This window comes from Mucilaginibacter sp. A5337, assembly GCF_059690695.1.
In genome coordinates this window covers 403,699-519,041 of the sequence record NZ_JCAWEC010000006.1, presented here as the reverse complement: position 1 = coordinate 519,041, position 115,343 = coordinate 403,699, and the positions used below count along the sequence as shown (strand labels likewise).

The following is a 115,343-nucleotide window of genomic DNA, read 5'->3' as shown; positions in this document are numbered from 1 at the left end:
GATCAATACTGGAGCTCGCAGATGAGATTCTGAGTGCCGATAAAAAAGATTACAAACCGGTATCTAATGGTGCGGAATTTAATTTACTGGTTTTTAAAGACAAAATAGAACGCCTGTTCATCCCGCAGGCCCGTAATAAAAATATCCTGCTTACCGTAAAAACATCATCCCAGTCGGAACGGATCCCGTTTGCCCGAAATAAGCTATTACAAATAACCGGCAACCTGATTTCAAATGCCATAAAATTTACACCCAGGGGTGGTCACGTTGAAGTTGACCTGAGCCTGGAAGTAAATGACCATATCAGCACATTGCAAATCCAGGTAAAAGATAATGGAGTTGGCATTGATGAAAACGGCATAAACAAGATACTGAGCGGTAGTTCCACATCATCAAGCGGCACAACAGGTGAAGCCGGTTTTGGCTTTGGACTGGCTTTAGTAAAACATCTTGTTGAAACCCTTAAAGGTACAATAAATATCTATTCAAAACCGGCAGAAGGAAGCGTGTTTGAGGTAAGGCTACCGCAAAAAGTGCAATAATGAAAGTCTATCTGACAAGGAAATTTTAGGAAATAGAAGTTTGCGTAAGGCAATATATCCTTAAATAAAAAGTTTCCGGAAAGGTAGATTTACAGATGCTATACATAAAGTAAAATACCGGCCTAAAGAACCCGGTATTTTACTTTAGATTATATTTTTACCAGCTTTTGCCGCCGCCGCCACGGTTATCTCTTGAGTAGCCGCCACCGCCGCCGCGGTTACCGCCACCATAACCGCCACCACCACGGTTGCCACCGCCGTAACCACCGCCACTGCTTCTGCGATCGCCGCCTGGTTTTTTCTCTTCTGCCTGGCTTACTGCAATTGATCTTCCTTTAACTTCAGAACCGTTTAGGCCGCTTATAGCTTGTTGTGCTGCCTCATCATCTGCCATTTCAATGAATCCGAACCCTTTACTTCTTCCTGATTCCCTGTCAATAATAATTTTTACGGAGTTAACTTCACCATAAGCTTCGAAAAGCTGCTTTAAATCGGCTTCCCCTAAAGAAAAAGGAAGACTTCCTACGAATATGTTCATTAATATTTAGTTTTTAATGGGCATGCTTTGTTAATTACCCACGTTTTGTTAACATCAAATATAGTAATAGATATTTGATGATTACTGCATGTTTATGTGAATGAGTGCTTTTATTTTAAAAAAAATATTTTTTTTGACGATTTTGGGAAGATAAATGAAAAAAGCCAATCCATTAATACAAAGGCCAATTGCTTTTGTTTTAAAAATATGGTGTTTTTGTAAAATAAATATATAAAGAAAGCACCGCCCTTATTTTTTTAATATTAACGTAACAAAAATTTATTTTCCGGAGATAAATCAGCAGTAAAAACCTAAACTACCGATTCAATTTTGTACCGTTTCCCATTAAGCGCAAACTCTTCTCCTGCTTTTTTGCCACCAAGCAGATTTCCCACAGGCGATGCCGGCGATACGGCGAAATACGTTTTGCCATCAAGTACTAAAGTACCAGCACTTATGGCCAGGTAAAAATTACCATTATTGGTAACTATTACACTTCCCGATTCGGCATGTATCGAGGTGCCTGATATATTAATGCGGTTTAAGGTCACCAATAGCTTATTGGCTTCGTTTAATTGCGCCATATTACGGTTGGTTTCCTGCTGCATCATTTCGCGCCCGGTTTCATATTTATCGCCCGCGCTGCTTTTGGTATCGTCGGTTGAGGCCTTTTGTGCATCGGCTATGGCAAGCTCTGCGGCTTCCATAATTTTACGCACGTGATTAACACATAATTGATGTAATTCTTTCTTCAGATCGCTCATTCAGGGTATAAAACAAAAAACTAAAATAGGAGGAAAGATCAACATTTGTTGCGAAGAAAACGACTGATAAAAATAAAAGCCCCCTTGCACTCGCTGCTTGGGGGCTTTAAACCTAAACCTTATCACTATTTGCAGGCGTTAACCTACAAAGTAGATAAACGTTACTAATAGTGATAATGGTATGTTCGACTAATCAAAACTGACAAAATAATGATATTCGCACATTATAAGCCAACGGTTAGTTTATATTAACCGCCTTACTTACAGCTTACCGGCAAAAAACTTAAGGGTTGATAAAATATGCTTTGCCCAGTATGACCACTCGTGCCCGCCGGGGTTTTCTTCATAAATATGCGGGACCTTCTCCTTTTCCAGTTTTTTATGTAAATCGCGGTTGTAGTTGATGAGCAGGTCATTAGTACCGCAGTCAAAACGAACAGGCGGCAACTGATCCCTGTATTTTTTAAAGGTGGCAAATACGTCTTCATCGGCCACAATATCCTGGGCATATGTTTTCAGGGGCTCGCCGGCAAAAAGTTTGATTTGCGGCAGGCTTGTTATTGATGAAAGCCCGGCAATAGCTTTAAACTTATGCCCATATTTTGCACCAATCCGCAAAGCGCCGAAGCCCCCCATAGATAAGCCCGCTATAAACAACGGTGAATTTTGTTTTGCACCCGGGATATTCTCCATTACAGCAGTAGGTACATCCTCGGCTATCCATTGCTCAAAATTAAAGCCGCTGTGCGGTAAATAGCCTGAGCCATCGCCCCAAAGCCCGTCAGACGGCATGGCTAATATCATTCTCGGCAATTCGCCTTTTTCAATGAGTGCATTGGTTTTTAAATGAACGCCCGCGCTCATGGCCCAGCTCCAGGCACTACCGTATACACCGTGCAACAATATTACAATAGGCAAAACCTCATTTTTATGAGCGCCAGGCGGTACATATAAACAGATATCGCCACGACCTTTAAGATTGGGCGTTTTTACCGTTATAAACCGCAGCTGGTTACTTTCATATTGAGGATTGGAGATTTCTGTAGTTTTAAATGGCATGAGCTTGTTCAGTCGAACACGATAACACCTTTTGCGTTTTTGCCTTTCAGCATATCGTCAAAAGCCTTATCAAGTTCGTTTATAGGGTATGTACGTGTAATCATTTCTTCAAGTAGTATGTGCCCGCTGGTGTAGTGTTGTACTATATCAGGAAAGTCGATTTGTGGGCGGCACTTACCATAAAGCGGGTTAATGTAAATTTTGTCCCACTCAAAAAGGCGCATATCAATGGTGATATCCTGCTCAATACCGCTTACCTGCACCGCTGTGCCTGCATTGCGCACCATCGCTAACGGGGCAGCGCCTAATTCGGGTATAGCAGTACATTCAAAAGCATAATCGGCACCGCGGCCTCCGGTAAGCTCTTTTACTTCTTCGGCCGCTTTAAGCAGACCTGTATCATCTTTCGCAGCCAAAATAGTGTGGGTTGCGCCAAACTTAACAGCCATTTCAAGGCGGATGGGATTAATATCAATGGCAATGATCATGCCTGCGCCTGCAACTTTTGCACCCTGTATCACATTAAGGCCTACGCCGCCGGTACCCAATACCACTGCCGATGACCCGGCTTTTAGTTTAGCTGCATTTACAACAGATCCATAGCCCGCCATTACCCCGCAGCTAACAATACTTGCCGCCGGGAACGACATGATATCAGAAGGATTTTTCACCACTGCTGACTCTTTTACCAGTGTATACCCGGCAATAGTGCCAATATTGAAAGACCTTAAAACTGGTTCGCCATTATACGTTGTCCCATCAAGATCAGCATGGCCCGGGGTGTAGCCGTTACCTCCCGCTGCAACCGGCGAGGCTACTTCACACAAATGCTGATTACCCTCAAGGCACTGAAAGCATTTGCCGCAGTGCATGGCCCAATTCAGGATCACTTTATCACCAGGTGATACACTGCTAACATTTTTCCCAACCGAAACTACAACGCCTGCACCTTCATGGCCTATAATTAGTTGTTTCCCCCAGTTCAGGGAATCGTGATCTGTATGGCAAAGCCCTGCCGCCTTTATTTTAACCAGCACTTCATCATCCTTCGGCTCATGTACCACTATATCCTGTACAGAAAAACCTCCTTTACCATCGGCAATTGCTGCCTTGCACGTTATTGCCATAATTGAGGTTTTTTCATCGGTTGTTAAACTTTATAGGTGTTATCAAGCTACACTTTGGCAGGGCCGAAATATGTTTAACCTATATAACAAAAGTATAGTAACACATGGTTTTAAAACTTTAGCAAATTGTCCAAAAAGTGGCTTATTTTATCCCGGACATTGTTTTTTGGTGATTTTCCCATGCGTTTAATCTTCGAAAGGATAAAATATACCATTTTTTCACACTTACAGTTATTGTTAGTTATCAACACTTTACGTTACTTTAATCACCAGTTACAACTATTATGAAAGCAAACAAGCTAATTATTCTGATGTGCATATCGTTTGGATTAATTTTCGCCAGGGTTAATGCAAAGCCGAATACGCAGGCTAACAACGAAATTATCTACCATATATTTCAGCGAAGCTTTTATGACAGTAATGGTGATTATCATGGCGACCTGAACGGCATCCGCCAAAAGCTTGATTATTTGCAGGAACTGGGGGTAACCTCTATTTTGGTTACCCCCCTTTATGAATCTGCTTTTTATCATAATTACTTTGCCATTGATTTTGAAAAGATCGACCCAAAATACGGCTCTCTTGCCGACTATCTTAAACTGATCAAAGAACTCCACCGCCGGGGCATGAAATTTTATATGGACATGGAAACCCAATATGTTACAGAGGATTCCCGCTGGTGGAAAGAAGCTTTCGGCAATCCCCAATCGCCGTACAGCGATTATATTTTATGGGATGATAAGGACAACAAAAAACCATCAACCATAGTATATAACCTCACAAGCCTCACCGGTTACGACAGCGTAACCCGAAAAATTACTACCGCAAACCTTAACAGCGAAGCATCAAAAGCATACAACCTCAAACTGTTCAGTTACTGGGTAGATCCTAACGGCGATGGTAAATTTGACGATGGGGTAGATGGTTTCCGGCTTGACCATATGATGGACGATTTGGATAACAAAGGCAGGCTCCCGCACTTATTCGATACTTTCTGGAACCCCTTGCTCACTAGACTAAGGGCCATCAACCCTAAAATTAAAATAGTGGCCGAACAAGCCAATTGGTTTAGCCTCGGCACCGAATACCTGGAACATGGCGGCGTTGACCGGGTATTTGGGTTGCGGCTTTGCTTTGCTATCCGGTCGTTTGATAAAAAACTACTGTTGGCCAATGCCGATTCTACCCTGGCTATGCTGCCTCCCGGTAAGCAGCAGGTGGTTTTTATTGAAAACCATGATGTGCCCCGTTTTAGCTATGCCGTTAAAGGCGATTTGGCGAAACTAAAAGTTGGCAGTGCTTTTAACCTGCTAATGGGCGGCATCCCCTCTATTTACTACGGCCAGGAGTTGGGCATGACCGGCACCACGGCCAATTTTGGTGCTACGGATGCTAACGAAATCCCCGGCAGGGAAGCTTTTGAATGGTACAAAAGCGATACAGGCAAAGGCATGGCCTTATGGTATAAACAAACCGGCCCATGGAAAGACCGCTTTAATAACGATAAACCAAACGACGGCATTTCCCTGGAAGAAGAAAAACAGGATCCCAATTCGTTATGGAATTACTACAAACAGATAATCGCTATCCGCAGGGCAAACCCGGCATTTGTTGATGGCCGTTATAAAACTATCAGCAATGATAATGATCATGTTTTTACATTTATGAGAAAAGATGCCGGGCAAATGATACTTGTAGCGATAAATCTGGCAGACAAAGAAACGAGGGTAACTATCGATGTTAATGGAAAGCCCGTTAATATTATTGGAGATGCAAAACCAGAGATAAAAGGAGAGAAGCTGGCGGTTAATTTGCCTGCGTTTGGGATAGGGGCGTGGGAGCTTCACCCCCTCTAAATCTCCCCCGGTAGGGGAGACTTTAAAATGTTTTAAAAGTTGCTCTAAAACTTGCGCTCGTTTGTAACGAGTGCAAGATCAAAAAACCCTCCCTTTCGGGGAGGGTTTGGGAGGAGCTTACATCGAAGCCGAAGCTTTCACATTCTCCATTCCGTAATGCTTCAGGATATCATCAGGTACACCTGTCCATTTACCGGGTTGGTTACCTGCGTAGCCGATATCTTTTACGCCGATTTCGCTGGTGAAAAAGCCTGATGCAGTAAGATCCCGCATGCGGTTGAAGAAGGCTACACCCTGGGCCATTTCTGGTTTGGCTTTGTTGGGGTAGGCAATCATATCTATCAACTGGATCTGCTGATCTTTGGTGCAATCGGTAAATGGCTTACCAAATCGGTTAAGACATTGTAGATCGAGCCAGCGCAAACCACCGCGCATCGGGGTTTGATGATCTGGCATATCTTTTACAATAAACTCAATGAAATCAGGGACCTTGGCGTCAGATGCACTGCCCGATTTATCATCCTTAGGGATAATAATATCTGCCAGCACGGTGATTGTTGCCATCTCCGCAGTGGTGAAAAACTTATCAGCGTGCAATTTCTTGTCACGCTCAACCTCAAAGGGCTGGCGACCAACCTCGTCGCCGGCTGCTGCGGTGGTTGTTTCTTCTGCGCCTTTTTTAGTATCGGTTTTACAGGCCTCCAGTAATAATCCTGCTGAAAGTGTACCCAAGCCCAGGGCTTTGAGGGAGTCACGTCTGTTCATAAAATTGTTATGTTAGCTTGTTAAACGTTTAATTTTTTTCTTTCCTGAATAATGTATTCTGCGGTACGCATTGATAACGCAAGGATTGTCCATGTTGCGTTTTTATCGCCTTGCTGCACAAATGGAGCGGCGTCAACCACAAACAGGTTTTTACAATCATGCGCCTGGCACCATTTATTTAAGGCCGATTTTTTAGGATCGTTACCCATACGGATAGTACCAACTTCGTGGATGATCTTACCCGGGGCTTCCAAACCGTAATTGGTTTCAGGACCTTGCGGACCGCCATAAATTGCGCCACCCATGTTATGCATAATTTCCTGAAAGGTTTCCTGCATGTGCTTAGCCTGTTTAATTTCTTCAGGAGCCCATTTGTAGTGGAAACGCAACACCGGGATACCATATTTATCAACCACGTTTGGATCTATTTCGCAATAGTTATCATAACGGGCAATGGCAGTACCACGGCCGGCCATACCAAACTGGGTACCATAAAAACGACGGTAGTCATCTTTTAACGAAGCACCGTAACCGCCTGCTTCTTTCATTTTACCGTCGCGGCCAGGCACAACACCATTCATATTTTGGATACCACCGCTAAAGCCGTATGATGGCATGTGTAAACCACCACCGTATTCGATATGATAACCGCGTGGGAAATCCAGTTTTTTATTATCTAACCACCATGGCGAGTAGATGTGCACACTACCAACACCGTCTTCGTTGTAACGTTTACGGTCCATCAGTTGCGGAAGGAACCCGCCGGCACTTGAACCGGTAGAGTCGTGCAGATAACGACCAACAACACCGCTGCTGTTAGCCAAACCACCCGGATGCTGGGCTGATTTTGAGTTAAGCAGGATCCTGGCCGATTCGCCCGCACTTGCACCAAGGATAACCGTTTTGGCGTTAACCTGGTACTCCTGTAAATCCTCTTTATTAATATACGATACGCCAACGGCTAAACCTTCGGCATTGGTAATTACCTCACGCACCATGGCGTTAGTAATTACTTTTAAGTTACCTGTTTTAATAGCCGGGATCACCAAACATGATGATGCAGAGAAGTCGCCGTAAACTTTACAGCTGCGACCGCACTGTCCGCAGAAGAAACAGGCGCCACGATCTTTATTGCCCGGTAAAGCTTCTGTTAATACCGAACCACGGCCCGGAATAATTTTAACGCCTGCTTTTTGAGCACCTTGTACAATGTACAACTCGTTAAGTCTTGGTTTTGGCGGAGGCAGGAAGATACCATCCGGTTCATTCTCCAAACCTTCTTTGGTACCGTAAACACCAATCATGCGGTCAACCTTGTCATAGTATGGTTTTACGTCATCATAGGTGATTGGCCAATCGTCGGTAAGGCCATCTTTGGCCTGAAAATCGCGCGGGCCCATCCTTAACGAGATCCTGCCCCAGTGATTGGTACGGCCACCCAGCATTCGCGAGCGGAACCAGAAAAACTCGGTTTTATCTTTGGTGGTGTAAGGCTCGCCATCAATTTCCCAGCCGCCAAAGGCAGCATCAAAATCGCCGAACGGACGGGTTGTACCCGCACCACGGCGTGGCGACTCCCACGGCCATTTCAATTGTTGTGAATCTTTAGCAGGGTCAAAATAAGCACCGGCTTCAAGCATTAATACTTTTATACCGGCATTGGCCAAAACGTAACCGGCCATACCCCCGCCGGCACCCGAACCAACAATCACCACATCATAGGTGGCTGATGATTTTTTAATTTGCAGATCGCTCATATTATATCAAAGTATCCTTCTTTCTTATAGGGAGAGGAAATTACACATGCCAGGAGCATGTTAAAACACAATTTAAGTTATGGTAAAGATATGAACAGGGTGCTATATAAGCACCCTGTTCATGAAAAATATTAAAGCTCTTTCAATTTGATATTGCGGTAGCTAACCAGGTGACCATGATCCTGCAGTGCGATATGGCCTTTAGGATAAGAGGCAAAACCTTTCCAGTTTTTAAACTTGCTATCAGCCAATAACTTGTTCCATTCGTCGCTACCAATTTTTACATCTACAATTTGGGTACCATTAAGCCAGAAAGTGATCTGACCATCTTTTTTGCGCAATTTCACTTTGTTCCATTCGCCGGCCGGTTTGCATACATCTTTTGAAGGTGCAATCATATCATATAATGAGCCGGCAAGGTGGTTGGCTTTTTTGTTGTCACTTGCGTCTTTATTATCAAGCACCTGCATTTCCATGCCAGTTAGGTAAGTTGCGTCAAATTGAGGATCTTCATGCACGCCAAAAATAATACCGCTGTTACCTTCTTTGCTGATGTTCCACTCTAAGGTAAGTTCGTAGTTTTCGTATTCGCCGTCGGTAACCAAATCGCCATGACCTTCGGCTGCTTTCGGATCGAGTTGTAAAGCACCGTCAACAACTTTCCAGCCCACAACATCTTTTTTTAAGTAGGTGTGCCAGCCGTTGGTGGTTTTCCCGTCGAACAGTTTGGTTTGAGCCGATACCGACAGGCAAAAGACAGGGATGGCCATAAGGCCAAGCATGATTTTTTTCATAAGTTATAATTGTTTTTAATAGTATCAGAACCGCCATTTAAATAGCGTTGGTTGGTTGTGGCGGCTCCTGTTGGTTTCATTGTTTTGCTTTGTACAAGGTATGTGACTTAAATAATGTAAAACTGTTTAAGTGCCATGTTTTGATAAAACGTTTTAATTGCAAATTAAGCGAACATTTTTTTAGGTTGGGCTAAATATATTGGCTTTTTTTCAATGCTAAAACGATTATCGCAAAAATAAAGTATAAGCCTGCGAAAACAGAGGTAAAAGCTTGGTTACAATGGACAATTTACGGTAGATGGATAACAGCGTCGGGGCATCCGATTGTAACAAATGGGGTGTCCCATTTTTTTGATTCCCCATAAAAAAGCGAAAAACCGCCTGCTGTAATTTTCTTTTTAAAGCCGTAATGTTCCATTTTTTGAGAATGAAACAGCGGAACACCTTTTTCATGAAACGCCCTGATAATCAAGCACCTAAAAAACACAACAAACACATATAAACAATTGATTATCAAGAGATAAAACCTGAAAGAGTAATTAAAAAGCGTTTCATATGCGGAGACGGAGACGGTGAATATTTCAGCTGTTTTTATAGATTTTTTTTTTATTTTTTCATATTAACGGAATGAATCATGCCCGGTACTGACAAAATCCCGCCACCATAATTTCGGATTGAAATCTGTTGTTTTGCCCAAAGGGCAAAATGAGCCCCGCGTTTAATAAACATCATCAGCTAAGTCACGGGCACCAGACCTGCGGGTCAACGCTGCATATCCGCTTGGTCGATATTTGCAAATCGAGGTAAGAAATTTTCACACGAATTATTTTGCCGACTTGCCACAATTAATTGAATTACACGAACTTCAAATTTATGTAATTTAAAAATTAGTGTAATTCGATTAATTTGAAAAAATTTGTGTAAAAATTTCTTATTCGTTCGCGCCGCAGCAACAGCCAGCAAACGTTCATAATTTCCGGCTAATGTCACAAGATGCCGATTACCGATACATTTACTTAATGCTGACATATGCCCGATTGCAAAAAAGCTTATAATAAGTAATATTGCGCCGTTATAATTAACCGTACGTTAACACATATGGTTAACTATAATTAACTGCAACCCAGACATTATCGGTAAAATAATACTTACTACATTGATCAATTTTTATTTTATAGAACCGGCTTTTAAAGAGTCGGCTTCAACACCCCGTTTCAGATTCGCGTTTGCATTAAAAGCAATTTGTGCCCTGTTTATTTTTATTGCTGCTGATAATTTAAAGGCGACTGCCGGCAGTCGTAATACCACCCCGGCGGATACACTGGCTGATAGCGCATTGATGAAAAAGCGCCTTATTAACCAGGCTTTCGATCATATTTATGAGCAAAACCTGCGTGTATCAGAAGGAGGGAACGACTACTTTAACAAAGTAAAAACCCAGCTTACCGCCGATCTGGCGCCTAACTTTATTTTGTTCAGCACTCCAAAATCACGTTTCTTTTTCGTGTTTACCGCAAGGGTGAAGATCCGTCTGCTGGCCTCTCAAGGTGCACCTGTGAAATCGCCAAGCTTTATGCCGGGTGGTACGTTGTACTTCAGGGTCAACGAGGATACATACAATCCCAAATTCTTTTCGTTCGGTTACTCGCACCACTCAAACGGGGTACGCGGGCCATCACTTAATCCCGATGGCAGCTTTAACCGTGATAGCGGCAAGTTCACCACCAACTTTTATACCTTAACTTACTACAGCGGTAAACGCTTTGATAAAAAAGACCTGATCATTAATCGTTATGATAACCTGGGCTTAGAAGTTCATGCCGGCTTATTTAACCTTGGTTTATCTGAAGGTTTGAAAGATCATTATGGCTTTATCCGCATTAACGGAAGCCGTATGTACAACTTTGCCAAAGCCTATGAAGATCCAACTGACAAGAGCAAAAAAGTATACCAAAACTGGCAGCGCATCCGGTTCGACTTTACTTACATTGCCGATAAGTATGATAATTACTCAAGTTTTGATTTCAAGAAACGTTTAAACGTAAGCCTTAAATACTATTACCAGTTTCCGTTTATGCCCGATGCTGCCCTCATGATCGGCGGCGGCTACCGCGGCCAGGATGATTACAACCAGTTTTTTGAAGATAGCTATGGTTATGTTACCATTGGTTTTGCCAGTAGTTTAAGCTTTCACACGCATGGGCGATAAGCTTAATGTCATTGCGAGCGCAGCGGGGCAATCGCATACCGTATAGAGCAGCCACGCTTCCGTGCGATTGCTTCGTTCCTCGCAATGACATGATGAAAAAAAAGAAAAGCGGCTTCGCATGCGAAACCGCTTTTCTTTTTTAATCGCAGCCGCAAGCCTGTGGCTTGTGGCCCGCATGCTAAGTAACACGCAAAGACGTTCATCCAACACGCATAACCCTCTTTTTTGTACATTTGCCGCATGGCATCCATTAAACCATCAGTACCCAAAGGCACCCGCGATTTTTCACCGGCCGAAATGGTGAAACGCAATTATATTTTCGATACTATTAAATCTGTTTTCCGCAAATACGGCTATCAACAGATAGAAACACCGACAATGGAAAACTCATCAACCTTAATGGGGAAATATGGGGAAGAAGGGGATAAGCTGATATTTAAAGTATTGGACAGTGGCGAGTTTTTGGAAAAAACGATTACTATTAAAACTTTAAAGGACACTTTGTTGGTTGCAAAGGAAGCGCTTGAACAAAGACAACTTGCTGAAGAAAATTTTAAAAATATCCCTCCCGAAGACAAACCTCTCCTGGCTCCACTTACATCAAAATTGGAGTCGCAACTGAATGACTTGGAACAGAGCCTTATTGCATCTATAAACAGATTAACTTCAAGAAATCTCGTAAGAGAAATTTCCGAAAAAGCCCTCCGCTACGACCTCACCGTACCTTTCGCACGTTACGTAGTGCAACACCAGAACGAAATCACATTTCCGTTTAAGCGTTTCCAGGTGCAGCCGGTTTGGCGTGCCGACAGGCCCCAGCGCGGCCGTTACCGCGAGTTTTACCAATGCGATGCCGACGTGGTTGGCTCTGATTCATTATTGAATGAGGCTGAATTTATCATGATCTATGACGAGGCTTTAACTAAACTTGGCCTTAAAGATTTCAGCATAAAGATCAATAATAGAAAAATACTATCCGGAATTGCCCAAGTTATAGACAAATCCGACAACATCATTGATTTAACCGTAGCCATCGACAAGCTGGATAAAATAGGCCTTGATGGCGTAATCAAAGAACTACTTGAAAAAGGTTTCACAGACACCGATATCGACAAACTAAAACCAGTTATCCTGCTTGAGGGCAATAACACCGAAAAACTGGCTAGCCTCCGCGAGGCCCTTGCCCAATCAGAGATTGGCTTAAAAGGCTGCGATGAAATAGAAACCGTTTTTGGATATATAGAACGCTGCCCGCTGCAAACAGCCAAGCTTGAACTGGACATCACCCTTGCCCGCGGATTAAACTATTACACGGGCGCTATCTTCGAAGTGAAAACCAATGAGGTGAATATGGGCAGCATCGGCGGCGGCGGTCGTTACGATGATCTTACCGGTATGTTCGGCCTAAAAGGCCTTACCGGTGCAGGCATCTCATTTGGCGCAGATAGAATTTACGATGTACTGGAAGAACTAAACCTGTTCCCGGCCGGCAGCAATCAAACCACACAAGTACTTATATGTAATTTCGATAAAGAGGGGGAGCTTTATAGTTTACCTCTATTACAGGCGCTTCGCCGCAACAATATCAACACCGAACTTTACCCGGCAGGCGCTAAAATCAAAAAGCAAATGGAGTATGCCAACAATAAAAACATCCCTTATGTGGTGGTTGTAGGTGGCGATGAAATGCAAACGGGGCTACTAAGCTTTAAAGACATGACAAGCGGCCTACAGGAGAAACTGACTGCAGATGAGATTGTGGCCAAACTGAACCAGGATTTGGGGGGATTAGCGGATTAACCGGGAGTTTTTCCGCCCATTTCTCTGCTCCGTCATTGAGAGTAACCACCAGGACAATCCCGAAAAAAATCATAACGGCGTTTAAAATATATTTTAAGGTAGTGTGCAGGGGCCGCGTTAGGGATTGCAGCGGAAAACCCACAGCCCGCCCCGGCCTTCGCGCGCATAGGCCGGGGCGAGGATTTGCAGCGGAAAGCCCGGCCCGTTAGCTAACGGGAACGCCCATATTCATACTTAATTTAAAAAAAGCTTAATAATCAACAGCTTACATTTACGTCATTATAAGACACGAAGACAACCGATTTGAGGGAGCTCTTTAATACCAATAAAAAAACAAATTATACGTATTGATAATCCCTAACTGTACAGAGAACCCTGCATAGCCATTCTGCAAATAGGGGATTGCCTGGAATGCGTAGCAGCAGGGAAGGATTTATACACTATTTAAGCGGATAAGCCTGTCGATAAAACCCCTCCCAGGGGAGGGAATCGCGCAATTCGGCCCTCGTTCTCCTCTTCCCAACACTTGTGGTTTGCAAACGCATAATTATCGCGGCCGGGCTATTGTGTCGATCTTCGCATTTTAAACGCAAACTGCTGTTAAACACTTGTTGCAAACGAGCGCGGGAAGAATACTTCTAAAATGTCGCAATCATAACGGTATAATGTCGTGATCACGCCTTCTTCTGCAGCCGCCGGGCCTGTAACTTTGGAATATCAATTTATCCTAAAACAGATCGGCATGAGAAAGTTAAAATTACAAATGAACCTTGCACTCAACAATAAATGGGACAGTGGGATGTCTGATTTTAGTATCGACAATCTTAAGAGTGTGGATTGTATTTTACACGGACGAAAAACAGGTGAAGGTTTTATTCCCTATTGGACAGAAATTGCAAACAACCCCAACGATGCTGAGTATAAGCTTGGAAAGCGTTTCGCGGATATTCCAAATGCTGTTTTTTCAAACACTCTCAAAGTAAGCCCATGGGACAATACAACAATTATAAGTGGCGACATCAAGGCAGCAATAGAAACTTTGAAAAAGGAAAATGGTAAAGACATCCTTGTTTATGGAGGAGATTCGTTTGTATCATCCTTAATTCAACATGACCTGGTTGATGAGTTTTATTTGCTGGTAAACCCTGTTGAGATTGGTAACGGACAACAAACCTTTAACCCTTTAAAAAATGATTTAGCGTTAAAACTGGTGAGTTGTAAACCATTTGCCAGCGGTGCGGTTTTGCTTCATTATACAAGAGTGCAAGAAGAAGTAGTATAAAAAAGGGCTGCCTCAACTTATGAGACAGCCCCTTCTCTGTTTATAAATAAAACCCTTACTCCCCCTTCAGGGGGCCGGGGGGCTAACCTTTCACACGCTCAACGTAAGCACCGGTAGCGGTATCAACCTTAACTTTATCGCCAATATTGATGAATAACGGTACACGGATCTCTGCGCCGGTTTCAACTGTAGCATTTTTCAATGCACCGCTTGAAGTATCACCTTTAACAGCCGGTTCGGTGTAGGTAATTTCCAGCTCGGCAGAGCCAGGGATAGACCCCATGATAGGCTCGTCGCTTTCAAAGGCAACAATTACGTTCATGCCTTCTTTCAAAAATTTAACTGCCGGGCCAAATAGTGCTTTGGGTACGTTATGCTGATCGTATGTGGTGTTGTCCATTACTACTAATGAATCACCTTCGTCATACAGGTATTGATAATCGTTAGTTTCAACGCGGGCTATGTCAACCTCTTCATCTGTACGGAAACGGTATTCAACCAGTTTACCTGATTTAACGTTGCGCATACGGGCCTGGTAAAACGCGCGTAAGTTGCCCGGGGTGCGGTGTAAAAACTCTTCAACCTGAACTAATTCGCCGTTGAAGCGAAGTACATTTCCATTTTTAACATCTGATGCCTTAGCCATAAAATAATATTGAGGCGCAAACTTAGGAATTTGATTTGAGATTTGAGACGTTAGATTTGAGATTTTCTGGCCATAGCGACTGTTTAAAGAACTATGTATAAAACAGATATGAGATTTGAGACGTTAGATTTGAGATTTTTTTATCGGGATCACTGAAATAAGTATGCGATTTGTTCAGTCTCAAATCTCATATCTAACATCTCAAATCTAAACCTTATAATCTACAATACTCAACCGATGATTGCAAAAACCATACTCATGCTCCTGGTTAGAGCATACAATGGTAAGGCGGCCTTCGGCGAATTGTTGTACGAGGCTTAAGTACCAGTCAACGCCCTGGGCATCCAGGTTGGAGGTGGGCTCGTCCAGCATAAGCATAGGGGTATCGGCGCAAAAAGCAAGCGCAAGCTTAAGGCGCTGCTTCATTCCCGACGAAAAGTATTTAATAAGCTTATTGGCGCTTTTGGGTAGATTGAGCAGTGCAATAACCTGTTCTTTATCTATGCCCGGCTTAAAGCTTTTGAATTTAAAATGAAAATCGATCATTTCGCTCATAGTAAACTCTTCTATCAGCTCAAGATAGGGGGCGGCAAGACTTAAGTAGGTAAAAACGGTTTCTATTTCAACCGGCTTGCCATCATCAGTAAAATCAATTTTACCAGTTGACGGCGAAAGACTGCCATTTAAAACCTGCAGCAACGTTGACTTCCCGGAACCGTTGGGGCCAAGTATGGCGTATGATTCACCGGAAGAAAAGATATAATCCACCCCTTTAAAAATCCAGTCGCGGTTAAAGCGGCGGCCGATGTTTTGGAGGGTGATGATCATAGGGAGCTTATGGTTGATGGTTCATAGTTCATAGCCGAAGAACCTGTTTATAGTTTATGGCTGTATGCTGTTTTGGAATTATAGTTCATGGTGATAGATCAAGCCAACAAGCATCCGGCTATGAACCATGAACTATAACCCATCAACCATTTAGGTATTCCCAAAACCTTTCATGATACCTCGTTGCGAGTTTTGCAGGAAGTTGATGATCTCATCGCGTTCCACGCTTGGGGTAAACTCGGCCTCGATGATGTCGAGCGCTTTGGTTACGTTATATTTTTTCAGGAATATGATCCGATAGATCTCCTGGATTTCGGCTATGGTAGTGGCCGAAAAGCCCCTGCGGCGTAAGCCTACGGAGTTGATGCCAACATATGACAATGGCTCACGACCCGCTTTGGTATACGGAGGCACGTCTTTACGCACCAATGAACCACCCGAGATCATACTATGCGCACCAATCTCAACAAACTGGTGTACGGCAGATGAACCGCCGATAAAAGCATAATCATAAACCGTAATGTGACCGGCCAGCTGCACCGCATTGGCAACAATAACGTTATCGCCAATAACACAATCGTGTGCTACGTGTACATAAGCCATCAACAGGCAGTTGCTGCCTATGGTGGTTGTGTTTTTATCAAGCGCAGTACCACGGTTAAGGGTAACACACTCACGTATGGTAGTGTTATCGCCTATGGTTACGGTGCTTTGCTCGCCTTTGTACTTTAAATCCTGCGGCGGGGCAGATACTACCGCGCCGGGAAAAATACGGCAGTTTTTACCTATCCTGGCGCCGTCCATAATTACGGAGTTGGAGCCGATCCAGGTACCTTCGCCAATTTCAACATCCTTGTGGATGGTAACGAAGGGTTCAATCACCACATTATCGGCAATTTTGGCCTGTGGGTGGATGTATGCTAATGGCTGGATCATGCTTCTGTTTCTTTTACTTTAACAATTTGAGCCATCAGTTCGGCCTCAACAACAACGCGGTCTCCTACCATACCCACGCCTTTCATGGTAGCTATACCACGACGGATAGGAGCGGTAAGATCGCATATATAAATAATGGTATCACCAGGTACTACTTTGCTTTTAAAGCGGGCGTTCTCAATTTTCAGGAACAGCGTAAGGTAATTTTGCGGATCGGGTACGGTATTTAATACCAGGATCCCGCCGGTTTGCACCATACCTTCAATTTGCAATACGCCTGGGAAAATTGGCGCGCCCGGGAAGTGGCCTTTAAAAAACTCCTCGTTAATAGTTACGTTTTTGCAGCCTACCACATGGTTTTTATTCAATTCAAGGATCTTGTCAATCATCAGGAACGGCTGGCGGTGTGGCAGCATATTCATGATATCAACCGTGTCAAAAAGCGGTTTGGCATTCAGGTCGTACGTTTTTACCTGCTTACGGCTTTTTTCTTTTTTGATAAGCGCTTTGATCTTTTTAGCAAAAGCAACGTTAGCTGCGTGTCCCGGCCTTGCAGCCATGATATGACCTTTAAGCGGAACCCCAACCAGTGCCAAATCGCCAATCATATCCAGCAATTTGTGACGTGCCGGCTCATTTTGGTGGCGAAGTTCAATATTATTTAAAATACCTTGTGGCGCAACATTGATATCCTTTCGGTTAAACAGCTTGGCAAGGTGGTTAAGTTCTTCCTGGTCAACGTCTTTATCAACAACAACAATGGCATTGTTTAAATCACCACCTTTAATAAGGTCATGCTTCAACAGCATTTCAAGCTCATGCAAAAAACAGAAGGTACGGCATGAAGCAATTTCCTTTTTAAACTCGCTGATAGTTGAAATACTGGCATGCTGGCTTCCCAATACCTGCGAGTTATAATCAACCATACAGGTAAAACGGTAGTCATCTAAAGGCATGGCAACCATTTCTACTTTGCGATCAGGTTCAGAGTAGTGAATGTTATAAGGGATATGATAATATTCGCGGTCTGCGTCCTGCTCAAGAAAACCTGTTTCGGTTATTACGTCAACAAACTGGATCGAACTGCCGTCCATAATGGGCGTTTCGGGGCCATCAAGGTCAATCAGCACGTTATCAATTTCAAGGCCAACCAGGGCTGCCAATACGTGTTCAACAGTATTTACTGTAGCACCGTTTTGACTGATAGATGTTCCGCGCGAAGTATCGCTTACATTATCAACATCGGCATCAATAATTGGCTCACCGGGAATATCAACCCTCCTGAATTTATATCCGTGGTTTTCAGGGGCAGGATTAAAGGTCATTGTAACGCTTTGTCCGGTGTGCAAGCCTGTTCCTGATACCGAAACCGGCGCTTTAATAGTTCTTTGTTTAACGTTCATATTTAAATTTACCGGCTAAGGCTATTCGCTTGCCTTGCCTTTACGTAGTTCTTCAATCAATTTTTCAAGCTCGTACACCTTACGGTCAAGCTCCGGCAGCTTTCGCAGCTTAGCGTGGGCACGAAGGTAATCTTTATATGGCATATATGGAGAGCCTCCCCATGCCTTACCCTCTTCTGTAACAGAGCCGTTTATTCCTGTCTGGGCCGAAAACTGCGATCCGTTGGCGATATTGAGGTGCCCGGCAAAACCAACCTGGCCACCAATTACAACCCTTTCGCCAATTTTGGTACTGCCCGATATACCCGATTGTGCTGCAATTACAGTATGCGCGCCAATCTCTACATTATGAGCTATTTGGATCAGGTTATCAATCTTTACTCCTTTACGTACTATGGTGGAACCCATGGTTGCCCTGTCAATAGTAGTATTTGAGCCCACTTCAACGTCATCTTCCAATATTACGTTACCAATCTGTGCAATTTTGGTATAAGTACCATCGGGGTTAGGGGCAAAGCCGAATCCATCGCTGCCAATAACCGCACCCGAGTGCACGATGACGTTGTTGCCGATAACACAATCAAAATAAACTGTAGCACCGGCAAACAGGGTTACGTTGTTGCCAAGGATTACATTATCGCCAACATTAACATTAGGATAGATCTTACAATTATCACCAATAGTTACATTTTGGCCGATATAAGCAAATGCGCCAATATAAGCCCCCGCACCAATCTGTGCTGTTGGATGGATAAAACTTGGCTGCTCAATCCCCTTTTTATCAAGTCTGAAGGTGTTATATTTTTCGAGCAGCACGGTGAAGGCGCTGTAGGCATTCTCCACCCTGATCAGCGTAGCTTTTACAGGCGCTGTTAGCTGCTGATCATTATTAACAATAACAATTGAGGCGTTGGTGGTATATAAAAACTGCTCATACTTAGGGTTGGCCAAAAAAGAAAGGCTCCCGGCTCCCGCTTCTTCTATCTTGGCAAGCTGACTAACCGTAGCTGCAGCATCGCCCTCAACAGTTCCGTTGAGCAGTAAACTTATATCATGTGCGGTAAATTGCATCGGGCAAATTTAAATGTTAAAATTGAAGCAACAAATTATTAATGAGTTATGAACACGCGTTAAAAAGTTTTGACTGTCAAAGCGTTTTGATTTTCATTATATCTTCATTTGTCGCAAGTGTGTATCGGTTTTGTTTTACTATTGGTTAAAATCCAATGTATAACGTCATTTTTGATCGTTTTCTTTATAAAAACACCAACAACTAATCTTTATTCCCCAATCTCTAAATATGGGCGTTGCCTGCGGCCGGGCTTTCCGTTCCAAGTCCTCGCTTGCCCAACCCGCAATTCCAGCCCTCGCTGTGGGCTTTCCACTACAATCCCTAACGCGGCCGGTGCACATTTCCGGCATTTATCTATAATGCCTTTTATGTAGAGACGCATAATTGCGTCTCTTTTAGGACAAGCCGCCCAGCCAATCCCAAACTACAGTAATCTGCATGCGAGAGACGCAATTATGCGTCTCTACAGGGAAAACCGCTTCCTAATTCAACAACTCCTTATTATAACAAAGGATATACTTTTTCACCGTTTTGGCCAAAGCCACCAGGTTTGAGTTATCACTGGCGGCCGCAATATCCTTCACCTGGCCGTTCTTCATCAGTATGCCAATGTTACCATCATTTTGGTTATAAGCATTATTACGGATAGATGTGGTAAACACAAAGTACGCCGCAGCATCCTCATAACTCACGCCATATTTTTGCATTGCTTTTTGGCGGAGCTGTTCAACAAAAACCTCATCCGGACACTCGTTGGTGATATCAACCCTAAATAAATTACGCTGTACCAGGTTTTTGCAAAGATGGGAAAGCACCTGGTCGGGGTGATAGGCCCATACTTTCACCGATGCCATAATATCGGTATCATCCAGGCAGGCAAAAGTTTCCAGGTGATGGTCTTCATTCATGAACGCGTCACGGCTGATCCGTCTTTTCAAGAAATGCAGCAGGGCTGGGGTCGCAAATAATTCTTCGCCCTGTGATATCAGTTCGCGGCCACGTCTGAAGATCTTGGTCAAAACTTCCTCGCCGGCTATTACTGTTTTATGCAGATAAACCTGCCAGTACATAAGGCGGCGGGCTATTAAAAATTTCTCTATCGAGTAAATGCCCTTTTCATCAACAACCACATGATCATCTTTAACATTAAGCATTTTAATGATCCGCTCGGAGCTGATCACCCCTTCAGATACACCTGTGAAGAAACTGTCGCGGTTAAGATAATCCAACCTGTCCATATCCAGCTGACTGGATACCAACTGGTGCAGGAACTTCCGCGGGTAAGTATCATTAAAAATATCAATGGCCATGGTAAGCTTACCCTCAAACCGGGCATTAAGCTTATTCATCAGCATTGAAGAAATATCTTCATGGGCAATGCCATCAATAATTGTATTTTCGAGGGCATGTGAAAAAGGGCCGTGGCCAATATCATGTAATAATATAGCAATGGTAACCGCTTCTTCTTCTTCGGCTGAGATCTGGTGGCCTTTGCTTCGCAATGTTTCGAGCGCTGTATCCATCAGATACATGGAACCCAAAGCATGATGAAAACGGGTATGCAATGCGCCGGGATATACCAGGTGCGTCATGCCCAACTGCTTGATATAGCGTAACCGTTGAAAGTATGGGTGGGATATAAGGTCAAATATCAGTTCGGTTGGGATACTGATAAAACCGTAAACCGGGTCGTTTATTATTTTCTTTTTATTCAATGCTGCTTATGTAAGTGCAAAAATGTAAAACAAAGGTAAAATAAGCGCGTCAGGTTTGTTAAATTTTGTTAATACCTTTACTGTGTAACAACAAAAGCATCTATTTGGGGTTTACTGTCATAATCAGAACTTGTCTGAATCAGAATTTACAGGATTTTAGGATTTACAGAATGTCGGGTAAAAAAACCGATATTTGAATTAACATTTAACCTTATACTGAATCATTCTGAAAATTTTCAAATCCTGAAAATTCTGATTCAGAAATTTAATATACATACCATGCAAGACACCACCATTTTATGGGCCGATGACGAAATTGACCTGCTAAGACCACATATACTTTTCCTGGGCGAAAAGGGCTACAAAGTAACCACCGTTACCAATGGCTACGACGCTGTCGACTCTTTTAAGAGCAATTATTTCGACCTGGTTTTTCTTGACGAAAACATGCCCGGCCTTACAGGTCTGGAAACCCTTCAACAGATCAAGAACATCAATAATGATGTTCCTATTGTACTGATCACCAAAAATGAGGAAGAGTACCTGATGGAAGATGCCATCGGATCGAAGATAGACGACTACCTGATAAAGCCGGTGCACCCTAAGCAGATATTGCTTACCATCAAGAAACTGACCGAGAACAAACGCCTCGTTACCGAAAAAACCACCATGGCTTACCAGATGGATTTCCGTACCCTGGGCATGACACTTAACGAAAACCTAAGCCACCAGGAATGGGTTGATGTTTACAAAAAACTGATCTATTGGGAGCTTGAGCTCGAAAAGCTGGAAGATGCCGGGATGCACGAGATCCTGACGCTGCAAAAGGCAGAAGCCAACATGCAGTTTTGCAAATTTGTGGAACGCAACTATCTGAACTGGATCAAGAACCCTGATCTGGCGCCTACCTCATCTCCGCAATTATTTAAAAAGAAGGTGTTCCCTAAGCTGGATGGCAAAGGCCCTTTGTTTTTTATATTGATAGATAACCTCCGTTATGATCAGTTTAAGATCATTAACCCTATTATCTCCGAATATTTCAGATTGGAGGAAGAAGATACTTATTACAGTATCCTGCCAACAGCTACGCAATATGCGCGTAACTCTATTTTTTCGGGCCTGATGCCTTTAGATATGGAAAAACGCTATCCATCAATGTGGCAAAACGATGAAGATGAAGGTGGCAAAAACTTGTACGAAGCCGACTTTTTAGCCGATCACCTGAAACGGGTGCTGCGCAAAGATTGCAAACACTCCTACCACAAAATCCTGAATATTGACGAAGGCCGGGCACTGAATGAGTCGGTGAATAACCTCATGAACAACGAGCTTAACGTGGTGGTATATAACTTTGTAGATATGCTATCGCATGCCCGTACAGATATGCAGATGATCCGCGAGCTGGCAAGTGACGATGCCGCTTACCGCTCATTAACTCTGTCGTGGTTTGAACACTCGCCGCTGTATGACCTGTTGAAATACCTGGCTCAAAAACAAGTAAGAGTGGTGATTACTACCGATCATGGCACCATCCGCGTAAAAAATCCAAGCAAAATTGTGGGCGACAGGAATACAAACACCAACCTGCGCTATAAACAAGGCAAAAACCTTAACTATAATGCCAAGGAGGTTTTCCATATCCGCAACCCGCATGATGCCATGCTGCCGAGGCTGCACATCAGCTCAAGCTTTGTTTTTGCGAAGGAAGACAGCTATTTCGTGTACCCGAACAATTACAACCATTTTGTGAACTTTTATAATGAAACCTTCCAGCACGGAGGGATCTCGTTAGAGGAAATGATTGTTCCGGTGGTTACGTACGGGCCAAAGTAAATCCCTTTAATGTTTCTTTTAAAGTCTCCCCTTCAGGGGAGATTTAGAGGGGTTAAAACTCCAGCTCCAGCAATACCGGGCAATGATCGGAGTGCTTAGCTTCGGGCAGTATCGCTGCCCTACGGATCTTATCTTCCAATGGGGTGCTGGCCATAGCATAATCAATACGCCAGCCTAAGTTTTTACCGCGGGCTCCGGCACGGAAACTCCACCAGGTGTAATTATGCGGCTCTTTATTTACGTGGCGGAAGGTATCTATAAAGCCGCCCTCAATAAAATTCTCCATCCATTCACGCTCTTCCGGCAAAAAGCCTGATGAATTGGCGTTTGATTTAGGGTTGTGGATATCAATAGGACGGTGGCAAATATTATAATCGCCGCAAACCACCAGGTTAGGGTGTTCTACTTTAAGGAGAGTCAGGTATTTACCAAACTCATCCAGAAAACGATATTTAAAAACCTGCCGCTCATCGCCGCTTGAACCCGACGGAAAATAAACACTCATCACCGATACCTCGTCGAAATCAACCCGGATGCAGCGGCCTTCACGATCAAAGTCGGGAATACCGCAGCCGTACTCAATATGTTTGGGCAAAATTTTGGTAAAAATGGCGGTACCGCTATAGCCTTTCTTTTCGGCCGGGAACCAGTAGTGCTGATAGCCCATCTGGTCAACCAAACCAAGATCGGTGAGTACATCAGGCGTTGCTTTAATTTCCTGCAAACAAACAACATCAGCATCAGTAGCCTGCAGCCAGGCCAGCCATCCTTTGTTTATTGCCGAACGGATACCGTTAACGTTATATGTAAGTATTTTCATGCCCCCTAACCCCCTAAAGGGGGAATTTCTTTTATAGTTTAAACTGCAATATTAATAATATCTATAATAAACCCTTCGCCACTCCATTATCCGCTTAAGCTCCCCCTTCAGGGGGCCGGGGGGGAAAGAATCTTATCCAACTGCCTGCATTCCTTTTTGCTCAGCAACTCAACGGTCATAGGCACATCGGCATTTGGGCGATCATTGGCATCTTTTTTAACAGCAGCAATCCTATCAACCATATCGATACCCGAAACTACCTCGCCAAAAACGGTATAGTTTTGATCAAGGTGCGGAGAACCACCAACTGATTTATACCAATCGCGCTGCCATGCCGGGATTTTGCGGCCTTTAAGGCGGGTGTTTTCCAGCGTATCCAGTTTGCCATCGGTAAAGCGCTTGCCTTCTACAATATAAAACTGGCAGCCGCTTGATTCTTTTTTGGGATTATCATCCCGGGCTGCAGCAAGTACCCCACGTTTATGAAACAGGCTGTCACGAAATTCGGCCGGGATGGTGTAGCCCACATCGCCATTGCCCAGCTCGGCTCCTGGTTTAGCTTTTACCGGATCTTTTGAATCAGGGTCGCCACCCTGGATCATAAAATTCTGGATCACCCGGTGAAACAGCGTACCATTATAAAATCCTTTTTTGGTAAGCTTGATAAAGTTATCCCGGTGCAAGGGAGTTTCATTATACAGGCGAAGGATACAATCGCCATAAACCGTATGGATGCGCACGTACTGGTTTTTAGGCGGGCCGGCAAAGGCAGCACTAAGGGTTAATAAAAGAATGCTTAGGGTAAAAAGTTTCTTCATAGACCGTTGATTATTTTTGATTTCGCTGATTGCGTTGCTTTCTTCCTTATTGATGAAGATAGTTAATTGTTCAAAATGTTCTAATTCCCTCCCGGAGGATCATAGCTGCCGATTTAAGGAGTAAAAGCTGGGAACCGAGCGATTCCCCTCTCAAAAGGGGAATTATAAAGCCCTGTTATCAACTCAATAAACCACTCACTATTCTACCCCATCCATCTCCTCAAAGTAATTTACAATGAGCGATTTCATCATCATTTCCTGTTCAAGCAGGGTATAGTTAGGGATCACTTTTATACGTTTCCAATGTGGCCAGCCGTCCTGGTCAAGGCCTTCGAGCTCGTAAAAACCCATCATACTCATTAAGCGGCAGGTGGCAATATGCATCAGCTCCTCTTTTTGGCGCTTGCTAAACTTCCGCGGACCTTGCCCCAACTCCTGCACACCAATCAAAAAAAGCATCACTTTTATATCGGGCTTCTCGTTGTCAAACTCCTCAGCTATCCGCTGCTGCAGCACTTCCCATTTTTTATTGATCTCGGCAGGTGTCATAGGGTGCAAAGATAGGTTCATTGGTTCATTAGTTCACTGGTTCATTGGTGAAAAGTTTGACAACCCTATTTTAACAGCGCTATACGGGGGAAGGACAAATGAACTAATGAACCAGTGAACTAATGAACGATCGCATTATTGTTACAATGTTGCATTAATATTCGCGTTTTAATACTTACTTTTGCTGTATTCCGTTATATGGAATGTTGACTGTGAAAAAAAACCGCCTACATATTGTATTTGCATGGCTGCTGCTTGTTTGCTTTGTGGCCGGGCAGTATATGGTTTATTCGCACCAGCATACACTTATTAAAGGGATCACCAACCACAGCCACTTGGCCCAGGGGCAGCAAACCGTCAAAGAAAAATGTTTGCTGTGCGATGCCATGCATCACACCGATGCTGTAGTTGTTAGCAATAACACATTTTTAATACCCCTCGTAACATCCGATCATGTTTTTAAAGCCGGCGATTACGATTTTATAAGCATTGCGCTTATCCTTTCTGCCGGAAGGGCGCCGCCGGCTATGGCATAACTCCGCTTTATCTTTTCCTTAAAAACAACGCCGTTGTCATTAACGGTATCTATCGATTTTCTTAAATTTTCATCATGAAATTAAAGCTTATAAGCTTCATTATATTATTAGTATTTGCTCAATCCATAGCATTTGCCAAAAGCACTGTTATCACCATAAACAATAACACCGACGATGCCATTGGCAGCCTTTCGGGCACTATTACTGATAAGGCCGATGGCAAACCGATCATTGGCGCAACAGTAAATATTCCGGATTTACGTAAAGGGGCAATTACCGATGTAAACGGCAAATACAGTTTTGGCAGTGTACCTAAAGGAGTTTTCCTGGTGCAGGTAACATATATAGGTTATTTAACCGTTAACCAAAGGGTCGACTTTTCAAAAACAAGCGTGCTGGATGTTAAAATGCAAACCTCATCGCTCGAAGCCGGCGAGGTTGTGATTACCGGTGTGAGCAAAGCCACCGAAATAAAACGCAGCCCCGTACCGATGGTTGCAGTAGGCAAGGCCTATTTGGAGCAGCGCGCAGCATCGGGTAACATCATCGACCAGATAGCTACATTGCCCGGCGTAAGTGCGGTTACTACCGGCCCTAACGTATCAAAACCCTTTATTCACGGCCTCGGCTACAACAGGGTGATCACCCTGCAGGATGGTATCCGCCAGGAAGGCCAGCAATGGGGAGATGAGCACGGTATCGAAGTGGATCAAAACTCTATCGACAGGGTGGAGGTGATCAAAGGCCCGGCAAGTTTAACCTATGGTTCGGATGCTATTGGCGGTGTTGTAAACCTGATCACACCGGCACCGGTACCCGAAGGCAAAATCCTCGGATCGGTACAAGGATTGTATGGTACTAACCAGGGATTATATAACGGCTCATTCCGGTTGCAGGGTAATCAGAATGGCCTTATCTGGGGTACAGTGATCTCGGCTAAGGGCAGTAAAGATTATCAAAACGAGCATGACGGTCGCGTTTATGCCACCAACTACCGCGAAAAAGATGCCCGTGTAATGGTGGGCCTTAACAAATCATGGGGTTATTCATATCTGCATGCCTCGCTGTTTGACGATGAACAAGCCATTCCCGACGGCAGCCGTGATTCACTTACCCGAAAGTTTACCCGTCAAATTACCGAAGATGATGCCTTCAGACCAATTGTTCCGCAGTCTGTTTTAAACTCGTACAGCATCCCTACGCTGCATCAGCACGTACAGCTTTACCGTATCTACAACAACAGTAACTTCATTTTAGGCAACGGGAACCTGGCAGTTAACCTTGGGTACCAATATAGCCACCGTCGCGAATATACCCACCCCGAGGCCGGCGATATTGCCGGGCTTAACCTGCACCTTACTACTTATACTTATGATGTTAAATATAACTTTAACATCGGCAATGAGTATGAAACCACCTTTGGCGTTAACGGACAGTACCAAAACAATACCATTGGCGATGCCACCGATTTCCCGATACCGGCTTATCACCAGTTTGATATCGGCCCGTTCTTTGTTATCAAAAAGAGCTTCGGCAAGCTTGACCTTTCGGCTGGTGCAAGGTATGATACCCGCTCGTTCAGCAACAGCGCAGCCTATGTTGATACCCTCGGCCGGAATGGGTTTCCGCAGTTATATACCGGCAGCAATCCCGAAACCGCAGCAAACGTTACTAAACAATTCGATTCGTTTAACAAAAGGTTCAGTGGTTTTTCTGGTAGCTTTGGGGCAACCTATAATGTATCAGACGCGTTCCTGATCAAGGGTAATATCTCACGCGGGTTCAGGGCACCAAGTATTGCCGAAATCTCGGCCAACGGACCGGATCCGGGTTCACAGATCTACCACATCGGCGACAAAAACTTCAAACCTGAGTTTAGCTTGCAAGAAGATATCGGCACATTCCTTACGCTGCCCAATATTTCGGCCAGTGTTGAGGTGTTTAACAACAACCTGTCGAACTACATTTACCAGCAACAGGTGTTAGCTTCAGACGGTAGTCCGGTTTATACACAAGGCTACACTACGTTTACTTATGTACAAAGCAAGGCACGCATTTATGGCGGCGAGGTTAATGTGGACCTGCACCCCATATCATGGCTGCATTTTGAAAACGCACTAAGCCTAACTTACGGCGAAAACAAAGGCAACGGCGGCCCGGTTGCCGACAGCTTAAAATATCTGCCATTTATCCCGCCATTGCACACACATTCAGAGTTACGCGGTACATTTAACGGTGGCTTCGGCAAAGTTAAAAGCATTTATGCCTTTGTTGGCTTTGACCATTACAGCGCACAAGACCGCTTTTTCGCGGCATACGGAACAGAAACCTACACAGCAGGCTACAACCTGTTAAGCGCGGGCTTTGGCGGCAATATTGTTAACAAAGCCGGCCAGCCGGTTATTAAGCTTTTTGTTGAAGGCACCAACCTTGCCAATGTTAATTATCAATCAAACATGAGCAGGCTTAAGTATTTTGATAACCCTAATGTACCCGAAGGTGTACAGCGAGGGATCTTCAACATGGGCCGCAACATCAGCTTTAAAGTGGTGGTTCCCTTTGGATTTAACAGCAATAAAAAATCCTGATCTGGGTTAAACTATTAAATGAAAGTCCTGCCGTTTGGCGGGACTTTTTTTGTTTAGATGATTTTCCGGCTTATACACTATTTCTCGCAAAGGCGCGAAGGCGCAAAGTTTTTTCTTAGCGTCTTCGCGCCTTTGCGAGCTTATTACTGCTGGCTATGTAATCGTCACCATCAGGTCAAACTCCTCCTTTAGGAACCAAGTGACAAACATTTAATCCCAACTCCTGTATCTTCTACATGCGTAAAATACTAATCTTTCTTCTCCTGATATCCGCAGCCCTTGCAGCTCGCGCCCAGTCCGATCCCCTTTCCATCACGCTCGAAAATGTAAAATACCCATACCCGGTAAACTTTATGCCAGTAAAAATAGAAGGGCAGGACATCCGCATGGCCTATATGGATGTAAAACCTGCCGCCCCCAATGGCAAAACTATCGTGCTTTTCCATGGGAAAAACTTTGGCGGATATTATTGGAAAGATGTAATAAAGCTATTAACCGATAAAGGCTACCGGCTAATCGTCCCCGATCAAATAGGGTTTGGTAAATCGTCAAAAGCATTTATTCATTATAGTTTTCATCAGCTGGCGAGATTTAACAAAAACCTGCTGGATAGTTTGGGGATACAAAAAATTACGCTGATGGGGCATTCTATGGGTGGGATGCTGGCTACCCGTTTTACATTAATGTACCCCGACAAGGTTGAAAAACTACTGCTTGAAGACCCCATCGGCTTGGAAGATTACCGCACCTTTGTGCCTTATAACAGTGCAGAAGATGACTACAAAGCCGAGCTGAAAACCAGTTACGAAAGCGTCAAGAAATATTACCAAACATCGTATTTCACTTCATGGAAACCCGAATACGATTATTTGGTAAACATTGGCGCAGGGGTAAGTAAAAGCGCTGATTTTCCGCGCTATGCTAAAGTTGCGGCACTCACCTTTGAAATGATCTATGAGCAGCCGGTTTGCTATGAGTTCGGGCTCATTAAAGTGCCTACGGTACTGTTCATCGGTAAAGAGGATAAAACCATTGTGGGCAAGGCCTTGCTTAGCGACGAAGAAAAAGCCAAACACGGTCAGTATAAGGTCTTAGGACCCGAAACCGCCAAAAAGATCCCGGGTTGCAAGCTCATTGAGTTTGACAATTGCGGGCATATCCCGCATATTGAAGCTAAAGAAGCCTTTTTTAAAGCGTTGACAGCTAATTTATAATTTAGGGATTTTGAGTATTTTTGAATGTAAAACATATGCCATTGCAAGTAACCATCAGGAAAGTCGCGAAAAAACGAGATGACGTTTAAAATATATTTAATGATGGTGCGCGGGGCCGCGTTAGGGATTGCAGTGAAAAGCCCACAGCGCGGGCTGGATTGCGGGCAGAAAAGGCGAGGACTTGTAACGGAAAGCCCGGGCCGTTAGCTAACGGGAACGCCCATATTTATAAAACGATCGAAAAATATATTTTAATAATCAATAACGTACAATTACGTCATTATAAACGAAGAGAGGCCGCCGCACGGAAGCATATCCGTCCTGTAAAGTATGCGATTGCCGCGCTACGCTCGCAATGACATTGGTATAGAATAACATCATTACACTGTGCAACTATCTGTAAATTCACTATCCCAGTTACCGCAGGCTGCCGAAGCCATATTGGCCAGCTCGGCGGGAAATAAAATTTTTCTTTTTTATGGCGAAATGGGGGCAGGGAAAACCACCCTTATTAAAGCACTATGTGAGGCTTTGGGTGTAACCGAACCGGCTACCAGTCCAACGTTTTCCATCGTGAACGAATACATCGGCCACAAAAACAGGATCTATCATTTCGACTTCTATCGCCTCAAAAACCAAACGGAAGCTTTGGATATGGGCTACGAGGAATATTTTTACAGCGATGCCTACTGCTTTATCGAGTGGCCCGAAAAGATTCCCGACCTGCTACCTGACCACTACGCCAATATCCGGATCCAGGTTTTGGACAGCAATTCGCGAAGCATCAGCATCGAAAATATTTAGTTTTATCATCCGTCGTTTTTTATTATCTTCAACAGCCTTTAAAACAATACATCATGAGTTCAGGGATATACAGCGGGTTTTCGGATATTGCCAAACAAGCAATGATGCAACCCCAGGAGTCGTTGCTGGAGGTAAAAAGTAAAAAGAACAAGCTGTACATCGGCATTCCAAAAGAAGTTTCCTTCCAGGAAAACCGTGTGCCTTTAACCCCACTGTCGGTGGCCTTACTGGTTAATAACGGCCACGACGTATTGCTGGAAAGCCATGCGGGGCAGGCTGCCAATTTTTCGGATAAGGATTACAGCGAACAGGGCGCGCAGATAGTGTATGATACCAAAAAGGTATATGAAGCTGATATCATCATCAAAATAGCGCCGCCTACTCCTCACGAAATTGAGATGATGAAACCAGGGCAGATCCTGATCTCTACCCTGCAAATGGCTACGCTTAAAGCCGAAAGTATCCATGCCCTGATGGTTAAAAAAATCACCGCACTAAGCTTTGAGCACCTGCGCGATGAGGGCAATATACTTACCGTAGTAAGGGCCATGAGCGAAATTGTGGGCGCAACATCCATACTCATAGCCGCCGAATATTTAAGCAATGTTTTTGAAGGCAAAGGCCTGATGCTGGGTGGCATAACCGGTGTTCCGCCTACCGAGATTGTGATTCTTGGTGCAGGTACGGTAGGGGAGTACGCCGCACGCACCGCCATATCCCTGGGTGCCGAAGTTAAGGTATTTGATCCTTCGATATACAAGCTTCGCCGCCTGCAAAACAATATAGGCAACCGTGTTTTCACTTCGGTGGTGCAGCCCATTGTTTTGGAAAAAGCCATTACTACATGTGATGTGGCCATAGGCGCGCTTCGTGCCGAAGACGGCCGCAGCCCCTGCATTATCTCTGAAGCTACTGTTAGCCGCATGAAACGCGATTCGGTGATCATTGATGTAAGTATTGATCAGGGCGGTTGTTTTGAAACATCCGAAGTTACCAACCACACGCACCCTGTTTTCCGTAAGCATGATGTTATTCATTACTGTGTACCAAACATTGCATCGCGTGTAGCCCGCACCGCTACTTATGCACTCACCAATATTTTTGCGCCAATACTGCTTGATATCGGCGATATGGGCGGCATTAAAAACCTCATATGGCAAAAATCGGGCGTGCGTAACGCGGTTTATATTTATCAGGGACAGCTTACCAACAAACACATTGGCGAACGCTTCTCCATCCCCTGCAAAGACCTCGATCTGCTTATCGTATCGCACAGGTAATATGGCCCGGAAGTTTTTATTGCTGTTGATATTTATTGCCGCAACATTTCGCGTTAGTGCCCAGCATTATAAATACATCGACAGTACAAAAATTTGCGGTATTGCCCGCTATAAACTACAGGTTAAGGCTAACCCCGATAAACAACTGGTTGAAATAAAAAAATACATTCCAGAGATTGCCTTAGACCTGCGGTATGCCACTACCAACAATTTTATGCATCGCCGTATGTATACAACGGCCAAAGCTTATGCAAGGCTTCCGGTAGTGAAGGCCTTACAGCAGGTTGAGGCCGAATTAAAAATGCAGGGCCTTGGTCTTAAAATTTACGATGCTTACCGTCCGTATTCGGTTACTGTTAACTTTTATGAAATGGCGCCCGATACCAATTTTGTTGCCGACCCGCGCAAAGGATCAAAACATAACCGGGGCTGTGCCATCGATCTTTCGGTCATTAACCTTAAAACCGGCAAAGAACTGGATATGCCAACCGGCTTTGACAGCTTTAGCCGCAAGGCCGGCGCAAACTATATTGATTTACCGCAGCAGCAAATTGACAACCGGGAGCTCCTGAAAACAGTGATGGCCAAATACGGCTTCAGGGTGATATCAACAGAATGGTGGCACTATGACTTTACCGGCTGGGAAAAGTATGAGCTGTTGGATATTCCGGTTCAGGGGCTGTAACCCTTTTGATACTCCATTAAAATTTACAACTTTTATTACAGGCTGCTTACAAAAGGCATCAATATTGCATAATCATCCACAAACAGATGTCAACCTTTAATCTACACGCATGAAGTTTTTTAGCAAAGAATATTTTAAACAACTATGGAAGGTACTCCTGGCATCCTTCACTGGCTTTTCAAAAGATAATGGCTTAAAATTAAGTGCTTCCCTTGCTTATTATACTGTTTTTTCAATCGCTCCCTTATTAATCATCGTAATATCAGTAGCCGGTCTTGTCTTTGGACAGGATGCGGCAACCGACCGCCTTTACCCAGAAATTGTTCGCTACGTTGGAAAAGGGCCGGCAGCCCAAATCCAGGATGCTTTAAAACACCTTGCATTGTCCGGAAAATCGGGCATTGCCGTTGTTATTGGTGTGGTAACGCTATTATTGGGAGCAAGCAGTATTTTTATCGAGATCCAGGACTCGCTCAACATGATCTGGCGGGTTAAGGCTAAGCCGAAAAGTGGCTGGGTGCAGCTGTTAAAAAATCGCTTCGTATCATTTTCGCTCATCATAAGCCTTGGTTTTTTATTATTGGCGACGCTCATTATCAATATCGTTATAACCGCTGTTCAGGACCAGATCCAGCGCTTTTTCCCCCAGATAGACGCGGTAACCAAATTCCTTGTTAAAGGCATAAACCTCGGTATTACCCTGGTGGTGATCACTACTTTATTCGGTATCATATTCAAGTTTTTGCCCGATGTTAAGATCAAATGGAAAGATGTGCGCAGTGGTGCGGTATTTACGGCTATCCTGTTTATGATTGGCCAGTACGCTATCAGCCTTTATATTCAATATACAGCACAGGGTTCGGCTTATGGCGCTGCGGGCTCTATCATTGTGATTTTAGTCTGGATTTATTACACATCGGCTATTTTATACATTGGTGCAGAGTTTACCCAGGTATTTGCCGAAGCCAGCGGCAGCCACATCGAACCGGCCGATTATGCCGTTCACATCCAGCAAACCGAGATTGAACACAGGGTAAAAATTCTTCCCGCACAAAACCCACAACTTGAAGGAAATTTGAAAAAAGAAGAGGACAAGGGGAAAGGATAAAGACCTTTTACCGGGCAGGCATCTTTGGCGCCATCTTGAGCAGAGAAATGTGAGGGCGGAGACTTGTGCTTTATCGAGCCAGCACAAGTGACCAGGCCCGCAACCAATCACACAACACTTGCGCCAAAGTTATAAAGGGACATGGAAACGTAAAACCATGTCATTGCGAGCGTAGCGAGGCAACCGCACGGAAGCATAGCTGCCCTGTATAGCATGCGATTGCTTCGTCGTCCCTTCTCGCAATGACATAGATCTAATATCTATTTTAAAACTCTTCATGTATATACGTCATGATCCTCACCATCTCATCCCTTATTTCGCGGGTTGAGCGGGTGAAATTGTTGTTCATGAATGCAAAAGCCAGGCGTTTACCCTTGCGGGTAACAATGTACCCGCTTTGATTATGGTTGTTGCTCAACGACCCGGTTTTAGCCCATACAAATGGCTGCCCGTTATCGGTTTTATAGGCGCTTTTAATTGTACCTGCCACGCCACCTATTGGCATCATGCTATGCAGCAGGTTTTCATCTTTCACTTCATCCCGAATTTTGATCAGCAGGGCCACCAGATCCCGGGGCGTAAACAAATTATAGCGCGATAAGCCCGAACCATCTACCCATTGCGGCGCATCGGGCAAATCACTCAAAAAATGTGCTTTTGAATAGTTGATCACCGAATCGGCGTTGAGCGTATTAAATTTCATCGATGAACATACCAGCAGTAATTGTTCGGCAATAAAATTATCACTTGGTTGCAGCATCCGCCGGTAAACCGAATCGGCATTGGCGTTGTAAATAATTTTGGCATCAGCGGCCATAGGCTCCTGCAATAATGATACGGGCTTTTTCAGCGTATCCTGCAACAGGGCCATGGTCAATTGCAAACTTGTTTTCCAGGGAATTTCCTGCTTGTAGTTTTTAGGGATCTCTCCGGCAGGGTATACAAAATTATTACTGATAAAATCGCGCTTTACCTTAAACTGAGCGGGGCGATAGTTGATATCGGCATTTAAAAACCGCTTTAAATAATTTGGCTTCACCTGCATGTTACCGTCATTATCGGCATATAGCTGAGCTACATTATCTTCGATTGGGAGGGCGGTTATTTCGGCCTGATAGTAATCATTGTAATCGTCCCAGCCCCAGCCTGCTCCAAAAAACTCACCGGTATAATTTCCGGGTGAGTAAAAAAGCTGTTTGCTGCTTCTCTTCAAAAAGTTAAGCCCATTTATCCCTTTCAAATCGCTGTGCAGAAAGGAGGGATCGCCGGTGCCCCAAAATACCAGCGAATCGCTGCGGATTTGATAGCGCAATGCGGGGACCGAATCGCCCAGCATTTTCAAACAGGTATAAAAAGTGAAAAGCTTAGTATTAGACGCGGGGGTAAAGTATTTATCGGCATTTAACTCATATATCATTTTATGCTCATCCAGGTCATAAAGGGCAAAACCGGTAAAGTGGTCATTAACAATCTGCGAATGTTTAAACAGCTTTTTAACCTTCCTTTTTTTTATTGAACGGGCATAAATAGTATCATGAAACAGGGATAAAACACAAACAATTAACAGAAATGAAATTGTTGACTTTCGCATAATAAAATAATTATTTAACAAATAAATCTCGTAAATTTAATATACCAACTATAACCACTTTGTTACACAAGCTATATTATAATTTACGCCATCCGGGAGCATTGTGGCTGGCATTTGTGTTAACATTTTGCTTTACAACCACAGCCCGGGCCCAGTACTTTGATCTTGATGTACATAAAAAAAAGGTGAATATTCCGTTCAAGCTGGAGCGAAACCTGATGATCATTCAACTCAAGATCAACCATAAAGGGCCCTTTAATTTTATATTGGATACCGGCGTAGGGCTCATGATCATAACCGATCCTAAATTAGTTGATTCCATCAGCATTCCTAATAAGCGTACATTAAAAATCCCCGGCCTTGGCGAAGGCGACGATTCTGAAGCCTATGTAACTTCAACCTTAGATATTGCCATACCCGGATTAGTTAGCTATGATGTTGCTGCCGCCATTTTAAAAAAAGATGTCTTTAACCTTTCGGGGTATGCAGGCATGCCAATTCACGGCTTGTTGGGATACGAATTTTTTAACAACCTGGCCGTAAAGATCAGTTTCCAGGACAGCGTAGTTACCGTATGCCGCCCTAAAGACCTTAAACCTTTCAGAAAAGCCAATAAAATCCCTATGTTGGTAGAGGATAGAAAAGCATACGTTTATGCTAAAGCCTTTATGCCGGGCATTGCACCTATAAAAACTAAACTGGTTGTTGACCTTGGAGCCGGGCATCCGGTATCAATTGAGCATTATATCGAAACTTATGGCCTTCCGCAAAAGTTTATTGCTTCGGCCAATCTTGGCATCGGCTTAAACGGACCTATAAACGGCTTTATAAGCAGAATGGATGAATTTGACTTAGGTAAATTCAGGATGAAGAAGGTATTGGCCTCCTTTCCCGATGACAGGAACAATCAAACCAATTTGATGGTGAAGCGGGATGGAAACCTGGGTGTTGGTATATTAAAGCGGTTTACTGTTATCCTGGACTACCCCGACAGCGCCATGTACTTAAAACCAGGTTCAACCTATAATGATCCTTTTGAACATGACATGAGCGGCCTTGAATATTATGCTGCCGGCGATCACCTGGAAAGGATCGTGATCAGCAGGGTAGAGCCAGGTTCCGCAGCCGATGAGGTTGGCCTGGAACGTGACGACGAGATCATATCCATAAACTTTAAACCGGTTTCAAGAATGAGCCTTCAGGATATCGACGAACTTTTTAAATCAAGGGATGACCGGAGCCTGCTGCTTGAAGTATATCACGATAAGCGTGTTGATAATGTTGTGCTGACATTAAAACGACGCATATAATTAATAATATCTGTTATTTATTGCTGATAAACCGCTTTATCACTAAAAAAAGACCTGTTTTTTATATAAGTTTACGGTTAAAACTATTGTAATAAATGAAAAAACATTCGCTGCCGGGTATTTATTTGCGCGGCTCAGTACTGGCACTTGCTGTTTTGGCTGGCTCATGTGCCACAAAAAAGCAAACCGCAAACCAAAGCCTTACCTTAAAAACAACCACTACCGCTAACGGCACCGTTGCGACAGCAACAACCGGGGCTCCCAAAAAAGAGGGCATTAAAAAGTTCAGTGATCTTATCCCGGCCAAAACCAAGGCTGATAGCGGCCTTTTCAACACTTATAAAGTTGATGGCAAATATTACTACGAAATACCCGATTCATTAATTAACCGTGAAATGCTGGTGGTTACCCGTTTTGTAAAAACACCGGGCGGGCTAAAAACCTTTGGGCAGCAATATGGCGGCGAAGAAATTAACGACCAGGTTTGGAAATGGGAAAAACACGACAAGCAGGTATTTATCCGCGTGCCAAGCTATTCGTTACGTGCCGATAGCACCAGCGACATGTACCAATCGGTTAAAAACTCAAACCTCGATGCTATACTGGCCTCTTTTGAGATAAAGGCCTTTAATAAAGATACCACCGGTGTTTTAATTGATGTTACTGATTTTTATAACGGAGATATTGCAGCCATCGGTTTATCTGACGATATTAAAAAGGCATATAAAACCATGGGGGTTGATAATTCGCGTTCATATATCGATACCATTAAAAGCTTTCCGATAAATATTGAGGCACACACGCTAAAAACCTATCGTGCCGGCGAGTCACCTACCGATAACAGTATTGCTGCCGTTACATTTGAGTTAAACACCTCAATGCTACTGCTGCCTAAAACGCCGATGAAAGCAAGGATCATGGATCCGCGCGTGGGCTTTTTTGGCCAGCGCCAAACAGATTATGGCACCAATGCTCAAAAAGCCTTAGTTACAGCCTACATCCACCGCTGGAGGTTAGAACCTAAAGACCCTATTGCTTACGCAAAAGGCGAACTGGTTGAACCTAAAAAGCAAATTGTATTTTACATAGACCCGGCTACGCCTAAAAAATGGGTGCCATACTTAATACAGGGTGTAAACGACTGGCAAAAAGCCTTTGAAACCGCTGGCTTTAAAAATGCCATCACCGCTAAGGAAGCGCCAACAGCCAAACAAGATCCTCAATTCAGCACTGAAGATGCACGGTACAGCGTAATCAGGTATTTCGCATCGGATGTTGAAAACGCCTACGGCCCTCACATTGCTGATCCGCGCAGCGGCGAGATCCTGGAAAGCCATGTTGGCTGGTACCACAACGTAATGCAGCTACTGCGCGACTGGTACCTGATCCAAACTGCGGCCGTAAACCCTAATGCCCGCCATGCACAGTTTACCGACGATCAAATGGGCGAACTCATCCGCTTTGTGTCATCGCATGAGGTTGGCCATACCTTAGGTTTGCCACATAACTTCGGCTCAAGCTACGCTTACCCGGTTGATTCACTGCGTTCAAAAACATTTACCGATAAACATGGTACCGCACCATCTATCATGGATTATGCCCGTTTTAATTACATAGCGCAGCCCGGAGATGGTGTTACACACCTGTACCCGCAAATAGGAGAGTATGACGACTGGTCGATTAAATGGGGGTATACCTGGTTCGCCGGCAATAAAACTCCAGAGCAGGAAAAAGAGATCTTAGCTGTATGGACCAACAAAAACGCCGGTAATCCAATTTACTATTTCGGCCGCCAGGGCACATCTATTGATCCTCGCTTGCAAAATGAGGACCTGGGCGATAATGCCATGAAGGCGAGTGCTTATGGCATTGCCAACCTGAAACGCATTTTACCGAACCTTGAAAAATGGTCATATAAAAAGAACGAGGATTATAGCGACCTTAATGAACTATATAACGAGGTTTTAGGTCAGTATTACCGTTACATGGGCCATGTAACCACCAACATTGGCGGCATGAACGAAAACTTTAAAACTTATGATCAAAAAGGCCCGGTTTATGATTTTGTGAGCAAAGAACGTCAGCGCGAAGCGGCCGTATTTTTAAACCAACAACTATACACTACGCCATTATGGCTTATTAATAAAGCCGAATTGGCAAAGTTTGATAATGGTGTTATCATAAACCGTATTAAAGCCATGCAGGTATCATTGTTAGGCAACGAATTAACAGCCTCAAGGCTTGCGCGTATGTATGACAACGAAGCCAAAAACGGCGCTAATGCATATACCGTTGCCCAGCTATTAACCGATCTGCACACGGGTATATTTGGCAAAAGCAAACCCGATAGCTACCAGCGCAACCTTCAAAGAGGATATATCGAAAATCTGAAAGGTTTGTTAAATACAGATGCAAGCTTTTCGTTTCCGGGTGTATCAAGTGCACAGCTGGCAAGCTGGGGCTTTACACCCATCAACATTGTGTTGTCAGATATCAGACCGATGGTACGTGCCGAGTTAAAGAAAATTGATGCCGGTTTGCCCAAAGGCGGCGATGCCATGACAGCAGCACATTACGCCGATCTTCACCTTAGGATAAAAGAAGCCCTTAACCCAACAAGGCCAATTGTAAACGTTGGCGGAGGAATGGGCAGAGGCATTAACGATAGCAAACCAGCTATACTGAATGAAAAAACAGGAAGTATGAACTGCTGGCCACGAACCACTGTTGAAAACTAATTTGATGTAACAGTCAAAAATTATTCTTGAAATCCTGCCTTATTTTAGGGCGGGATTTTTTATTTCGTGGCCATATTAAAAACCCCGCCAAATTGTCTTAATACAACAAAGTATTGATTACAGAAAGTAACCGGCTATTACTTAAGCTGGCTTATATTGTCAAAAAAAGCAACCTGCAAATCAAGCAGCGACTTTACATTTATCTTTTCGCCGTAGGCATCAAAACATAAAAACTTGGTTAACTCGGGCCTGTTTTTCTTTGATTTTTCGAAGAAATTAAAGGTTTCAAAAAAATAATGATTGGTTGTAATATGGCTTTTGCTGTTTGTTTGTGATGTGTTAAGCCTGAATCCGATCGCATCGATCCAATCGTGCACTTTAGCATGCAGCGAGTTTTTAATATTGTTCATAGGTTAATGTTTGGTTAAGTATTACGAAAATCCATGCCACAATGTTACTATCGTATAAAATCATTTTAAACAATAGTTTATTTCTTGTGTGGATTATTTAAACGAATTGTTATCATTATTGGTATCTGATGCAACAATTATTGAAACTAATTATCCACACATCCGTAATAAACCGGGAAACCCAAAACGTAGCTCATTTAGCACAATTCTTAACTTATAAATTGACTGACTGATTTTTATAACAATCACAAGGCCGGATTTTTCCGGCCTTTTTCATTTAACAATTTGTAACAATAATATGATTGATACGCCTTTGCTGCCCTTATGTGTAACAATAATATATTGATTAGGCTTTATGTATATTTTAAGTTGAACATTTGTAGTTTATATTACGTCTATATACCCAAATACAACAATCGTACGCTGAAAAAACATTTATGAAACCCCTACTTCTTATCTTGAGTTTTATCCTTTTATCTGCCTTTGGTTCCTACGCCCAAACGGGGCGGGAAGTAAAGGGAACTGTTGTCGATTCCACAAAGCTTTCGTTGCCCGGAAGTAGTGTGAAACTGGTTTCAAACAGCGGCGACAGTACCATCGCCATTGCCGATGCTACCGGTAAGTTTTCGTTCCCGGTGGTGAAAGGCAGCAAACTAACTATCACCATTTCGTCAATCGGTTTTACGGCAATAAAAAAACATTATTCGCTTGATGCCGGCACACAGCCTGTTGACCTTGGCCCCATTGTTTTAAAGGCCGAAACCAATATGCTTAACCAGGTTACTATTGTTGGTGTTAACCCGGTAATATTAAAAGAAGACACTACCGAATATAAGGTAAGTGCATATCCCGTACGTGAAAACGCCCCTGTTGAAGACGTATTAAAAAAACTGCCCGGCGTTGATGTGGATAAAGATGGCAACGTAACGGCACAGGGCAAATCGGTTACCAAAGTAAGGGTTAACGGAAAAGACTTTTTTGGCGGCGATGTTAAAACAGCTACGAAAAATCTACCCGCTGATGTAGTAGAAAGCATCCAGGTAATTGATGATTACGGTGATCAGGCCAACCTTACCGGCATCAAAACCGGTGAGCCCGACAAGATCCTGAACATCACCATTCGTAAAGATAAGAACCACGGCTACTTTGGCCAGGCCACAGCTGGTGATGGTGAAGACTTTTTACCAAAAGACCAGGGCATCGCCAACGCCAACCGATACATTGGCGATTTGAAGTTTTTCAACTTCAACAATGAGCAACAAATAGCCGTGTTGGGTACTATAAACAATACCAACGTAAATACATTTACTTATGGCAGCGCTACATCCGGCGGTGGAGGTGGTGGTGGCTTTGGCGGCGGTGGAGGCGGCAGGGGCAACGCATTGCGCGGTTCCAGCAGCTCAACTACCAGCGCAAACGGTATCACCAATGCACATGCCATCGGTGCCAACTTCCGCGATCAGTGGGGTAAAACCTTATCTGTTTATGGCAGCTACAGCTATACCGATAATACAACCAACACACTTAGCTCATCTATCCAAACCAACAACGTTCAAACGCCAAGTATCAGTACTCAAAAAAGCGATCAAACCGACAACCCGATCAACCATCGCTTTAACTTTAACCTGGAGTGGAAACCCGATACAATCAACTATTTAAAGGTTGTACCAAACTTTACCTACTCAAGTACCAATACCAATGCAAATGAGTCTGTATCGTCAACTATTGGTGGCATAACAAATTCATCGTATACTTCATTGTCCCACAGCGACGGCACAACGCCAAGCTATGGTATCAATGCCTTGTATAATCACCGTTTTAACGGGCATGGCCGCAACTTAAGCATTAACATCAGCGCCAATACATCAAAAACGTCACAGTTTGATAATCCAACATATGATTATGCCGACGGCGCGCCACACCAGGCACCGGCAAATCAGCAAACCAATACAGACAGCCGTGTAACCAGTTTTGGTACAAACGTATCATACATTGAGCCTATAAGCAAGCGGGGGTACCTGGAATTAAATTATGCTTTTAACCGTTCAAACACCACGAGCGATAAGGAAACCGATACGCTTAGTACGGGCAATACCTATGATCATTACGACAGGTTGAGCAACAACTATAAATATAATTTCACCACAAACCGGGTTGGCTTAAACTATCGCTTTATCGAAAAAAAATACAACCTTACCCTGGGGGTTGGCGTACAGCCGGCTACCTTAAATGGCTTGAACCTTAAAAATGATTCGGCTACTCACGTAACCACCTTCAACGTGATACCAACAGCTCGTTTCAGCTATAATTTCTCAAGAGGAAAGGCCTTAAACTTTTTATATAACGGATCAAGCAACCAGCCTTCATTCACCCAGCTGCAGCCGGTTATTGATTTTACAAACGCGCTTTACCCGGTTCAGGGTAACCCTAACCTGAAACCTGAGTTTGCCAACAATTTTTCGTTGAGATATAATAATTTCAGTTTCCAAACCGGCGATATTTTCTTTACTAACTTCAATTTTACTGCAACACAAAATAAAATAGTACAAAACACTATTTCTTATCCCCGTGCATTTAGCAAAGCCGTATTAGCTGCAAATCCGTCATTAAAAAGCTTTGAGGGTACAAACCTCACCAACTATTTAAATGCCGGCGGCTATTATACCGGCGGTGCCAATGTAGTATATGCTAAACCTTGGGCCCAGCGTAAATTTACCTTGCAATTTAATGGCGCTTTAACGTATACCAATGGCGTTGCATTCTCTAATACTATCGACAGTAATAATGTTGCAGCATCGGCTGCGCCTTTAAAAAACATTGCTAAAAACCTCAACTTTACCCCGGGCTTAAAATTCAGGGTAAATATTGTTGATATCATTGATGCAGAGGCCAGCAGCAGCTATGGTATCAACAAAACTACCAACTCTATTCACAGCACGCTTATTGACGGCAGTTCAAACTTCCGTACATTGAATTTAGGCCTGGCCGGTAAAAACTATTTCTGGAAAGACTGGACATTAAGCTACGACTTTACCCGCACGGTAAACTATGGTTATGACGCAAGCCTTGGTATCAAAAACCCCAACATTCTGAATACTTATGTTGAACGCCGGTTCCTGAAAGATCACCGGGCAACCATCCGCCTTGCAGCATACGATTTATTTAACCAAAACACCGGTTATACCTCGGTTGTAAACGGTAACATCACCACGCAATCTACCGTTAACAGATTGGGACGTTATTACCTGTTAACATTTACGCTTCGGTTACAAAAATTTGCAGGGAAGGCGCCAACACAAGAGCCCGGCCAGCGCAGGTTTAACCGTGACGGCGGTGGCCCGGGCGGACCAGGCGGAGGCCCCGGAGGCGGTGGACCAGGCGGTCCCGGTTCTTTTTAATTAAGAAACTCATTCAACCAATAAAAGAAAGCCCCCGTTGCAAGATGCAACGGGGGCTTTCTTTATTCCCTCTTTTTACTTAGTGCTTAACTTGTTAAACTTGATGCTATAAGTAACAAGGAAATACCGCTTCAATGTATTGTTTTGTACATCGCTTACCGAATTGTTGTTGATGTAGCGGTACACGCTCACATTTTGATTAAAGATGTCATAAACAGAAAACTTGAGCTCGCCGCGGTCTTTTTTAAGCATTTGCAGGGCAAGGGATGAACTCACCACATTAACACCCTTTTTAAAGCCGGCGGCCACCTGGCTATTGTAATTAAAGTCCTGCTTTGTTTCCCAGATTATCTTTTTGGGAAACCTTACCACCTGGCTGTTACTGATATTATAGGTGCCAACTTTTACGTTCCTGAAATCATCATAATTGTATTTGGTGTTCGACTGGTTAAAACCAACACCGGTGTTCAGGTCAATTACATCTTTCCAATTAACGTTAATATTTTCATGCACCCCATATGAAACCGTGTTTTGCCAGCCTTCTACATTGTTCAGCAGGTTAAGGTTTTGATAATAGTTGCCGTAAAAGTTGGTTGATGAGCCCAACTGCCAGTCTTTCATCTTTTTGAACCGTTTAAAAACCCCTAACGAAAAATTATAGCTTGGCCTTCCGTCTCGGTTAACGGTAGTGTTAGTCTGCGCCCCGTCCGATCGGATGGTTTGCTGTGCAACAGCCATATTTTTTTGCGACGAAATATTGCCGTAGGAGTAAATACCCAGCTGGCTGTCGTTGAAATATTTAAAAAAGTTGATATAATATGTATTGCTTATACCGGGCACCAGGTTGGGATTACCCGTATAACTGTATAGCGGGCTGTAAATAATAGTAATGGGTTGCAGGCTTGATATGTTAGGCTGGTTAACCCTCCGCTCATAGCTAAGTGATACACCATAAGCCTCAACACGAACAGTTGGCAACAGGAAGAAATAATTTTGAGCAAGCCTGCTGGTCACGAAATTGTTGTCGATCTGTTGCCATTGGGTATTAAGCCCCGCTATGATCTGTGTTTTTTTGTTAAGCTGATAAGTGATACCCGGTTTGATGTTTTCTGTCCATTGGTCTCGCTTAAGATCGGAGCTTTGATTGCTGATCAGCGAATCGAGGCCGGTTTTACGGTCGTAAGTAAAAACCTGGTCGCTGGTTTTATTGTAGATGCCCGATGTGGTCACATCAACGATCAGTTTCTTCGTCACCGGAAACCTGTAACTGAAATCAAGATTACCCGAAGCATTTTTTGATGTGCGGACAGACAGGCGGTGCAGACTGTCGGATAAATCGGGGCGCTGATAATTAACCACATCATTGTTGTTAAAGTTGCTATTATGATTGGGGCTAATGCTCAGGTTATGCGAGATGGTGAACGACTCCTTGCTTTTGTTCTTGGATCGTTTATGGAAATAAAAGCTTTGATTAAATTGTGTTGAATGGCCGCTACCGAAGGAACTGGATACCGACTGGTTAACCGGCATATCAAAATTGTTTGATGTGCTGCCACTTGATGCCGAGGTGTTACTATTTGAATTATAATTTAATGATGGGTTATAACGCAGGTTCCGGATAGTATCCGGCTTCCACTCCACAAGACCGCTTACTGTATGGGTATAACTATTAGCATACCTGTTGTTTGACGACCGGGTAAGCAGGGTAGTATCCTTCAAAAACTGCTGCTGAAAGTTGGCAGATTCATTCACGTTATTACGTTGGGTATAAAAGTACTGCAGGTTAAGCTTTAACTTTTCGCCATAGTTTTGGTTAACATTAAATCCTCCCGAGGTGATCTTTTCGATACCGCCGCCCCAGTTTCGGCCGCCGTTAAAAGAGGTGTTTCCCCCGCTTCGGTCAAAACCTCCTTCCGAGTTAAGTTCTTCGCGCGAAAAAGCCGTATGGTTAAGGTTGTTGCTTAAGCCAATAACACTCACCTGCAGTGTATCCCGAAACATGTTGAACAAACCGCCGGCCTCATATCTGTCGCGTGAGCCGACACCTCCGAATACTTTACCAAAAATGCTTTTCTTAATGGCTTTTTTTAGTTTGATGTTGATGATCTTTTGTACCTGTGTTTCGCTCACGAGGTGATCGGGGTCGTTTTCGCGGTCATCGTAAACCTGAACCTGCGCAACAATGGCTGCATCCAGGTTTTTGGTGGCGATTTTGGGATCGGAGCCAAAAAATTGTTTACCGTCTATCAGTAATTTGCTTACCTGCTTGCCGTTAACGGTGATGGTACCGTCGCCGTCTACCTGCACTCCGGGGAGCTTTTTAAGTAATTCTTCAACAGCAGCATTGGGCCGGGTTTTGAAAGCAGCCGCATCAAACTCAATGGTGTCCTTTTTCATTTTGATGGGGACCCGCTCGGCACGTACCACAACCTCTTCAAGCATTTTACTGTTGAGGGCAATATTCCCCAGGTCAATTACTTCGCCTTTCTTAAAATCAAAGCGACGGATATAACTTTTGTAACCCGCATAGGAAACAACCAGGCGTACCTGTTTATCGGGTGGAAGACGTTGTAATTCAAATTCGCCCGTTTTTTTACTGAGCGTATAGGCAATGAGTGATGTATCTTTCAGATCGACAGCAGCAATTGTACTCAATTCGAGGGGTTGCCGGCTTATCGAATCAATTACTTTGCCCTTAATATTTACACGGTTTTGGGCAAAGGATACAGAAAAAAGGCATAGTAATATTAATGAAAGAAAAATTGTTTTCATCCAGGTTTAGGTGCAGGCGGTATAAGGTTAGATAAATTGTGTAATAGGTGGTGATGTAGGGCCGTGGTAAGTTTTGAAATTAAATCATGTGGTAGCTATAGGGTTTAGATGTTAGTGTAATTGTTAGTTGTTTTGATGATAAGCGCGTGTTAGACAAATATCAACAGTAAAGGTTTAAAGCATAAATAAGCGCCCCTCTACTTAACCACTACACTATAACCCCCGCACGGCAGTATTATATGCTATAATTTGCTCCTATAACACATAACCTGTATAAATATTGCCCTATATGCTTTAAAAAGGGCCATATTTGGGCATTGTAACATTTGTTTTACCAAAGCAGACCGTATTTCCAGATCAAACCTGCGAATGAATGGGGATAAAAAATTTTACACGAGTTGATTTTCAAATCGACATCAATGAAAAATTCGTACAATTAGATTAATTAGGAAAAGTTTGTATGAAAATTTCTTACCTACCCCTCTCCAATGCTTAAACCCATTTTATAAAGCTATTTCCCTGATGTTCCCGGGTTGCTTCGAAAATGAAATTGTTCATTTCGTTTTATTGCCTTTATTACAATATCGGTAGTCAACCAAATAAATGAATATAAATACGATAAAAATCACGCATAACCGCAATAAAATTTTGCCAATTTCGTTTTTAAACTAATATTGCGCAAGTAATATTAGTTTACGCCGAATTAATTACCTAAAACCATAACATTATGAAAGCAGCAGAAACCTACAAATCCATCTATGTAACGTTTTACCGGTGGAATGTTAAAAACTTTGGTCACGGCGGATTGCCAAAAGCAAACGCCCTTTTTGGAGCAAGCTTTTTGATGATCATTTTACTTGCCGTTTTAGTAAGTGTTGTACAGTTATTTTTAAACTCAGGCTGGTTTGAGTTAAGTCCGATTTCCGGCCTGATGATATTGCTTGGAGCAACCGGGGCATTTGTGCTTAACTATTTTGTATTGCTCAACAGCCGTTACTTCAAAAAAGTTAATGCTGCGTTCGCCCGTATCAGCAAACATAACCCCAATACCTGGTCAATAATGCTGATGGTTTGCGTAATTGTTTCCTGCACCATGTTACTGGTGGTTTGCGAAGCCGGGGCATTTTTAAGATAAGATTAAACTACGTGATTATAAGAAAGCCCGCCGGTACCGGCGGGTTTTTTGTTTTATGGTGTCGCTTTATCACCTCATTAAAATTCTATATCTTTCGCTTCAAATAAACTTTTATCACAGTGTTGGTTAAAACTTTTGGAAGCGCAGTTTATGGGATACAGGCGATCACCATAACAGTTGAGGTAAATATAAGCGGCGGCAAATTAGCTTATTTTGTTGTTGGGTTACCCGATAATGCAGTTCGTGAATCGATGCAGCGCGTAGAAACTGCTTTACAGACCAACGGCTTTCGCATGCCTCGCCAGCGTATTGTGGTTAACATGGCCCCTGCAGATATCCGTAAAGAAGGCTCAGCATATGATCTTACAATCGCTGTTGCTATTATGGCAGCATCAAACCAAATAGACGCCGAACTATTAGATAAGTTTATCATCATGGGCGAACTTTCGCTCGATGGAAGCCTACAGCCCATAAAAGGTGCTTTGCCTATTGCCATACAAGCCCGTAAAGATGGCTTTAAAGGTTTCATCCTGCCCAAACAAAACGCCCGCGAAGCAGCCATTGTAAATGATCTTGAAGTTTACGGCGTTGAAAGTATTAAAGATGTTGTCGGGTTTTTTAATGGCACATCCGTTCTTAAGCCCGAAATAGTAAACACCCGCGAAGAGTTTTACGATAGCCTATGCAATTACGATAGCGATTTCAGCGAGGTAAAAGGGCAGGAAAACATTAAGCGGGCTTTGGAGATAGCCGCAGCAGGCGGCCATAATGTAATACTGATCGGTCCCCCGGGGGCTGGCAAAACCATGTTGGCCAGGAGACTGCCATCCATTTTACCGCCCTTAAGCTTATATGAATCTTTGGAGACAACCAAGATCCATTCGGTAGCAGGCAAGCTTGCCGCTGCAGATGCGCTGGTAACTATTCGCCCATTCAGGAGCCCTCACCATACCATCAGCGATGTGGCTTTGGTAGGAGGAGGGAGCAACCCGGCTCCCGGCGAAATCTCTTTAGCGCATAACGGCGTTTTATTTTTAGACGAACTGCCTGAATTTAAGCGCAGCGCATTGGAAGTGATGCGCCAGCCGCTGGAAGAGCGCCGTGTTACCATATCACGTGCCAAATTTACGGTTGATTACCCAAGCAGCTTTATGCTGGTGGCCAGCATGAACCCCTGCCCATGCGGTTACTATAACCATCCCGAAAAAGAATGTATCTGCCCGCCGGGTATGGTACAAAAATACCTGAGTAAAATATCCGGGCCATTGCTTGACAGGATTGACCTGCACGTGGAGGTAACACCCGTTAACTTCAGCGAATTATCGTCAGACCGCGCGGCCGAAAAAAGTGAGTTGATCCGCGATAGGGTTATCAAAGCCAGAGAAATCCAGGTAGAGCGTTTCGGCAACCGTCCCGATCTGCACGCCAATGCCCAGATGAGCCCTCAAATGGTCCGCGACCTGTGTAAGATCAACGTAGCCGGCCAAACCCTGCTTAAAAAAGCCATGGAAAAACTTGGCCTATCGGCAAGGGCGTACGACCGCATCCTCAAGGTATCCCGTACCATTGCCGATCTTGCCGGAAGCGAAGAAATTAAACTGGAACATTTGGCCGAAGCTATACATTTCAGGAGTTTGGATAGAGAAGGTTGGGCGGGGTAATCCGTTTGAGGCAAAGTCTCTCGGCATAATGGACCGAAATCAGAGACTTCGATCAGCATGGTTGGGTGGTTGCGTCGGTGTTAGTAATATGATTGGTCAATAAAATAAAGAATATGAAAAAGTTTTTTTTCATAGGGGTTTTTATCTTACTATTATTTGTAACGGCGATTTATTATTATAATAATTTAGTTCGGAAAAACCACAGCATAGAATTCAACGGGAAAGTGGAAAAAGTTATTTACAGTATTAAAGGCGAACCAACTGTTTCGATCAATGGTAAGACATTTGACCTTCCAGTGAATCTTTGGGATTTCAGTCACAAAATCGAAAAAGGAGATTCGTTGATAAAATCTAAAGATTCCATGGTTATTAAATTAATAAAATATAAGACTGGACAAGTAATTTTTTTTAAATGATTTGTGTTTTAAACCTTACGAGTCTTGCCTGGGGACGAAATTTAGGATTAATATATGTTGTCTTGCGCTCCGGCACAAGTATGAAAACCTAGCGCGTTGTACCTTTAGCCTATATCCCGCACTATTGCCGGTCTTTCCGGGAGTGAATAGATTAAACTGGAACATTGGGCGGAGGCTGTTCATTTCAGGAGTTTGGACAGAGACGGTTGGCGGAATAATTTGTTTGAGGCCAAACCTTTCGACAGTATCTAACATCTCTCCCCCATTTAATAATTACATTATGATAACCAAACCTTTATTACTTATCACTATCGCAGCTTTAACAATCTTTTCAAGCTCCTGCAAAATGTATTACATCCCCGTTGATAGCTTCAGACAGCAGATGCCAAGTATAGAGACCGTAAACCTAAAACAGGTTACTACTAAAGATCCATGGGGACATAGAGAAACTTACAGCACCTATCCAATCGACTCGATAAAATGTTTTGATAAAGATGGGAAAGGTTATAAGTTAAAGAACAGCCCTTCTATAGAAATCCGATTCACATACGACGATAATAAGCGAACTACTTTTTACTTCGATCGTATTTGGGTAGTAAAAGATTCCGTTACAGGCATCCGGTCGCATTTTCTGATTATGAAAAAAAGTATATCATTAAATACAGTAAAACTGATTGAAGTGCAGGATGGGCACAAAAAATACCGGTATGTTAATTAAAACCTCAGTTCTTTTTTAAAAACCAAAGGAATAAAATATGTGTGCCCGCCTTATCTGATTTAATGACCGGATCATGCGAACAATGGATTTGAATTTAATTTTGATATTTCTTTGCAAATAGAGCCAATCAGAAAAAATACTTTTCAATAGTAAGGATTGCCGCACTTAACGAATCATTACCCGCGGAAGGATTTGCCATAATGGCCGATAACATTGCCCTGTATGAAAACAACACACAAATCTACGGCACGCATTTAAGGCTCAATAACGGTCAATATGAAGCATATGCCATAGCCGACGAATCTGGTGTCGATACCCGTCGCAACCAAATTGGCTTATGCAACTTAGCTGTTTACCTGCAAAACTTTAAGCCCTACAACCAACTATATTATTATATTAAATAGTTTGGTTGAGTCCCTTAAAAGAAGCACGGCCCCCGGCTGCTACCAATAGGAAATTTGTTAACCCTGCCATACTGATGATCGCAGTGTGTATGGTCGCGGTACATTTTTTGGTGTTGTGGCTGGCAGTTTACCACTAATGGTTGGGTAGTTTCAGTCTTATCAGGCTGACAAACTATCGTAGCTTGTTTTTTCATAACGAATCCCCCTGTTTAGATTATACTGATAATTGGTATAATAAATTTAACTATAAAAACACTTATTTACAATAGCTTTTATCAGAAAAATAATATTAACAGTTGGCTGCTTTAACTTAAGTCATTTATTGAACAAAGGATTTTAAAATCCCCTCTTGAGAGAGGGCGCGGAGGAATGAGTGGTAGCAGGGGTGTGTTTCTGCTACAAGCTTATCAAAGCAGAAACACACCCCTGCTACCCCTCTCAAGAGGTGAATCGCACATCCCTGGCGTTTTAATCTTACTGGAATTAAATAAAAACAGCCGGAGTATTATAATACCCCTGGCTGCTTAATAAGTGTCGCGTAATTATATTTTATTTACCCCTCCAAAATTGCAGGTAATGCAAGTTATACCCACCGTTGTTAGCCAATATTTTTATCTTATTAGTACCGGCTTTTAAAACAATGTTTTTAACAGCGATAACCTGCCATTTTTTTAACCCGCCGGTGTTGGGTACTGCCACTTCTTTTGCCTGGGTTGTATTGTTAACCAAAACAGATAGTTTGGCATCGTCGGTAGCAGAAGCCACTTTTAGGCTTATAGAATATACCCCCGGGGGTTTAACCTGTATAGTATACTGTGTCCATTCACCGGTTTCAATATGGTCAACATAATAGCTGTTGTATTGGGTAGAGTCCTTACTGATATCAACACCGTCATTACGGTAAACATGCCCCTTGTTGCCTACACCGGGTTTACCTGAAGTATGGTAGTCGGCGGTGTCGGTATCAAAATAAGCGTAACCGTTGCGGCCCAGATCATAGTCAACAGCATTGATCACTGTTCCGTTACCAATTTTATTGGCTTTAAATGGCCTGGTAACCATTGTGTGCGGCTGCCTGAAAATAGCATCGATCACATCATGGTGAATAATGGTATTTTCCAGTTTGGCATAAGTAGCCAGTTCGAGGGTGCCGCTATATGTATTGCTCTCATTAGGCTTATGCTTGCCGGTGTTGAGGTACCTGGCAACATCATCATAATTTAAATTTGAACGGATCTCCATCGGGTTGTTATTGCCCAGTTTTTTCAATGGCCATAACGACCAGCCAATATTGTTTTTCTCTAACAAACCAATAGCTTCGGTTAGCCAGGTATTTGAGTTTTCGCCGGTTTCGCCAAGCCATACAGGTATATTATACTGGTCGCGGGTTTTTACGATATGTTCAACCGATTTTTGATCATTAAAATTCCAGTATTTATGGAAGCTCAGCACCATGTTTTTATCCCATTGAGGTAAAATGCCGTTATAGTTATTTCCCCAGCCGTTCCCTTCAATAATGATGATGTGCTTTTTATCCACCTCGCGAATAGCCGCGGTAATATCAACCATCAGCTTTCTTAACGGCCCGTTCGTTTTCTCCTTTAAGCCGTTCTTATCATTTTGCGGATCATCAAAGCCCCAGTTTGGCTCGTTGATGATATCATAAGCGCCAATATTGGGCTCATTTTTATAACGCTCGGCCAGTTTTCGCCAAAGGGCGATGGTTTTTTGTTTATTGGCTTCGCTGTCCCATAGCGATGGTTTGTCGGGATCGCGATCGGAGATATTAAGATCATTGCCTTGTCCACCGGGAGTGGCATGCAGGTCAAGGATCAGGTACATGTGGTTGGCTTTACACCAGGCCAGCAGATCATCGGTCATTTTAAACCCCTTATCCAGCCAGGTGTTTTGTCCTGCTACCGGTTCTTTATCAACCGGCAGGGTATACAGGTTATAATGCATCGGGAGGCGGATGGAGTTAAATCCCCAGCGCTTCATCGAGTCCACATCTATTTTGCGGGTATTGTTGGCCAGCCAGGTATCGTAAAACTCTTTGGTTTCGGCAGGTCCCATTAATTCTTCCAGGCGCTCGCGGATGCGGTACTGGCGGCTGTCTTTATTAATGTGCAGCATGTAGCCTTCCTGCAGCATCCATCCGCCTAAACCCATACCGCGCAGCAATACATTCTGCCCTTTTTCATCAACTATTTTTTTGCCGTCGGCTTTTAAAAAGCCTGTTTGCGCATTGCCTTGCAGTGAGCAGAACAGGGCAGGGGCGGCGGCAAGCAATACCTTAATCCCTGTGTTTAACTTTATATTTTTTATTAACGATGTTAACATGTTGTTGTGCATTTAATTTTTTTGAAACAGTTCGTACTACCAGATATATGTTCCTACCGAACCTTTGTCGAGCTTAACAGCCAATATTTTTCCCTGGTATTTAATATTGAATTCCTGCGCATTATCGCCGGTATTGGCAACGATCAGTACTTTTTTGCCATCGGGGGTTTTGAAAGCTACATTAGGCAAAGTATCAGAACTGTTTGATGCGATACGAACCGAACCGGGGCGTACAAATTTGGAAGCATGGGCAACCGAATAGTAAGCCACATTTTTCTTAACCTCATTTTTATCAATGGTAACTGCACCCTGGCACATCGGGCAGCCGCCTCTGTCTGTATATGGTTTATATTCCGGGTCGGCAGCAAGGTTCCACTCTAACACATTACGGCTCCAGTTACGGGTAGCGCCTATGATGAGTCTTTTAACCGGCCATGCAATATTGATGGTGCTTTGATTTTCGGGCTCAACGGTCATCTGCTCGGTGAAGTAAATGTTTTTATCAGGATGCGCGTTGTGTACATCGGTAAGCGCTGAGATATCGCCGCCATACAAGTGGAAACCCGAGCCGTCTACATATTTGCGGGCGGCTGGATCGTTCAAGATGGAGATAGGATAGTCGGGCCTGTCGGCGTTATGATCGTAAACAATGATTTTTGTTTTAATGCCTGCTGCTTTAAACGCGGGGCCAAGATTATTTTTGATAAAGTCGGCTTCGTCCGGCGCAACCATCAGTAAGCTGGGGTTATTACCGGGATGTAATGGCTCGTTCTGAATGGTGATGGCATCAATATTAATTCCGTTAGCTTTCATACCCTGGATATATTTAACCAGGTACTCAGCATAAACCGGGTAACAATCGGGTTTTAAACGGCCGCCGCGGGTATCGTTATTGGTTTTCATCCATGCCGGCGGCGACCATGGTGAGCCCAGGATCTTAATAGCCGGGTTGATAGCCAATATCTGCTTCATTACCGGGATCACATCAGTTTTATCCGCGCCAAGGTCAAAATGCTTCAGCGTTGGGTCGGTTTGGCCATTGGGCATATCATCATAAGAGAATACTTTCTCATTAAGATCCGATGCGCCAATGCTCAGCCTTAAATAGCTGATGCCTATATCGTTCCCGGTAACGGCAAAGAGATTTTTAAGTAAGGCTGCACGGCTACCGGCACTCATGCGGATGATATGCATAGCACTTCCTCCGGTTAGTGCAAATCCAAATCCATCTATCGGCTGGTAATGCTGCTTATCATCAACAGTAATGGTAGTGCCGCCGGCTTCTCCGGTTTTAAATGTAAGCGACTCCTTTTGCTGTTCAAAAAGTACCGACCTATCGGCCTTTGTAAGCCATAAGCTTGCCTTTGTTGTTTGGGCGTTTATTGTTGCCGCCGAACCAAGCAACAAGGCACCTAATAAAATAGATTTAATTTGCGTGTTCATGAAACAGAGATTACAGGTATAGTGTTGGTGTAACAGGAATTAATAAGGCTGTTTGAAATTGGATGGGTAAAAATATTACTGTTTTTATTAAAACGTCGTAATTAATCGGTTACAAATTCGATAATCAGGTTTTGTAGTAGTTAAGAAGTGGCTTTTTATGCAAATTTGTTGTAAGATGATGGTTTGAAACCTGTTTAAACACGCTAAATTTAATTAGCAATTTAAAACATTTGGTTTTATGAAAAGATGTTTATAAATTCACGTACAACTATCTCATGAGTACTTCACATAAAAAGATTGTCATATTTGATGACGACGAGGACATCCTGTCTATTTGCAGTTATATTTTGGAAGAACAGGGATGGGAAGTACATACTTTCAGCGATTGCAATAACATTGTTGAAAAGGTGTCGGGCATTTTGCCCGATGTTATTATGATGGATAACTGGATCCCGGATTCGGGCGGGATAATAGCCACACAAACACTCAAAAAAACAGATCTCCTCAAAGAAATCCCGGTTATCTATTTTTCGGCTAATAGCGACATTCAGATCCTGGCCAGCCATGCCGGCGCCCAAACATATTTAGCCAAACCTTTTGATCTCGAAGACCTGGAAAAAGTGATCAATCGGGTGATTGCGGCGTAGGTTGGAGAGAGCCTTAATTCGAAAGAAAAAAGCGTGGGGCTGTGCGATTCCCCTCTCGAGAGGCTTCTGTTTACACATCTTTTAACTAAAAGAAAATGTCATTTCGATTGAGCAGGGATTGGCTGAGTGGGTGGAGCGAAAGAGAAATCTTATACGCCTTGTAGAGCCGGATGGATGGTTTAGAGTATGATGTATAAGATTTCTCCTCACCCAGCCGCGCAACCTCCGCTGGTTCGTTCGAAATGACAGTTGTTTTCGGAATGGAGCTCCTATTATTTCTTCTCAAACGATGCCAGCAGGTTCACATTCGGGTCTATCTTAACATCGGCCGGCTTGGCTTTTACTTTAAACTTTGCTGTCGTCGATTTTTCTTTCACCGGCACTGTCAGCAATTGCCCGTCAACAGAAACCTCTAACGAGAGGTTATAAACATATTCTTGGCTCTGAGTCACATTTATAGCGATGGTGCTGTCTTTTTCGTCATATTTCCAGCTAACAGCCAGGTTGGGGTGCCCGGCTGTGCGCAGCCATTGGGTAAAAAATTGCTTCAGGTCCTTGCCGCTGGCTTGTTCCATAACTTTCCTTAAATCATCGGTATTGGCGTTACCTCCCTGATATTTGGAATAATAGTTTCTTATACCTTTCCAAAAAACATCTTCACCAAGCTTACGCCTTAGCATGTGCAGTACCCAGCCGCCTTTTTGGTAGCTATTGGCGTTGAGCAATTGCATATACTGGGTTTTAACAGCAGTATCAACAACGGGGGTTAATCGCTTTTTTTCGAATTCCAGCACTTTATTTCTATCGTCCTTCAAACGGATTTTTAATGTATCGGCACCATATTTATTTTCGAGGTAAAGGTTGGTCATATAGGTAGCAAATCCTTCACTTAACCAAAGGTGACCGAAACTCTTTTCACTGGCGCCGTCGCCAAACCATTGGTGGGCAATTTCATGGGCCATCAACTCTTCTATATCCGGGCTTTTAACCGATTCTTCAAAGTAAAATATGGCACTGGCATTTTCCATACCACCAAAAATGGTTTTGGATTGCACGTTTGCCAGCTTTTCATAGCTGTAAGGGCCAACATTTTTTATAAAGTAGGGGAGGATCTCTTTTGCCACTGCATAGCTTTTAAACCCGGCTTCCTTACTTTCCGGAAAAACATAGGTGAAAAGCGGGATGCCGTTAACATCGCCAGGGCGATCAACAGCAAACTCGGCAACGCCAATAACCATCACTTTTGTCGGGAGGGCAACTGTTTCAACCCAATGGGTTAGCTTCATTTTTCCGTCGAGTTGCTTTTCTTCCGTTTGCAGACCGTTCGATACCACCTGGTAATGATCGGGCGCGGTTACAATAAAATCAACCGGGGCTTTATCGGCTATATTGTCAACGCAGGGTAGCCAGTTGTGAGCCCGGTTAGGCCAGTTATCTCCAAAAAAAGTCCGGTGACCAAACGCATTGGTGGATATGATCAAGCCATCGGCCGGTATGCCGCTGTAGCTTATGGTGTAATCGCGGGTATTTCCTTTGTACGCGCGGGTATTGATCTTTAATTGTTCATCATCTTGTGTAAACTTTACCGGCTTTCCATTTTCAGTTACTGCAGATACCAGCATACCCTTGCCATGTGCATTCTTTTTTACCAGGTCGAGGTTAAAACCTTCTGTACCATTCAAAAACTTTACCGAAACCGTGGCTTTTCCTTCTATATTATTATCAGTATCATTCAGTTTAATATCAAACGTATAATGTTTAACATCAATCGGCGCTCCGGGGGCCTGGGCAAATATTGGTGTGACAAATAGGGTTGGTATCGATAAAAGAACTAAAAATATCCTGCGCATATGCTTCCTTCAATTTGTAATGAACACAACAAAGCTAACAAAAACAGGCTTTTATATCTATCGCAGGAGCATATAGCTTATCACATTTTTTAACATTGCTAAAACGTTACATTAGCGCCTGTTGTAAATAAAAAGTAAAGGCCGTTCATTTTAGTTCCGGATACATAATCAACCTGGTTAAACGGCTTGATCAGGTAGGGAGTAAACAGGATCTGCCACTTGTTGATAGCGTAAGTTAAAGGCAGCGATCCGCTAAAGGCAAGCAGCTTATATTGCCGTACTTCGCGCTGGTTTTGCTGTGTTACGGTTTGGGTAATAATAGTTTGTTTTGGCTGATTAGGAAACAATATATTGATAGGCGTTTGTTTCTCCGGAACTTCTACCGAGCGGGTTACCTGCGATTCGGTATAATATGTTTGGTAAAATGATTGGGTACCGGCATACAGCGTGGCAGTAGGTGTAATTTTTAGGCCGCCTTTTTTATCCACACCTGTTTTCAGGGCAAAAATATCCTTTGATAATTCGGCCGTATTAACAATGTCATTGCTGTTGTTTTTATTAAATCTATAGCTAACCCCTCCTGTAAATTTTACAATATCATCGGGATTGGCATACAACTGCGCGTCGAGCGTGGCGTTGAAAGAGGAAAGTATTATAGGGCTGCTTTTAGTTATAAAATATTTAGTAGCCGATACATTGCCGCCATAATAGCGTTTTGCATCAAAGGTAAAAACATAGCCGGGAGTAACACTAAGCCCCTCGGTGCCCGATTTTGAACCATTAAGATCAAAATAACCGATAGCGCTTACAAAAAGCCCCTGTTTACCTACTAATGTAACCGAAGGAAGGAGGACAGGAACACTGCTCTCATCGCGCCGGCCTGCATAAGTAAGGTTTGACAGGTACTGCAGCCCTGCGTTTACAAACAACTCCTTGTTTTTAGCTGAAGTATCTGCTTTTTGCTGGGCATAAACTGTCGGGCCGGCCAAAACCAGCAGCAGGATAAGTTTAAGCTTTTTCATGATTAATGCTAATTAAAATAGTGCGGATAATCAAAAAGGCCGGTACCGGCCTTTTTGATTTGATATATGTTAAATGCTGTTATTGCTTAGCTATGCTCAATTTTGATGTGCTACGGCCCGAGGTTTTTACAGAGACCCTTTTTTTGCCTGCTTTTACAGTTGTGCCTGAAGTACTGCTACCCGCTGTAGAAGCGTTTATCTTTTTAGCGCTAACCGCAGCATTACCGGTGCTGTTTAGGTTGCCGGAAGAGGTTACACTTACCTTTTTGCTCATAGCATTTACGCCATTACCGGCGGCAACCGCTGTTTTATTCGCAGTTGTTGTAGCACCCGCTCTTAATGCGGCTGCATTGCTACTTACTTTTTCGGAGGTATTGGCGACAATACCTTCGGTTGTGGTTAATGCCTTTTCACCTGCTGCTGCAGCTCCGGCGGTATTTAGGCTACCTGCAGCAGCAGAGGTATTGCTGGTAACACCCGCCTGTGCCGCTGTTGTACCTGCTGCAGCATTTACGGTTGAAGCTGTACTACCGCTAACGTTGGCGGCCTGGCTTGCAGCTACACCTGTTACAGCCTGGTTGGTAGTTGCTTGTCCCTGGGCAGCGGTACGTGCTGCAACATTCTGGGCCTGGGCAGCAGCCTGATTGGTTACGGCAGATGTTGTGTTCACTGCCTTTTGCGCTATAGATGCAGCATTTACGGTAGGTGTAGCTACCCGGGTAGCTATTTTGGTAGCGGTAGTTGCACCGATATTAACCTGTGCCGAACTAACTTTAAATGCAAACAATGCTGCGGTAAATAAAACTGGCTTAATTAAATTTTTCATGGTCAAATATTTAGTTACTCATTGTGTTTGGAGTTGCTTTTATGCAATAGCCAAACTGTCGTATACACTAAATCAAAGGAAATGCCATTGCCCTGCAAATGACATTTTGATGACCAATAGAGCTTCGGGGTGTGAAAATATGCGTAAATGTGTATAATAATTTATACAACTGTTCATTTTGTTCATCGCCCTTTTAAACAAAAACGCCCCTTGTATTTTTTACAAGGAGCGTTTCAAAACACTTATCTAATAGTTTTTTACATCTTCGGCATCCTGCGCATCATGTTTGCCATCGCTGCCGGATTGCTCATTTGCTTCATTACCTTTTTCATATCGTCGAACTGTTTCATGAGGCGGTTAACTTCCTGCAAATCGGTACCCGATCCTTTGGCGATACGGTTACGGCGGCTTTGGTTGATGGTTTCAGGGTTAGCTTTCTCAAACGGGGTCATGGACTGGATAATAGCTTCAATAGCTTTGAAAGCATTATCATCAACCTCAACATCCTTCATCATTTTGCCTACACCCGGTATCATACCCATCAGATCTTTCATGTTACCCATTTTCTTGATCTGCTGAATCTGGCTGTAAAAATCGTTAAAGTCAAACTTATTTTTGCGGATCTTCTTCTGTAGCTCGGCAGCTTCTTTCTCGTCAAACTGCTGTTGTGCACGTTCAACCAACGATACCACGTCGCCCATGCCCAGGATCCTTGATGCCATACGATCGGGGTGGAAAACGTCAAGTGCTTCCATCTTTTCGCCGGTACCAATAAATTTGATAGGCTTGTTAACAACCGATTTAATTGATAACGCTGCACCACCGCGGGTATCACCATCCAGCTTGGTTAATACCACGCCGGTAAAGTCCAAACGGTCATTGAACACTTTAGCGGTATTCACAGCATCCTGACCGGTCATGGAGTCGACCACAAACAGAATCTCATGCGGTTTTACGGCGTCTTTTACCTGCTCAATTTCCACCATCATAGCTTCGTCAATAGCTAAACGGCCGGCAGTATCGATAATCACCACATTATTTCCGTTTTGCTTGGCCTGGGCTATACCTTCACGGGCGATAGCTACCGGGTCTTTCGAGTCGCGGTTGGCATAAACAGGGATGCCTATCTGCTGGCCTAATACCTCCAGCTGATCAATAGCCGCAGGGCGGTAAATATCGTCAGCAACCAGTAAAGGCTTTTTGTTACGTTGTGTTTTTAAGTAATTGGCCAGCTTACCGGTAAAGGTTGTTTTACCCGCACCGTTCAAACCTGCAATTAATATAATGGTAGGGGTAGCCGGAAAATTCAAATCGGCAGTAGTACCACCCATCAACGTGGTAAGCTCATCATTCATGAGCTTGGTAAGCAGCTGGCCTGGCGAAATAGATGTTAATACATTATTACCAAGTGCTTTTTGCCTTACATCATCGGTAAATGCTTTGGCGGTTTTATAGTTAACGTCGGCGTCAAGAAGGGCCTTGCGGATCTCCTTCATGGTTTCGGCCACGTTTATTTCAGTAATTGTTCCCTGACCCTTCAGGACCTTGAACGCCCTGTCGAGTTTATCCGAAAGATTTTCAAACATTATAAAAAACTTTAATCTTTTTTATGAGGATACAAAGGTATGATTTTGAACTATATTAACTCAATTACTTAGTAGATTAACTTCTACTCATTCTGAGTTATATAAACAAAACAGGCCTCATATTTATGAAGCCTGCCGATATTATAAAATATTTTTAAATCCGTTACGGGAACCGGTACAGCATGCCCAACCCAATCCCCTCATAACCCTGCGCGCTATCGGATGTATGTTTATCATATAACAACGTTCCGTTTACCGTTGCGCTAATTAACCTGTTTACTTTAGCTGTAAGCGTTAAGTCAACACGGTGGGTAATAAATTTTGGTGATTGAGCATAGGGGATAAACAACGCATAGCGGGTATTTAAATGAACGTTTTTTGCAATATCCTTATCAAACAAGGCGACCACCTGGAACGCAAGGTCATTTTTTACCGTCTTTAAGGTATCTACACCATAATTATCCGGTTGTTTTTTATGAATGTCATGATCAAGCACAAAAGTTTGCCTTGCAGTACCGGTACCCAAACGCAAATCGAACCAGGGTTTTGGCTTATACTCAAAACCGACCGATTCAGTGAGATAACCCGGCGACATAAAGTTTGAAATATATTGCTGATCGAACTTTCCATTGCCCAGATCAACATAATTAAAGCCTTTATCAAATTGCGACTCAAAGGTTAACGCACCGAAAAAGTACCAGCTTTTTGATAATTGAGAAGCTACTTTGTTATCAAAATAGATACGGTCTTGCGTTTTACGCTTGCCCTGGCCTTTATTTTTTGATACCCCATAAGTAAGGTTAAGCTCGGATACATAGCTGAACGGAGCTTTGTTATATTCGGTATGATATATAAAGTTTGAGCCTAATGCCACTGCACTTACACCACCGGCCGCATAATTGTTGCTAAACGCCGACTGGCTAAAGTTTAAGCCAAATGTGATTACTTTTTTCCAGTAATTTACTTTGTAATCGAGCATGGTAACCGGCACCATTTCGCGCTGGATCTGTATGGGGCGAACCCGGGTGGGGATGGCGTTTTTGCGGGAATTGATCCGGTATTTATTGAGTACTGCAGTATCTATTTTAACAGTATCTTTTTTCAGGGTATCGGTTTGTGCTTTTACTGATAAAACACACGTGACTGATAATGCGAGTATTAGTAATCCCGGTTTTGTTTTTAACATAGTAAACAAATTAAAGCAAAAATCTCCTTTTTCACCTACAATAAACAAAAATGTTGCCCCAGGGTTTAATCAGGCTAACAAGTTTTGCGCAAAAATATTGGAATTTCAGGATATTAAAATGAAGCTTACATTAAGGTTTGTGAACCTTATTCGCGGCCAAGGTCCTTCTTGCTGTCTTCGGGCGTAACAAGCGGGGTAAGGGAATAAGGGCGTTTCTTATACTTTAAAAAACGGTTGAGGTTGGTTTTAATGGAGGCTATAAACTCATAGTCGCTGGCGGTTTTTACCAGGTAATAGCCCGGGCGGTACCGCAGCATGAAATCGGTAAGCTGCTGATCTTTTAAATTGGTTATGGCGCCCACATAAGTTCGGTTAAAACGATAGTCAATAACACTTTGCTGATAGTCTTTCTCGATAGTTTCGCGCAGGTGAGCGGCATTTCTTCCGCTTCGGCTTAACGCATTGTAAATAGCATCAATACTTAAACCCGCACCTCCCGGCCCAAAGCTGAGCAGATCTTTGCTATTAAGCGGGCCAAAGATTTTGGTATAATCGTTTTTGGTTGCAGCAAGCCGCTTTTGCGGGTTAAGCAGGGTATCACGCACAATAACTTCTTTAAGCTGTATGGCTGTGCGTTTCATATAAACAGCCAACGATTCACCGCCTTGTATTTTCAATGTATCAGGGTGATGATCGGATTTTGTAAAAACAAGCACATCGCCGGGTTGGGCTTCAATTTTAAATTCGCCCTTAAAGGTGTTGTAAATGGATTTGCCGGTGGTAATATTTTGTACGTTCACTTTGGCAATGCGGTCCTTGCTGTCTTTATCAAACACAACGCCGTCAACCGTTTTTTGCTGGGCAAAAACTTTAATTGCAGGCAGGGCAGTACATATTAAAAGCGTCCAAAATTTCATTGAGGATGCAAAAATACGTACTGCGCAACGGGAGATCATACAATTTAACAACAATTAACTTTTTGAATGTAGAGTCAAGATGTCAGGAATCAAGATACAAGACAAATTCGAAGATAGTGGATCTCCTTACGTCTTGGTTCTTAATTCTTGCCGTCCTGATTCTATCCCTCACTTTACAACAACAAGCTTCTGGCCAATTTTAATGCCATTATCACTCATACTATTTAACGCTTTCAGGTCGTCGACAGTTATTCCAAAACGTTTAGATATGTTGTATAGTGTATCTCCCTGTTTTACGGTGTAGATCTTATCGTCGGGCGGGGTTTTGGAAAGGGTATCTTGTGCGGGTTTATTGATGTTGTTATTGATCTGGGCCAATACGCGGTCTTCCCGTTTAATTTTAGCTATTTCGCCTTCAGGACGGTCATATTGGGCGAGGTTGTATTTTTCGATGATATTGATCAGCAATTGCGGGTAATTGGGGTTGGTGGCATAACCGGCCTTCTTTAAGCCATAAGCCCAGCCTTTATAATCATCTTTATCCAGCTCGAAAAGTTTGGCGTAGTTTTTACGTTTTAAAAAATTGGAGTGATCGCGGAAAGAGTCCTCAGGGTTGTCATAAACGCGAAAGCAATCATTCACGTTGTCATCGTCCTTATAATAGCTCTTACCGGTCCAATCACTGGTACATTTTATGCCGAAGTGGTTATTGGCGTATTTAGCCAGATCGCTGCTGCCTGCACCGGATTCAAACAGGCCCTGACCAAGGGTAATACTGGCCGGAATACCATACTGGTTCATTTCCTGAATGGCTATTGCCTTAAAGCGTTCAATATATTCTAAAGAAGTGTATGATTTGTAATTGGCAACAGCATCTTTATTCGCTTTTTGGATGCTATTGTTATTTCGCCTTGCATCACGATTGGATACCGTCGAAGTTTTTTTACGGGCAGAGCATGAGCTAAAGCAGGCTACGGCAATAAACAAGTATATAATTTTTCGCATTATGCTTAAATCTTATGGAGTGGCGTATAAATAGCGGCCAAATTAAGATTTATAAACGTAATTATTGTTGTTTAGTTGTCGCGTCGGCCAGTTGTGTTTGGGTTGCCGGGTTTTCATCCAGATCGTTCAGATTATACCTATTGATGATTCCCAAAACCTGTGATGCCCATTTGCGGCTACCGGCATAACCGGCACGCTGAATGCCTTTTGCCCAGCCTTTGTAATCATAATGGGTAAGTGCGTCGGCCAGGTGACTGAACTGTTTACGCTCGGTCATGATGCGGGCAAAATCCTGGAACGAATCAAAAACCGAATCGTAACGTTTGTATGAAGTACGAACCTTTTTGTTGTGTTTGGTATAAACTACAGTGTTATACCCTTTTACCCCAAACTGATTATTAAGGTTTTGTGCTATTGTACTGTTGCCGCAGCCCGACTCGTGCATGGCCACGCCTAAAACGATGCTTGCCGGGATGCCGGTTTCGTGCATGATGCGAATGGCATCATCTTTAAATTTATCAATGTAAGATAGTGAGGTATTTTTCTGTGCTGAAGCAGCTAATGTTGAGATCAACAGTGTTGTAATCAGTAAGATTTTCTTCATAATTTATTTTTTTCTGATAACCAGCAGCCCGTCGCGTACTGGCAGGATCAATTTTTCTATCCTGCTATCAACAGCTATCTGGTCATTTAGTTTGCGAATTCCTTGTGTATCGGCATCTTTTTCGGGGCCATACACCTTTCCTTTCCACAAAACATTGTCAATTATTATTAATCCTCCGGATCTGACTTTGTCAAAAACTAATTCAAAGTAAGTATAATTATTCTTTTTATCCGCATCTATAAACACCAAATCGAAAACATCTTCCTGTAAATCAGCAATAATAGCCTCTGCCGGCCCAAAATGCAGCTTTATTTTGTTTTCAACATCTGTTAGTTTAAGGTGTGAATTGATGATCTCCTCCATTTCGCGGTTAACTTCAATGGTATGGAGGATGCCGTCTTCGGCCAAACCTTCGGCCAGGCAAATAGCCGAGTAGCCTGTGTAGGTACCTATCTCCAGGATGCGCTTAGGCTGCACCATTTTACTTAAAAAACTAAGCAACCTACCCTGGTAATGCCCCGATAACATGTTAGGTTTTAACACCTTGATATGCGTTTCGCGGTTGAGCTTTTTAAGCACTTCCGGCTCCGGGTCGCAATGGTCATCTAAGTAAGCCAATAAGGCATTAGGGAGAATATCCATCCTACAAAACTACGAATTTTATTTTTAATGGAAATTCAGAGCTCTTTTGAAGGTGCCATTACTCCAGCTTCTTCCCTTTACTCAAACCTTTTATACTATTCTCGGCGGGTAAATCCTCAGGCATTGTTCCACCCAATTCTTTTATGGTTTGTCTTACCTTCTTGCCAACCTCATAATGAGTTTTATTTGCTTTATCTTTTCCTTTTATCTGCTCTCTTTTTAACTTTTCTTCTGTTTGAGTGGCACGAAAAAGGTTTGCTGCCAATTCTGTACTTCCCATGTGATCTAATATGTTTTGACTCTTTTTTAAATTCTTCTTAGCATGAATCTCTTTAGCGCCTAATCCATCATATAACCCCATATATCCGTGATTCTGAAAAACAGCATATTCCCGCGGCTGTATCACACCGGCATCTCGCGCTGCATCCGCAAGATGCTTGTTATGCTCTGCCATCTCTCTTCTTAAATACAATCGCTTTTCTTCTTCACTTTTTAATTGTTCAAACCTTTGTTCAAGGATTTCCTGTTTCCTTGTTTGAACAGCAAAATAGGTTTGACCTTGAGCGACAACTTCTTTGGCAGGATCAGCATTTTGAATGATCAAATAGCATGCGTACCTCGAAAGATGTAAATCGCCTATATCCCGTTTAGCACCTTTAGGCAAATCTATCGTTTTCTCCACTCGGGGAAAATGATCATCTGGCTCCTGTCCGGCATTTTTACACGCTTCCTTTGCCTTAGCAATTACGTTTAAAAATTTATCCCACTTAATATAATCCAGTATTTTAAAAAGCTCCCTTCCACTCCAATATTCCTGCCCAATACTATTTAAGTGTTTAATTTCTTCAAAAACGCTTTTATTTTCCATAAATTAAAAATACACTTTATTTTAAAAATACTAAAAAAAATAGCAATTTATTCAGATATTCCTTTCCATCCAACTCTGCAATAATATCACTGCCGATATCGTATCCACCAGCTCTTTATTTTGCCGGTTCTTTTTGTTCATGCCGCTTTGAGCAATGGTTGCCGACGCCATTTTGGAGGTAAACCGTTCATCAATCATTTCGATGGGCATTTCCGGGAAAGTTTTCTTTAACAGGTTCACAAAGCCTTTTACATGAATAGCCGATTGAGAGGGTGTATTGTCCATCTGCTTTGGTTCTCCTACAATAAAGCGCTCCACCTGTTCTGTTTGGAGGTATTTTTTTAGAAACTCAATGATATTATTGGGGTGGATGTTGTCAAGCCCGGTCGCGATGATCTGCAGGGGGTCGGTAACTGCTATGCCTATGCGTTTAGTACCGTAGTCGAATGCCATTATTCTCATTTGGTAAAGATATGAGATGTGAGATATGAGATGTGAGATTTTTTGAAGATGATGGCTGTCTCCATCAAATAAATCTGCTCCGCCATGCCATTCCAGTCTCAAATCTTACATCTCATATCTCACATCTAAAATCTAATTACTATTTTGCACCAAATGCAGTTTAAAGAAATAGTAGGACAGGAAGCAACTAAACAACGATTACTTAACACGGTGAGCGAGAACCGGGTAAGTCATGCGCAATTATTTTTAGGCCCCGAAGGTTCGGGCAGCCTGGCGCTTGCTGTTGCTTATGCGCAATACCTTTCCTGCGAAGACAGGCAGCCTGGCGACTCATGCGGGGTATGTGCATCATGCCGCAAATACCAGAAATTGATGCACCCCGATCTGCATTTTTCATATCCGTTCTTCGCAAAACATAAAGATGATACTGCGCTTACTTTTATTGAGCAATGGCGCGGGGCTTTAACTATCAATCCATATTTAAGCCTTGATATTTGGCGCGGATACCTGGATGCCGAAAACAAGCAGGCCAACATCAACATTGCCGAATGCCACCAGATCATCAAAAAATTAAGCTTTAAACCTTTTGAATCGGAATACAAGATCCTGATCTTATGGTTACCCGAATACCTGGATAAGGAAGGGAACGCACTCCTTAAAATTATTGAAGAGCCGCAGCCCAATACATTATTTTTATTAGTAGCCCAAAACCAGGATCAGATCCTGAACACCATATTATCGCGTACCCAACTGGTTAAAATACCTGCATTGGAATACGATGAAATTAAAGAACATTTAATAAGTAACCACCATCAAACCGAAGAAGCGGCTGCCGAAATGGCCTATCTCAGCAACGGCAACATGACCGAAGCGCTGGCCATGCTACAGCAGGATAACAAAAGCTATCACGAGCTGTTTGTACAATGGCTGCGCTATTGCTTTGGCAATAAAGGCATTGAGGTTATGGCTTTTGTGGAGCAGTTTGCTAAAATGGGCCGCGAAAACCAGAAAAACTTTTTGCGTTACGGCACCAGCTTTATCCGCGAATGCTGTTTACTGCTTGCCGGGGCCGGTAGCCTGGTACATTTGCCGGCAAAAGAACTGGATACAGCTCAAAAAATGAGCAATGTGCTGAGTATAGGCAAATCGCAAATGATTATTGATGAGCTGGAAAAGGCGCATTATCATGTGGAGCGCAATGCTAATCCCAAAATCTTATTTTTAGATGTATCTTTACAAATTATTAAAATACTAATTAATAAAAATGTCCCTGCGGGGAATCAATATATGCCAAGTTAATTATGGGATGTGGAAGTTGCTCAACAGGTGGCGGATGTTCGCCTGCGGGCTGCAAAAGTAACGGCAGTTGCCTTACTAATGGTTGCAGCAAATTAGATGTTTACGATTGGCTTGCCCACATGGACATGCCGACTAACTATAAGCCTTTCCAGGTTATTGAAGTTAAGTTTAAAGGCTCGCGCAAGGAGTTTTATTTAAACAACGATAATATTTACCTCGAAGCCGGCGAGCTGGTGGCTGTTGAGGCTACTACCGGAGGGTATGATATAGGCCATGTTTCGCTTACCGGCGAACTGGTGCGTATGCAAATGGTTAAACGCCACGTAAAGGAAGCCGACGTAGTAAAAAAGATCTACCGCAAAGCTACCGTTGCCGATGTTGATAAATGGAAAGCTGCCAAAGATATGGAATGGGAAACCATGCACAAATCGCGCAAGTTAGCCCTTGATCTTAACCTGAGCATGAAGCTGAGCGACGTAGATTACCAGGGCGATAAAACCAAGGCAACCTTTTATTACACAGCCGAAGGCCGCGTTGATTTCAGGGAACTGATCAAGAAAATGGCCGAAACCTTCCGCATCCGTATCGAGATGAGGCAGATAGGTATGAGGCAGGAAGCAAGCCGTTTAGGCGGCATAGGTTCATGCGGCAGGGAGCTGTGCTGCTCAACCTGGCTTACTGATTTTAAAACTGTATCTACTTCCGCTGCACGTTATCAAAACCTATCGTTAAATACCTTGAAACTGGCAGGCCAGTGCGGTAAGCTAAAATGCTGCCTTAACTATGAGCTGGATACTTACATGGATGCATTGAAATACATCCCTGATAATGTAAACATACTTAAAACCCAAAAAGGTGATGCCCGCCTGCAAAAAACCGACATCTTTAAAAAGATGATGTGGTTTAGTTATCCCGGCGAAGAATCATGGGTTCCGCTGCCCATAAAAAAGGTTAAAGAGATCCAGCAGCAAAATAAAGATGGTGTAATTCCTGAAGACCTGGGCGAAATTGTTGAGATTGAAACAGCACCGGCAAAAGTGCTTGATTACGAAAACGTAGTAGGCCAGGATAGCCTTACCCGCCTTGACGAGCGCCGCAACAACAATAAAAAGAAAAACAAAAACCGCAATAAAAACCAGAAACCCGGAGGCCAGGCACAAGCCGATGGCAAACCTGCTAATCAGCAGCAGCCGCGTCCGCAGCAGCCTCAGCAGGGATCAGGTAATACGCAGGAAAAACCGGCTCAGCAACAACGTACTGAAGGAAACCGCCCGCAACAACATAACAAGCCGCAGGGAAACAAGCCTCCTCAACAAAACAAACCACAGGGAGAGGCGAAGCCACAAGGCGAAGCTAAACCACCAAGGGAACCAAGGCCACAGGGAGAGCCAAAACAACAGCAAGGCGAAGGAAAACCGCAGGGAGAAGGCAGCGGTAATAATAACAGGCGCCGCAGGCCAAACCGCCCAAACCGCAATAATAATAACAACAATCAACAGGCAAAACCTGAATGAAACGGGCTTTAAATATCATTTACCCGGCAGCATTGTTACTAATAACGATGCTTGCCGGTTCATGTACCGATCCTAACAGCATCATCGATACCAATACCGAAATTGCCGATCATAACTGGTCGTACGTTAACCGTGCCAATTTTGATGTTAAAATTAATGATGAAAAAGTTGCCTATAACCAATATCTCAATTTACGGGTTACCGGCAATTATAAATACTCCAACATTTTTGTACTGGTTAACCAGATCTCACCCGATAAAAAAGCACATACTACACGTTTTGAAGTAAAACTGGCCAACCCCGATGGCGAGTGGCTGGGCAAAGGATCAGGTAACCTGTATAGCTACCAGGTGCTTTTGCGTAAAGATTACCATTTCCCGGCAAAAGGTGTTTACCGTTTTCAGATAGAACAAAACATGCGCGATAATCCGCTGCATGAAATCAGCGATGTGGGGTTAAGGGTGGAGAAAGCGCAATAATTTAGGCAACTTGGAGTAATGAGCCAGGCCTAATAATTTCCCTGCCAATATTCTGCGCAACCATTTTATCACTATAAGGCACCTATCGTTTCTCATTTTTGAGCACGAAGCAAGCAGCACGCTTATCGATATTCCGTAATCAGCGACTTTATAATCTGTTTTATTTGCAAATCTACTTAGCGCACAATTTCACTTTTAGCATATCGATAACCACATCCCAAAATAAAATATTATTTTAGGATGTTTATTTCCTTATCACAAATGAAAAAACTGCTTTTCGTTATGCTTTTTGCACCATTATTTGCAGGAGCTCAAACAAACACTGATAGTTTAAAATACATCAGCAGCATTAAATATTATACAAAAGCCCTTGCTCAGGAGCCAAATAATGCCGACTACTATCATAAACGTGGGGCTGCCTACTTAAACCTTGATAATTTTAAAGATGCACTTGACGATCTGAACAAAAGCATTTCTATGGATGTAAAAACCGAAGAAACTTTTTTTGATCGTGGCCGTACTTATTATGCCCTTAAAAACTATGACAAAGCCATTATTGATTATACTAAAGCCATAGCTTTAAAGAAAGGAAATACAGACGCATTTTATAATAGAGGATTGGCTAAACGGCAAAAGGAAGATTATAAAGGTGCGCTGCTCGATTACAATCAAGCAATACTGTTGAGCCCCAAAGACCCTGACGCATTTATTGAGCGAGGGATTTGCAAAAAACATCTTGAAGATTACAAAGGCGCAATAGCCGATTACACCAGGGCTATAGTGCTTGATCCAAAATTAACCGACCCTTACTACAACAGAGCATTGGCTAAAAGTGCCTTAAAGGATTATAAAAGCGCAATTACTGATCTTGACTTTGTGATATCAAAAGAGCCAGACCGTTCAGACGCTTACTTCACAAGAGGGAATGCAAGGCGGAAACTTGGTTTAGATAAAGATGCTATCGCTGATTATTCTGTTTATATTAATCTCGAGCCTAATGATGTTGATGGTTATAACAACCGGAGTTTATCCAAACTAAATATTGAAGACTATTATGGAGCCAAAGAAGATGCTACCAAAGCAATCTCTATTGATAGCACATTCTCTGCTCCATATTATAACCGAGGATTAGCTGAAGACGGATTAAACGATCTTAACTCTTCAATCGATGACTATACAAAATACGTTGCTTTAGAACCTAAAGATACCGATGGTTATTTAAAACGAGGGAACGCCAAATTTGATCTCAAAGATTATAAAAGCGCAATAATAGATTATAATATAACGATAAAGCTCGACCCTCAATATTCAAACGCGTTTTATAACCGTGCGCTATGCAAAAGAAATCTTGATGATTATAGCGGAGCTGTTGCTGACTATAACCAGGTTATATTACTGGATCCCAAAAATGAGGATGCCTATAACAACCGCGGGTTTGCCAAACATTTGCTGAACGATAACAATGGAGCCTGCGCCGATTTTAATAAGGCGGCCTCACTTGGCAGCAAACTTGCACCTGATAATATAAAAAAGTATTGCAAATAGCCTTTAATTGACTTAAAAGATACCACCCATGAAAAAATTGATTTTTCTGCTTTTAATTACTACCGGAATAGCGCTTACTTCCTGTCACGGCTCTGATAAAAAAACCACCCGCCAAAACGATACCAGCGCCGCCAAAGGCAGCGGTGGCCCTGCCGATTCAACTAAAACTGCAACACCCGGAAACAGCGCATCAACCCCTAATTCATCGGATACTACTTCGCTTGGTGCCGATACAGATTCGGCTGTGCACCCGGTTCATTAATTTTATTAGCATTTGTTATTTTTAATACTTTAATTTGCTAATATTATTATCAATAAATGACTGGTATTATATTAGTAATTGTATCCCTCATCATCCTGCTGATCGCTGTTTTTTTATTCCTGAAAAAACCAAAAGCGGTTGAGTTAATCTCGGCCGAAGAATTGAGCAAACTCCGGTATGAGCACGATCAGCTTAAAATTTCATTGGCCAAAGCCGAAGAAAAAGCAAACGGCTTAATAGCTGAAAAAGAAAGCATTACCAACTTTTTAAAAGAGGAAAAGAACCGTCTTATTGACGAACTTTTATACGAGCGTACCCAGCTGGCGCAAGCTAATCAATCCTTAGAAAGTGCCCGCGCTTACTATAAATCGCAACAGGAAAAACTGCAGGAACAAAAAGCAGAGATAGAACATGTCCGCACGCAATTTCAGCGCGAATTTGAAAATGTGGCCGAAAAACTGCTTAAAGAAAAATCGAAGGAATTTACCGATATCAACCGTAGTAATTTGGATGTTATCCTTAATCCGCTAAAGGAAAACCTGAAGGCATTTGAAGATAAAGTTGAGAAAGTTTATAACATGGAAGCGGCTGAGCGAAATACCCTGAAAGGCGTGATCACCCAGCTGATGGACCTCAATAAACAGATCAGTGACGAGGCTCAAAATCTAACCAAAGCGCTCAAAGGCGATAATAAAAAACAAGGCAACTGGGGCGAGATGATTTTGGAGCGGATACTGGAGCGCTCAGGTCTGGTTAAAGACCAGGAATACCGCATCCAGGCCGCGATGCAGGCTACAGACGGTACAAGATATCAACCCGATGTAATCATCGACCTGCCTGATGATAAGCACCTGATCATCGACTCCAAAGTATCACTGATAGCGTACGAAAAACTGGTTAATGCCGATACAGAAGACGACCGAAAACTATTTGCCAAAGCTCATGTGGAATCCATCCGCGGGCATGTTGCAGGTTTGTCAGCCAAAAAATATCATGATCTGTACAAGATCAATTCACCCGATTTTGTATTACTTTTTGTGCCGATAGAATCTTCTTTCAGTATAGCAGTACAGCTTGATAATGAGTTATTTAATTATGCCTGGGACAGAAAAGTGGTGATTGTTAGCCCGTCGACATTATTGGCTACGCTGCGTACCATCGCCAGCATGTGGAAACAGGAACGCCAAAACCGTAACGTATTGGAAATAGCCCGTTTAAGCGGAGATATGTATGATAAGTTTGTTGGCTTTTTGGGAGACATGGATAGCATCGGCAAAAATATCAATCAAACACAATCGGCCTATAATAACGCTATCAATAAACTATCGGAGGGTAGGGGCAATCTTACTATTACCGCCGAAAAGATCAAAAAATTAGGTGCGAAGGCGGATAAGCAAATAGATCAGAAGTATATTGGGGATGAATTAAGTAGTTAAAAAATCATGTCATTGCGAGGAGCCGTAGGGGTAGTGTCATCGGGCGACGCGGCAATCTCGTCGCCATGCAGGGAGGGCGGATTTGCATTATGAATAGCATAACGACGAGATTGCCACGCTATCGCTCGCAATGACATATGGCTTAGCACAAATCAATCCTTCTTCCGCGCAAACCACCAATCTGCCTGTTTGGTGAACATCAGCGCCCATCCCCATAGCTCAACAATGATCTCGGCGAGGGTTAAAATGATGAGGTAAACCGGCATTTGGACAGCTTTCTTTTGAACGCTGCTATCGTGCAACACACCAAAACTATACAGGAGTGATGATCCCAGGAAAAATATATTCAGCAATATCAGAACCGAGAGGATGATCCTTGCCCATTTTTTTCCTTCGCCCGTTACAAAAATCAAGAAACCAACGGCGAAAAATACGAACAGGATGGCCGAAAAGTTAAACCCATCCAAGTAATTATTAAGCGTTTGAATCAACAAGCCCAGGTAAAGCAATAAAATTCCCTTTACAAAAACCCGAGGTGGTTTACCATCGGGATGGTTGTTAAGGTAAAATTTATCAAATGCCCCCTGCAACATTATTCGGCTTTTTTAAATGCATTCCAGCCCTGGGCCTTCAATTCATGTACAGTACCGCTTTTGGTGATCAGATTACAACCAGCCGATGGTTCGGTTATATAGCCGATGATACTGATATCCATTTTAAACTTGATCTTATCATAATCTGCCTGTTTCACAGTGAACAATAATTCGTAATCTTCACCGCCGCTTAAGGCGCAAATGGTAGGGTCGAGGTTAAATTCGCGGGCCGTTTCAAAAGTCATCGGATCAAGCGGAATTTTTTCCTCGTACAGGTTACAACCTTTGTTGCTTTGCTTGCAGATGTGTAAAAGCTCTGAAGCCAAACCATCTGATACATCGATCATCGCGGTTGGCTTTACCTCGATACTTTTCAGCAGTTCAACCACATCACGACGAGCTTCCGGTTTCAACTGACGCTCAACAATGTAATCTTTACCTTCCAGATCTGGCTGAATGTTGGGGTTTTCCATGTAGATCAGCTTCTCGCGCTCCAGTAATTGCAAACCAGTGTAAGCACCGCCCAAATCGCCGGATACACAAATCAAATCACCTTCTTCGGCACCGTTACGGTACACAATATCAGCTTCATCGGCGTAGCCAATTGAAGTTACGCTGATAACCAAACCCTGTTTTGACGATGTTGTATCGCCCCCAATCAAATCCACATTATATTTTTCACAGGCGATATAAATCCCCTGGTAAAGCTCCTCAATGGCTTCGAGCGGAAATTTGCTCGACATGCCGATAGATACAGTAACCTGCGACGCTATGCCATTCATCGCATAAATATCACTCAGGTTTACCTGTATCGCTTTGTAACCCAAGTGCTTAAGTGGCGTATACGCCAAATCAAAATGGATTCCTTCCAACAACATATCGGTACTTACCAGTACCTTTTTGCCCGCAAAATCAAGCACGGCGGCATCATCGCCAACACCCTTGTTTGAGCTTTCGTTGGTGAGCTTGATATTTTTCGTAAGATGACCGATAAGGCCAAATTCGCCAAGCTCCTCTAAATTGGTTCTATCCTGATTTTCAAACATAATAAGCCACTATAAATCGTTCCGCCTGCCGGCGGAAAAACTTTTAAATTTTTAGTTCCGTACATTCTGGGCCGGAACCCGGTTTTACATATTCCGCCGAAGGCGGGAAAATTTTTTTGCGATTTTTAGCCTACTATCAGCCAAAATCATTCGATTACCCGAAAGTGGGCCACAAATATATCAACGCCTATCCCTCTTTGCAGCTCGCCTGCACCTTCTACTTTTTAACAACAATGTGGATAACCCTATTTTAGGGGCCGCAATCTGTATATAATATATCCGCTTAAAGCGGAAAATTTTTTTGCGATTTTTGGCCTTTAAACTGTCAAGAAGGCGCTTTTATATAAAAAATTCCTTCAGTTTAATGCCTCCGGGTTTTCCACAATCACCCGGTTTATAAGTTTTACCCAAAGGCCATCTCACCAACAAAAATTCAGTGAAATCAACCTAATCGGTGAAATCCCAAAAACTACAATCCCAGCTGTGCCGAAATCTCAAGCATGCGTTCAATCGGTTTTACCGCTTTTTCAATGATATGCTCAGATACGGTTACCTCTGGCGTTTCGTTTTTAAGGCACAGATACAACTTTTCCAGTGTGTTACGCTTCATGTGCGGGCAATCGTTACATGCACAGTTGTTATTTGGCGGCGCCGGAATAAAAATTTTATCCGGGTTCTCCTTTTGCATCTGGTGTAAAATACCCGATTCTGTCGCTACTATAAATTCCTTATCCTGGCGGCTGCCGGCGTACTTCAAAATGCCGGTAGTTGAACCGACATAATCGGCCATTTCCAATATAACATCCTCGCATTCAGGGTGTGCCAGCAGTTTTGCACCCGGATGACGTTCTTTCAGTTTAGTGATCTTTTCTCTCGAAAATATCTCATGAACCATACAGGCACCATTCCACAATACCAGGTCGCGCCCGGTTTTCTTGGCTACGTACGCGCCAAGGTTTTTATCAGGTCCGAAAATGATCTTTTGATCTTTCGGTAAACTCTCCACAATCTGCACAGCATTGCTTGATGTACAAACAATGTCGGTTAAAGCTTTCAGTTCGGCCGTACAGTTTACATAAGTGATCACCAGGTGATCTGGATAGTTTTCCTTAAACTTTTTAAACAAGTGAGGCGGACAACTATCTGCTAATGAACAGCCTGCCTTCATGTCCGGCAGTAAAACCTTCTTTGTTGGCGACAAGATCTTGGCCGTTTCGGCCATGAAATGCACGCCTGCAAAAACAATGATGTCGGCATCCGTTTTGGCGGCTTGTTGGGATAATCCCAAACTATCGCCAATGTAATCGGCAATATCCTGGATATCGCCGTCCTGGTAATAGTGCGCCAGGATCACCGCATTTTTTTGCTTTTTTAATTTTTCAATTTCCGCGAAAAGATCAAGAGTCGGATCAATTTCTTCATCCACGTATCCTTTCAGATTTATTTCTTCGAAGGTATTCATTTCCACAATTCAATTAATAACAACTAATTTTTAATTAAAAAAGAACTATTGTTTGTTAGGGTGTTGGTAATGTGCAAAAGTCGGAGTAATTTTTGTTTTAAAAGTTAGTTTTCACAATTTATTAACACTTATAAACATTTTTCCACCAAAAAGTATGCTGATTTTTAGATATCTGTGACAATCAATTTTTATTTGAAAAAGTTTTATGTTAATATTTTCAGGGTTGACAAAATGTTAGCTTTATGACTGAAGTGTCGTAAAAGTCGCTCAAAAAATATTGATATTCGACCTGAGAAAGGGAGTTATACACACTGTAAACTATTTTTCACTTTTTGTTTACATAAAATTAACAGGTTATACAGCTGTTATTAACATTAGTACTACTTTTACACACATTCATCTAAAATATGACCCGAAATGTTGATTTCCTTGTAGTGGGTTCAGGGATAGCCGGATTAAGTTTTGCGCTCAAAGCTGCGAAGCATGGTAAGGTTCTGATAGTTACCAAATCGAACGAAGACGAATCCAACACCAAATATGCCCAGGGAGGCGTTGCGGTGGTTGTGGATAAAAAAGAAGATTCTTTTGAAAAACATATCCAGGATACTTTAATTAGTGGTGACGGCCTTTGCGACCGTGAAGTTGTTGAAGCAGTTGTTAAAGAGGGCCCAGCCCGGATCAATGAGATAATTGATTATGGTACCAATTTCGACAAGACCAATGAAGGTGTTTATGACCTGGCTAAAGAGGGTGGGCATTCTGAATTTCGTGTATTGCATTATAAAGATGTAACTGGCTGGGAGATAGAGCGTTCGCTTTTGGAGGAAATTCATAAAAACCCTAATATTGAGATACTTACGCATTATTTTGCTGTTGATTTAATTACGCAGCACCATTTGGGTGAGCTGGTAGGTAAATCAAGTACAGATATTACCTGCTTCGGCATCTATGCCTTTAATACCGAAACAAAGATTGTTGAAAAGATCCTATCTAAAGTTACGGTAATGGCTGCCGGTGGTGCCGGGCATATCTATGCAGTTACCACTAACCCGACTATTGCTACCGGTGATGGCATTGCTATGGTATATCGTGCAAAAGGTAAAGTAAGAAACATGGAGTTCATGCAATTTCATCCAACAGCTTTATATAATCCGGGCGAATATCCTTCATTTTTAATATCAGAGGCTGTACGTGGTTTTGGTGGCGTGTTGAAACGTACCAACGGTGAAGAGTTTATGCACGAGTATGATGAGCGTAAATCTTTGGCACCACGTGATATTACTGCAAGGGCTATTGATGCCGAGATCAAGAAATCGGGAGAGGACTTTGTTTATTTAGACGTAAGGCACCGCAGCAAGAAAGATATCCTGAACCATTTCCCTAATATTTATGCCAAATGTTTGGAAATTGGGATCGATATGACCAAGGATATGATCCCTGTTGCACCGGCCTGTCATTATATGTGTGGTGGTATCCTGGTTGATCATGTTGGTCAGTCGTCAATATTAAGGTTATATGCCTGCGGCGAATGTTCATCAACAGGCCTGCATGGTGCTAATCGCTTAGCCTCAAATTCGTTATTGGAAGCTTTGGTTTTTGCACACAGGATCTATGAAGATGCGGTAAAGAGCTTTGAAAATAATGTGATCCCGGATAATATACCTGATTGGGATGAGAAGGGCGTACAACTGTCAAACGAAGATATCCTGGTTACTCACAACGTTCGCGAAATGCAGAAGCTAATGAACGACTATGTGGGCATTGTTCGTTCAGATTTCAGGCTGGACAGGGCTTTACGCAGGTTGAAGTTATTGTATGAAGAAACCGAAGATTTCTACAAAAAAACAAAGCTATCTGTTAAACTATGCGAGCTGCGTAACCTGATCCAGGTTTCGTTTATTGTAGTAAAGTCGGCTATGTTACGTAAAGAGAGCAGGGGATTGCATTATACTACTGATTATCCGGAGCATGCTGATAAGGTGCAGGATACGGTGTTTTAGTAAATAACCATTAAAAATATGTCATTGCGAGCGTAGCGTGGCAATCGCACGGTAGCATAGCCATCCTGTATAGCATGCGGTTGCCACGCTACGCTCGCAATGACATGTTAAGAAAATTTTTGTGATGAGCGAAAAACGGGATTCGAACCCGCGGCCTTCAGTTTGGGAAACTGACGCTCTACCGACTGAGCTATTTTCGCTTATAATGTATCCAAACATAAAGAAAATTATTTAAATCGCTAATTCACTAAATCAATAATTCGCTAACTAATTAAGCCATGCCTGTAATTCTGCCTGTAAAAGATAAAAGCCCGGTTTGGGGTAAAGATTGTTTTATTGCCGAAAACTGCACTATAGTAGGCGATGTGGTGATGGGCGATAATTGTTCGGTATGGTTTAACGCCGTGATCCGTGGGGATGTGCATTATATTAAAATAGGTAATAATACCAATATCCAGGATGGCGCCGTGATCCATGCTACTTATTTAAAAGCACCTACCAATATAGGTAACAGTGTTTCTATAGGGCATAATGCGCTTGTACACGGCTGCACTTTGCATGACCATACTTTGGTAGGCATGGGTGCTATTGTAATGGATCATGCGGTTGTAAACGAGTTTGTGATCATTGCTGCAGGCGCAGTGGTGTTGGAAAATACTATCTGCGAATCAGGGTATTTATATGCCGGTATTCCTGCAAAAAAAATAAAGCCCCTTACTGATGAGCAAAGGGCTATGTTGAAGCAACTGCCTCAAAATTATATTATGTATTCGGGCTGGTTTAAGGAGTAACCTTTTCCTTTGGAATCGTGACCGGTTCTTCTGCTTCCCAGTTTGGCCTCAGGGTAATGAGTTTTTCATTCAGCCAGATATTTTCCGGCTGCCTCTTTAGTTTTACGTTGCCGCTATCCCATTTACCATTTTTATTTTCGTCATAAATAATCCTTATATAGTATTTAGCGGCCAGGATTCCTTTATAAACAAGCGACGTGCTTTTTGTAATTGGGTCGCTTTGAATTAGCTTTTTGTCTTCACTTAATAATTCAACTACGTAGGCTTTGGAGGTATCGGGCACGGTTAGTTTTACCGTGAGCTGGCTGTAATTATCCAGTTTATTGATCTGGAATTTTTTGGATAGACGTTTGTTTTTATCTCCATAAATGTCGGTTAAGGCGCCGTCATTCAGTATCAGTTCGTATTTACTCGTTTCCCTCCATCGGTATTTTAAATTGAGCAATTTATAATTACCTGTATCCTTTTGGATGGTGTAATCGCTTGTAGCTACCGAATCTTCATTTAAAGTAATTAGCGATTGGTCGAAATTTTCGACAGGGATACTTGCCGTGAGCACCAAATTACTGCCGGGTTTTAGTTTACTATCGTTACCAATGTTATAGCTTGTTGTTAAAACGCGCGTAAAGCTTTCGTTTTTACGTTTAAGCTGATATATGGTATCAATAGGCTTACCCTTGTCAAATATGGCTACACGCAGGGAATCAAAGTTCATGTTACGGAGATAAACAGAAGCTGTATCCTTGGTACGCGAAAATGAGACTTGCTTTTTACTATCAACATCAGCAGGGTAGAGGACTTTGATAGCCGGTTGGGTTAGCCCTTTATTGAATACAAGCAATAGCTTGCCGTCGGTGCCAAAACGTTTTTCGGATACCCTGAATTTTTCGGGATCTTGCTTAAACAAGTTTAACTGGATGTTAGATGTATCCGCTCTAAGATGGATAGGCTTTTTTAAGAAAGCGATCAATTCATCATCGCGGTTAAAAATTTTATCGGGACTTGCTTCTTTTAGCGCATAGATACGATAGTCATCTTCGCGCAAATTATTCAAAGCAAAATTTCCTGACGAGTCTGTAAGCGCAAAGATCGACGGCTTCTTTTTTCCGAACAGCGTGTCTTGTTTTACGGGAAAAATAAACACCAATACATCTTTTTCTTTTTCCTGGGTGAGGGTATTGGTTACCGTGCCGGTAATGCTTAACGAGTCGATATGGTTACCGGTAGAAAAAACGTAAGTAAAATTTTTAAGGATGTTACTTTCGTTTACGTCCTGTATTGCTTTACCAAAGTTGATAACGTATGTAGTATTTTTTTGAAGCGTGTCCTTAAATTCTATTTTTAATTTTCTTTTGTTTGATGAGTACTCGGGTTGCTTCTCCATGGCCGGACTCATGCTGATCTCCTGGTAAGCATTGGTAAGTTTGATAAACTCATCAAATTCCAGGTCGATTTGTTTGGCGGCAAAATTCCTGGTTTTATTTCCCGGGATTGCTTTCACCAATTTTGGCGGAGTTTGGTCGCGCGGCCCTCCCTGGGGTGGTTGTTGGGCTGCGCAGCCAAAAATGAATAAAACGATAAAAATCAGTAGTGAATTTTTGTAAAAAATTGCCGGTTTTGTATTTAACATGATTTTTAGGCGATATAAGCGATTTTTATGTTTTTACAACAAGTACTATTAAAAATTGAAAATAATTGATTTAAAAGGATATTTTATAAATACTTAATTATCAGTAATTTATGAATTATCTTGACACGTGAACCATTAAAACAGAGATATCCGATGGTGAAACACCCGAAATTCGTGAGGCCTGGCCCAAAGTACGCGGTTTTATACGCATCAGTTTTTCGCGGGCCTCTTTTGATAACGACACCAAAGTGTGGTAATCAAAATTTGGATTGATCTCACGGTCTTCCATTTTTTTCATTCGGTCAACGATCTCCATCTCCTTGATGAAATAACTCTCATATTTGATTTTTATTTCAGCCTGCTCAATAGTTTCTTTATCATAGGCAGATAGTAACTCGGCTAAAGGAGCGTCTGCTTTTTTAAGATCATCAAAAGTAACCTGTGGCCTGCTCAATAAATTAAAGAGCTTGTTGCTTTGGGTAAGCGCGCTTGTACCTAATTCTTCTAACAGGCTGTTTACCGTAGATGGATCGATAGATTTACTTTTGGTATAAGCTACTATATCATCTGAGTTTTTTACTTTCTGATTTACTTTTTCCAAACGCTCATCGCTAATCAATCCCAGCTCATGCCCCAGAGGAGAGAGCCTGATATCGGCATTGTCCTGGCGTAATAACAGGCGATGCTCTGCCCTTGAAGTGAACATGCGGTAAGGTTCTTCCGTGCCTTTAGTAACCAGGTCATCTATCAAAACACCAATATATGATTCTGATCTTTTAAGGATCAGCTCATGCTTATCGTTAATTTTTTGGTGCGCATTGATACCTGCTATGAAGCCTTGTGATGCCGCTTCTTCATAACCTGTAGTACCATTGATCTGCCCGGCGAAGTACAGGTTACTGATTTGTTTAGTCTCCAAAGTTAAACCTAATTGCGTAGGAGGGAAGAAGTCGTACTCGATAGCATAACCAGGCCTGAACATTTTGGCATTCTCAAAGCCCGGGATTTTGGTGAGTGCTTTGTATTGTACATCCTCGGGCAGGGAGGTAGAGAAACCATTTACATAGATCTCCACAGTATTCAATCCTTCGGGTTCAACAAAAATTTGATGACGGTCGCGCTCAGCGAAGCGGTTGATCTTATCTTCAATTGAAGGGCAGTAACGCGGACCTAAACCTTTAATTCTGCCCGTAAACATGGGCGATTTTTCGAAGCCTTCTTTTAGTGTTTCATGTACATCAGTATTGGTATAGGTGATCCAACAGCAGCGTTGTTCTTCTATAAAAGGTACATCGGTAAAGGAGAATTTTCCTCTAACCGGGTCGCCCCATTGCTCTTCCATCAGGCTATAGTTAAGACTGCGGCCATCTACACGGGGTGGGGTACCGGTCTTCATGCGGCCTGCTTCAAATCCTAATTCAACTAATTGCTCGGTTAATCCTGTAGCTGCTTTCTCTCCTGTACGACCTCCGCCAAACCTTTTTTCGCCTATATGGATCACTCCATTTAAGAAAGTACCGTTGGTTAATACCACTGCATCTGCTTCAATTTCGATACCTATAGAAGTACGCACACCTGCAATAGTATTGTTTTTTACTATTAAAGAAGTAACAGTATCCTGCCAAAAATCAACATTAGGAGTTGCTTCTAATGCTAAACGCCACTCTTCGGCAAACCGCATACGGTCGCTTTGAGCCCGCGGGCTCCACATTGCGGGACCTTTCGACTGGTTAAGCATCCTGAACTGGATAGATGTTTTATCAGTTATAATGCCCGAATATCCACCCAAAGCATCTACCTCGCGCACTATTTGTCCCTTGGCAACACCGCCCATAGCGGGGTTACAGCTCATCTGTGCAATGGTGCCCATATTCATGGTTATCAGTAAAACTGACGAACCTAAGTTAGCAGCGGCAGCAGCAGCTTCACAGCCTGCGTGCCCGGCACCTACTACTATTACATTATATTTCTTAAACATTTTATCCTCCTTGTTCCACTTTTAGTTAGTCTTGAGTTGTAAGTTTTAAGCCTAAAGTTGACTTATTAGTTTTTTAATTCAAGATTTGTTCCACGTGGAACGTTTGTTTTTAAAGTCTTGAGTCGTCAGTTCTGAGTTGTTAGTCTTATTATTTTGAACTGTGACTTTAAACTTCTGACCTTGAAAGAATGTTCCACGTGGAACATTCTTTTATATTATACATATAGATTTTGACTGAAGATTTTATACTTTCTATTTAGTACTTCAGACTTAAAACACAAAATTAACTCAATTAAGCAGATGTTCCACGTGGAACTCTGAATAATGATATTAAAGCTACAAATCCCCAAACGCCTTCTAATACCACAAAAGGGTAGAAGCTTACCATATAGGATGCATAACAACAAGTACCTGCACCAATTAAGTTCATTAAGCTGTATATCTTATTTTGTGCTGATAATTTACCCGTTAAATTCAATAAAAAGGCTATCAAAAGAATGATTACACCTGTTGATGCTATAATATCTGAAGTTTTCATTATCCTTCGTTTAACTCGGTTAATTCCATCCAACGGGTACTTTTGTCGTCCAGTTGTTTGTTTAAAACCTCTATTTGCTTTAATATTTCATCAAGCTTTTTAGGGTCAATTCCTGAAGCGTTTAGTTGTTCGTTTTTGTCCTTAATGTTTGCTTCAATGGTATTGATTTCGCCCTCTATGTTTTCCAATTCCTTTGCTTCTTTAAAACTTAACTTGCTTTTTTTTGCTGTAGGGGCTTGTGCCTGAACTACGGGAGCGGGTTTCTTAGCTTGTTGTTTGGCTTCCTCTAACTCTAAGCGGTATGATGAATAATTGCCGTTGAAGATTCTTACATGGCCTTTTTCTTCCATGATGAAAAGCTGATCAGTAAGTTTATCCAGCAAATACCTGTCGTGCGATACCATCATCAATACACCGCCGTAATTGGTTAAAAACTCTTCCAGTACGTTTAAGGTATCTATATCTAAATCGTTGGTGGGCTCATCCAGTATCAGGAAGTTGGGGTTCTTCATAAGGATGCTCATTAATTGCAGGCGTTTCTTTTCACCACCACTTAGCTTTGATATAAAGCCGTACTGTTTGGCAGGAGGGAAAAGGAATAAGGTAAGCAAAGCAGAAGCCGAAATGGTTTTACCATCGGCCATGGTAATGAACTCTGCAACGTTCTTTACAATATCAATAACACGTTCGTCATCCTTAAAAGTGATCCCTGCCTGGTGAAAATAGCCTATTACAGTTGTTTCTCCTTTAACTACACTTCCTTTATCTGGCTGTAAAGCGCCTGTGATGATATTTAGCAGGGTTGATTTGCCACTACCGTTACGGCCGGCTAAGCCAATCCTATCGCCTTTTTTAAATATATAACTGAAGTTATTGATGTAGGTATTACCATTAAAGGATTTGTACAGGTTATCCATCTCCATGATCTTGTTGCCCTGACGCGCTGTTTTAACGCTCAATTCAACCTTATCACGGATGCCGCCGTTCTTGGTTTTCTCTTCCAGATCATAATAGGCATCAATACGTGCTTTTGACTTGGTGCCACGGGCCTGGGGTTGACGGCGCATCCATTCCAGCTCTTTCCTTAACAGGTTTGAATTTTTCTGAAAGGCTGCTTCATCAGCTGCCTCACGTTCTGCTTTCTTTTCAAGATAGTAACCGTAGCTGCCATTATAAGGCTGGATCTTGCCACGGTCAATTTCTAATATCTCGTTGCACACGTTATCCAGGAAATACCTGTCGTGCGTAACCATCAAAATGGTTTTGTTGCCTTCGGTCAATAATTTCTCCAACCATTCAATAGTATCAATATCCAGGTGGTTGGTGGGCTCATCCAGTATATAAACTTCAGGATCTTCAATAAGCAGTTTAGCTAAGGCTAAACGTTTCTTTTGCCCGCCCGATAGAGTAGTTATGTGCTGATTGAGGTGATGGATATCTAGGCGGCCTAAAATGGTCTTGATCTTGTACTCATATTCCCAGGCATCAACTTCGCTCATTTCTTCCATTACCTTTTCAATGGCCTTGGTGTTTTCAGGATCGTTCTCCATCAGTTCCTCGTACCTGCGGATCAGCTGCTGCTGCACATCATCGGCATGGAAAATATAATCGCTGATGGTAACCGCGTTTTTAAAGTTAGGATCCTGCTCCAGGTAACCCATGTTAAGGTCACGGGCCTGTACTACTTTGCCTTCGGTAGGTTTTATAGTACCGCCTAATATTTTTAGAAGGGTAGATTTGCCGGCACCGTTAACGCCTACAAGCGCAACCTTACGGCCACGGTTAATACCAATGGTTACATTTTTAAATAACCAGTTGTCATGAAATTGATGGCCAAGGTTCTCGGCAGAAAGATAAGTACTCACGATAGTTGTTTTATTTTATCCGACTCGTATATAAATACACCGGTCGCGTTTTTTATTGATTGTTTATACATGGCCATGGCAACGGTTGAGGCCTCAATGCTTTGGTATTTTTTCCATCCTCCAAAAAGCAATGGATTAATAATTTTCATTAAGCCGTTTACAAACTTTTCCATTGGTCTGCTTTCCTGCCTGTCGCCCACTAAAAAGGATGGCCTGTAAATATGAATAGCGGGTATACCCGTTGCCGTTATATCGGCTTCTGTTTCTCCTTTAGTTTTGGTATAGAAATTAACGCCATTGATATCAGCTCCAATTGAGGATACCAAATGATATTGTTCAAACCCGTTTTGCTTGGCCAATTGTGCCAGTAATAACGGATAATCATGATCAATCTTGCGATAAACGGTCAAATCAGGCGTTTTCTTTTTAGTTGATCCTAAACAGGAGAACAGGGCATGGCCAGTCAGCTCATTTTTGTATGTTTCGGGCTGATCAAAGTCAATAACAAGCTGTGTTAATTTTTTATGCTGAAGTGGTATTTTTTTTCTGACCAGGATCAATACTTCATCATAATAGGCTTGTTCTAATAAAATTTGCAGGAGGTGACTGCCAATAAGTCCGCTTGAGCCTGCAATCACAGCTTTTTTTGCCATTACTTATTGATTTTCCGCAAAAATACGCATAATTAAATTGTGGAATAAATATTGTGTGTTTAAACATATAAATCAAAATAAGATGAAAACAATATTTTATCCCGAAGCAGAACGCGGACATAATGATATAGGCTGGTTAAAAGCAAATTTCTCGTTCAGCTTTGCTTCACATTACAATCCCGAAAAAATGAACTTTGGTGCGTTGCGCGTATTGAATGATGATATCATAGCTGCAGGCCGTGGTTTTGGCAGTCACCCTCATGATAATATGGAAATTATCACCATCCCTTTAAAAGGAGGGTTGGAGCATAAAGATAGTATGGGCAATACAGGTGTAATAAATGCGGGGGAGGTGCAGGTGATGTCGGCCGGTACGGGTATATACCATTCAGAATATAATGCGTCGCATAAAGAGGCTGCCAATACATTGCAGATCTGGCTTTATCCTAAAGAAAGGAATATCCAGCCGCGTTACGATCAGATGAATTTTAAAGACCGTTTTAAATTGAACGAGCTAACCACACTGATCTCCCCTCAAAAAAGTGAAGACACACTTTGGATCAACCAGGATGCGACGTTTTCGATGGGCGAATTTGAAGCAGGGCAAACTATCAACTATGATATTAAAACCCAGGGCAATGGTGCTTATGTGTTTGTGCTGGATGGAGTGGTTAAAATAAACAGCCAGGTTTTAAACAAAAAAGATGCGCTGGGCGTTTATGATACAAGTTCACTTACAATTATAACCGAAGAGCCATCCCGTTTCCTGATCATTGACGTACCAATGTCATAAATCAGTATTAGCCTGAATCTATAAAGTGAATATTATTGAAAGTTCAAAAACAATTGAGTGTTGCTTGGTTGTTGTTTACTATTATTTAAGATTCACTGATGGAAGCACAGCAGGAACTAAGCGGATGGAGAAAATGGTTTGAAGGCATAGGCGACTATGTGGTGTTTTTCGCGCGATTTTTCCGCAACATATTTGCCGGCGGCTTTGAATGGTCGGAGTTTGTAAGGCAATGCTATGAAATAGGTTACCGGTCCATGATGCTGGTGGGTATTACCTCCTTTATCATGGGCCTGGTGCTTATTTTGCAACTCAGGCCATCGCTCATCTCGCTTGGTGCCGAAAGCATGTTGCCTAAAACGCTGTCGGTTGCACTCATCCGGGAAATAGGGCCGGTGATCACCGCTATCATTTGCGCCGGTAAAATAGCGTCAAGCATTGGGGCAGAGCTGGGCAGTATGAAAGTGACCGAGCAGATTGACGCGATGGAAGTATCGGGTGCCAACCCCGTTCAATACCTGGTGGTGACGCGTGTTTTAGCTACCAGTTTCATGATCCCGTTATTGGCCATTATAGGTGATGCCATCGGATTATTCGGTGGCTTCCTGGCGCTCAACTTTACCGATAGCATCAGTTTTTCTCTTTACTTCAATAAATGTATAGCCTCTCTTGATTTTACCGACTTGCTACCTGCTGTAGCTAAAACTGTGCTTTTTGGGTTTGCGGTTGGTTTTGTGGGATGTTATAAAGGTTATCATTCAGATAAAGGAACTGAAAGTGTAGGCATAGCGGCTAACTCGGCTGTGGTAACTGCTTCCCTCTGGATCTTCATTATTGATGCGATAGCTGTTCAGATAACCAGTTTGTTATTTTATAAATAAGATGAAAAAAGCAAACGAAGATATCGAACCAAAAAAGGAAGCTCCAGTCCAAAAGGAAGAAGTGGTGATACATGCTAAAGGCATTAAAAAATCCTTCGGAAAGAAGAAGGTGCTTAAAAATATCACTTTCGACCTGAAGAAAGGCGAGAACATTGTTGTGCTGGGTAAATCAGGTCAGGGGAAATCAGTAACCATTCAATGTGTGGTAGGTATGCTTCAACCTGATAGCGGCGAGTTAAAGGTTTTTGGCCAGGATATAACAACGATGAATGATGATGAACTGAAGCAGCTGCGAATAAAGATAGGATTCCTTTTTCAGGGTGGGGCACTTTATGATTCCATGACGGTGAGGGATAACCTGGAGTTTCCGCTTACGAGGGTGTTAAAACTGAAAGATCAGAAGGAGATTGATAAAAAGGTTGAAGGCGTGCTGGATGCTGTTGGTTTATTAGATGCGATAGATAAAATGCCGTCCGACCTTTCGGGAGGGATGCGAAAAAGGGTAGGCCTGGCCCGTACGCTGATTGTTAACCCTGAGATTATGCTGTATGATGAGCCTACTACTGGGCTTGACCCCATTACCTCCCGCGAGATCAGTGAACTCATTAATCGCCTGCAACGCAAATATGAAATATCATCTGTCATCATTACCCACGATATGGAATGCGCCCGTATTACGGCCGACCGCATCCTGGTAATGGACGAGGGCGAATATATAGCCGAAGGCTCATACAAAGAGCTCGAAAAATCGGACAACGAAATGGTCAGATCTTTTTTTAACGAACCCGCATGAAAACCACATCATCTCAAAAAATAAGAATAGGCCTGTTTACCTTTTTAGGGTTGGCAGTGCTGTTGGTTGCTATATTTTTAATAGGGAATCAAAAAAGCCTCTTTAATTCTACCTTTCATGTTTATGGACGTTTTAAGAATGTGAGCGGCCTGCAGGTGGGTAATAACGTGCGATTTGCAGGCATTAACGTGGGAGTAGTACAATCTATCAATATCGTAACCGATAGTTCAGTACGGGTTGATCTTACACTGAATAAGAGCGTTAAAAAGTTTATCAAGAAAGACTCAAAACTAAGCATAGGCAGCGACGGACTGATGGGGGATAAGCTGGTAGTGATAGCACCCGGTGGTATTGTAAGCCACGAAGAGATTGAAGACGGCGGAAAGTTAGGTTCGATAAACCCGGTTGATGTAGACAGGATCATCAACAAGCTTACCCGGGTAGCTGATAATGCTGAATCACTAACCGAAAACCTGACCGGCATAGTTGCCAAGATAAATAAAGGGCAGGGCAGCATTGGCCGCCTGTTGAACAGCGACAAAATGGCCCGCGACCTGGAAGGTACCGTTAAACAAGCCCAAACTACAATTAAAACAGTTCATAGTACAACCAACACCCTTAATGAAGACTTAACCGCTGCCCAGCATAACTTTTTGTTGAGAGGTTTCTTTAATAAGAAAAAGAAGCGCGAGCAGCAAAGACAGGACAGTATTAAAAAAGTCCAGGAAAAGATTCAGGAGGATAAAGAAAAGGCAGCCAAAGAAGCTGAAAAGCAAAAGGAGAAAGCAGCTAAGGAAGCAGCCGATAAGCAGAAGGGGAATAATTAAAAACATTTGTCATTTCGACAAACAAGCGCAGGCATCGTGAGGTGGCTGTGAGGAGAAATCTTGTACGCCATGCAAAGCGATCATTGCATGGCGTACAAGATTTCTCTTTCGCCCCCGACTCAGAACCCCTCCCTGCTCTATCGAAATGATATTTTTATTTTATATTATTGATTGTCAATTAATTATGATAATGTGCCGCGTGGAACAATTATAAAATCAAAGTTATCCCACCAAACACTCTAAACCCATCCCTGAATGCACCATTCATCTGGGTTTTATCAACTTCGCCACTGTTAAGATAAAGCTCATCTGTACCATTACCGGTTTGCCAATGCAGGTATCCACCGCCGGCTTGGATTGCTATATGATTGGTAATAACGTAAACCGCTGTCCCATTGGCATTTAAACCATACCCGTTGGCGTGGTGACGATAGCTTACCGGGTGTTGAAACGTGGTGATCAGGTTCCAGTTACCATTGGCATTATAGCTTACCTGGTTGTAGGTGATATCAGCATTAAACTTTAGCTTTTCAATGAGTTTTATCGATGCTATGGCCTTGATAAATACACCTGTCCATTTAGTTTGGTAGCTGCTGTTTAAACCCGGAAAACGATTGTCGCTATCATACAGAGATAACGATTGCCTGTTATCACCGTATCCTGTATAAGGCGTAAGCTTAAGCCAACTATTATTAATTAACTGATAGCCTGCACCTATTGCCCAGCCTTGCATATGTCCTTTACCAGCATCAAATGTTTCATTATAGGTATTACCGGTACGATTATCAGTGCTATAGTCCGAATCATTTACGGTGCCCGAGGTTATGAATTGCCGGGTATAATCTGAATAAATTTTAAATCGTTGATATACATTATATTGTAAAGAAGCAGCAATGCTTTGTCCGGCAAGCTTTGTCCATTTCAGCTCCGAAAAAATATTGGGGTTTTGACCATTACTGTTACCAGCTATCGACCAGTGAAAATTTTCGCGCTGATAGCCATCGGTGATATCAAACTGAAGTTTGTTTCCGCCTGATTGTGCGAGTAAAGAATTGGCGTTCAACATCAGCCATAAAAGACAAAAGCCGGTAAATTTTTTCATTAACAGGTTTATAAAAAAGGAAGCCTGCCCGCTAATTAAACGGGCAGGCTAAATATATCATTTTAAATTATTGATTTACACCGAAAGCTTCCCATCCGGATGCCGTTGCCCGGTTACAGGTCATGGGTTGTGTGCCATTTTCGCTGGAAATAAATTTGCCGTTATTACCCCTGAAGGTAACTTTACCATCGGTAGTAGGCACCCAGTCAAATTTTTCCCAATCGCCTACAGTAGTGCGGTTACAGGTAATAGCTTGAGTACCGTTTTCGCTTGATACGTATTTACCCATAGCCTGAAGCGCTACCTTGCCGCCTCCGGCATCAACTACAGTAAATTGTTCCCATGCCGATGCCGTAGCTCGGTTACAATTCATGGCCTGTGTGCCGTTTTCGCTGCTAACGTATTGGTTATTAAATCCTTTTAAAGTGATAGTTTGACCAATAGGAGGATTTGTACTGCTACCCGATAAGTCATAAACCCTTACGTAATCAACCACCATGTTGCAGGGTAATGCACTATCATTGATGGTATTACCCGGCAAATCGCCGCCGATAGCCAGGTTAAGGATAATAAAAAACGGATTATGGAACGCACCGGTATTGTTGATATTATTGGCAATATTGCCGGTTACATACAGGGTATTATCTACATACCAGCGGATTGAGTTGGCATCCCACTCAACAGCATAGGTATGGAATCCTGTTGGCGTAGTGGTTGTGCTGCCTCCATATTGTACGTGGCCGCCATTGTTGTACCAGTGCATGGTGCCCAAAATGGTGTTGGAGGTGTTTACCTGCTCCATAATATCAATTTCGCCGCATTGTGGCCAGCCTACTGTGCCTATGTTTGCACCCAGCATCCAAAATGCGGGCCAGGTACCCTGCACACCGGGAAGTTTGATACTTGCCTCGATACGACCGGATGTTGGCTGATATTTACCTGCCGTAGTTAATTTAGCTGATGTATATGGCTGCCCGCCAACAGTTTGCTTACGCGCTGTAATGGTAAGGAAACCACCTGATACAGTGGCGTTTGCCGATTGATAATATTCTTTTTCGTTATTTACATTGGGGTTTCCGTTGTCAATATTCCAGTTAGCGGTGTTAACGCTGGTACCGTTAAATTCATCGCTCCAGAGCAATGTACCGGCTCTTGGTGTGGTGGTTGAGCCGTCTGTTGTTTCATCGGCTGTTTTAATGGAAGGCGATGGCTTGTTCAAGTCCTTGCTGCAGGATGAAATTAAGAGCATGAATGCCGATGCTGTTACGGCGCTCTTCGCAAAGTTTAAAAGTTGTTTCATAATGATGGTATTGGTGAATAATTAATTGGTTTTACAGGTAATTACTGGTTTACGCCGAATGCTTCCCATCCTGATGCCGTTGCCCGGGTGCAGGTCATGGCTTGTGTGCCGTTTTCGCTTGAGATGAATTTGCCGTTATTGCCCCTAAGGGTAACTTTACCGTCGGTAGTAGGGATCCAGTCAAATTTTTCCCAGTCGCCGTAGGTTGTGCGGTTACAGGTTATGGCCTGCGTGCCGTTTTCTGAGGATACATATTTACCCATAGATTGCAGGGCTATTTTGCCGGCACCAGCATCAACAACCAAAAACTGCTCCCATGCCGAAGCCGTAGGGCGGTTGCAATTCATGGCTTGGGTGCCATTTTCGCTGCTTACATACTGGTTATTAAAGCCTTTAAGGGTGATAGTTGAGCCGATAGGTGCGCCTGACCCTGAACCGCTTGATTGTGTACCTGTCCATTTAAAAGTTGCTACGGCACCGGCGGCTAAAGTATAAGTAAATGATTCGGTGCCCCATTTTACTTTAAAGCTGGTGCTTGATGAACCATTATTAAGGGCGATGAGTACTTTGCTGCCATCTGAATTTTTGAAAGCAACGTTCTGGATACTGCCCGATAGGTTGGATGAAATGCGGACTGCGCCCGGTCTTACAAATTTTGAAGCGTGACCGATAATGTAATAGCCCACATTGCGGGTAATAGATGTACCACTAACAGTGATACCACCTAAACAGGTACTGCAACCGCCCGGTGTGTGTGGATTATTATTAGGATCGGAAGCCAGGTTCCATTCAAGCACGTTGCGACTCCAGTTGCGGGTAGCGCCAATAATGAGGGTGTTTACGTGCCATGACAGATCGCCGCCAAAGTTGCTTGGCGCACCAACCCATTGCTCGGTAAAATAAACGTTTTTGTTAGGATAGGCATTATGTACATCGGTTAAAGAACTGATATTACCTGCATACAGGTGAAATGCCGAGCCATCAACATAGGGATTGGCGCCGCCATCAGCCAACACTGTTTCAGGGTAATCAATCCTGTCGGTATTATGGTCATAGGCAATGATTTTGGTTTGGAAGCCTGCGGCCCTGATCTGCGGACCGAGGTTATTTTTGATAAAATTGGCTTCTTCGGCGGGTTGCATTACCATACTTGGGTTGTTGTATGGGTTAAGTGGTTCATTTTGAGGGGTGATGGCATCAATAGTAATACCTTGCGCCTGCATAGCCTGTAGATATTTTACAAAGTACCGGGCATAGGCGTCATAATAGCCTGCTGCTGTATTGAGGCTGCCGCCGGTGTATCCGTTATTGCCGGTTGTATTCACCTTCATCCAGGTAGGGGCAGTCCAGGGCGTGGCGATAATTTTGATGGATGGGTTTATGGCGATGATCTTTTTCAGGATTGGCAGCAGGTCCTGGTTTTCGGCGCTGATGCTGAAGTTGGTCATATTAAAGTCGCCGGCGGTTTGGTTATAAGTAAAATCGCTGGCACTAAGGTCGGATGCACCAATGCTGATGCGGATATAGCTGATCCCGATTTGCCCGTTTGCCGTGCCAAAAAGCTCATTAAGTACATTGGCCTGATTACTGCCAAGACCGTTCAACAACCCGGCGCTGCCTCCGGTTAAAGTGAAGCCGAAACCGTCGATACCCTGGTAGGTTTGGTTTTCGTCTACCGTAATGGTTGTGGCACTGGTTCCTGCATCGGCTGCGAAATTGAAGCTGGTTTGTGCCTGCAAAAGATTTGACTGATCGGCAGTGGTGAGCCAGGCGTTCACAACCTCATTGGCAGCCCTGGCTATGGTGCCGCCACTTTTTTGATCGGGAGCTCCAGGAGTGTTTACATTCTTTTTACAGGAGTAAAAAGCAGCGGCAATAAGCAGGGTGAGGACTGCAAACCGCCTTAATTTGTAATTGATTTTCATTTAGTTATTATTTAGTTGATTGATTTGATATTCAAAAAACATCACATAAGCCGCTATACAACAGCTAAATATGTATAATGATATTTAACTGCCGCTTAAGAATATCAAAGCATTGTTTTGGGGCGAATGCACCTGTATAATGCTGTTTTCCATAAAGCAGAGCTATGTGTAGCTTAAAATTGGCTGTAGCAAATCTACAGGAATTTAAACGGATTGATCAAGTAAAATGTTCATAAATAATTGATTTATAGTGTATTATGTATGTTTTAATACGCTTGCATCACATTGTTTAAAACAGCAAAAATTACTTTAAATAGCCTGTGCAACGTTTTTGTTGCAATGAATTTTTTTTTGTGATACGCTTACTTCGCAATTGCTTTTAAAGAAAAAATGAGTAGGTATAGCTTTGAGCTATAAATAAATAAGACGAGAGGGAATAAAAAATATAGGTATAATTAAGTGAGAAGGGCTGTCATCCTGAAGAATGAAGGATCTTCTTCTTTTACTGGCGCAAGTCTTGTGTGATGAGTAGCGCCCGGGGGGACTTGTGACTTTCTACAGATATAGTTTTTTCCGGACAGTAAAGTCACAAGTCATCCACCCACCAGCAGCCGCACAAGACTTGCGCCATTTGGTGCAACACTTGCGTCATTTAGGAGTGGAAAAAATTCGTGAAATTCGCTTAAATTATAAGCCTGATCAGGCATTCGTGCTGTTATCAATCACCAGCTTACTCCAGCCTTTATCACCTGCGTTTTTGATCTCTTTTTTGCGCTGCTCCATTACTTTTTTAATGCGCGAGCTGTAGGCCCAGCAAGTGCTTTGACGAATGGAAAGGATTTCGGAGAGTTTATGTGACGAGATCTTGCCTTTGGTTGAGTACATCAGGAAGATCATGTAGAAAGCTTTATTAATAGGGATGCGGGTATTTTGCAGTATGGTATAAGCAATTACCGATTCTTCATAACCGCATTTTGAACACCGGCGACTGTAGGGGAGGTGCCCGCTACCGTAGTGGGTGTTGCTGCACTTGCGGCAGGCATAGCCATGTTCCCATTTCAGGTCGGACAGGAATTTGAAGCAGGTTTCCCGGTCGGGATAAATACGGCTAAACTCTTCAAAATCAACCTCGGTGAGCATCACCCTGTCGTGGGTTACTTTTTCAATATCATTATGCAGGATGATGTTATCCTTTTCGAGCAGGACATTCATGCGCGAAATCTCTTCGGCCTGTTGTTGCAAAAGCTCATTAACTGATTTAAGTTCTTCGTTTTGCTCGGCTATCATGGATGATTTTTCAACCAGTTCACGGGTACGTTCCTGTACCTGGGCTTCGAGGCTGCGGTTCAGGGTATCTTTCAGCTCCTCGTTTTGCTTCATCTGCGTTATGATGTTTTGCTGGGCGATATCCTTTTCCTTTTTCAGGATCCGCACTTTATCGCCAATAGCAAAAGAGATAAAAAGCATTTCCATAATAAAACAAACGCTGAGGCTGTAATAATCAAACTCGGTAACGGGCAACCACCAGATGTTTAACGCTATACAGGTTTTAATAATAAAGCCTGTGAGCAGGAAGGTATACCCGATAACAAAAAACCTTGCCGGTTTATAACCCTTGATCAAAACATAGCAGCCGGCGTAAAATGAAATACTTAACGGCAAAAATTCGATGATCTTGTAGTTAAACCAAGCCATATTAACAGTGATACAGGCCAGGAAATAGATACACCTGAAAACGATAACTCCTTTGATCACCTTGTTTAAACGAGGGGCATTAACTTTTAAATTGAGCAGGCTTTGAGCAAACAGGATAGCGAAAATGCTGGCCGAGAACAGGGCGATTCCATAGGCATAATTGTTCCAGCCGGGATTATTTGGCCAGATGTACTGGTAGGCAATGCCGTCGGCACACATTTCGTACAGGCCGATACTTAGGTTATAAACGATATAATACAGATATTGGACCTGGCGCATGGCTATAAACATCATAAAATTGTACAGGCCAAAAACCAGGATCATGCCGTAAAAAATGCCAAAGAAGAAATATTCATCGAGCGCGTAACCAATAAAGCGGCTTACGGTACGCAATACCATGATCACATTTACTGAGTGCCCCGAGCGGATGCGGATATAATAAACATCATCAGGCCCAACGTTACTGTTGATATTGACGCTAAAATTTTTGTGTTTGTAAAAACGGGCGGCAAAAGGGTGGCTGCTGCCCAGGGATGTTGCCCTGTAGGTATCTTTAACAGGCGAATAAACAGTAATACTGTCGATAGTTTGATCAAAAAATTCCAGGATCCAGTTATTATTGGAGGCATGGGTCTTGCCAATTTTGATACGGTACCAATAGGCGGAGTTGTTATGGTGGGTAACGGGAGTTGGCTCGGGGTTAAATGCAAATTTGCCGGCTAAATAAGCGGCATGAATACCATCGAGGCCAAGTTTACCCGTTGTATCTTCAAAATAAACAATCTGTTTGTATTCAAAAATATGCTGGTTTACATTGTCGTTTATTTGTACCGTAGTTTGGGCTTTTATGCTTGTTGAAAAGCATAAGCAAAACACAACAATACCGATAAAAAATCTCAGTAACGGTTTAAACATAGGCTCAGCAAAATGAATGTTTTTCGCACCTGTAATGTTGGATTCACTACAGGCGCGAATGAAATGGTTGTTTGGTTAGCGTCAGGCCGGATACAATTATAATATTTTTATTTTTCTAATCCTATTAAAAGTATGTTATACAGTTATTTAAAATGTTAATTTTTAGCTATATGTTGCTAAAATACGGGTATTACCATACATAAGTAGCCACCGAGCCGTTGGCTAAAGTGCTCGAGGCTGTTTTTCCATCTATCTTAAAGTTAAAGGTTTGCTGGCCTCCGCTTGAATTTAGTACGATTAAAACCATACTGCCATCGGTATTTTTAAAAGCAACGTTTGGTAATCCGGCTACACTATCAGATGATATCCTTACAGCACCAGGCCTCACAAATTTTGAGGCATGCGCAATAATATAGTAAGACACATTTTTTGTAACGGCGGATGATGAAGTAACAGTTAGCGCACCGCGACAGGTGGTACAGCCGCCATCCGTATGCGGGCCGTATTCTGTATCAGTGGCGAGGTTCCATTCCAGTACATTGCGGCACCAGTTGCGGGTTGCGCCAACAATCAGGTTGCTTACATGCCATGACAAATCGCCGCCAAAGCCGCCATTTGATGGGGTGTATTGTTCGGTGAAATAAAGGTTTTTGCTTGGGAAGGCATCATGCAGCGGGCTAAGCGCATTGATATCGCCATTATACAGGTGGAAAGCCGATCCATCAACAAAAGGGTTTGCCGCAGCATCACTGAAAATATCTACCGGGTAACTGGTGTTATCGGCATTATGATCATAAACGATGATTTTAGTAGTAATACCGGCTGCTTTGAATTGCGGGCCAAGGTTGTTTTTGACAAAATTTGCTTGTTCATTTGATGGCATATACATAGCCGGATTATTGTAAGCGTTTAATGGCTCATTTTGCGGGGTTATGGCATCAATGGTAATGCCTTCGGCTTTCATAGCCTGGATGTATTTTACAAAATAGCGGGCATAGGCATCATAATAAGCGGTATTCAAACTGCCGCCTTTAAATCCATTGTTTCCAAGTGTGTTAACCTTCATCCAGGTAGGGGCTGTCCAGGGGCTGCCTAATATTTTAATGTTTGGATTAATAGCAAGAATCTTCTTCAATACAGGAATGAGATCGGCCTTTTCGGCATCGATAGAAAAGTTTTTCAGATCCACGTCTGTTAAACCGGGGGTAACTTCATCATAAGTGTAATCTGTAGCGCTCATATCAGATGCGCCGATACTGATGCGGAGATAACTTACACCGATATGGGTATCATCGGTGGAGAAAAGATCTTTTAATACTTCGTCCTGCTTTTGGGCTGTTAATTTATTAAGCACCATAGCGCTGCCTCCGGTGAGGCAGTAACCAAAACCATCAATGGTTTGGTAGGTAGTGGCTGCGTTGATATTAATGGTTGAGCCGCTCCCCGCCGTTGTACCAAAATTGATAGTTACATTTTGTTTAGTGAAAGCGGTAGCCTGATCGGCAGTGGTGAGCCACATGGCAACATCGCTTTTAGCTGGTGTTACCACCGGCGGCATAACAACTGGAGATGTTTGTGTTGGCGTTACGGTTGATTTTTTACCGCAGGCTTCACCGCTAAAAATACCGATTGTAATAAATGAGGCTAACAGAACGCTTGTAAAATTATTTTTCATCAGAGGGACATTTAAAACCGGTTTACATAAAATTGAGCGGCTTTACTTTATTAAAAATTGGTTTATTTGACAGCTTAACATGACTAATATATGAACCGCTAATGGCTATAACAAGCGTATATTTGTGGTGCAGAGGTATTAAATAGCCAGTTTTAAGAAATTATGATACGCTTTAATACCAAACGAAACGATTGCCTGTAAAGCAAAAAACTATAAAACCAATGCGAATCGAACATTATAATACCAAGCCAAAAAAAATTATATTTTTTTTATTAGTACTGCTGTTTGCAGCGCGTTTAACAGCAAATGCACAAAATATCCGGGTTGCGGCTGCGGCCAACCTGCAGCCTGTAATGGAGGTTTTGCAAAAAGAATTTAAGCAAAAAACGGGTATTACTATAGATGCTGTAATAGGATCATCAGGTAAGCTGGTGGCGCAGATCAGCAACGGAGCTCCGTTTGATGTGTTTTTATCTGCAGATATGAGCTTTCCGGAGACCTTATTTAAAAATGGTTTCGCAAAAGAAAAACCGGTGGTATATGCCTCTGGTAGCCTCATCATCTGCAGTACGCAAAACATTGGTTTTGAAAACTGGGAGAGGTTGTTGCTTTCGGCCAGGATAAAAAAGATCGCGGTGGCTAATCCTGCTATTGCTCCTTATGGTAAAGCCGCTGAGCAATCGCTTCAGGATAAAGGGATTTTAGATGATGCCAAACCCAAGATAGTTTATGGCGAGAGCATATCGCAAGTAAATACTTATATCACCACAGGTGTAGCCGATGTTGGTTTCACCACGCAATCGCTGGTGAAGGAACTTGGTAATAAAACACCATTATATTACAAAATCATCGACCCAAAAACCTATGAGCCGATACAGCAAGGTATCGTGATTCTGAAGCATGGAGCTGATAATTCATCGGCAGATAAATTTTATCGATACATTTTAAGTCCTGCCGCCAAAAGTATTTTCAAGACCTATGGCTACCGGGTACAATAATTTGTATTTTTATTGATGGACTTATCGCCCATATGGCTTACGTTAAAATTAGCTGGTATTACCACGCCGTTGTTGCTGCTTATCGGGCTGCCATTTGCATGGTGGCTTTCAAAAGGCAGGTCCTTTATTAAAATCATTATTGAAGCAATTATTACCATGCCTTTGGTGCTGCCGCCATCGGTGCTGGGCTTTTATTTGTTGCTGGCTTTTAGTCCGCAGCATGGCTTGGGAAAGTGGCTGCATGATACCTTTGACGTGCAATTGGTTTTTTCGTTTCCGGGCCTGATCCTGGCTTCGGTAATTTATAGCATGCCTTTTATGGTGGGGCCGGTAAAATCTGCCCTGCAGCAGTTACCGGCATCATTGGCCGAGGCATCTTACACATTGGGTAAAACCGAATGGCAAACTTTTAGATATGTGCTGTTGCCCAATATTAAACCGTCACTATTAACCGCTGCGGTATTAACGTTTGCCCACACGCTTGGCGAGTTTGGCGTTGTGCTGATGATAGGAGGGAATATCCCGGGAGTTACAAGAGTAGCATCCATTGCGGTATATGATTCGGTTGAGAAGATGGATTACGCATCGGCTAATAATTATTCGCTAATTCTATTTTCCATTACGTTTATCTTGGTGATATCTGTTTTTATATTCAATAAATACCAGGCGAAAGGTCCCTTAGCATGATCAGCGTAGATATCGAAATAATGCTAAAGGCCTATCACGACAGGCCGTCGCTCAAAATAAACAGGCTGTTTAATACGGGTAGCATCACTAAAATCTTAGGGCCATCCGGTTCGGGAAAAACCACCTTGTTGAAAATAATAGCTGGCCTGGGCTCTCCTGAAAGCGGAAAGATCGTAGCTGATGGTGTTACCTGGTTTGACGCTGGGCAAAAGATCAATCTCTCTCCCCAAAAAAGAAATGTTGGCTTCGTGTTCCAAAGCTATGCCCTGTTCCCGAACATGACAGTACAGCAGCATCTGGAGTATGCCACAACTGATGCGGACTGGATAAAGCAATTACTAAAACTTGGGCAACTGGATAAGTTTATTAATCATAAGCCCGATCATCTTTCAGGAGGGCAACAACAGCGCCTGGCAATATTAAGGGCGCTGGCCATTAAGCCAAAGCTGCTTTTGATGGACGAGCCATTTTCGGCACTGGATAGTAAAATGAAAACTACATTGATTGCCGAACTTAAGCTTTTACTTAAGCAATTAGGGATTACTACCATTATAGTAAGCCATAATTTGAAGGAGCTGGAGATGTTTGAAGGGGAGGTGATGGATTTTGAGGAGTTGATTTAAGCATTTTATAAATACCCCGTCTCCCCCTGGCTCCGGCTAAACACAAACTAAATATATTTCTACTTGCGCTCGTTAAAAACGAGTGCTTAATGTAGTTTGGCGTTTGTAACGCCATTTACGCGGCGCTTACGTTATAAACGTAAGCCCATGTTAAGCACTCATCACAGATGAGCGCAAGTTATGCGGTGGCGTTTATTTTTTTAATTCATTTTACCATTGTGGGCGACAATACCAACACCGGCAAAAATGAGACAACAAAAAAGCTTAATTATTTACTATTGCTCTTATCCCCGTCAGATATCGACTTGATGAGGCTGCCCCAGGCAAGCGGGTTTAACAGCGGATTTGGGGTAAGCGAATGGGAGTTCAGGATAGTGGTATGCATGCTTTGTGCATTGGCCGATTGTATTTCCTGGGCATCGCGGGGTAAGGTATTGTAAAGGGCAGATAGGGTGGCTTTGCTGATGTTTTTGCGGGCTATTTCCAGATCATCATCAGCAAGTTTTATAGCCAGGAAATCTTTTTTAAACTCATCGGTAGTTGCCCACGGAAATACGTGGAACGTGGGCAGGTTAATGATCTGCGCTTTCAGAGACACCTGGGTAGTATAGCTTTCGTTTGGCAGGTTTGACGGGATAACCACGGTAACCGGCGCATAGCCGACACAGGTAAAACGAAGCGTATCGCGTTCATGCACTACAAATGAAAAATAACCTTTATAGTTGGATACGTTAACGATATTATGTGCCGTAGTATTGGTAATGGTTACGTACGGAATAGTGATCTTGATGCTATCCGCATTATGTGTGATGCCTGTAAACTGCACAACGGGGCGATCTTTGCTTTGCGCAAAAGCACCCAGTGATACAAACATAAACAACAGGCCAACTAAATATTTCATAAAACCATTAACTACTTAACTCAACATATATTACGCTGCCAAAGTCAAAATAGTTTTTAAACTTCATCAAAAGTAAGTCATATCCACAAATTGATCCGGGGATTTAACAATACTTAACAATTACCTTAAGTTTTCGGGAAGCACGGCATTAGGGTCATCAATGTCCGTTAGATTTATGGCCTCAATGGCGGTAACTTCGGGCACGGCTTTTTTAATAGCCTGTTCAATACCGGCTTTAAGGGTCATGATGCTCATTGGGCATGATCCGCATGAACCCAGCAGCTTTAATTTAACCACATTTTCAGGAGTTATCTCCTCAACAGAAACATTCCCCCCATCAGCCTCCAAATACGGACGGATAGTATCTAAAGCTGCTTCAACCTGATTTAATAAACTCATTTTTATTAATTTATAACGTTATGTAAAGTTATTAATTATTTACAACATTTTCTGCACTTAGTGCTTTGGCATTTGATATGGCCACCTGTTGTGCAACACGCTCGGCCATTTGAACAAAAGCTGTAGTCATTGGGCCGTCTTCTTCAAGTACGGTAGGCTTGCCGGCATCGCCTGAATCACTGATACCTTTAATCAATGGGATTTCGCCTAAAAAGGGAACTTCCAATATCTCCGCCAGTTTGTGGCCTCCGCCTTTACCAAAAATGTAATATTTATTTTCGGGCAGTTCGGCAGGTGTAAAGTACGACATGTTTTCAACCACACCCAATATCGGCACATTGATGGCAGGCATCATAAACATACCAATGCCTTTTTTAGCATCGGCAAGCGCCACATTTTGTGGTGTAGTAACAATTACAGCACCGGTTACCGGGAAACTTTGTGTTACCGTAATGTGGATATCGCCCGTACCCGGCGGCAGGTCGATCACCAGGTAATCCAGATCACCCCAGTCGGCATCATTGAATAATTGTTTTACTGCGGTTGATACCATCGGTCCGCGCCATGGCACAGGCTGGTTAGGATCGGCAAAGAAACCTATCGACAGCAATTTGATGCCATATTTCTCAATCGGCTCAATGCGGGTTTTGCCGTCAACCTGGCTGGCCATAGGGCGGGCACCTTCCAAACCAAACATGATTGGTACCGACGGGCCGTAAATATCGGCATCTATCAATCCCACCTTAGCACCTGATTTTGCAAGACCTAAAGCAAGGTTGGCCGCAACGGTTGATTTACCAACGCCACCTTTGCCCGATGCCACTGCTATGATATTTTTAACACCCGGTACGCCGGTGTTTTTTTGAGTGGTAACCCGCGAGGTCATGTTGATATTGATAACAGCATCCTTGCTTACAAAATGCAGGATAGCGTTGCGGCAGGCATTCTCGATCATCGCTTTTAACGGGCATGCCGGGGTAGTTAGGATTACCGAGAAGCTAACGTTGTTGCCATCAATATGAATATCCTGGATCATGTTAAGTGTAACCAGGTCTTTTTTTAAGTCCGGTTCTTCAACATTACCCAATGCTTGTAATACTTGTTCTTTAGTAATTGTCATAATATGAGGCAAATTTATGAAAACGGGGCGTTGATTGAGTTTATCAGGAAACAATTTGCAAAAACAACCGTTTGCAGGGGATAAGATTTAGTTTAGTTTTGGATAAAATTAACAAATGAAGCGCCTTAATCCTAAATATATACGCATAGCCGCATACATTCTCGTTCCCTTAATTCTTATTCTGCTTATCGGCGGATATGTTGCCTACTCAAAACGTGGCGCCCTGCTCGAAAAAGCCATCAACAAAGCTAAATTAAAAGCGAAGAGAGATTATAATTTAGATGTAAAAATAGGATCGGCCCGGTTTACCGGACTTAGTACGGTTTCTTTTTCCGACATCAGCATTGTGCCTGACGGGCGCGACAGTTTGCTAAGTATCAAAAACTTTGTAGTAAGTGTACGCATTATGCCCTTGTTGCTTGGCGAGGTAAAACTATCAGATGTTGTACTACAGGATGGTTTTATTAGCCTCGTTGACAAAAACGGGGTTAAAAATTTCGACTTCCTGTTTAAGAAGAAAAAGGATTCGACAGCAACCAACAACAAAGCCGATTTAAGCAATATTGCCCATAACCTGATCAATGAGGTACTTTACAAGATTCCCGATAATTTATCGCTCAATAATTTTAATATCAGTTTTAAAAATGACAGTGCACAGCTAAAGCTTTTAGCCCAGACCGCGCAGATCAAAGACGGACAATTGACTTCGACAATAAAGGTTAACGATGGTGAAGCTACCTGGCATTTTGCCGGCAAAATGCACCCCTCGGATAAAGACATCGATGTAATGCTTTATGCCGATAATCACCAAAAGGTTGAGCTGCCAATCATCGAAAAGAAATTTAACCTGAAGCTTAATTTCGATACGCTGCAAACTAAATTAACTAAGGAGGATCATAGCAGCGGTGAAACTTCAATTTCGGGCTCGTGGTCGGTTAAGAATTTACTGATCCGTCACCCGGGCATCTCTTCTTCCGACATTGTGTTCCCGGAAGCTGCCATTGATGCGGATGTTAAAGTAGGTTCCAATTATGTATCTATTGACAGTACTTCGCTTATCCATATAAAAAAACTAACCGCACATCCTTATATCAAATACACGCTAAACCCGGTTAAAATTTATGAACTGAAACTGAATACCGGGTGGCTTAATGCAACTGATATTTTTGATTCGTTCCCAACCGGGATGTTTGACGCGCTCGACGGTATCCAGGTTGCCGGAAAGCTGAACTATCATATGAATTTTTATATGGATTCGTCAAAACCCGATGACCTGATATTTGATTCGGGCATGGATAGGGACAATTTCCGGATCCTTAAATTTGGACGTACCGATTTAAGTAAGCTTAACAGTCCGTTTATATATACGCCTTATGAAAAAGGCAAACCAATGGCGCCTCACCTGATAGGCCCCGAAAACCCGGAGTTTACCCCACTGCAGCAGATCTCGCCTAATTTAAGGAATGCAGTTATGACTGCCGAAGACCCGTCTTTTTACACCAATCATGGTTTTGTGATGGAAGCCATCCGCAAATCGATAGCTACCGATTTTAAAACTAAAAAGTATAAACGAGGGGGCAGCGGAATCTCACAACAACTGGTGAAAAACGCTTACCTGAGCAGGGAAAAAACTTTATCGCGTAAAATAGAAGAGATCCTGATAGTATGGCTTATTGAAAATAACCGCATCATGACCAAAGACCGGATGCTGGAGGTTTATTTCAACATTATTGAATGGGGCCGTAATATTTACGGTATATCGGAAGCCGCGCACTATTATTTCGGCAAAGCGCCATCTGAACTTAGTCTCGGCGAAAGTATTTACCTGGCCAGCATTGTGCCTTATCCTAAAGGGGGCTTGTACGCGTTTCAGCCGGATGGTACCTTACGACCGGGTTTGCACGGCTATTTTAACCTGATAGGTAAACTGATGGCCATGAAAGGATATACTGCCCGTGATACCAATGCTTACGGCTTTTACGAGGTACGTTTAAGAGAAAGCCTGCGCCGCCAGATTGCGCCTGTTGATACCGCTACTGCGGATAGCCTCATGAAACAGGGCGGTGCAGACGATGACAGTATTTTGCCTGTAGTTGAAGAGCCGGTAAAACGACCAAATTTCTTCCAGCGCCTTTTTGGTAAAAAGGACACCACCGAACAAAAAGCCGAAGAAAAGCAGAAACAAAAAGAGCAAACGTTAAAGGAACAAATCAAAGCCCAGATAGAAGCGCTTAAAGCCGAGTATAAATTGAAGATTGACGCAGTAGACACCACCGGCGGCCGAACGCGAAAAGAAGTAAGGCAGGAAAAACGTCGATTAAGGAACGAAGAAGACGAAAAGGAAAAGGAGTTGAAGGATAAGATGCCGTAAAAGTTCTTTTCAGGGAGGTTAAAACGGACATTCTGCTTAGTAGAATGTCCGTTTTGTATTTATACCCACTGCCGCGAGTTTAGCGCAGCGTAATTCTTGGTTAGCATCTTGTAAGCTTTCGGCTTACTTAGGTTCGGCTGAAAGCTGAAACCATGGTTGAAAAACCCGCGGCAGCTAAATACAATTAGTGCAAACCCGGCTTGTACTATGATAAATTTAAAATGAAAATTCGTGTAATTTGATCAAATTGTAAGCAAAATAAAGGGGGGTATTTATCTCTTGACATTTGTGTGTTTAAACTTATATGTTTAAACATGTATATTTGTTTCAATAATTGAGATAATCATGTCATTAGTAGAAAAATTACAATGGAGATCGGCCATTAAGAAATTCGATCCCACTAAAAAAATAAGTGCAGAACAATTAGAAGCATTAAAAACAGCTATCCAGTTAGCACCATCATCATTAGGCTTGCAATCATATAAAGTGATTGTTGTACAGGATGCCGAAACCAAACAAAAATTACGTGCTGTAGGGTATGACCAGGCGCAGATCACCGATTCATCGGCTTTGTTTGTATTTGCCTCATTAACTAATCTTGACGAGGATTTCGGTAAGAAATTCATCGACCTTGTTGCTTCAACTCGTAGTATTGCCCGCGAAAGCCTTATCGGTTACGAGCAAATGGTATTAGGTACATTGGCCAGTCGTACAGATGCACAAAAAGTTGAATGGTCGCACAAACAAGCCTATATTGCTTTAGGTGTTTTATTAGCCGAAGCTGCCGAAATTGGTGTTGATGCTACCCCGATGGAAGGTTTTGATGCTTCGAAATTTGACGAAATCCTCGGCCTTAAAGAAAAAGGATTAACTACCACTGTTATTGCTGCAGTAGGTTTCCGTGCGGAAGACGACGCATACAGCAAAATGCTGAAAGTACGCCGCCCGCAAAGCGAGCTTTTTATTGAAGCGTAAATTTTTATAGTTCATGGGTGATGGTTCATAGTTCATAGCCATCTTGCAAAAACAGGTGATGGAATTATTTCTATCGCCTGTTTCTTTTTTATGTATCTGCTGTCTTGCTATGAACCATCAACCATGAACTATGAACCAGCCGAAGACTTCCGGATAAACAACTTCGATTTTAAAACATGTTCCTTTTTTGGGGTATTGCCATTATTTTCAAGCACATCAAACAATAATGTCGCCGCCTTTACACCCATTTCATAAGCCGGCTGTGTTATGGTTGAAAGGGGAGGAGACAGTAAAGGGGCTACTCTCAGGCTTGAAAAGCTGATCACTTTCAAGTCGTTAGGGATAGAAATACCAAGATCATTGCAAACATAATAGGTAGCAAACGCTAAACGCTCAACTGAGCTGAAAATGCCGTCTGGCCTGATTTCCTGTAAGGCTTTTTTCAGGATCTTATAGTTTATTTTTTCATCGTTGCTACAGTCGATAACGAGGTTATCATCAAACGCTATCTTATGTTTAGCCAGGGCGTCCATATAACCCTGCATCCTCACTTTACCTATCGAAATACTTTTATTAACCACCAGGTAGGCTACCTTTTTGCAGCCTGTTTTAATGAGATGTTCGGTTGCAGCAAAGCTGCTGTCATAGTCGTTAGTGGTTACCTTGGCGGCTTCGATATCTTCGTAAACACGGTCGAAAAATACAACAGGCACATGCTTTTTCTCCAATTGGCGAAGATAGTTGTGATCGTTGGCTTCGCCGGATACCGACATGATGATGCCATCGGCCTTGCCATTGTTAAGGTAGTTTACAAACGAAACTTCCTTTTCAAAAACGTCATCGGTACGGTAAAGCAAAATATAGAAACCTTTTTTACGGGCAACCTCTTCAATGCCATTTATGGCCTGCGAAAAAAAATCGTTGGCTATTTCAGGAACGATAACGGCCAGTGTATTGGTTTTTTTATCGCGCAGATTGCTTGCATAATGATTGGGCAAATAGTTATGCTGCTTGGCGTAGGCCAGGATCCGCTCTTTAGTATCTTTATTAATATCAGTATTTCCGTTAAAAGCCCTCGATATAGTTGATGTGGATATATTAAGTTCCTTTGCCAGTTTCTTGATATTGATATTGTCCATTTTTGCCCGCTAAATCTATTTACTATGTGCCAAATGTAATAAAACAGATCAATTGTGTTTAATAATCAGGAGCATAATTGTTAAAATATCATTACAAAAGATAGCCGTGCTGGCACACACTTTCGGCAGGGGGCGTAAATGCTTAACTCTAAGTTAATCAATGGCATGCACTTTGTATAATCCACGGTATAGTTCCCGTGGCATGATTTATGGCAAAGCGAATTTTGATAGTTGACGATAACGAGTTGATGATAGAAGTAATGACCTATATTTTGCTCGGCAACGGTTACGAAGTAGCTGCATCAACCCATGTGCATGAAATTTTCAATGTTATAAAAGCATGCCACCCGGATTTGGTGATCCTGGATATTGCCGATAAAAGTATGGATGGCCACGAGCTGTGCCGGCTAATTAAATTGAACCGGGCCACCAAAAGTCTGCGTGTAATTTTGTGTTCGGAAAATGAAGAAGTGGGGCATCACAATTCACAAAAAGGAGCCCCGGACGACGTTTTGCATAAGCCGTTTGGGATGAACAGCCTGATCCGCAAGGTTGAACTACAGCTGGCTGCATAACTAAATTTTAAAATAATCAATTGTAAATTAATTAGTTATGTTAAAAAATAGTAATGCTTTCAACCTGCTGTTGCTTTTGTAATATGGGATATGTATGTTTACCGAAGAGAAGATAAAGATGGGATTGCCACTAAGAATAACTTTTAATGATACCGACCACGTGTATCAAATTAACACCTCGCCAATTACCCCAACCACCAGCGAACTTGAGATCCTGTTAAATGGCGAGAAGATAATCCTCCAAAAAGATGCCCGCCGTGTATGGGTGCAAAAAGGCGAAGGCCCGGTAATTGACCCGGAGTTTGCACAGGCTTTGGGCAGATCGGTTGCTTTGCGGTTCAGGATGTAAGAGCGAATAATAAAATGTCATTTCGACGAACGGGCGAAGGAATATAGTGGTGTGAGGAGAAATCTTATACACCCGGCAAATTGCCTGTATGATTTACCAAGCCGCGCGTATAAGATTTCTCTTTCACCCCCGATGCTCATGATCTTCCCAGCTCTATCGGAATAACATAGCTATTTTGAGCGCCTGTTACATCAATCCCAGCATCACAACCCCCATCAAAATCATCAGGCTGTCCTCAATAATGGTAACGGTACTCATGGGCAGGTTAAACACCGCGCCAAGGCAAGCACAACGGATTTTCCTTTTGTTGAAAACGCTTTGCAGTACACCAATCAGGCTTATAGTCATTACTATAACCATGATAGCATTAACGGTTACCGGGGCTATGTTTAGCGCAAAAGCGAGACCTAAGCCCAACTCAATAAAAACATAAGCGTAACCCCATCCGCGCCAGCGTTTGGCCACAATATCGTACATGCTGTAGCTGTCGGCAAAACCGGCAATATCCAACAGTTTAAAAAAAGAAAACATCAGGAAAAAACCGCCCATGAAAATACGCATCATGGTCATGATGTTAAAAGAACTGCTGTAACCTGCAATTAATGAAGCAGCCAGCAAGTAACCGAATATAAGCAGGATGGGTTTATAAGTTTGCAGCCAGGTACGGATTTCAGTATCATCGGTCATGCTCATAACGGGATGATGAGCTTCCGCTTCGCTGAGCTGATATTTAGGGTAAGCTGCAAGGGCTTGCTGAAGATCGGCCGTTGATACATGTTTTTTCATGGTAATATCAGCAGAACCTTCTGCCAATGAAATATCAACTTTTTCAACGTTAGGAACTTGTTGTAATAAGCTTTGAACTTTAGTGAGACAACCGGTGCAGGTCATGCCGGTGATGTTATATGTATGTGTCATGATAATTTGTAATTGTTGATACAAAATTACCGTGAGCAGGTAGGGGAGCCGTTATAGTATTATGGATATGATTTATAAGATTTACAGTTTAGCACGAATGCTCAGCAAGGCGGCCACGATTTGATCAAATTACACGAATAAAAGCGGAGGAAAATTTGTGTAATTCGTTTCAATTCGACTAAAATTAGTGCTTTAATTATATATCTTCCAAATTCCTGCGCTTACTTCCCTGCAATGCCTTAAAGGCCGATGGCGTCATCCCGGTTACCTGTTTAAACTGGCTGGATAGATGAGCAACGCTGCTGTAACCTAACCGAAAAGCAATCTCCGAAAGGCTAAGCTCATTATAGATCAGCAGCTCCTTTACTTTTTCAATTCGTTGCGCAATGTGGTATTTTTCAATTGTTGAGCCTTCTACGGCCGAAAACAGGGTGCTTAAATAGCCGTAATCATAATTAAGTTTTGATGTAAGCAGGGCAGAAAGCTTTAATGGCGATTGTACTTCAGAATAATGAACATGCTCAATGATGAGGGTTTTGATCTGTTCGATGAGGCGACTTTTTTGATCATCAATGAGTTCGAAGCCAAGATTATTCAGCGAACTTTCCAATTGCTTAAGCTGTGACGGGGTAGGGGCCTCTTTAACTTCCACCTCACCAAGGTCTACCATAACAGGTTGCAAACCCGCTTTTTCAAGTTCGCTTTTCACCACCATTTTGCAGCGGCTGCAAACCATATTTTTTATATACAGCTTCATGGCTGCAAAACTACTATTTTACAGCCTCATCCACCAGTTGCTTCAACTCCTTGTAGCGTTGTTGCCTGCCATCGTTTTTAATATAAAAAGTCATCAAAAAGGCGGCATATCTTTTATCCTTATCTATCCACGGAAAACTTCCAAATAGCCCCGGACTGCTTACAGTATGTGCATCAAATACCCATTCGCCATAACCGTAACCCAATCCACCGGCCTCGGCAGGGGAGTAGGCTATCTTTACATCTGGCGTGAGCCGGTTTACCTGCATCTCGGCTATACTGTTTTCGCTCAGGATGCGTTTGCCATTAAAAGTGCCCCGGTTCATGATCATCGTCAAAAAGGTCAGGTAATCTTCGGATGTACTGTAGGCTCCGCCAGCTGGTAAAGCCACTTTAGCGTTGCCGAAATCGGTGTGCTGCATGTTGAGTGGGCGGGCAATGCGCTCGGCAAAAAGGGTTTCAAAACTTTTGCCGCTAATTTTTTCGATGATCGCTCCGGCAATTTGCAGGCCGGCATTGCTGTAATGAAAAACTTTTCCGGGTGTCCCTTCCATTGGCATGGCGGCAATATCAGCTATAGCATCGTCCATTGAGTTTTCCTGGCGCATATCTTCCAGGCTTTCTTTTAATGGCGGGGTTTTGATACCGGTTTGATGCGACAGGCATTGGCCAATGGTTATCCCTCCCTTGCCATGTTGTGAAAGCACGGGGAGGTATTTACCAACGGTATCTGTAAGTTTTAACTTTCCCTCGTCAACAAAGGTCATTACCAAAGCTGCGCTGAGCCATTTGCTGCAACTGGCAATGGCCACCCGTGATGTAGAGGTATAATCATCCAGATCGGCCTTTTTGCCTTGTTTGCGGGCAACCATGCGGCTAACAAACTTTTGCCTCATATTCATATCATTAACGGCATGATTGTAAACAAGCTTGCCGTTTTGATAAACAACAAGCACCACCCGGCCGCCCATTTCTGAAGCATGATCGTCTAACCAGTTATCAACCTTGCTGAAGTTATATTGCGCATTGGCTTTGATGGTACAAAGCAGTAATAGGCATAGGATAAAGGGTAGTTTGGCTTTCATATTTAAATGATTTATGAGCTTGTTTGACAGCTAAGCTAATTTAAAGTTTATTCGGATATGCTGTTTTAGGCAGGTTGGCACAAAAACGGCTTGTTTTGTAGTTTCAACTTCCTTTTTTACGCGTTTAACGATTGTTTTCCCCCGCCCACCTAATAGCGATGCTGATTATTGTGCATTGTACTTTTCTTTGTATTACAAAACCGAAAGGCCATGAAAACCAAAAAGAAACCTTTATATCAACGAAAAGCATTCATCATTATCCTGATCTTATTTGCAGGCTTTGTGAGCATTCAGTTTGTACGCCCCGATGTAGCTAATCCTCCCGTAACGGGCGACTTTCAGGCTCCGGCTGATGTTAAGGCCATTATTCAACGTGCCTGTTATGATTGCCACTCTAACAACACCAATTTACGCTGGTACGATAAGATAGTCCCTGTTTACTGGGGCGTTGCATCGCATATCAAGGATGGCCGGGCCGATCTTAATTTTTCGGAATGGAACAAGCTTGCCACGGCTGATCAAAAAGGAAAACTCTGGGAATCGATCAACCAGATCATAGCGGGCGCCATGCCTTTACCTGGCTATATGGCTGTTCATACAGAAGCGAAGGTATCAGCGGCGGATCTTGCTGTATTAAAAAACTATCTCGCAGGGATGGTGCACAGCAAACCTGCTGATACCGCTGCCATTAATGCAGCAGATAAACAATATCAACACTGGCAAAAAAATGAAGCAGCAATCACCAAACTGCCAACAGCAGCGAATGGGATCTCTTACATTCCAGATTATAAAAACTGGCAGCCTATCAGTACTACCGAACGTTTTGATAATAACACCCTTCGTGTAATTTTTGGTAACGACATTGCAGTTAAAGCCATTAAAGAAAACAAAATCCACCCATGGCCAAACGGCGCCATATTTGCCAAGGTAGCCTGGGCGCAACTACAGGATAAGGACGGCACTACCCACACCGGTGAGTTTAAACAGGTAGAATACATGATAAAAGATGATAAAAAATATGCGTCTACCTACGGATGGGGCTGGGCGAGGTTTAAAACGCCCAAAATGGTTCCTTATGGCGGGGCCAATGTATTATTCACCAAAGAGTGTATGAGTTGCCACAAACCCATGGCTGCCGAAGATTTTGTATTCACCAAACCCATTAAACACTAAACCCATGAAAGCATTATATAGTTTACTAACAGCATGCACATTAATGTTGGCGGCCTGTTCTGATAATAAACAGGTTGAATTGTACAACACCAGGGCGGCGCTACCAGCTTCGCCGAAGTATAACCTTGATGGCCTTAAAGTGATCACTTCCTTTGTTAATAAAACCAGGGGAACGGCTTCAACACTTTATGGTAATGAGTTTGCGCTAAAAGCAGCGATTGAAGGCAATAAGATAATTGCGGCCAATGAAGTTTTTATACTGGTAACCTGGAAACAGCAGGATGATGACCATTGGTTCGGCGCGAAGATCCCTTCGGATGTTGAATCGGTGGAAGTGATTAAAACCGCTTCATCGGGCAATAATGTCGTTATTAATTATGAGCAACTAAATGGTAAATCCCTCGACTTAAAAACGGATACTGTGGGCCAAACTGAAAGGATTAAATATATCCTTGGGCAAAAACCTTCAGTTCTGCCGTAGTTAATGAAAAGGGATTATTAACTTGAAAAAAGCATAGGGCTGTGGGATTCCCCTTCTTGAAATCTATCGTATGAACACATCTTTTTTAATGTTATCATTAATAAAAAAAATGTCATTTCGACGAGCCAAGGGTAGGGTTTGTGCGCCAGAGGTGAGGAGAAATCTTCTACGCCCTGCTTTTACAGGCATAGTTTTAGAACCAGATGTAGAAGATTTCTCTTTCGCTCCACCACCCGATCCGCTGCTGCTCTATCGAGATCACATTTCTTTAAAGAGGTGTCCACACGAGAGCTCCCAATAGGGTACTTAAGAAAAGCTCCTCAATCAGCGTTAAGCTTCTGCTTTTAAGCAATATCTATTTCAGTCCGGTCCCCGTCTTTTGGAGGAGCTTCAAGCGCTTTCACCGGTTCCAATCCTGAAGCATATCCAAACAGGCGGCGTTCTTTAATTATTGTAGCTACCTCGGCAGGTACAAACTCTTCCCAGCCGTTGGCTCCCAGTTTTATCAGCTCCAGCACATTATCAGTTTCAACGTTGAGGTTGTTTTCGTTATAATGCCTGATATCTTCTATTTTATTGTTGGCTATCAGGTAGCGGTACAAATCTATCAGGTGAGGCGGCAGGTAAAAGCGCAGGCAATTCCAGATCACGCCATCGCGCAGGGTAGGATATATAAACAGCTTTACCTTACGGCTAAACAACGTGGCGAATGATTCCAAAATACCACCCGGCAAATCTTTATAATGTTCTTCGGAGAAGATATATTCAAGGTTAGGGAAACCAAGCACCACACCCATTTTAAGCTTGGTGATCTTTGACAGATAAGCCACCAGCTTATAATATTCGTGGAAGTTGGAGATCATTACCGTTTGCCCTAAGGAGCCAAGGATATCTACACGATCAAGGAAATCCTTTTCGTCGATATCTGCATTGATATCGGCGTTACGTTCCTTAAGCGCCTGGAGCGTAAGTTCGGTAACAACAACAACATTTTCCTTGTCAACATCTGATTCCTGGAGAAACTGCTTAACCCCCGTGTTTAACATGTCCATATGAACATTGATAACCGGGCGGAAACGGCCGCGAACCATTACAATGTGTTTTTTGTATAATACTTCAGATGGTTGCAGGTTTTTACCGTCGGGCCCGAACAATGCAGCATCCGAAAAACCATATTTTACCAGGTGAAGACTCATCAGGCGGTTATCAACCTTGGTGAAGTTGGGGCCCTCAAAGCGGATCATATCAATCTGGATCCTATCGCGCGAAAGGTTATCCATCAGCGACAGCAGGAATACCGGGGGGATCTCGTTGTAATAGAAACAGGCATACATCAGGTTTACACCCAATATACCTACGGCCTGCTGCTGCAGGTTATTATCATTATCCAGCAGTTTAACGTGGATGATCACATCGTTGTATTGCCCGTTCGGTTCCAGCTGAAAGCGTACGCCCATCCAGCCGTGGCCTTCGTTGGTTTTGTTATAATTAAGGGCCGATACAGTATCCGCGAAAGCAAAAAAGGTGGATGTGTCGCCACGCTGCGCACCAAGGCGCTCAATGATGAGGCCGTATTCATGACTCAACATGGCCATCAACCGGGGCTCGCTCACATAACGGCGGCTTTGTTGTACCCCGTAAATAGCATCTGAAAAAAGCATGTCATAGGCCGACATGGTTTTGGCTATAGTGCCGGATGATGCACCGGCTTTAAAAAAATTTGCTGCTACGTCCTGTCCGGCTCCAATTTCGGCAAATGAGCCATAAATTTCGGGGTTAAGATTAATGGCCAGCGCTTTTTGCTTGGTCCCAATATCTTTATTGTGAATGGCATTCATACCCATAAATTATTATAGTTGACTGTTACCAGTAGTATAATCTAAGAAGGCCTAAAATTACACTTTTTTAAGCGAAGGCGTGTTAAGATTATATCATAAAATGTCGTTGAAACATGTTTTTTAAGCGTTCTGCTTTTCCGGAAAGTGGTATTTACCGAAAAAAATTTTCGTAGCAAGTGATAATAAGCCATTTACCAACAGCAGGAAATAAAAACATATATTTGAAATTATGTGCGACATGAGGGGAGATAGTTAAACCGTGCTTATAAATTTATGGAGATGATATCAAGCTGTCCGAGTGAATATCTTTTGAAAGTTCTGTTTGGGAAATGGAAACCATGTATATTTCGTTATGCATCTTTTGGGCCGGTGCGTTTTAACCAGTTGATCAGGATTTTGCCGGGGTCCTCCAGGCAGGCAATAGCATCGGCATTACGGGAGTTGGAAGAAAGTGGTATTCTGAAAAAAGAAGTTATCAGGATTAAACCGCTTCATATAGAATATAACCTTACTGAAAAAGGTGCATCTTTTATTCCCGTTTTCAAATGCCTTGAAGAAATGAAATTGATCCCCCCGGCAATAACGGTGGATAAGCATCTTGTTAGCTGATAGATATAAAGTAGCGCAAATCAATAAAAAATGCGCTCCGGATCTCATCCCGGAACGCATCGTAACATCACATCAGGAAATTACATCAACTAAATCCCGGATCTTGTTATAAACCGCGGGCTCTTAAAACCGGCAAACTGTTTTAATGGGGAAGCCGTATATATCTGCAAATAAACAGTCAATTCATTACCCGGTCAATTAGTCAAATATTTATGACCGGAGTTTTTTGCTGTTTTCTAAAATACCCCCAAAAAAGAGAAGCGTGGCTGTGTTGCTCAAAACAGCACCTCTCTTGCCCTTAAGTTATTCACGGAAGCGCCGGCCTGGAGAAAAAGAGCTTCGATAATAATGCTGATTTCGTGCCTTTGGATAAAATGTTGCAGGTCATAAAAAATTGACTTATTGCAGGTTAAAAGAATCGGCTATTACTTTGTGTTAAAGCAGTTCGAACGCTTAATCATTTTATTTTCTATTAAACAGAAATCATGAAATATTATAAAAATGTAATTATTATGCTGGGTTTTTCTTTTAATGTCCTGGCGGGGGCAGCACAAAATTCGCCTGCGCTCACCTATGCCGAACGGTTAGGCTGGAGCAAAACCGACAAGGTTGTTATTTTTCATGTCGACGATGCAGGCATGTCATATGATTCAAATGATGGTGCTATAAAGGCATTGAATGGTGATGTGGCCACCTCCGTTAGCGTAATGATGCCCTGCCCCTGGGTACCGGCCATGGTTAAATATTTAAGGGAGCATTCCGGTACAGATGCGGGATTGCATTTGACACATACTTCCGAATGGGATGGTTATCGCTGGGTGCCATTAACGGGCTGCAAACAGTCGCCCGGGTTATGTGATCAGGGGGGCGCGATGTGGAATAATGTAAGCGATGTGCAGCGTCATGCTTCGGCAGACCAGGTGGAGGCAGAGATTTGGGCACAGTTGGAGCGGGCGCGGGAAATGGGCTTTAATCCTACCCACCTTGATACGCATATGGGTACTTTATGGTCCTCTCCCGAATATCTGGACCGCTATATTAAAGTTGGTATCGCTGCACATATCCCTATTTTATTTGCTGCCGGTCATGGCTCTTTACTTTTGAAGCAATTACAGGAGGGGCCACTTTCCGGGTTAAAAAAATTGGGTGATAAAAAAGAAGATCAGAAAGAAGTGGATGCCTCTGTTTTAAAAGGAATTCAGCAAACGGGTGAAAGAATTTGGAATGCAGGTCTGGCAGTGGTAGATGATCTTTATATATCAAGCTACGATTGGGTTTTTCCTAAAGATAAAGAAGCAACCGATGAAAACTTAAGACAATTTAAAACAGAGCGGTATAAAGCTTTGCTACAGGAGGCTAAGCCAGGCATTACTGTCATCCTGATCCATTGCACAGCACCAACAGAGGCGTTTGGCCATATTACAGATTCGGGCAATACCCGTAAGGCCGATTTACTTGCGATGACAGATCCTGCATTAATGCAGTTTATACGCCAACAAGGCATCATTTTGACAACCTGGCGCGAATTACAGGCCAGAAGGGATAAACTAACAGCACCTGATTTTAAACATAACTAAAAACGCATAAAATGAAAACATATAACATCTGCATGCTTTTGTTTCCGGAGCTTACCATGCTTGATTTTGCCGGACCGTATGAAGTATTTTCAAGAGCGGCATGTTTTAATATTCGGATAGTATCGGAAAATACCAATCCGATTCAAACCGAAGGAGGCGCATATTTGAAGGCCGATTATACATTTGATAATTGCCCGCCCGCAGATATCCTTTTTGTACCCGGAGGAAAGGGGATCACCCCGATATTGACAAATGAAAAATATCTCGCTTTTCTTAAAATGCAGGCGGAAACGGCGCAATACATTACAGCTGTTTGTACCGGATCACTAATATTGGCCGCAGCGGGATTGCTACAGGGCTACAAAGCCACTACCCACTGGCGATCTCTCGAATTATTGAGAATACTCAATGTTGAAGCGGTAGATGAACGCGTTGTTACCGACAGGAACCGGATAACCGGGGGAGGTATTACAGCCGGCATAGATTTTGGATTGAC

Annotated in this window: 99 protein-coding genes, 1 tRNA gene and 1 pseudogene (2 of these 101 only partly in view); 46 read left to right on the top strand and 55 right to left on the bottom strand. The window is 42.8% G+C overall.

What is annotated here, in order from left to right:
* Positions 1–542, top strand: the final stretch of a protein-coding gene (locus tag AC59JO_RS22655; protein WP_497308171.1) for a GAF domain-containing sensor histidine kinase. 667 nt of this gene lie to the left of the window's left edge; 542 of the gene's 1,209 nt are visible here — the last part of the coding sequence; the start codon falls outside the window, past its left edge; its stop codon occupies positions 540–542.
* A 157-nt stretch (positions 543–699) separates the two neighbouring features.
* Here AC59JO_RS22655 and rbp read toward each other — a convergent pair whose 3' ends face one another.
* The 4 genes from rbp to AC59JO_RS22635 form a co-directional block, all read right to left on the bottom strand.
* Positions 700–1,080, bottom strand: coding sequence for an RNA-binding regulator (gene rbp, locus AC59JO_RS22650; protein WP_090532614.1), 381 nt, complete (start codon positions 1,078–1,080; stop codon positions 700–702).
* Between the two features lie 311 nt (positions 1,081–1,391).
* Positions 1,392–1,787 carry a 3-oxoacyl-ACP synthase gene (locus tag AC59JO_RS22645; protein WP_497308169.1) on the bottom strand — a complete coding sequence of 132 codons (396 nt, stop codon included), beginning with the start codon at positions 1,785–1,787 and terminating at the stop codon, positions 1,392–1,394.
* A gap of 318 nt (positions 1,788–2,105) precedes the next feature.
* A complete protein-coding gene (locus tag AC59JO_RS22640; protein ID WP_497308167.1) occupies positions 2,106–2,903 on the bottom strand; it encodes an alpha/beta hydrolase in 798 nt (265 codons plus the stop codon).
* Between the two features lie 8 nt (positions 2,904–2,911).
* Positions 2,912–4,030, bottom strand: a complete 1,119-nt coding sequence (locus AC59JO_RS22635; protein ID WP_497308165.1) for a Zn-dependent alcohol dehydrogenase — start codon at positions 4,028–4,030, stop codon at positions 2,912–2,914.
* 284 nt (positions 4,031–4,314) lie between these two features.
* Between AC59JO_RS22635 and AC59JO_RS22630 the strand changes: the two genes are divergently transcribed.
* The gene (locus AC59JO_RS22630; protein ID WP_497308163.1) at positions 4,315–5,886 is read left to right on the top strand and encodes an alpha-amylase family glycosyl hydrolase; all 1,572 of its coding nucleotides are present in this window, start codon (positions 4,315–4,317) and stop codon (positions 5,884–5,886) included.
* A gap of 117 nt (positions 5,887–6,003) precedes the next feature.
* Here the strand turns inward: AC59JO_RS22630 and AC59JO_RS22625 are convergent, their stop codons facing one another.
* The 4 genes from AC59JO_RS22625 to AC59JO_RS22610 all read right to left on the bottom strand — a co-directional run bounded on the left by AC59JO_RS22625 (position 6,004) and on the right by AC59JO_RS22610 (position 10,231).
* The gene (locus tag AC59JO_RS22625; protein ID WP_413670472.1) at positions 6,004–6,651 is read right to left on the bottom strand and encodes a gluconate 2-dehydrogenase subunit 3 family protein; all 648 of its coding nucleotides are present in this window, start codon (positions 6,649–6,651) and stop codon (positions 6,004–6,006) included.
* A gap of 20 nt (positions 6,652–6,671) precedes the next feature.
* The gene (locus AC59JO_RS22620; RefSeq protein WP_413670473.1) at positions 6,672–8,408 is read right to left on the bottom strand and encodes a GMC family oxidoreductase; all 1,737 of its coding nucleotides are present in this window, start codon (positions 8,406–8,408) and stop codon (positions 6,672–6,674) included.
* Positions 8,409–8,539: 131 nt separating this feature from the next.
* A complete protein-coding gene (locus AC59JO_RS22615) occupies positions 8,540–9,202 on the bottom strand; it encodes a 3-keto-disaccharide hydrolase (protein ID WP_497308160.1) in 663 nt (220 codons plus the stop codon).
* A 762-nt stretch (positions 9,203–9,964) separates the two neighbouring features.
* A complete protein-coding gene (locus tag AC59JO_RS22610; protein WP_413670475.1) occupies positions 9,965–10,231 on the bottom strand; it encodes a hypothetical protein in 267 nt (88 codons plus the stop codon).
* 127 nt (positions 10,232–10,358) lie between these two features.
* On the opposite strand from AC59JO_RS22610, the gene AC59JO_RS22605 reads away from it, so the two are divergent.
* The 3 genes from AC59JO_RS22605 to AC59JO_RS22595 all read left to right on the top strand — a co-directional run bounded on the left by AC59JO_RS22605 (position 10,359) and on the right by AC59JO_RS22595 (position 14,493).
* Complete coding sequence (locus AC59JO_RS22605) at positions 10,359–11,411, top strand: hypothetical protein (protein WP_497308158.1); 1,053 nt, start codon at positions 10,359–10,361, stop codon at positions 11,409–11,411.
* Positions 11,412–11,651: 240 nt separating this feature from the next.
* On the top strand, positions 11,652–13,211 hold the full coding sequence (gene hisS, locus AC59JO_RS22600) for a histidine--tRNA ligase (protein WP_497308156.1): 1,560 nt from the start codon (positions 11,652–11,654) through the stop codon (positions 13,209–13,211).
* A gap of 670 nt (positions 13,212–13,881) precedes the next feature.
* Positions 13,882–14,493, top strand: a complete 612-nt coding sequence (locus AC59JO_RS22595) for a dihydrofolate reductase family protein (protein WP_497308154.1) — start codon at positions 13,882–13,884, stop codon at positions 14,491–14,493.
* Between the two features lie 82 nt (positions 14,494–14,575).
* Here the strand turns inward: AC59JO_RS22595 and efp are convergent, their stop codons facing one another.
* The 6 genes from efp to AC59JO_RS22565 all read right to left on the bottom strand — a co-directional run bounded on the left by efp (position 14,576) and on the right by AC59JO_RS22565 (position 21,093).
* The gene (efp, locus tag AC59JO_RS22590; RefSeq protein ID WP_090532660.1) at positions 14,576–15,139 is read right to left on the bottom strand and encodes an elongation factor P; all 564 of its coding nucleotides are present in this window, start codon (positions 15,137–15,139) and stop codon (positions 14,576–14,578) included.
* Between the two features lie 207 nt (positions 15,140–15,346).
* Entirely contained in the window at positions 15,347–15,967 is a 621-nt protein-coding gene (locus AC59JO_RS22585) for an ABC transporter ATP-binding protein (protein ID WP_497308151.1), read from the bottom strand.
* 150 nt (positions 15,968–16,117) lie between these two features.
* Positions 16,118–16,903 carry an acyl-ACP--UDP-N-acetylglucosamine O-acyltransferase gene (lpxA, locus tag AC59JO_RS22580; protein ID WP_413670480.1) on the bottom strand — a complete coding sequence of 262 codons (786 nt, stop codon included), beginning with the start codon at positions 16,901–16,903 and terminating at the stop codon, positions 16,118–16,120.
* Positions 16,900–18,306 carry a bifunctional UDP-3-O-[3-hydroxymyristoyl] N-acetylglucosamine deacetylase/3-hydroxyacyl-ACP dehydratase gene (locus AC59JO_RS22575; protein ID WP_413670481.1) on the bottom strand — a complete coding sequence of 469 codons (1,407 nt, stop codon included), beginning with the start codon at positions 18,304–18,306 and terminating at the stop codon, positions 16,900–16,902. The genes lpxA and AC59JO_RS22575 overlap by 4 nt, the downstream gene beginning before the upstream one ends.
* A gap of 21 nt (positions 18,307–18,327) precedes the next feature.
* A complete protein-coding gene (gene lpxD / locus AC59JO_RS22570; RefSeq protein WP_497308149.1) occupies positions 18,328–19,377 on the bottom strand; it encodes a UDP-3-O-(3-hydroxymyristoyl)glucosamine N-acyltransferase in 1,050 nt (349 codons plus the stop codon).
* Positions 19,378–19,860: 483 nt separating this feature from the next.
* Positions 19,861–21,093: an HD domain-containing protein gene (locus AC59JO_RS22565; protein ID WP_497308147.1), complete on the bottom strand. Its 1,233-nt coding sequence runs from the start codon at positions 21,091–21,093 to the stop codon at positions 19,861–19,863.
* 279 nt (positions 21,094–21,372) lie between these two features.
* On the opposite strand from AC59JO_RS22565, the gene porX reads away from it, so the two are divergent.
* Entirely contained in the window at positions 21,373–22,926 is a 1,554-nt protein-coding gene (gene porX, locus AC59JO_RS22560; RefSeq protein WP_413670484.1) for a T9SS response regulator signal transducer PorX, read from the top strand.
* A 52-nt stretch (positions 22,927–22,978) separates the two neighbouring features.
* Here porX and AC59JO_RS22555 read toward each other — a convergent pair whose 3' ends face one another.
* The 3 genes from AC59JO_RS22555 to AC59JO_RS22545 all read right to left on the bottom strand — a co-directional run bounded on the left by AC59JO_RS22555 (position 22,979) and on the right by AC59JO_RS22545 (position 25,113).
* Positions 22,979–23,746: an exodeoxyribonuclease III gene (locus AC59JO_RS22555; RefSeq protein WP_413670485.1), complete on the bottom strand. Its 768-nt coding sequence runs from the start codon at positions 23,744–23,746 to the stop codon at positions 22,979–22,981.
* 107 nt (positions 23,747–23,853) lie between these two features.
* Positions 23,854–24,564: a peptidylprolyl isomerase gene (locus AC59JO_RS22550; protein WP_497308145.1), complete on the bottom strand. Its 711-nt coding sequence runs from the start codon at positions 24,562–24,564 to the stop codon at positions 23,854–23,856.
* Between the two features lie 198 nt (positions 24,565–24,762).
* Positions 24,763–25,113, bottom strand: a complete 351-nt coding sequence (locus AC59JO_RS22545) for a hypothetical protein (protein WP_413671131.1) — start codon at positions 25,111–25,113, stop codon at positions 24,763–24,765.
* A gap of 212 nt (positions 25,114–25,325) precedes the next feature.
* Here AC59JO_RS22545 and AC59JO_RS22540 point away from each other — a divergent pair, with 212 nt between their 5' ends.
* The 7 genes from AC59JO_RS22540 (at position 25,326) to AC59JO_RS22510 (ending at position 33,328) form a co-directional block, all read left to right on the top strand.
* Entirely contained in the window at positions 25,326–25,649 is a 324-nt protein-coding gene (locus AC59JO_RS22540) for a hypothetical protein (protein ID WP_497308143.1), read from the top strand.
* Positions 25,650–25,723: 74 nt separating this feature from the next.
* Positions 25,724–28,237, top strand: coding sequence for a TonB-dependent receptor (locus AC59JO_RS22535; RefSeq protein ID WP_413670488.1), 2,514 nt, complete (start codon positions 25,724–25,726; stop codon positions 28,235–28,237).
* 236 nt (positions 28,238–28,473) lie between these two features.
* A complete protein-coding gene (locus tag AC59JO_RS22530; RefSeq protein ID WP_497308140.1) occupies positions 28,474–29,451 on the top strand; it encodes an alpha/beta fold hydrolase in 978 nt (325 codons plus the stop codon).
* Between the two features lie 387 nt (positions 29,452–29,838).
* Positions 29,839–30,255 carry a tRNA (adenosine(37)-N6)-threonylcarbamoyltransferase complex ATPase subunit type 1 TsaE gene (gene tsaE, locus AC59JO_RS22525; RefSeq protein WP_413670490.1) on the top strand — a complete coding sequence of 139 codons (417 nt, stop codon included), beginning with the start codon at positions 29,839–29,841 and terminating at the stop codon, positions 30,253–30,255.
* Between the two features lie 53 nt (positions 30,256–30,308).
* Positions 30,309–31,535: an alanine dehydrogenase gene (locus tag AC59JO_RS22520; protein WP_413670491.1), complete on the top strand. Its 1,227-nt coding sequence runs from the start codon at positions 30,309–30,311 to the stop codon at positions 31,533–31,535.
* Between the two features lies 1 nt (position 31,536).
* On the top strand, positions 31,537–32,220 hold the full coding sequence (locus tag AC59JO_RS22515; RefSeq protein ID WP_497308138.1) for a M15 family metallopeptidase: 684 nt from the start codon (positions 31,537–31,539) through the stop codon (positions 32,218–32,220).
* 109 nt (positions 32,221–32,329) lie between these two features.
* Positions 32,330–33,328 carry a YihY/virulence factor BrkB family protein gene (locus AC59JO_RS22510; RefSeq protein ID WP_413670493.1) on the top strand — a complete coding sequence of 333 codons (999 nt, stop codon included), beginning with the start codon at positions 32,330–32,332 and terminating at the stop codon, positions 33,326–33,328.
* 265 nt (positions 33,329–33,593) lie between these two features.
* Here AC59JO_RS22510 and AC59JO_RS22505 read toward each other — a convergent pair whose 3' ends face one another.
* Complete coding sequence (locus AC59JO_RS22505) at positions 33,594–34,919, bottom strand: D-alanyl-D-alanine carboxypeptidase/D-alanyl-D-alanine-endopeptidase (protein ID WP_497308136.1); 1,326 nt, start codon at positions 34,917–34,919, stop codon at positions 33,594–33,596.
* 59 nt (positions 34,920–34,978) lie between these two features.
* Here AC59JO_RS22505 and AC59JO_RS22500 point away from each other — a divergent pair, with 59 nt between their 5' ends.
* Both AC59JO_RS22500 and AC59JO_RS22495 read left to right on the top strand, forming a co-directional pair.
* Entirely contained in the window at positions 34,979–36,229 is a 1,251-nt protein-coding gene (locus tag AC59JO_RS22500; protein WP_497308134.1) for a retropepsin-like aspartic protease, read from the top strand.
* A gap of 95 nt (positions 36,230–36,324) precedes the next feature.
* Positions 36,325–38,967: a zinc-dependent metalloprotease gene (locus AC59JO_RS22495; protein WP_497308132.1), complete on the top strand. Its 2,643-nt coding sequence runs from the start codon at positions 36,325–36,327 to the stop codon at positions 38,965–38,967.
* Positions 38,968–39,104: 137 nt separating this feature from the next.
* Here the strand turns inward: AC59JO_RS22495 and AC59JO_RS22490 are convergent, their stop codons facing one another.
* Positions 39,105–39,377: a hypothetical protein gene (locus tag AC59JO_RS22490; RefSeq protein WP_413670497.1), complete on the bottom strand. Its 273-nt coding sequence runs from the start codon at positions 39,375–39,377 to the stop codon at positions 39,105–39,107.
* A 437-nt stretch (positions 39,378–39,814) separates the two neighbouring features.
* On the opposite strand from AC59JO_RS22490, the gene AC59JO_RS22485 reads away from it, so the two are divergent.
* Complete coding sequence (locus tag AC59JO_RS22485) at positions 39,815–42,775, top strand: outer membrane beta-barrel protein (RefSeq protein WP_413670498.1); 2,961 nt, start codon at positions 39,815–39,817, stop codon at positions 42,773–42,775.
* Between the two features lie 75 nt (positions 42,776–42,850).
* Here the strand turns inward: AC59JO_RS22485 and AC59JO_RS22480 are convergent, their stop codons facing one another.
* On the bottom strand, positions 42,851–45,547 hold the full coding sequence (locus AC59JO_RS22480; RefSeq protein ID WP_497308130.1) for an outer membrane beta-barrel protein: 2,697 nt from the start codon (positions 45,545–45,547) through the stop codon (positions 42,851–42,853).
* A 727-nt stretch (positions 45,548–46,274) separates the two neighbouring features.
* Between AC59JO_RS22480 and AC59JO_RS22475 the strand changes: the two genes are divergently transcribed.
* The 5 genes and pseudogenes from AC59JO_RS22475 to AC59JO_RS22455 form a co-directional block, all read left to right on the top strand.
* Positions 46,275–46,682 (top strand): hypothetical protein, encoded by a 408-nt coding sequence (locus AC59JO_RS22475; RefSeq protein WP_497308128.1) that lies wholly within the window; start codon positions 46,275–46,277, stop codon positions 46,680–46,682.
* Positions 46,683–46,801: 119 nt separating this feature from the next.
* Positions 46,802–48,343 carry a YifB family Mg chelatase-like AAA ATPase gene (locus AC59JO_RS22470; protein ID WP_497308126.1) on the top strand — a complete coding sequence of 514 codons (1,542 nt, stop codon included), beginning with the start codon at positions 46,802–46,804 and terminating at the stop codon, positions 48,341–48,343.
* 113 nt (positions 48,344–48,456) lie between these two features.
* Complete coding sequence (locus AC59JO_RS22465) at positions 48,457–48,759, top strand: hypothetical protein (protein ID WP_413670501.1); 303 nt, start codon at positions 48,457–48,459, stop codon at positions 48,757–48,759.
* 280 nt (positions 48,760–49,039) lie between these two features.
* A complete protein-coding gene (locus AC59JO_RS22460; RefSeq protein ID WP_413670502.1) occupies positions 49,040–49,477 on the top strand; it encodes a hypothetical protein in 438 nt (145 codons plus the stop codon).
* Between the two features lie 134 nt (positions 49,478–49,611).
* A pseudogene (locus AC59JO_RS22455) lies at positions 49,612–49,881 on the top strand (DUF6624 domain-containing protein); the annotation flags it as partial.
* A gap of 549 nt (positions 49,882–50,430) precedes the next feature.
* On the opposite strand, the gene AC59JO_RS22450 reads toward AC59JO_RS22455, so the two are convergent.
* Together AC59JO_RS22450 and AC59JO_RS22445 are read right to left on the bottom strand one after the other, a co-directional pair.
* The gene (locus tag AC59JO_RS22450) at positions 50,431–52,221 is read right to left on the bottom strand and encodes a cellulase family glycosylhydrolase (protein ID WP_497308123.1); all 1,791 of its coding nucleotides are present in this window, start codon (positions 52,219–52,221) and stop codon (positions 50,431–50,433) included.
* Between the two features lie 36 nt (positions 52,222–52,257).
* A complete protein-coding gene (locus AC59JO_RS22445; protein WP_497308121.1) occupies positions 52,258–53,664 on the bottom strand; it encodes a glycoside hydrolase family 30 protein in 1,407 nt (468 codons plus the stop codon).
* Positions 53,665–53,939: 275 nt separating this feature from the next.
* Between AC59JO_RS22445 and AC59JO_RS22440 the strand changes: the two genes are divergently transcribed.
* Complete coding sequence (locus AC59JO_RS22440; RefSeq protein WP_413670505.1) at positions 53,940–54,311, top strand: response regulator; 372 nt, start codon at positions 53,940–53,942, stop codon at positions 54,309–54,311.
* Between the two features lie 272 nt (positions 54,312–54,583).
* On the opposite strand, the gene AC59JO_RS22435 is transcribed toward AC59JO_RS22440, so the two are convergent.
* From AC59JO_RS22435 to ruvX, 11 genes are all read right to left on the bottom strand, one after another.
* Entirely contained in the window at positions 54,584–56,161 is a 1,578-nt protein-coding gene (locus tag AC59JO_RS22435; RefSeq protein ID WP_497308119.1) for a M1 family metallopeptidase, read from the bottom strand.
* A gap of 98 nt (positions 56,162–56,259) precedes the next feature.
* Positions 56,260–57,183 (bottom strand): hypothetical protein, encoded by a 924-nt coding sequence (locus AC59JO_RS22430; protein WP_497308117.1) that lies wholly within the window; start codon positions 57,181–57,183, stop codon positions 56,260–56,262.
* 79 nt (positions 57,184–57,262) lie between these two features.
* Positions 57,263–58,009, bottom strand: a complete 747-nt coding sequence (locus AC59JO_RS22425) for a hypothetical protein (RefSeq protein WP_413670508.1) — start codon at positions 58,007–58,009, stop codon at positions 57,263–57,265.
* A gap of 257 nt (positions 58,010–58,266) precedes the next feature.
* Positions 58,267–59,595 (bottom strand): signal recognition particle protein, encoded by a 1,329-nt coding sequence (ffh, locus tag AC59JO_RS22420; RefSeq protein ID WP_413670509.1) that lies wholly within the window; start codon positions 59,593–59,595, stop codon positions 58,267–58,269.
* Positions 59,596–59,758: 163 nt separating this feature from the next.
* Complete coding sequence (locus AC59JO_RS22415) at positions 59,759–60,781, bottom strand: DUF3078 domain-containing protein (protein WP_413670510.1); 1,023 nt, start codon at positions 60,779–60,781, stop codon at positions 59,759–59,761.
* Between the two features lie 146 nt (positions 60,782–60,927).
* A complete protein-coding gene (locus tag AC59JO_RS22410; protein ID WP_413670511.1) occupies positions 60,928–61,698 on the bottom strand; it encodes a peptidase associated/transthyretin-like domain-containing protein in 771 nt (256 codons plus the stop codon).
* 168 nt (positions 61,699–61,866) lie between these two features.
* Positions 61,867–62,703, bottom strand: a complete 837-nt coding sequence (locus tag AC59JO_RS22405) for a glucosaminidase domain-containing protein (RefSeq protein ID WP_413670512.1) — start codon at positions 62,701–62,703, stop codon at positions 61,867–61,869.
* A 61-nt stretch (positions 62,704–62,764) separates the two neighbouring features.
* Complete coding sequence (locus AC59JO_RS22400; RefSeq protein ID WP_413670513.1) at positions 62,765–63,307, bottom strand: glycoside hydrolase family 73 protein; 543 nt, start codon at positions 63,305–63,307, stop codon at positions 62,765–62,767.
* Positions 63,308–63,310: 3 nt separating this feature from the next.
* A complete protein-coding gene (locus AC59JO_RS22395) occupies positions 63,311–63,949 on the bottom strand; it encodes an O-methyltransferase (RefSeq protein ID WP_413670514.1) in 639 nt (212 codons plus the stop codon).
* Between the two features lie 58 nt (positions 63,950–64,007).
* On the bottom strand, positions 64,008–64,817 hold the full coding sequence (dinD, locus tag AC59JO_RS22390) for a DNA damage-inducible protein D (protein ID WP_413670515.1): 810 nt from the start codon (positions 64,815–64,817) through the stop codon (positions 64,008–64,010).
* A 51-nt stretch (positions 64,818–64,868) separates the two neighbouring features.
* On the bottom strand, positions 64,869–65,279 hold the full coding sequence (ruvX, locus tag AC59JO_RS22385; protein ID WP_413670516.1) for a Holliday junction resolvase RuvX: 411 nt from the start codon (positions 65,277–65,279) through the stop codon (positions 64,869–64,871).
* 153 nt (positions 65,280–65,432) lie between these two features.
* Here ruvX and AC59JO_RS22380 point away from each other — a divergent pair, with 153 nt between their 5' ends.
* From AC59JO_RS22380 to AC59JO_RS22355, 6 genes are all read left to right on the top strand, one after another.
* Complete coding sequence (locus tag AC59JO_RS22380) at positions 65,433–66,578, top strand: DNA polymerase III subunit (RefSeq protein WP_413670517.1); 1,146 nt, start codon at positions 65,433–65,435, stop codon at positions 66,576–66,578.
* A gap of 2 nt (positions 66,579–66,580) precedes the next feature.
* Entirely contained in the window at positions 66,581–68,092 is a 1,512-nt protein-coding gene (ricT, locus tag AC59JO_RS22375) for a regulatory iron-sulfur-containing complex subunit RicT (protein ID WP_497308112.1), read from the top strand.
* Complete coding sequence (locus tag AC59JO_RS22370; RefSeq protein ID WP_413670519.1) at positions 68,089–68,571, top strand: gliding motility lipoprotein GldH; 483 nt, start codon at positions 68,089–68,091, stop codon at positions 68,569–68,571. The genes ricT and AC59JO_RS22370 overlap by 4 nt, the downstream gene beginning before the upstream one ends.
* 261 nt (positions 68,572–68,832) lie before the next feature.
* A complete protein-coding gene (locus AC59JO_RS22365; RefSeq protein WP_413670520.1) occupies positions 68,833–70,116 on the top strand; it encodes a tetratricopeptide repeat protein in 1,284 nt (427 codons plus the stop codon).
* 28 nt (positions 70,117–70,144) lie between these two features.
* Complete coding sequence (locus AC59JO_RS22360; protein WP_497308109.1) at positions 70,145–70,378, top strand: hypothetical protein; 234 nt, start codon at positions 70,145–70,147, stop codon at positions 70,376–70,378.
* Positions 70,379–70,434: 56 nt separating this feature from the next.
* A complete protein-coding gene (locus tag AC59JO_RS22355) occupies positions 70,435–71,814 on the top strand; it encodes a DNA recombination protein RmuC (RefSeq protein WP_413670522.1) in 1,380 nt (459 codons plus the stop codon).
* 152 nt (positions 71,815–71,966) lie between these two features.
* Here AC59JO_RS22355 and AC59JO_RS22350 read toward each other — a convergent pair whose 3' ends face one another.
* The 3 genes from AC59JO_RS22350 to nadA form a co-directional block, all read right to left on the bottom strand.
* Entirely contained in the window at positions 71,967–72,407 is a 441-nt protein-coding gene (locus AC59JO_RS22350) for a hypothetical protein (RefSeq protein ID WP_497308107.1), read from the bottom strand.
* Entirely contained in the window at positions 72,407–73,453 is a 1,047-nt protein-coding gene (gene thiL / locus AC59JO_RS22345; RefSeq protein WP_413670524.1) for a thiamine-phosphate kinase, read from the bottom strand. Before thiL ends, AC59JO_RS22350 begins: the two co-directional genes overlap by 1 nt.
* Positions 73,454–73,922: 469 nt before the next feature.
* Entirely contained in the window at positions 73,923–74,915 is a 993-nt protein-coding gene (gene nadA / locus AC59JO_RS22340; protein WP_497308105.1) for a quinolinate synthase NadA, read from the bottom strand.
* A gap of 407 nt (positions 74,916–75,322) precedes the next feature.
* Between nadA and nadB the strand changes: the two genes are divergently transcribed.
* Positions 75,323–76,915, top strand: a complete 1,593-nt coding sequence (gene nadB, locus AC59JO_RS22335; RefSeq protein ID WP_413670525.1) for an L-aspartate oxidase — start codon at positions 75,323–75,325, stop codon at positions 76,913–76,915.
* A gap of 127 nt (positions 76,916–77,042) precedes the next feature.
* Here nadB and AC59JO_RS22330 read toward each other — a convergent pair.
* Positions 77,043–77,115: transfer RNA gene (locus AC59JO_RS22330), tRNA-Gly, on the bottom strand.
* 78 nt (positions 77,116–77,193) lie between these two features.
* Here AC59JO_RS22330 and AC59JO_RS22325 point away from each other — a divergent pair.
* Positions 77,194–77,706, top strand: coding sequence for a gamma carbonic anhydrase family protein (locus AC59JO_RS22325; protein WP_243484361.1), 513 nt, complete (start codon positions 77,194–77,196; stop codon positions 77,704–77,706).
* On the opposite strand, the gene AC59JO_RS22320 is transcribed toward AC59JO_RS22325, so the two are convergent.
* From AC59JO_RS22320 to AC59JO_RS22300, 5 genes are all read right to left on the bottom strand, one after another.
* Positions 77,696–79,336, bottom strand: a complete 1,641-nt coding sequence (locus AC59JO_RS22320; protein ID WP_497308102.1) for an Ig-like domain-containing domain — start codon at positions 79,334–79,336, stop codon at positions 77,696–77,698. The two genes, AC59JO_RS22325 and AC59JO_RS22320, sit on opposite strands and share 11 nt — an antisense overlap.
* Before the next feature lie 115 nt (positions 79,337–79,451).
* Positions 79,452–81,314 (bottom strand): tRNA uridine-5-carboxymethylaminomethyl(34) synthesis enzyme MnmG, encoded by a 1,863-nt coding sequence (gene mnmG / locus AC59JO_RS22315; protein WP_497308100.1) that lies wholly within the window; start codon positions 81,312–81,314, stop codon positions 79,452–79,454.
* 292 nt (positions 81,315–81,606) lie between these two features.
* Entirely contained in the window at positions 81,607–81,852 is a 246-nt protein-coding gene (locus tag AC59JO_RS22310) for a CBU_0592 family membrane protein (RefSeq protein ID WP_413670528.1), read from the bottom strand.
* Positions 81,852–83,717, bottom strand: a complete 1,866-nt coding sequence (locus AC59JO_RS22305; protein ID WP_413670529.1) for an ABC-F family ATP-binding cassette domain-containing protein — start codon at positions 83,715–83,717, stop codon at positions 81,852–81,854. Before AC59JO_RS22305 ends, AC59JO_RS22310 begins: the two co-directional genes overlap by 1 nt.
* Positions 83,714–84,370, bottom strand: coding sequence for an oxidoreductase (locus AC59JO_RS22300; RefSeq protein WP_413670530.1), 657 nt, complete (start codon positions 84,368–84,370; stop codon positions 83,714–83,716). Before AC59JO_RS22300 ends, AC59JO_RS22305 begins: the two co-directional genes overlap by 4 nt.
* Before the next feature lie 82 nt (positions 84,371–84,452).
* Between AC59JO_RS22300 and AC59JO_RS22295 the strand changes: the two genes are divergently transcribed.
* From AC59JO_RS22295 to AC59JO_RS22280, 4 genes are all read left to right on the top strand, one after another.
* The gene (locus tag AC59JO_RS22295; RefSeq protein WP_413670531.1) at positions 84,453–85,163 is read left to right on the top strand and encodes a pirin family protein; all 711 of its coding nucleotides are present in this window, start codon (positions 84,453–84,455) and stop codon (positions 85,161–85,163) included.
* Between the two features lie 98 nt (positions 85,164–85,261).
* On the top strand, positions 85,262–86,041 hold the full coding sequence (locus tag AC59JO_RS22290; protein ID WP_497308097.1) for an MlaE family ABC transporter permease: 780 nt from the start codon (positions 85,262–85,264) through the stop codon (positions 86,039–86,041).
* Position 86,042: 1 nt separating this feature from the next.
* Positions 86,043–86,834, top strand: a complete 792-nt coding sequence (locus AC59JO_RS22285; protein WP_497308095.1) for an ABC transporter ATP-binding protein — start codon at positions 86,043–86,045, stop codon at positions 86,832–86,834.
* Positions 86,831–87,661 carry an MlaD family protein gene (locus AC59JO_RS22280; protein WP_497308093.1) on the top strand — a complete coding sequence of 277 codons (831 nt, stop codon included), beginning with the start codon at positions 86,831–86,833 and terminating at the stop codon, positions 87,659–87,661. Before AC59JO_RS22285 ends, AC59JO_RS22280 begins: the two co-directional genes overlap by 4 nt.
* 208 nt (positions 87,662–87,869) lie before the next feature.
* Here the strand turns inward: AC59JO_RS22280 and AC59JO_RS22275 are convergent, their stop codons facing one another.
* The 5 genes from AC59JO_RS22275 to AC59JO_RS22255 form a co-directional block, all read right to left on the bottom strand.
* The gene (locus AC59JO_RS22275; protein ID WP_497308091.1) at positions 87,870–88,763 is read right to left on the bottom strand and encodes a hypothetical protein; all 894 of its coding nucleotides are present in this window, start codon (positions 88,761–88,763) and stop codon (positions 87,870–87,872) included.
* Between the two features lie 67 nt (positions 88,764–88,830).
* Positions 88,831–90,063: a family 16 glycosylhydrolase gene (locus AC59JO_RS22270; protein ID WP_497308089.1), complete on the bottom strand. Its 1,233-nt coding sequence runs from the start codon at positions 90,061–90,063 to the stop codon at positions 88,831–88,833.
* Between the two features lie 41 nt (positions 90,064–90,104).
* Positions 90,105–91,988: a glycoside hydrolase family 30 beta sandwich domain-containing protein gene (locus AC59JO_RS22265; RefSeq protein ID WP_497308087.1), complete on the bottom strand. Its 1,884-nt coding sequence runs from the start codon at positions 91,986–91,988 to the stop codon at positions 90,105–90,107.
* 699 nt (positions 91,989–92,687) lie between these two features.
* The gene (locus tag AC59JO_RS22260) at positions 92,688–94,598 is read right to left on the bottom strand and encodes a 7TM diverse intracellular signaling domain-containing protein (protein WP_497308085.1); all 1,911 of its coding nucleotides are present in this window, start codon (positions 94,596–94,598) and stop codon (positions 92,688–92,690) included.
* 190 nt (positions 94,599–94,788) lie between these two features.
* On the bottom strand, positions 94,789–96,273 hold the full coding sequence (locus AC59JO_RS22255; RefSeq protein ID WP_497308083.1) for a glycoside hydrolase family 30 protein: 1,485 nt from the start codon (positions 96,271–96,273) through the stop codon (positions 94,789–94,791).
* Positions 96,274–96,494: 221 nt separating this feature from the next.
* On the opposite strand from AC59JO_RS22255, the gene modA reads away from it, so the two are divergent.
* Genes modA through AC59JO_RS22240 form a run of 3 tightly spaced genes read left to right on the top strand, consistent with a single transcriptional unit; the run spans position 96,495 to position 98,581 of the window.
* A complete protein-coding gene (modA, locus tag AC59JO_RS22250; RefSeq protein WP_413670540.1) occupies positions 96,495–97,271 on the top strand; it encodes a molybdate ABC transporter substrate-binding protein in 777 nt (258 codons plus the stop codon).
* Between the two features lie 15 nt (positions 97,272–97,286).
* Complete coding sequence (modB, locus tag AC59JO_RS22245) at positions 97,287–97,958, top strand: molybdate ABC transporter permease subunit (protein ID WP_497308081.1); 672 nt, start codon at positions 97,287–97,289, stop codon at positions 97,956–97,958.
* A complete protein-coding gene (locus AC59JO_RS22240; protein ID WP_497308079.1) occupies positions 97,955–98,581 on the top strand; it encodes a sulfate/molybdate ABC transporter ATP-binding protein in 627 nt (208 codons plus the stop codon). The genes modB and AC59JO_RS22240 overlap by 4 nt, the downstream gene beginning before the upstream one ends.
* A 268-nt stretch (positions 98,582–98,849) precedes the next feature.
* On the opposite strand, the gene AC59JO_RS22235 is transcribed toward AC59JO_RS22240, so the two are convergent.
* From AC59JO_RS22235 to AC59JO_RS22225, 3 genes are all read right to left on the bottom strand, one after another.
* Positions 98,850–99,482, bottom strand: coding sequence for a hypothetical protein (locus AC59JO_RS22235; protein ID WP_497308077.1), 633 nt, complete (start codon positions 99,480–99,482; stop codon positions 98,850–98,852).
* A 120-nt stretch (positions 99,483–99,602) separates the two neighbouring features.
* Complete coding sequence (locus AC59JO_RS22230; RefSeq protein WP_091210217.1) at positions 99,603–99,881, bottom strand: NifU family protein; 279 nt, start codon at positions 99,879–99,881, stop codon at positions 99,603–99,605.
* A 31-nt stretch (positions 99,882–99,912) separates the two neighbouring features.
* A complete protein-coding gene (locus AC59JO_RS22225; protein WP_497308075.1) occupies positions 99,913–101,001 on the bottom strand; it encodes an Mrp/NBP35 family ATP-binding protein in 1,089 nt (362 codons plus the stop codon).
* 115 nt (positions 101,002–101,116) lie between these two features.
* Here AC59JO_RS22225 and AC59JO_RS22220 point away from each other — a divergent pair, with 115 nt between their 5' ends.
* Positions 101,117–103,372 (top strand): transglycosylase domain-containing protein, encoded by a 2,256-nt coding sequence (locus AC59JO_RS22220; RefSeq protein WP_497308073.1) that lies wholly within the window; start codon positions 101,117–101,119, stop codon positions 103,370–103,372.
* A 345-nt stretch (positions 103,373–103,717) separates the two neighbouring features.
* Complete coding sequence (locus tag AC59JO_RS22215; protein WP_413670545.1) at positions 103,718–104,347, top strand: NAD(P)H-dependent oxidoreductase; 630 nt, start codon at positions 103,718–103,720, stop codon at positions 104,345–104,347.
* 128 nt (positions 104,348–104,475) lie between these two features.
* On the opposite strand, the gene AC59JO_RS22210 is transcribed toward AC59JO_RS22215, so the two are convergent.
* Entirely contained in the window at positions 104,476–105,486 is a 1,011-nt protein-coding gene (locus tag AC59JO_RS22210) for a LacI family DNA-binding transcriptional regulator (protein ID WP_497308071.1), read from the bottom strand.
* A 209-nt stretch (positions 105,487–105,695) separates the two neighbouring features.
* On the opposite strand from AC59JO_RS22210, the gene AC59JO_RS22205 reads away from it, so the two are divergent.
* Together AC59JO_RS22205 and AC59JO_RS22200 are read left to right on the top strand one after the other, a co-directional pair.
* Positions 105,696–106,061 carry a response regulator gene (locus AC59JO_RS22205; RefSeq protein ID WP_413670547.1) on the top strand — a complete coding sequence of 122 codons (366 nt, stop codon included), beginning with the start codon at positions 105,696–105,698 and terminating at the stop codon, positions 106,059–106,061.
* 118 nt (positions 106,062–106,179) lie between these two features.
* Positions 106,180–106,410: a hypothetical protein gene (locus tag AC59JO_RS22200; RefSeq protein WP_090532876.1), complete on the top strand. Its 231-nt coding sequence runs from the start codon at positions 106,180–106,182 to the stop codon at positions 106,408–106,410.
* A 186-nt stretch (positions 106,411–106,596) separates the two neighbouring features.
* On the opposite strand, the gene AC59JO_RS22195 is transcribed toward AC59JO_RS22200, so the two are convergent.
* The 3 genes from AC59JO_RS22195 to AC59JO_RS22185 all read right to left on the bottom strand — a co-directional run bounded on the left by AC59JO_RS22195 (position 106,597) and on the right by AC59JO_RS22185 (position 109,169).
* Complete coding sequence (locus AC59JO_RS22195; RefSeq protein WP_413670548.1) at positions 106,597–107,328, bottom strand: heavy-metal-associated domain-containing protein; 732 nt, start codon at positions 107,326–107,328, stop codon at positions 106,597–106,599.
* 196 nt (positions 107,329–107,524) lie between these two features.
* Positions 107,525–108,085, bottom strand: coding sequence for an AraC family transcriptional regulator (locus AC59JO_RS22190; RefSeq protein ID WP_413670549.1), 561 nt, complete (start codon positions 108,083–108,085; stop codon positions 107,525–107,527).
* Between the two features lie 13 nt (positions 108,086–108,098).
* A complete protein-coding gene (locus AC59JO_RS22185; protein ID WP_497308068.1) occupies positions 108,099–109,169 on the bottom strand; it encodes a serine hydrolase domain-containing protein in 1,071 nt (356 codons plus the stop codon).
* 210 nt (positions 109,170–109,379) lie between these two features.
* On the opposite strand from AC59JO_RS22185, the gene AC59JO_RS22180 reads away from it, so the two are divergent.
* Positions 109,380–110,342, top strand: a complete 963-nt coding sequence (locus tag AC59JO_RS22180; RefSeq protein WP_497308066.1) for a heme-binding domain-containing protein — start codon at positions 109,380–109,382, stop codon at positions 110,340–110,342.
* 4 nt (positions 110,343–110,346) lie between these two features.
* Positions 110,347–110,823 (top strand): hypothetical protein, encoded by a 477-nt coding sequence (locus AC59JO_RS22175; protein WP_413670552.1) that lies wholly within the window; start codon positions 110,347–110,349, stop codon positions 110,821–110,823.
* 344 nt (positions 110,824–111,167) lie between these two features.
* Here AC59JO_RS22175 and AC59JO_RS22170 read toward each other — a convergent pair whose 3' ends face one another.
* On the bottom strand, positions 111,168–112,661 hold the full coding sequence (locus AC59JO_RS22170) for a TonB-dependent receptor (protein ID WP_413670553.1): 1,494 nt from the start codon (positions 112,659–112,661) through the stop codon (positions 111,168–111,170).
* A gap of 273 nt (positions 112,662–112,934) precedes the next feature.
* Between AC59JO_RS22170 and AC59JO_RS22165 the strand changes: the two genes are divergently transcribed.
* The 3 genes from AC59JO_RS22165 to AC59JO_RS22155 form a co-directional block, all read left to right on the top strand.
* Positions 112,935–113,270 (top strand): winged helix-turn-helix transcriptional regulator, encoded by a 336-nt coding sequence (locus tag AC59JO_RS22165; protein WP_497308064.1) that lies wholly within the window; start codon positions 112,935–112,937, stop codon positions 113,268–113,270.
* Positions 113,271–113,755: 485 nt separating this feature from the next.
* Positions 113,756–114,847, top strand: coding sequence for a polysaccharide deacetylase family protein (locus tag AC59JO_RS22160; RefSeq protein WP_497308062.1), 1,092 nt, complete (start codon positions 113,756–113,758; stop codon positions 114,845–114,847).
* Positions 114,848–114,858: 11 nt separating this feature from the next.
* Positions 114,859–115,343, top strand: the 5' portion of a protein-coding gene (locus AC59JO_RS22155; RefSeq protein WP_497308060.1) for a DJ-1/PfpI family protein. 196 nt of this gene lie beyond the right edge of the window; only the first 485 of its 681 coding nucleotides appear in the window; its start codon is at positions 114,859–114,861; the stop codon falls past the right edge of the window.

Bases quoted from the DNA above. Each gene is read 5' to 3' on its own strand.
- AC59JO_RS22290 (WP_497308097.1), top strand. From the start codon at position 85,262: ATGGAAGCACAGCAGGAACTAAGCGGATGGAGAAAATGGTTTGAAGGC.
- efp (WP_090532660.1), bottom strand. From the start codon at position 15,139: ATGGCTAAGGCATCAGATGTTAAAAATGGAAATGTACTTCGCTTCAAC.
- AC59JO_RS22635 (WP_497308165.1), bottom strand. From the start codon at position 4,030: ATGGCAATAACGTGCAAGGCAGCAATTGCCGATGGTAAAGGAGGTTTT.
- lpxD (WP_497308149.1), bottom strand. From the start codon at position 19,377: ATGCAATTTACCGCACATGATATAAGTTTACTGCTCAACGGAACTGTT.
- AC59JO_RS22440 (WP_413670505.1), top strand. From the start codon at position 53,940: ATGAGTACTTCACATAAAAAGATTGTCATATTTGATGACGACGAGGAC.
- AC59JO_RS22645 (WP_497308169.1), bottom strand. From the start codon at position 1,787: ATGGAAGCCGCAGAGCTTGCCATAGCCGATGCACAAAAGGCCTCAACC.
- AC59JO_RS22515 (WP_497308138.1), top strand. From the start codon at position 31,537: ATGGCCCGGAAGTTTTTATTGCTGTTGATATTTATTGCCGCAACATTT.
- AC59JO_RS22585 (WP_497308151.1), bottom strand. From the start codon at position 15,967: ATGATCATCACCCTCCAAAACATCGGCCGCCGCTTTAACCGCGACTGG.
- AC59JO_RS22405 (WP_413670512.1), bottom strand. From the start codon at position 62,703: ATGCGAAAAATTATATACTTGTTTATTGCCGTAGCCTGCTTTAGCTCA.
- AC59JO_RS22240 (WP_497308079.1), top strand. From the start codon at position 97,955: ATGATCAGCGTAGATATCGAAATAATGCTAAAGGCCTATCACGACAGG.
- AC59JO_RS22275 (WP_497308091.1), bottom strand. From the start codon at position 88,763: ATGAAAAAATTTACCGGCTTTTGTCTTTTATGGCTGATGTTGAACGCC.
- AC59JO_RS22230 (WP_091210217.1), bottom strand. From the start codon at position 99,881: ATGAGTTTATTAAATCAGGTTGAAGCAGCTTTAGATACTATCCGTCCG.
- AC59JO_RS22225 (WP_497308075.1), bottom strand. From the start codon at position 101,001: ATGACAATTACTAAAGAACAAGTATTACAAGCATTGGGTAATGTTGAA.
- nadA (WP_497308105.1), bottom strand. From the start codon at position 74,915: ATGAATACCTTCGAAGAAATAAATCTGAAAGGATACGTGGATGAAGAA.
- AC59JO_RS22355 (WP_413670522.1), top strand. From the start codon at position 70,435: ATGACTGGTATTATATTAGTAATTGTATCCCTCATCATCCTGCTGATC.
- AC59JO_RS22170 (WP_413670553.1), bottom strand. From the start codon at position 112,661: ATGAATGCCATTCACAATAAAGATATTGGGACCAAGCAAAAAGCGCTG.
- AC59JO_RS22235 (WP_497308077.1), bottom strand. From the start codon at position 99,482: ATGAAATATTTAGTTGGCCTGTTGTTTATGTTTGTATCACTGGGTGCT.
- AC59JO_RS22415 (WP_413670510.1), bottom strand. From the start codon at position 60,781: ATGTTAAAAACAAAACCGGGATTACTAATACTCGCATTATCAGTCACG.
- AC59JO_RS22450 (WP_497308123.1), bottom strand. From the start codon at position 52,221: ATGTTAACATCGTTAATAAAAAATATAAAGTTAAACACAGGGATTAAG.
- modA (WP_413670540.1), top strand. From the start codon at position 96,495: ATGCGAATCGAACATTATAATACCAAGCCAAAAAAAATTATATTTTTT.
- AC59JO_RS22365 (WP_413670520.1), top strand. From the start codon at position 68,833: ATGAAAAAACTGCTTTTCGTTATGCTTTTTGCACCATTATTTGCAGGA.
- rbp (WP_090532614.1), bottom strand. From the start codon at position 1,080: ATGAACATATTCGTAGGAAGTCTTCCTTTTTCTTTAGGGGAAGCCGAT.
- lpxA (WP_413670480.1), bottom strand. From the start codon at position 16,903: ATGATCCAGCCATTAGCATACATCCACCCACAGGCCAAAATTGCCGAT.
- AC59JO_RS22445 (WP_497308121.1), bottom strand. From the start codon at position 53,664: ATGAACACGCAAATTAAATCTATTTTATTAGGTGCCTTGTTGCTTGGT.
- AC59JO_RS22505 (WP_497308136.1), bottom strand. From the start codon at position 34,919: ATGCGAAAGTCAACAATTTCATTTCTGTTAATTGTTTGTGTTTTATCC.
- AC59JO_RS22350 (WP_497308107.1), bottom strand. From the start codon at position 72,407: ATGTTGCAGGGGGCATTTGATAAATTTTACCTTAACAACCATCCCGAT.
- AC59JO_RS22625 (WP_413670472.1), bottom strand. From the start codon at position 6,651: ATGAACAGACGTGACTCCCTCAAAGCCCTGGGCTTGGGTACACTTTCA.
- AC59JO_RS22165 (WP_497308064.1), top strand. From the start codon at position 112,935: ATGGAGATGATATCAAGCTGTCCGAGTGAATATCTTTTGAAAGTTCTG.
- dinD (WP_413670515.1), bottom strand. From the start codon at position 64,817: ATGGAAAATAAAAGCGTTTTTGAAGAAATTAAACACTTAAATAGTATT.
- AC59JO_RS22325 (WP_243484361.1), top strand. From the start codon at position 77,194: ATGCCTGTAATTCTGCCTGTAAAAGATAAAAGCCCGGTTTGGGGTAAA.
- AC59JO_RS22220 (WP_497308073.1), top strand. From the start codon at position 101,117: ATGAAGCGCCTTAATCCTAAATATATACGCATAGCCGCATACATTCTC.
- thiL (WP_413670524.1), bottom strand. From the start codon at position 73,453: ATGTTTGAAAATCAGGATAGAACCAATTTAGAGGAGCTTGGCGAATTT.
- AC59JO_RS22430 (WP_497308117.1), bottom strand. From the start codon at position 57,183: ATGAAAAAGCTTAAACTTATCCTGCTGCTGGTTTTGGCCGGCCCGACA.
- AC59JO_RS22300 (WP_413670530.1), bottom strand. From the start codon at position 84,370: ATGGCAAAAAAAGCTGTGATTGCAGGCTCAAGCGGACTTATTGGCAGT.
- AC59JO_RS22410 (WP_413670511.1), bottom strand. From the start codon at position 61,698: ATGAAATTTTGGACGCTTTTAATATGTACTGCCCTGCCTGCAATTAAA.
- AC59JO_RS22210 (WP_497308071.1), bottom strand. From the start codon at position 105,486: ATGGACAATATCAATATCAAGAAACTGGCAAAGGAACTTAATATATCC.
- AC59JO_RS22280 (WP_497308093.1), top strand. From the start codon at position 86,831: ATGAAAACCACATCATCTCAAAAAATAAGAATAGGCCTGTTTACCTTT.
- AC59JO_RS22425 (WP_413670508.1), bottom strand. From the start codon at position 58,009: ATGAAAAATTTAATTAAGCCAGTTTTATTTACCGCAGCATTGTTTGCA.
- AC59JO_RS22190 (WP_413670549.1), bottom strand. From the start codon at position 108,085: ATGAAGCTGTATATAAAAAATATGGTTTGCAGCCGCTGCAAAATGGTG.
- AC59JO_RS22285 (WP_497308095.1), top strand. From the start codon at position 86,043: ATGAAAAAAGCAAACGAAGATATCGAACCAAAAAAGGAAGCTCCAGTC.
- ricT (WP_497308112.1), top strand. From the start codon at position 66,581: ATGGGATGTGGAAGTTGCTCAACAGGTGGCGGATGTTCGCCTGCGGGC.
- AC59JO_RS22530 (WP_497308140.1), top strand. From the start codon at position 28,474: ATGCGTAAAATACTAATCTTTCTTCTCCTGATATCCGCAGCCCTTGCA.
- AC59JO_RS22360 (WP_497308109.1), top strand. From the start codon at position 70,145: ATGAAAAAATTGATTTTTCTGCTTTTAATTACTACCGGAATAGCGCTT.
- AC59JO_RS22630 (WP_497308163.1), top strand. From the start codon at position 4,315: ATGAAAGCAAACAAGCTAATTATTCTGATGTGCATATCGTTTGGATTA.
- AC59JO_RS22175 (WP_413670552.1), top strand. From the start codon at position 110,347: ATGAAAGCATTATATAGTTTACTAACAGCATGCACATTAATGTTGGCG.
- AC59JO_RS22200 (WP_090532876.1), top strand. From the start codon at position 106,180: ATGGGATTGCCACTAAGAATAACTTTTAATGATACCGACCACGTGTAT.
- AC59JO_RS22370 (WP_413670519.1), top strand. From the start codon at position 68,089: ATGAAACGGGCTTTAAATATCATTTACCCGGCAGCATTGTTACTAATA.
- AC59JO_RS22215 (WP_413670545.1), top strand. From the start codon at position 103,718: ATGTCATTAGTAGAAAAATTACAATGGAGATCGGCCATTAAGAAATTC.
- mnmG (WP_497308100.1), bottom strand. From the start codon at position 81,314: ATGTTTAAGAAATATAATGTAATAGTAGTAGGTGCCGGGCACGCAGGC.
- AC59JO_RS22270 (WP_497308089.1), bottom strand. From the start codon at position 90,063: ATGAAACAACTTTTAAACTTTGCGAAGAGCGCCGTAACAGCATCGGCA.
- AC59JO_RS22510 (WP_413670493.1), top strand. From the start codon at position 32,330: ATGAAGTTTTTTAGCAAAGAATATTTTAAACAACTATGGAAGGTACTC.
- modB (WP_497308081.1), top strand. From the start codon at position 97,287: ATGGACTTATCGCCCATATGGCTTACGTTAAAATTAGCTGGTATTACC.
- AC59JO_RS22380 (WP_413670517.1), top strand. From the start codon at position 65,433: ATGCAGTTTAAAGAAATAGTAGGACAGGAAGCAACTAAACAACGATTA.
- AC59JO_RS22615 (WP_497308160.1), bottom strand. From the start codon at position 9,202: ATGAAAAAAATCATGCTTGGCCTTATGGCCATCCCTGTCTTTTGCCTG.
- AC59JO_RS22310 (WP_413670528.1), bottom strand. From the start codon at position 81,852: ATGAAAACTTCAGATATTATAGCATCAACAGGTGTAATCATTCTTTTG.
- AC59JO_RS22180 (WP_497308066.1), top strand. From the start codon at position 109,380: ATGAAAACCAAAAAGAAACCTTTATATCAACGAAAAGCATTCATCATT.
- AC59JO_RS22185 (WP_497308068.1), bottom strand. From the start codon at position 109,169: ATGAAAGCCAAACTACCCTTTATCCTATGCCTATTACTGCTTTGTACC.
- ffh (WP_413670509.1), bottom strand. From the start codon at position 59,595: ATGTTTGAAAATCTTTCGGATAAACTCGACAGGGCGTTCAAGGTCCTG.
- ruvX (WP_413670516.1), bottom strand. From the start codon at position 65,279: ATGAGAATAATGGCATTCGACTACGGTACTAAACGCATAGGCATAGCA.
- AC59JO_RS22485 (WP_413670498.1), top strand. From the start codon at position 39,815: ATGAAACCCCTACTTCTTATCTTGAGTTTTATCCTTTTATCTGCCTTT.
- porX (WP_413670484.1), top strand. From the start codon at position 21,373: ATGCAAGACACCACCATTTTATGGGCCGATGACGAAATTGACCTGCTA.
- AC59JO_RS22640 (WP_497308167.1), bottom strand. From the start codon at position 2,903: ATGCCATTTAAAACTACAGAAATCTCCAATCCTCAATATGAAAGTAAC.
- AC59JO_RS22400 (WP_413670513.1), bottom strand. From the start codon at position 63,307: ATGAAGAAAATCTTACTGATTACAACACTGTTGATCTCAACATTAGCT.
- AC59JO_RS22555 (WP_413670485.1), bottom strand. From the start codon at position 23,746: ATGAAAATACTTACATATAACGTTAACGGTATCCGTTCGGCAATAAAC.
- nadB (WP_413670525.1), top strand. From the start codon at position 75,323: ATGACCCGAAATGTTGATTTCCTTGTAGTGGGTTCAGGGATAGCCGGA.
- AC59JO_RS22260 (WP_497308085.1), bottom strand. From the start codon at position 94,598: ATGTTTAAACCGTTACTGAGATTTTTTATCGGTATTGTTGTGTTTTGC.
- AC59JO_RS22610 (WP_413670475.1), bottom strand. From the start codon at position 10,231: ATGTCAGCATTAAGTAAATGTATCGGTAATCGGCATCTTGTGACATTA.
- AC59JO_RS22395 (WP_413670514.1), bottom strand. From the start codon at position 63,949: ATGGATATTCTCCCTAATGCCTTATTGGCTTACTTAGATGACCATTGC.
- AC59JO_RS22620 (WP_413670473.1), bottom strand. From the start codon at position 8,408: ATGAGCGATCTGCAAATTAAAAAATCATCAGCCACCTATGATGTGGTG.
- AC59JO_RS22490 (WP_413670497.1), bottom strand. From the start codon at position 39,377: ATGAACAATATTAAAAACTCGCTGCATGCTAAAGTGCACGATTGGATC.
- AC59JO_RS22295 (WP_413670531.1), top strand. From the start codon at position 84,453: ATGAAAACAATATTTTATCCCGAAGCAGAACGCGGACATAATGATATA.
- AC59JO_RS22465 (WP_413670501.1), top strand. From the start codon at position 48,457: ATGAAAAAGTTTTTTTTCATAGGGGTTTTTATCTTACTATTATTTGTA.
- AC59JO_RS22320 (WP_497308102.1), bottom strand. From the start codon at position 79,336: ATGTTAAATACAAAACCGGCAATTTTTTACAAAAATTCACTACTGATT.
- AC59JO_RS22520 (WP_413670491.1), top strand. From the start codon at position 30,309: ATGAGTTCAGGGATATACAGCGGGTTTTCGGATATTGCCAAACAAGCA.
- AC59JO_RS22475 (WP_497308128.1), top strand. From the start codon at position 46,275: ATGAAAGCAGCAGAAACCTACAAATCCATCTATGTAACGTTTTACCGG.
- AC59JO_RS22575 (WP_413670481.1), bottom strand. From the start codon at position 18,306: ATGAACGTTAAACAAAGAACTATTAAAGCGCCGGTTTCGGTATCAGGA.
- AC59JO_RS22160 (WP_497308062.1), top strand. From the start codon at position 113,756: ATGAAATATTATAAAAATGTAATTATTATGCTGGGTTTTTCTTTTAAT.
- AC59JO_RS22480 (WP_497308130.1), bottom strand. From the start codon at position 45,547: ATGAAAACAATTTTTCTTTCATTAATATTACTATGCCTTTTTTCTGTA.
- AC59JO_RS22265 (WP_497308087.1), bottom strand. From the start codon at position 91,988: ATGAAAATCAATTACAAATTAAGGCGGTTTGCAGTCCTCACCCTGCTT.
- AC59JO_RS22550 (WP_497308145.1), bottom strand. From the start codon at position 24,564: ATGAAGAAACTTTTTACCCTAAGCATTCTTTTATTAACCCTTAGTGCT.
- AC59JO_RS22535 (WP_413670488.1), top strand. From the start codon at position 25,724: ATGAAATTAAAGCTTATAAGCTTCATTATATTATTAGTATTTGCTCAA.
- AC59JO_RS22435 (WP_497308119.1), bottom strand. From the start codon at position 56,161: ATGCGCAGGATATTTTTAGTTCTTTTATCGATACCAACCCTATTTGTC.
- AC59JO_RS22495 (WP_497308132.1), top strand. From the start codon at position 36,325: ATGAAAAAACATTCGCTGCCGGGTATTTATTTGCGCGGCTCAGTACTG.
- AC59JO_RS22460 (WP_413670502.1), top strand. From the start codon at position 49,040: ATGATAACCAAACCTTTATTACTTATCACTATCGCAGCTTTAACAATC.
- AC59JO_RS22205 (WP_413670547.1), top strand. From the start codon at position 105,696: ATGGCAAAGCGAATTTTGATAGTTGACGATAACGAGTTGATGATAGAA.
- hisS (WP_497308156.1), top strand. From the start codon at position 11,652: ATGGCATCCATTAAACCATCAGTACCCAAAGGCACCCGCGATTTTTCA.
- AC59JO_RS22195 (WP_413670548.1), bottom strand. From the start codon at position 107,328: ATGACACATACATATAACATCACCGGCATGACCTGCACCGGTTGTCTC.
- AC59JO_RS22545 (WP_413671131.1), bottom strand. From the start codon at position 25,113: ATGACACCTGCCGAGATCAATAAAAAATGGGAAGTGCTGCAGCAGCGG.
- AC59JO_RS22255 (WP_497308083.1), bottom strand. From the start codon at position 96,273: ATGAAAAATAATTTTACAAGCGTTCTGTTAGCCTCATTTATTACAATC.